A 114,114-nucleotide genomic window follows, 5' to 3' on the forward strand; every position below is an offset into this window, starting at 1 on the left:
CTATGGTGCGCCATGATCTCATGGCGTCACGGTGGCTCGCAATGAACGGAGGTCCAATTGCGCGGGGTTTCAGGCCGTTCCGGGTGCAATTTCCGCAATCGTGGCTGTTGGGCAACATTTTCACGCGTCGCAATATCTGCCAGGCGAGACGCGGCCTTTCCGACGGAATTGAGCCGATGCGAGGCGGGTTGATGGGCGCGCTTATCGGGCCTAGTTTGCTCCGGAAGGCCTGTCCGCACGCCGGCATGGCCTTGTGGCAAGGAACCTTGCAGGGAAATTCGATGTCCGCCTGGCTTCGAGCGATGGGAGTGGCTGCGCTGTGGACGGTGCTGGGCGGTGCCGCGACGCCGACGGCGACTTGGGCCGCCACCTCCTCGCGCATCGACATCTTGCCCGACGATGCCGCGGGCAGTCCTGCCGAGAGCGTCGATGTCGGCGCGGTGAGGCCGATTGCGCGGCCCGCGCAGCCTGTCAGCAAACCGGTCCCCCGCGGCAATCCGCTATGGTCGGTGCCGCTCTCGGCGCTGACGGCAACCGAGGAGCGCCCGATCTTCTCGGCCTCGCGCCGGCCGCCGCCACGCGCGGTCGCGGGGGCTCCGGTCGAAGAGGTGCAGGCAGCCCCGCCGCCCAAGGCGGTCGAGGCGCCGCCGCCGCTGCTGCTGGTGGGAGCCGTGGTGGGCGAGGGCGACGCCATCGCTATCCTGGTCAACCGCCTCGACCAGAAGGTTGTGCGCCTGCGGCAGGGCGAATCGCTCGGCGGCTGGTCGCTGACGGAGGTGCAGCCGCGCGAGGTGACGTTCAAGCAGGGTGATCGCAGCGAGGTCCTGGCGCTCCAGCGCCCGGCGGATCCGGCGGGCGCCCCCGCGGCTCCCCCGGCGGATGCCGGCGGGAGGCCAACGATGCCCGGGACGAACGATCCGTCGTTTGCGCCCTTCGTGCCGCGTTCGACGCCGAAGAACGGCGAGTCGGATGGGCTCTGAGCGCATAAACCGGCGTTGGGGAAGCTCACGTCCGTGACGCGGTCCGGCAGCTTGCCGTGCCCGAATGGCCCGGCACCGGCGGCCCGTTGTTGCCTCCGCAGGCTATCGACAATCCGCGCACTGACTGCTAGCCCGAATTCGCGCTGCTTGGGGGAACCCTGATTGACGAGGTGGCAAAGGCTTGGTGAGGGTACGGCCGGGTGGCTGGCATGACTTTGAGAAAAAGACCGCCCGATCTGCTGGGAAACTCTGCGTGGAATGCGATGGCTTTCCTGGTGGCCGTGGTGCTGAACCTGGCCATCCTGCCTTTCGTGATCGTTCACCTCGGCCTCGCTGCGTTCGGCGTGGCGGGTCTCGTCACCGCCTGCATCGCGCCGGCGCTGGTGTTCAGCAACGCGCTGGGCCTTTCGACGGCGCGCGAGCTTGCGCAGCGACTGGAACCATCCGATCGGGAAGATGCGCGGCGCCTGTTCGCGACCTCGGTGATGCTCGCGATCGGCGCGGGCGGCCCGATCAGCCTCTTCTTTCTGGTTGCCGGAGCTCCGCTTGCGCGTCTCGGATTTCATCTGGCCGGTCCGGCCGCCGCCGACCTCGGATGGGCCTTCGCACTGGCCGGCATTGGCTGGCTGTGCCAGTGCGTGTCGGCGGTCTTCGTCGCCCTGTTCACCGCGCGTCAGGACTATCGCCGGATTGCCCTGGTCGGCATTGCCGGCACAGTGGTCTCGACTTTCTCGATGCTCTTGCTGATCCCCGTTTCGCCATACGCGTCGACGTTTCTTGGTTGCCAGGCGCTGGGACTTGCGACCGGTCTGCTGACGGCCGTGGCCTGGTCGCGCGGTGCAATCGGCCAATGGCTGGCACCGCCGGCATTGCATCGCGATGCCTTCGCGAGGCTCGCCCGGTTCGGCATCTGGCAGGTGGCCGCACAGGGCGGCGCGCTGCTTGCGGCGCAGGCCGACCGGTATCTGCTTGGCGCGCTGCTGCAACCACAATTCGTCGGTTTCTATGGCGTGGCGCAGCGCCTCCAGGAGGCGACCTATATCGGCATCCTCAAGGTCGGTGAGATCCTGTTTCCGTTCTTCAGCACGCTGCAAAAGGAGAGCGAGGATCGCAAGGTCGATCTGCTGTTCCGATCGTCGTGGATATTGAATGTCCTTGCCGCAAGTGCCCTGGGCGCATTGATCCCCGTGGCCGGTCCGCTGCTGCATGTCTGGACCGGTGCCGAGGTCGCGGCCGAGTCCGCGCGGGTGCTCGTCGTCCTGTCGATTGCCGGCATCCTGGGATCGAGCGCGAATGTGTTCGGCTTTTATCTGCTGGCGCAGGGGCGCTCGCGCTACAACGCGCTCATCGCGTTGATCACGGGTATCGTCACTCTCGGCACCAGTGCGATCGTATTGCCAGGCTTCGGATGGCAGGCCGCTGGCTGGAGCTCCTGCGCCGGCATGATCGCACAGATGGCGACCATCGTCGTGCTGTTGCGCCGTAGTTTTGACCTGTCCGGCATTTGGCCGCGCGTCATCCATTGCGTGCTGATGCCGCTCGGCATCGGGATCGCAACGGCGCTGGCGCTGCGCACCGGCCTCGACCGCGCACCGTTCCATCTTGCGCCGTCCTGGTGGTCGGTGGGCGTCGTCGCGTCGGTGACGGCTGCGATCATCTTTGTCGTCGAAGTTGCGGCGTCGCAGCTGGGACCGTATCGAAGGGCCTGCTTGCAGGACTTGCGCGCCATTCTCAGCCGCTTCGTGCCCCTGAAGGCCATCTAGGACATGTGCGGAATCGCTGGAATCGTCAATTTGCGCGGCAATGCGGTCGAGCCGGCCGACATCACGCGACTGACCAGCCTGATCGCGCATCGTGGTCCGTTTGGCGAAGGAACGTGGTTCAGCGCGGACCGGACGCTCGCATTCGGCCATCGTCGCCTTGCGATCATCGATCCCGGCGAGGGCGGCTATCAGCCGATGCTGTCCGCGGACGGCCGTCACGTCATTGTCTTCAACGGCGAGATCTACAATTTCCTCGAGCTGCGCCGCGAGCTTGAGGCGCGGGGCGCGGTGTTCCGCAGCCAATCCGATACCGAAGTGATCCTCGCCGCCTGGGAGGCCTGGCGGGAAGACATGCTGCCGCGCTTCAACGGCATGTGGGCCCTGGCGATCTTCGATACGGCTACGAGCGAATTGTTCCTCGCGCGCGATCGCTTCGGCATCAAGCCGCTGCTCTATGCCATGTCGCCGGAGCGATTTGTCTTCGCTTCCGAGCAGCGGGCGCTGGCGCGCAGCGGACTGATCGATGCTTCCGTCGATCTGGAGGTGGCGCGGCGGCTGTTGCTCGACGCCTTTGGCGTCGAGGGAAGCGACCGCACCCTGTTTCGGCAGGTACGCCGTCTGCAGGCCGGCCATTGCATGTGGCTGCGCCAGCGCAAGGTCAGCGTCAGGCGCTGGTGGCGGACGATCGATCATCTGCCTCCGGTGCCGGCCACGGAGTCCGAGCGTGTGGCCGGCTTCCGCGAGCTGTTCCAGGACGCCGTGGCCCTGCGGATGCGCAGCGACGTGCCGATCGGGACGTGCCTGTCCGGAGGCTTCGACTCATCGGCGGTGATCTGCACCATGGCGGCGCATGAGCAGGCCGGGATGGGGCCGCGCGACAGCGCTGCATGGCGTCACGCCTTCGTTGCGACGTTCCCGGGGGCATTGAACGACGAACGGCCGATGGCCGAGGAGGCCGCCGCCTGGGCCAGGGTCGAGCCTACTTTCCTCGAAATCGGACAGGCCGATGCGTTGACGGACCTCGACCGGATTCTCGACGATCTCGACGACGTCTATATCGGGTTGCCCAGCGCGGCATGGCTGATCTACCGGCAATTGCGGCAGAACGACGTGACGGTGTCACTCGACGGTCACGGGGCGGACGAGTTGATGGGGGCCTATCTGCAGGAAGGAGAGGCGGCTGCGTTTCGAATCCGGAACGCCGCGGAAGATCTGGCTTCGCGATCGCCGCTGGCGCGTCGCGGCGTGGACCTCCTGCGCGTGCTGGCCTTGAAACGTCAGGGCGTCTATTTTCTGCGGGGCGGCCTGCGCGATGTTCCGAACCCGCTTCCGCTCGTCGCCGAGGACGACGTGCTGCCGCGTGTATGGGGCGGCCTGAACCGGCGGCTCTACCGCATGTTTCACAGCACGGTGCTGCCCACGATCCTGCGCAACTTCGATCGTCTCTCGATGGCCCACGGCGTCGAGGTCCGCATGCCCTTCATGGACTGGCGCCTTGTGACCTACACGATGGCGCTTCCGGAAAGCAGCAAGTCGGCAGACGGCTATACCAAGGCTGTCGCCCGGCGGGCGATGGCCAACCTGATGCCGGAGTCGATCCGGACCGCGCGCCGCAAGGTCGGCTTCAATTCGCCGATGCCCGAATGGCTGAACGGACCTTTGGCCGGCTGGACGGCCGACCTGCTCGACCGCGAGGTGCCGGCGTTTGCCGAATTGGTGGATGAAGCGGCCTTGCGACGAGCGGTCAGCCGCTTGACGGCGTCGAAGACGTGGGACTGGGAGTCGGTCGGGCGGATCTGGCCGTATCTGAACATGAAATGGATGTTGGCGAGGTACGCGTAGACGATGCGCCTGTTCCAGAATAGCTGCTTCTATCCGTCCTATCTGCCGCGGTTCAACCAACTCGCGGCAAAGGCGCTCAGTTTCGACGCGCGGCGCCAGGTGTTTCTCAACGACCGTTTCGGCGCGGCGCATTTCCTCAAGCCGGTGCTGGATGGATCGCCGGAGGCCTTCTTCACTAACGGGGACGACGAGGTCCTGCAGCGCCGCTGGGCGCGCGAGCAGGGTATGTCGGGCGAGCCGTCGCTCGAGGCCATCCTGCTCGCGCAGATCGAGCATCACGCCACCGAGGTGTTCTACAATCTCGATCCGGTGCGCTACCCAAGCACATTCGTTGCCAAGCTGCCGGGCTGCGTGAAGACGACGCTGTGCTGGCGCGCGGCGCCGTCGGGACATGCCGATTTCACGGCCTATGGTGCTGTGCTCGGCAATTTTCCGTCGATCCTCGACATCTGGCGCAGCAGGGGATGCCGGGGCGAATTGTTCCGTCCGGCGCATGATCCGGTGATGGACGAATATGGTCACGGCGAACGTCCGATCGACGTCGTATTCGTCGGCGGCTATTCGCGACATCATCGCGCACGGGCCAGAACACTGGAGCGGGTCGCGCACCTCGCGGACAGCCACAAAATCGTGCTGTGTCTCGACGCATCGCGCCTGACCAGGCTCGCCGAGAGCGCGATCGGACGATTGCTGCCGCTGGGACGTCACAGGCGTCCCAATGCCATCGCGGCCATCGCAAGACCCCCTGTATTCGGGAGAGATCTCTATGAGCTGATCGGCTCTTCCAAGATCGTGCTCAATGGCGCGATCGACATGGCCGGCGAGGATCGTGGCAATATGCGCTGCTTCGAGGCCATGGGGTGCGGTGCGCTGCTCGTGTCCGACGCCGGAAGATATCCGGAAGGCATGCAGGACGGCGTCACGATCGAGACCTACGGTACCCCGGAACAGGCCGCTGAAGTCATCTCGCGCAGTCTTCAGGATTGGCCCAGATCGGCCGAGATCGCCGCGCTGGGGCGCGCGCGCATTGGCGGCGTTTATGGCAAGGACGCGCAATGGAAAGCGTTCGTCGATCTCGTCGGACGCCTGTAGCCATGCTACAGCATTCGTTGCGCGCCCTCCCGATTGATTGCATGAATTTTCGACTTACGGATCCAGTGGAGGACGGAGGCTGGCTCCGTTGGAGGTGTCATGAGAATCCGACCACGTTCGATCTTGCGACGTGAGAGGGTGCGCTGATGTCCAGCCTTTCCACGCTTGTACGCCATTGCGCGCATGCCATCGATGGCATCAATTGGCACTATATCGTCCAGCGCCTGATCGGGCGGGCGACCTGCCGCTTGCAGCCTGGAGCGTTCCTGGCTCATACCGCGCGGATCAGGAACGCGCTGGGCGATAGCGAAAAGATCGTCATCGGCAGTCATTCCCACATCCGGGGTGAGTTGATGATCCTCGGTCACGGCGGCCGCATCACAATTGGAGAGTGGTGCTACGTCGGAGTCGGTACGCGCATTTGGTCGGGAGCCTCTATCGACATCGGAAACCGCGTCTTGATCTCGCATTCAGTGAACATATTCGATAATCTTTCGCATCCGATCCGTGCTGCCGAGCGGCACGAGCAGGCGAAGCAGATTTTCACCTTGGGTCACCCACGCAAGCTGTCGCTCGACGATCGTCCGATCAAGATTTGCGACGATGCGTGGATTGGCGCTTGTGCGATGGTCATGCGAGGCGTGACGATCGGTGAGGGCGGGATCGTCGCCGCGGGCGCCGTGGTCACCAAGGACGTTCCGGCATATTCCATCGTGGCGGGTAATCCCGCCACCATTGTTAGGGAGTTGTCGCCGGACGAGCGATAAGGGACACCATGACAACGAGGATTGTAATGTGCTCACCAGCCAACCGTCTGCACGCCAGGTAGCGCCATGTCGATTTGGGTTACCGGCGCGAATGGGTTCATCGGCCGCCATCTCGTCCGTGAGCTGGCGGGCAGCGAGCATGCTGTCCACGGCGTTGGCCATGGAGCTCTCGATCCGGCCGATGCGCGCGCTCTCGGCTTGCAGACCTGGATCAATGGCGAAGTCGACGCCGCCAATCTGAGCGCGCTCGCCGCCGCGCACGGGCTGCCGTCGCACGTCTTCCACCTGGCCGGCGGGTCGTCCGTCGGATTGTCGATGGAGCGCCCGTTCGAAGACTTTTCGCGGACCGTGGCCAGCACAGCGCGTTTGCTGGAATGGCTTCGAAGCTTTGCGCCCGAGAGCAGGCTGATCGTCGTATCGAGCGCTGCCGTCTACGGGGCCGATCACGCCGGGCCGATCCCCGAGAGCGCGGTGCTGACGCCGATGTCGCCCTACGGCCACCACAAGCTGATGATGGAGCAGCTGTGTCAAAGCTACGTCCAGAGCTTCGGCATTCGCTGCGCCGTCGTGCGGTTGTTCTCGGTCTACGGTCCCAACCTTCGCAAGCAGCTTCTGTGGGATATCTGCTCGCGGCTGCGCAACGAGCAGCGCACGCTGAACCTCGGAGGAACAGGAGCCGAGATCAGGGACTGGACCGATGTTCGTGACGTTGTTCGCCTGCTGGTGCGCGTCGCGGAGGGGGCGTGGCAGGACGATTTTGACGTGATCAATGGCGGCTCGGGACGCGGCGTGAGCGTTGCCGGCATTGCCGACGGCCTGATCGGGTGTTGGGGAAGCAAAACGGCCGTGCAGTTTTCCGGCATGGCGCGGCCCGGCGATCCGACGAGCCTGCTGGCCGACAACCGGCGCGTGCTCGATATGAATTTCGACTGGCGCATTCCGCTGGAGCGCGGTCTCGCCGACTACGTTGAATGGTTCAAGGGCCAAGCTCGTGCCTGAGCGTGCGCCGCTGCGGATCGCATTCACCAACATTCCGCGCCGCCTGTGGGCGGGAGGCTACAACTATCAGCGCAATCTGTTCGAGGCGCTCAACAGATACGCGCCGGGAGCGGTGACGCCCGTGCTGTTTGCCGGAACGGCTGACGAGCCTGAGGAGATTGCAGCGCTGGCCGGCATTCCCGCCGTCGAGGTCGTGCGCTCGCCGGTGTTCGATCACGCCGCGACCGGTCTGGCCCGTGCGACGAATCTTGCCCGCGCGATCGCCTTTGGCCTGGACGGACCCGCGGTTGCCGAATTCGAGCTGCGCAAGATCGACATGGTGTTCGAATCCGCACGCTTCTTTGGCTGGCGCCTGCCGTTTCCGGCGATCGCCTGGTTCCCGGATTTCCAGCACCGCCTGCTCCCGCACCTTTTCTCCAGGAGCGCATATTGGCGGCGCGATCTCGGCTTTCGAGTCCAGATCGCGTCCGGCCGGCACATCATGCTGAGCAGCGCCAGCGCGCTTGCGGATCTCAAGAGGTTCTATCCGGGCTTGTCGAACGGCGTCTCCGTGGTCCGGTTTGCGACGGAGCCGCCAGCCAGCCTGCTGGCCACGAATCCGTCCGATGTGATCGCAGGCTACGGCCTGCCGGCGCGCTATTTCTATCTGCCGAATCAGTTCTGGCGGCACAAGAATCACCGGATCGTCGTCGATGCGCTTGATCTTTTGAAACACCGCGGGCTGGACGTCGTCGTCGCGGCGTCCGGAAACACGAAGGACTCCCGTGAACCCGATCTCTTCGAAACGACCATGAGGCAAGTCAGGTCCCGCGGTCTCGAGGCGAATTTCAGGCACCTCGGGATGATTCCGTTGGATCACGTCTATGCCCTGCTGCGCGCGTCGATCGCTCTCATCAATCCGTCGGAGTGTGAGGGATGGAGCACGACGGTCGAGGAAGCCAAGTCGTTCGGCGTCCCGATGATCCTGTCCGACATCGACGTTCATCGCGAACAGACCGAGGGACGCGCGCGATATTTCGGCATCTACGACGCTGAGACCCTGGCCGATCAAATGTCTGAGGTTGCGCAGGCGGCCGGGCCTGTGACCGCCCGCAATCTGTTGCCGGATCTCGAGCAGCGCGTCGAGGCGTTCGTGGCGGATTTCATCCGGCTGACCGCGGATGCGATGGCGTCACGGGCCGCCTAGGAAGTGGGCGACGCGACTAGCGTCCTTCTGCAAAGACGCTCCGAGGCATCACATACCAGAGCAGGAAGAGAAGGGCGGTGCCGTGCGTGACAAGCGCGACCGTGAGCGGCACGTTGAGCAGGACGTGGGGGAGCGTTCCGGCGGATATCAGCACGAAGCGAGGCGGTAGTCCCGCAGACGCCCGGTTGCCGAGCGCCAGGACGAAGCTCGACGCGAGCGCGGTCAACGGTGCGAGATAGAGGCCGACGGAGGCGATGCCTTCGGTCGCAAACAGTGACGCATTCAAATTGCCGAAGCCGTAGGTCTCCTGCATCACGACGGACAGCTGCTGCTGGTAGGGGCAATGGACCATCGGCTTGACGACGGATATCTGGCAGAACCAGGTCAGCGGATGGCTTGCGAAGAAGTGGTTGTAGATGTCGAGCGCGCTCGACGCCGTCGCGATCATCCGGATGTTGACGATGTCGAAATATTTGCCGGGCAGGCTGTTCAGGTTGGCGCCTGTCATCCAGATCAGGAGCAGTCCGATCAGCATTGGCCCGAAAATCGACGCGATGACGGATGTTCTCTCCGTCAGAAGCCGGGACAGGATGGTCAGCACGATCAGCCAGACCGGCGTGAAGAGCGCAAATTTCGTCAGCGTGATCGGGTAGAAGAACAGGAGCAGGACCAGCACCAGGCCGGCACGCCAGCGGTGGCCGAGCAGCCAGTAGCAGGCGAAGGCGAATGGCAACAAGGTGCTGGAGACCCAGCCCGTGAGATATCGCAGCGCTGCCGGAAATTCGATTGTATCCCGGTAGTCGTAGATGTGCGCGATCGATACCAGGCGGAAATTGTAGGCCGACGCCACCGCAATGGCGGCCACCGAGATCGCCAGGATGAGCGTAAGCAGATGCTCGAAACGAGCATTGGACAGGACCACGATCTGCCGCATTGGGGCCTTGACGAACAGCATCGGCAGCAGGAAGAGCAGCAGCGCCAAGGCTGCCGAGAGTCCGGCATGCCATCGCGGGTAGCTATACCCGGAGAAGACCGCGATCCACAGGAAGCCCAGGATCATCGTGTAGAAATAATACCCGACGAAATAGCCGAAGCAGAAGCGGGCGAACACGAACAGCAGCGAGACGACGGAAAAGCCGATGGCGACGATAGCCGCGACCCACAAGCGGTTCGCGTCGAAATTGATGTAGGATTGAAAGGTCGCGACCTCGATCAGCGACAGGCAGATGACGGCACTGTGCAGCAGCACCAGGACGGTCAGCGCGGCTTTCGAATCCAGGCGACGCCGAAACTCGCTAATGAGGTCTGACGGTGCGCTCATGGCCGACGGGCTCGCTGCGGACGAGGAGAGTTGCGAGCGTATCAGGCGATTTCCAGCGAGTGCTTGAAATAGGCGATGGTCTCTTTCAGGCCGTCCTCGAGCGCCACCTTCGGCTCCCAGTTCAGAGCGGCCTTCGCCTTGGTGAGATCGGGCTGGCGCTGGCGCGGATCGTCCTGCGGCAACGGCTTGAACTCCAGCCTGGAGCGCGATCCCGTGAGCTCGATGACCTTCTCGGCGAGCTCGCGGATGGTGAACTCGGAATTGTTGCCGATGTTGATCGGGCCGGTGATTTCTTCGTTCGTCAGCATCAGCCGCATGATCGCCTCGACGAGATCGTCGACATAGCAGAACGAGCGGGTCTGTCCGCCGTCGCCGAACACGCTGATCGGCTCGCCCTTCAGCGCCTGGACGATGAAGGACGACACCACGCGGCCGTCATTGGGCTGCATGCGCGGGCCGTAGGTGTTGAAGATGCGGGCGACCTTGATCGGCAGGCCGTGCTGGCGCCAGTAGTCGAAGAACAGCGTCTCGGCGCAGCGCTTGCCCTCGTCGTAGCAGGAGCGGATGCCGATCGGGTTGACGTTACCCCAGTAATCCTCGGTCTGGGGGTGGATCAGCGGGTCGCCGTAGACCTCGCTGGTCGAGGCCTGGAAGATGCGCGCCTTCAGCCGCTTGGCGAGGCCGAGCATGTTGATGGCGCCGTGCACCGAGGTCTTGGTGGTCTGCACGGGGTCGCGCTGGTAGTGGATCGGCGAGGCTGGGCAGGCCAGGTTGAAGATCGCGTCGACCTCGATGTAGAGCGGGAAGGTGACGTCGTGCCGGACCGCCTCGAACAGCGGATTGGCGATCAGATGGGCGATGTTGCGCCGGCTGCCGGTGAAATAATTGTCCGCCGACACCACCTCGGCACCGGCATCGAGCAGTCGTTCGCAGATGTGCGATCCGATGAAGCCGGCGCCTCCGGTGACGAGGATGCGGCTGTTCTTGTAGCTTTCAAACGGCATGATCGGTTCCAGATTGTCCGCGGCGGGAGCGGGCTGAGTGGTATCGGCAACGGCCGGACTCGCCAATAGCCAAGTGGCTTGGATTCAGGTATTTAAATACCCCTACTGTGCATGGGGTTGTTCTCGCACTTTTTTCAGCCGGGTGCTCGCCATGCGTCTAGAACTCCCGCCGCTTCAGCCAGGCCCGCGCCCCCCAATGGGCGAAGCACCAGGCCGATCGGACCAGCGAGAGGTGCTCGACATTGCGGTAGATCTGCCAGACCCATTTGGCCGAGCGCATCGGGCGGCTGGAGACCGAGGAGCCCCTGACCCGGTAGCGGGACAGGTCCTCGTTGAGGCCGTATGCGGTGTGGCCGCGCTTCAGGATCGAGAGCCACAGGCAGAAATCGTCGTAGCCCTCGTTCTTCATCGCGATGGGACCTGCGATCTCGCGGTCGACCATCGCGGTCAGGGTTGCGATCGCGGTGTTCTTCAGGAGCTGACCGTAAGTGAGCGAGGCCGGCACCTCGATCAGCCGTCCGGTGACCGTGTTGGTCTCGTTGATGCGGCGGAACGCGGTGTAGCTGAGCGCGGCCTTCTTCTCTTTCGCGAAGGCGAGCTGCCGCTCGAGCTTCTCGGGCAGCCACAGATCGTCGCTGTCGAGGAAGGCGAGATAGCGGCCCTGCGCCTGGTCGATCGCGGCCTGGCGCGCCAGCGCCGGCCCGCCGTTCTTCGCCTGCCGGATCAGCTTGACGCGCGGATCGCGCGCGCCGATGTCGGCGATGATCTCAGGTGTCCTGTCGGTCGAGCAATCGTCGGCGATCAGGAGCTCCCAATCGGCAAAGCTCTGGCTCTGCACCGAGCGGATGGTCTCCTCGATCAGGCCTTCGACGTTCCAGGATGGGGTGATGATCGAGACGAGCGGCATTGACGGGTCCGTTCAATTCGCGCGGGCGGGCTCGGCGATCGCGGCACGCAAGGAGGCCGCAAACGTGTCGAGCAGCTTGGGATCGCTGATGTAGAGCTCGCCTGGATAAGACTTGCGCCAGGCCGCTTCGAAATAGGGCGCCCCCCTCGCCGGATCGAACGGCCCGGCGGCGAGCGCCTCGCGCAGCCGCGCGGGCACGTCCGCGAGACGGTCGACCGCATAGACCAGCGGGCAGGAGCGATAGAACGCATCGCCCATCACCACCACCGGCTTACCGAGCAGCAAGGCTTCGGCGCCCGATTTGCTGTTGACGGAGATGACGGCATCGGAGCGGTTGAGCACGGAGTAATTGTTGGTCTGCGGCGGCAGCAGCACGAAATTGTCGAACCGGCGCGCCAGCTCGAACAGGCGATCGGCCGAGATCGCGCCGATCTGGGCGGGATGTTCCTTCACCACCAGCACATGCGAGTCCGGGATCGTTCGCAACAGGAAGTCGACGGTTGCGACCTGGTCGAGATAGTCGGGCGAGCGTAGCGTCAGCGCCATGTCGGCCGGAACGTGGAACGGATAGTAGACGAAGGGCGCCTCGGGGATCGGCTTGTAGAGCTTGCGCAGCCGCGTCGCATTGAGCGCCATCGCGGCGTGCACGCGGGCGTGGCGCAGATTGTGCCCGAACTCCTGGTGCTTGCCGAGCGCGAACTGGTCCCACAGTTTCTCGGTGAGGCGGCGGGCGTTGCGCAGGTTCACGACCTTCTTGAAGGCCGCCGAATAATGATGCTGGTCCTTCTTGGGGATGACGATCGCCCGCTGCGTCAGCGTGTCGTCGAGATAAGCCCGCACTTCCGGCGACACCGCGTCTGCCGGCGTCGGCATCACGTCGGGCGCGCCGAGCGTGTCGGGTGTGAAGTACATGCGGCCGCGAAAGAACGACGGCTCGATGAACCAGTTGCGGATGTTGCGGCGCCGGGCGGCGTAGAAGCTCGCGATCACCGAGAGAAAGCCGCCGAGCTCCTGCACCAGCTCGACGCGCTTGCCCTGCCGCTCCAGGCGGTCGAGCACCGTCTCCATCGCATTGGCGTAGATCATGAAGCGCCGGCGCAAGCCGGCCGTATCGCGGATGCCGAAGGTGAAGCGCTCATGGCTGAACAGGAAGTTGGTCCCGTCGAGCCCGTAGGCGGCGACACGCGCATCGAACGCGACGCGATCGTCGGGCGAGGGGCCGCTCTTGAGACCCTCGCGGTACATGTTCGTAACAGGCACGCCCTCGGCCGCCGACATCTCGGCGCTGCGATCGTCGAAGGCGAGCAGCTCGACGTCGTTGCCCGCCGCGCGCAGCCGCTGCGCGACCGGGAGCCAGAACCGGGTCTGGTATTCGGCGAGCGTGGTGATGAGGATGGTTCTTGCAGATGTGGCCATGGTCTATCGGGCGGGTTCGATGGCGATGCTCGCGAGCGGCAAGCCCGTGGTCGCGCAATGCGCGCGCGTTGCGATGAATTGCGATGGGCTCGCGCCGTCATGAGTTGCGATACGCTGAAGCAGGGTCCTGACGAAGACCGGCTCGATCCGCTTGTCGCGCCGGGCCGGATTGAACCGGCTGCGCAGCCGTTCGGTGATGGCCGATCCGAGGACGGCGCTCGCGGCGCCCTTGACGATCTGGCCGATGCTCGGCTTGTCGCGCGTGCCCTTCACGGTCGCCAGCAGCGACACGTAAGGCCGGCGCGAATTGCCCGCAGCAGTCAGGACGTCGGCGACCCGTTCGGCGGCCTGTCCGTCGTTGAGGTGAAAGAACGCCTCGATATCGGCGGCGTGGACGCGCGCGAAATCGAAGGTTTCGGTCTCGCGCTCGACGTGGTCGATCGCGCCAAGCAGCTCGTCGAACGAAGTGACCGGGCGGCTCACGCGCGCGGGCAGGGCGGCATGGCCGGCGGTGACGGGCGTGTTCAGATATTCGAGCTGGAGCGGCAGTTTTCCGAGCAGGACGGATTCGACGGCCGTGCCGCAGTTGAGGTGCACGACGGCGGCCGCGTTGCGGATGCGGTCGAGCACGCTGCCGGTGCCGTCGATCAGGACGTTGCCATGGCGAGCGAGCGCGTTGCGATAGACGTCCTCGCTCTCGAAAGGATGCGGACGCACGAGAACGGTGCGGTCGGGCCGCGCCGCGGCGAGCCGGTCGATCTCGGCGAGGTAGTTCGCAAAGACCTGCTTCAGGTCCGCGATGAAGCGGTCGACATAGGCGCCGTCCCAGCCGGCGCGCACCATCGCCTCGCGCTCGCCGCCCGGCTTGCCGGTGAAGCGTGAATTGACCAGCGGGAAGTTGGCGTTGACCAGCAGATAGCCGCGCGGCTCGCCGTCGAGCAGCGCGCGCCAGCGTGGCGCCGCAAAATCGAAACGCGGGCATCCGGTGAGGTGAAGCTGCTCCGGCTTCATGGTTCCCGCGGCCCGGAAGGCGTCGTGCAGCCGGCTGCCCCAGAAGAAATAGCCGGCCAGGATCTCGGCGTAGCCGCTGCCCTTGATGTGTGCGGCCATCGCCGGCGGCGAGTTGCCGCCCTTCTCGGCGAGCACGCCGCCTTCGGTGTCGAGCACGTAGAGCGCAAGGCCCGCCTTGGCGAAGCTGCGCATCAGGTCGAGATTGACCGGGCGCGCATAGTTGACGACCAGCGCGTCGAGCCCGAGCCGCGGGACATCGACGGCCTGCTCGTACATCGGCACCAGCACGACCGAGACGCCGCGCCGCGCGAGTTGATAGCCGAGCATGACTGCACCCGGCAGGTCACGCTTGGGGTGATCGACCACCAGGCCTATGCGCAAGATGTGAGCTCCCGGCAGGTCCGTATCAGAGCCGCATCACGGTGCGCTCGAGGTCGGTCAGGGCGCCGGCCGCGCGGAAGCGCGCCGGCGGTTCGGGATAGATGCGCGGCTGCTGGATGTAGGTCGCCGTGTAGAGCAGGCGGCTGTGATCGGACTGGATCCGGCTTCCCATGTGCAGGCAGCGGGCGGTGTTGACGATGAAGCACGACAGGCGGGGCGCGATCATCTCCTTGACGGCGTCGGGGCCGGTCTTGGCGAACACCTGCGTGTCGCTCATGTGGCTCTTCAGCGTGTTGCGGAAGGCCTTCGACGGCCCCGCCGGAATGAAGGTGAACGGACCGTCGGCAGTGTTTCTCACGTCGGTCAGGTAGATGAAGAGCTTGCAGACGCGCTTGTCGTCATGATCGAGGTGCCAGAGCTGGGAATAGCTCAGCGCCTGGTTCGGCGTGGGCTGGGACAGCGTCAGCACCACATCCGACAATTGCGGCAGGTCGTGCATGAAGTCGCCGATGATGCGCAGCGCGGCCGGCTGCAGTGCGTTGCGCACGAAGGGATGGTCGGTCGCAAAGGCGCCGTTGACGAGGTCCTCGTCCAGCAGGCTGACCCAGAACGATTTGTGTCCTTCCTTCTGCCGGCCGACGAGCTCGTTGAGGCGATTCACCTTGCCGTCGGCGAACGAGGCGACGGCTTCCGCGAGGCTGCGGTCGACGAGCGCGGTCACGTCGACATAACCGTCCTCGCCGAGCTTACGGCTCGCCTCGGCCCATTCAGGCTTGGCAGGAAGCTGCTTGAGGAGGGCGACACGCCTGGTGCGAGCCGGCAGTTGCAGGCCGGTCAGAGCCGCCTTGATCGCCCATCCGAGGTCGGTGCGGTTGACGTGCCACAGCAGGCGGCGAAATTGGCTGATCTTCTGTTTCTTGGGGGCGGGCCGATCGGCCGTCGCGTTGATGGTCGTCATGTGGGCTCCCAGCAATACAAAAAACCATCATTGTGGATCGTCGGCGCGAACGGCATCCGGTCACGCGCCAGGATGCGAACGCGGCCCTGCCGCTCGTAATCGTCGAGGGTCGAGAACAGCTGCGTCTGGTAGTCGACCGAGCGGATGTAGAGGAAGCTGACGATATCCCGGGGACTTGCGAAGTTCAGCAGCTCGGTCGTCGGCTCGATGTTGATCACGCGCTTTGGCCTTGCCGCGATGATGTTGTCCACGACCTTTCGCACGTCATAGGGGATCTGCTCGATGCAGAAATAGGTGAAGACGACCTTGTCTTTGATGGCGGAATAGTTCGGGTCGGTGCCGTCGGTCAGGTCGATCCTGTCGAGCGAGATCCGGTCCGACAGGCCATAATGAGCGGCGATTTCGCGACCGGCTGCGATGCCGTTCGGCGCGATGTCGAAGCCGCGCAGCCGCCAATCGGGATGATTGAGGTGGAGCGACAGCAGATTGACGCCGCAGCCCGCACCGAGCTCGATGATCTCCGTGGCGTCCCCCGTGTACCGGGCGAGCAGTTCGCCGAGGGCCCTCGCGCGATAGCGATAGTAGTCGTCGGCGGCGACCCTGCAGATCTGATTGTCGACCTTGCGAAGATCACTCGCAGAATTCCTGGGGGCGATGAAGTCGACGATGCTTGCGGATCTCGTCCAGCTTTTTTCCGACAGCGTTCGCTGCCAATGCAACAGGTTGTACTCGGAATCCACGACATCGGCAGTGCGCTTCACGCGGCGCATGGCGAGGCGGCCGATGCTCTTTGCCGCGTCGAGCGCATAAGTCGCCGCCTTATCCGACAACGAGGCCGGAGCGAAATCTGTGGGGACGGCTTTCGTGTCTGTCGCGCGGATGTTCATTCAACTGCTTTTGGATGTCAGTCCCATCAATTGTCCGACCGCCGGAAATACCGTCCGGTGCCGCTTGTCGAGTACCAGGAAGTATTGGAGCACCCAGGTGATCAGGCAGAAAACCATGGAACAGAGCGCGAGCTTTAGCACGCTGTCAAAGCGAATGTAACCTGCAATTGTCGCTAGAAAAATGCTTGCCAACACCAGGATAGCGAACTGGGTTCCAAGCACCTTGATGAAGCGCTTGCGGTCGAGTGCGAGTGCGCTGCGCAATTCTTCCAGCTGCCAGGGCAGGACCGCGATGCTGCCGACGACCTGGCCGAGGATCAGCGCACGTTCCGCGAACAGATGCAATGTCGCGGCGGAGACCGCCGCCCAGATCAGGAGCTGAATGGCCATCAGCTTGTTGAGCCGGGCCTGCACCTCGGGTCGGGTCAGGAAGATCAGGCTCCCGATCGCCACGTATTGCGCGCAGATCGGAACCAGGAAGCTCAGGCCCATCCAGAACGCATACGGCGCCAGCAGGGAACCGATCCAGATGTTCATGATCTCGGGCGAAAGGATCGCGGTTGCGGCAAGCGGCGGCACCACGAACATCGGCATCATGACGAGGCCGAGGTCGCCGAGGCGCTGGAACGATCCCACGCTGCCGCGCTCATCGAGGCGGCTGGCAACGGGAAGCAGTGCGGAGGTCAGAAGGCTGACAACGACCTTGGAGACCCGGGACAATCGGACCAGTGCATCGTAGGTGCCGACAGCCTTGGGCCCGAACAGCAAGCCGATCAGGAACGGCTGGAGTGGACCGGAAATGCTGCCCAGCAGCTTGCCCTGGAGGAGCAGCGCGCACCGATGCAGAATGTCCTGGCGGATGTCGCGCGTCCAAGGCAGCAGCCGCACGTGCTTGTACCGCAGGGCGACGAACGCGGCGATTCCGATGACGACGGCGCGGGCCACCAGCGTGGCGAGATAGATGTAAGCGACCACTTCAAAGCCTGTCGCCATCGAGGCGGCCGCAAATGTCAGTCCGACATAGCCCGCCGTCGAGGTGACCTCCGCGACGCGAAGCAGGTTGTAGCGCTCGAAGCCCTTGATAATGCCTTCCCATACCAGCGCCGGAACAAAGATCAGGTTCGCGAGCGCCGTGTAATGCATGATCCGGCTGAACGCCTCCAGATGCGGGGCATCGACCTTCATGACGATGACGAGCAAGGGCGTCGCCAGCCAGATCGCCGCGCTCAGGGCCAAAGCGAGCGCGATCGAGACCACTCCCAGGAAAGCGATCTGGCGACTCGCCTGCGTCCAATTGCGGTGCTCGCGCGCGCGCGCGACGACCTGCGTGGCAACCTCGGACAGACCGAGATCCAGGACCGCCATCATGCCGCTGGGCAGCAGCAATCGCGAGATGACGATCAGGCCGAACTCGGTCACGCCCCAGGTCTGGATGATCAGCGGGATGACCAGAAGGCCAAGCAACGCGGCCACGCCGAAGGCAAACGCCGAAATCACCGTATTCTGGATCAGGCGCTTGATCATTGGCGTTTCGCTACCATGCGCTCAGCCCGCCATCGATCGCGATGTTCTGGCCGGTCACGTAGGATGCCGCATCGGACACCAGGAACAGCATCGCGCCGACCATCTCGTCGGCACGGGCCATGCGGCCGAGCGGAATGCGGGCGCCGTAACGCTGCTTGAAGGTTTCGTTCTGTCCGCTCTCGACGCCGCCCGGCGTCAGCGTGTTGACGCGAACGCCTTTCGCCGCCCAATAGGTCGCGAGGTGCTTGGTCAGGCCGATGACGCCGGCCTTGGACGCGGTGTAGACCGCGGGCGTGTTGATGGCGCGGCCGAGATATTCGGAGCCTTCGTAGATGCGCTGGTCCGGGGCCATCAGTCCGTAGATCGAGGCGGTCTGCACGATGGCGCCATAGCCGCGCTCGGCCATCCGGCCGCCGAACACCTGTGCGACGTTGAACATGCCGTCGAGATTGACCGCCATGATCTCCCGCCAGGTGTCCTGCGAGAATGTCTCGACGGGGGCAAAGAAGGCGTCGAGGTCGCGGGCCTTGCTCGCGGCGTTGTTGAGCAGGATCGAGACCTGTCCGAGGTCGGCTTCGAGCGCATCGGCCGTGGCGCGCACGGAGCTGGGCTGGGTGATGTCGCAGCCATAGCCTTTGGCGCAGATAGAGTGGCGCGAGGCGAGGTCGGCGGCCGCAGCATCGGTTGCGGCCTGATCGAGATCGACGATCGCGACATTGGCGCCGAACTCGGCGAGGCCGTCTGCGAAGCGACGCCCGAGAATGCCGCATCCGCCGGTCACCACGGCGGTGCGGCCGGTCAGGTCGAACAGAGCCTTGAAGCTCGTGGTCATCGCTTAAGCTCCCTCAGGCCGCCAGTCGCTGGCGCAGCAACAGTTCCACCAGCGCGAAATCGAGATCGGAATCGATGTCGATCGAACGCTCCTCGGGCATCTCGAACAGACGCGTGTCCGGATAGAAGACTGCGGGCTGCTCCAGGAACGGCGCGACGCGCCAGACATAGATCGAGGCGTTCATGTCGAAGCAGCGCGGCGCATCCTGCCGGCGCGTGATCGGAGGATTGGCGGATTTGGAGAGCCCGACGCTGCCGTCGGTGCGCTGCTCGACCAGGTTGAAATAGGGCGAGCGCCGCGCCGGCGCTCCGGTGATGACGTTGCGGGCGCCGCTCTCGCGCAGCAAGGCCACCGCGCCGGTGATGTCGGAGGCGAGCCGGAGCGGCGAGGTGACGTCGAGATCGACGAAGATCTCCGGCGTCGTGCCGGTTCGCGCGATGGCCTGCTCGAGACAATGACGGATCGCCGGCAGCTTCGGCGCGGTATCTGTCGCCATCTCGTCCGGACGCTTGACCGCGATGTCGGCGCCGGCCTTCAGCGCCGCCTCGAGCAGAGCGTCCGAATCGCTGCTGAAGGCGATCGCATCGAACAGGCCGGTCTCGCGTGCCTGCGCGATGCTCCAGGCGAGCACGGGCTTGCCGAGCAGATCGCGCGCATTCTTGCCGACGACCCCCTTCGAGCCGCCTCGCGCGCAGATAGTGCAGAGGAGGCTCATGGCGATATCCAGGTCTTGCTGCGCAGCGCGCGCTCGCTGGCGTCGATCAAATGCACGACGCCGAGCGCCTCGGGCAGGGAGCAGGCCGGTCTCGCGCCCCGCATCGCCGCGACATGCATGTCGCGATAACTCTGGTCGCGATCGCTGGCGATGTCCGTTGCCTTGCCGTTGACGGTCAGGCGGCTGCCGACGAGATCGGCCTCGATGGTGTCGTCGTCGACATTGACGCGGATGCGGCGGATGCCCTGGCGGTCGAGATAATCCATGTGGACGTGGACGGACGGCGCGCGCTGCATGTCGAGCAGCAGGTCGAGATGGTCGTCGACATCGATGTCGCGCGCGCCGGACGCACCACCGAGCGCTGCGACGCGGTGCCACGGCCCGAACAGCCAGAGCAGATAGTCCAGCTCGTGGCTGAGATCTCTCAGCACGCCGCCGCCGGCGTCCGTTGTGGCGGATGCGGTGGTGCGATGGTCGCGGCCGGGCCGCCAGTCCCTGATGTCCTGCCCGACATAGGCGGCGACCGTGATCGCCTCGCGCCCGCGCATTTGCTCGACGAGAGCCGTAATGACCGGATGGAAGCGCAGATTGTATCCGACGCTGACATGGGCGAACGGATATTTCGGCGGCGCCGCCGCCGTCGCAAACAGCGGCTTCTCGACCAGGACCGCGCCGCGGAAGCCGGCCTGCGCGAGCGCCTGCAGGTCGTCGGCATGACGTGCGGTTTCGGTGGCAATCACCGCGTAGTCCGGATGCGCACCCGCGACGGCCTGCGCTATCGATGCATAGTCGCCGCCGTCACGGCGGCTTACGGTCGCGACCTCAAGGCCGAGCTCGCGCAGGATCCGCGCATGCCTTGTGCCGATCGAGCCGAGACCGATCACGACCGCTTTTGTCGAGGTCACGGGAAGACCTCATGAAACTCCGCATGCGCCTGCTCGAAATCCTCGAGGCGGCCGATGTCGAGCCAGTATTCGCGGATCGGATAGACCGCGACGCGTCCCTCGTCGGCGATCACCCGCTCCAGCACGGTCGGCATGTCGATCTTGACGCCGGGGGCGACGTGGCGGAAGACGGAGCTTCCAATCACGTAGATGCCCGCGCTGACGAACCAGCTCTCGGTCGGCTTCTCGCGAATGGTCTGGAGAAAGCCCTCGGACGTGGAAACCACGCCATAGGGGACGTGCACCTTGTGCTCGCGGACGGCCATCGTCGCTTCCGCCGGCGTTCCGTTGTGGAAGTCGAGAAGCGCGCCGTAGTTGATCGTGGTGAGGATGTCGCCGTTGGTGACGATCATCGGCAGATCAGGCGGCGTCGGAAACAGCCCGAGCGCACCGGCGGTGCCCAGGCGTTCGGTCTCGTGCACGTATTGGATATTGGCGCCGAAGGCGGCGCCGTCGCCAAAGTGGCCCTTGATCGTCTCGGCCTTGTAGTTGACCGAGATGTAGATGTTGGAAAAACCCTGCTGCACCACGTTGCGGACGATCGTCTCGAGCAGGGGCCTGCCGCCGACATTGAGCATGGGCTTCGGGACGTCGCGCGTCAGCGCGCCCAGGCGCTCGCCGAGTCCGCCGGCCATGATCAGGACCGGATTGGCGTAGTGGCGCGGCTCGAGCAGCTCATCGAGCGTCTCCACCACGACCAGATGGCCGCCTTCGTCGACAAGCGGGAGCTGCTTGATCGACTTGTGCCGCATCAGATGCAGGCGGTCGTCGCGGGATAGCGTCGCCGGAGCCGACACCGGCACGCGGTTCATGATGTCGGTGGCAAGCCCGGTGAGCGGGATGCCGCGCAGCAGCCCGCGCCTGACGTCGCCGTCGGTGACCACGCCGAGCAGGCGGTTCTGGTCGTCGAGTACCAGCGCAATCTGGATGCTGCCGCTCTCGATCGCGGCAATGGCCTCGCCCACGGTCGCCTGCGTTCCAACGACGGCCTTACGCCAGGATTTCATGGCAATCTGCCTCGTATACGCCAGATATTGGGGGCCGCCCACGGCTGAGCCTGCTATATCGCGGCTGCGAGAGGCGGCGTCAACCCCGCCAGGCGATCCTGCGTTGTCCTTGTTAATTCTCGCGTTTTCAGGCCCGATCCGGCAGTTTGAAGTGCCATGGCCCGGTCGCTAAGATCGAGACGCGCTTAAGGGAATCACGATGGACGATCTGATCATCATTGGCGGCGGCGAGCATGCCTTCATGGTCTATGAGGCGGCGCTCCTGTCGGGCCAGTTCAACGTCGTCGGTTTCCTCGATCGCCAGCCGGGAACGCTGGGGGATGCGCGCTATCTCGGAACCGACGATGTTGCGCCGAACTATCCGGATGCCGCCTTCGTGGTCGGGATCGGAACGATGCAGGCGGGGCCCGCGCGTCGCCAGATGATCGGGCGGCTGCAGCTGAAGCGCTGGGCGTCCGTAATTCATCCGCGCGCGTTCGTCTCGCCGTCGGCCACGATCGGGGCGGGCAGCGTCATCATGCCCGGCGCGATCGTCAATGCGCGGAGCATGATCGGGCATCACTGCATCATCAATTCGGCCGCAGTCGTCGAGCACGACGTGCGCGTCGGGCACTACACGCATCTGTCGCCGGGAACGGTGGTCGGCGGCGGCGCAGAGATCGGCGACAATTGCTTTGTCGGGCTCGGCAGCCGCGTCCGCGATCATATTTCCATCGGCAACGATACGCTGGTGGCGATGGGTTCTGTCGTCACGGGTTCATGGCCGCCCGGCTCCGTGCTGCGCGGGGTTCCCGCAAAGCCTCGCCGCTAGAGCATGATCCGGAAAAGTGCGCAGCGGTTTTCCGAAAAGATCATGCTCAAACAAGCAGCCCAAAGCGCGATGCATTCCATCGCGCTTTAGACCGGATCGTCGGGTTCGAGCGCCCGCGGCGCCGCGGTTCCGATCAGGGACCAATACTCGATCGGCGGCCGCCCCGCGCCCGGCCGCTTGGCGGTGATATCGGCCGGGCCGATGATCTCGCCGGCCTTCAGTGCGCGCGCCGCCACGATGCTCTTGCGCGCCACCGGCACATTCCTGACCTCGGACTCTTTCGGCGTCTTCACGCCATCGCCGAGCGCGGCCTCGACGTTGCGGATGGCGCTGACCATCCGCTTGAAATCGTCGGGCTCGAGCGAGGCCGCGTGGTCGGGACCGGGCGCATTGCGATCGAGCGTCAGGTGCTTCTCGATGACCGTTGCGCCGAGCGCAACCGCGGCGACTGAAATCTCGAAGCCGTCGGTGTGATCGGAATAACCGACCGGAAGCTGAAAGGCGGATCGCATCGTCGCCATCGCAGCGAGATTCACATCGGTGATCGGGCAGGGATATTCGGTCGTGCAATGCAGCAGGCTGACGTGCCGCGCGAGCGCGGCACGTGCCGCCGGATCGCGCCATGCCGCGCGGAACGAGGCGATGCCGGCAGGATCGTTACGCTGCGCGTAGCCATGGGTCAATACGCCCAGCGCTTCCTCGATCTCGCTGAGGGTCGCCATGCCCGTCGACAGGATCAGCGTCGCGCCGGCCCGCGCTGCCGCGTGCAGCAGCGGTGCATTGGTGAGATCGCCCGATCCGATCTTGATGCGCGGCAGCTTCAGCGACAGCAGGAAGCCGAGCGAGGCGTCATCGAACGGCGTCGACAGGAATTCGATGCCGCGTTCGGCGGCGCGCGCGATCAGCGTGTGGTGAGCGGCCTGCGGCAGTTCCAGCCGCTCCAGCATGGCGAGCTGGCTCTCTTCGGCGTCCGTCGTCCGCTGCTGGTAGTCGGCCTTCTTCGCGGCTCCACCGGCCAGCGCCTTCGCATTGAAGGTCTGGAACTTGACGATGTCGGCGCCGGCATCGGCTGCCGCATCGACGAGCGCCAGTGCCTTGTCCAGGCTGCCGTCGTGATTGACGCCGGCTTCCGCGATGATCAGCGTGTGCGTCGTCATGGCCGCGCTCCGCTTGCCGGAAGGTCGTGGAAGCTTTTCTTCAGGAGCTGCCCGAAATCCGGGATGCCGGCAATGATGTCGGCAAATCGCCGGCTGGAGTCGCCGTCGCCATAGGGATTGACGGTGTCCTTGCGGCCGCGCTGAAGCGCTTGCGCGATGGCGCTGCCGATCGCGCCGCGTTCGGGCGCCGTGTGAAACACCGAAGCCGCGCGCTCGCGTCCCTTCTGGCGGTCGCCGACGTCCACCGTGGGAACGCCGAATGACGGCGCTTCGAGAATGCCGCTCGACGAATTGCCGATCACGACGTCTACCTGGCTCATCAGGCTGAGATAGCGGAGCTGCCCCAGTGAGGCGACTGCGATGGTGTTCGGCCGGGCGGCTGCGAAGGCCTTGGTGCGCTCGTTCAGCGCACGTCCCTCGGCATCGGCATTGGCGAGCGTGAAGATGAGGCGGAAGGCGGGATCGAGCGCCGACAGCGCCGCAAACAGCTCGTCCAGCTCGGCCATCGAGCGGCCAGCCTCGACCGTGACCGGGTGGAACGTCACGAGCGCATTGCGCTCGCCGAGCGGCAGGCCGACCGCGCGGCCGATGCTGTCGCGGTCCATCAGCTCGAGACGCTTGATCGCGTCGATGCCGACCGAACCGATGGTGTGAATGCGGGACGGGTCCTCGCCGAGCTGGACCAGCCGCTGCGCCGATCCCGCATTGCTGGCAAAATGCAGGTGCGACATCTTGCTGATGGCGTGGCGGATGGACTCATCGACCGCGCCTTCGGTGACGTCGCCGCCGAACAGATGCGCCATCGGCAGCCGCATGAACATCGCGGCCTGCGCGGCCGCGAACATCTCGAAGCGGTCACCGAGCAGGACCACGAGATCGGGGTGCAGCCGTGCGAAGGCGTCGGCAAATCCGATCACGCCGAGCCCGACCGACTTCGCGACGCCGGCGCCGGTGTCGCTGGCAAGCAGCGTCTCGACGCGCTCGTCGACCTCGAAGCCCTCGTCGCGGATGGTGTTGAAGGTGTAGCCGAACTCAGGCGCGAGATGCATGCCGGTGGCGATGAGCTGAAGCGTCAGGCCTGATGTCTCGCGGATCGCGCGCATCGGCCAGACCAGCAGTCCGAAATCGGCCCGGCTGCCGGTGACGAAGCAGATCTTTCGCGCGCCGCTATTCATCGCGGGCCCTGATGCTGGCGCTGCTCGGCAGGTTGATCAGGCGGCGCTCGATCGATTCGGCGGTGGCGAGATCGCCGCGCGGGCTCTGCGCGAACATCGGCAGGCGGTGCATCAGGGTCCAGGCCGGGCGTGCGCCGAAGCCGGCTTCGTTCAGCGCCGTGAGCACGTCGTCGCGCCGGCCGGCATAGGCCTCGTCGAGCAGGATCGCGTTCAGCCAGTAATTGCTCGTGGTGCCCTCGGGCTCGCGCGAGAAGCGCACGCCGGGTACATCGGCAAAGACGCGCTCATAGGCCGCAGCCAGCCGGCGCTTGCTCGCCAGGAAACCGTCGAGCTGCTCGAGCTGGGCGCAGCCGAGCGCGGCGTTCAGGTTGGGCAGGCGGTAGTTGAAGCCGATCTCGTCATGCACGAAGGCCCATTTGTGCGGCAGCTTCGCGGTGGTGGTGAGATGCTTGGCGCGGCGTCCGAGCTCCTCGTCATTGGTGAGGATGGCGCCGCCGCCGCCGGTGGTGACGATCTTGTTGCCGTTGAAGCTCAGCGCCGCGAGCCGCGCCTGCGATCCGACGGCGTGGCCCTTGTAGGTCGAGCCCAGCGATTCCGCGGCATCCTCGACCAGCGCAATGCCCCAGTCGCTTGCGATCGCGGCGATCTCGTCGAGCTCGACGGGATGCCCGAATGTGTGCATCGGCGAGATCGCGGCGATGCGGCGTCCGGTTTCGCGATTGATCGTGCCCTTGGGCGTGCGCTCGGCAATCGCCTCGAGCCGCGCGGCGAGGGCGCGCGGGTCCATGCCGAGCGTCGTGAGCGAGCTGTCGATGAAATGCGGCACCGCCCCGCAATAGGCGATCGCGTTGGTGGTTGCGATGAAGGTCAGTGCCGGCGACATCACCTCGTCGCCGGGCTCGACGCCGGCGAGGTGGAAGCAGGCGTGCAGCGCCGCGGTGCCGTTGACGACGGCGACGGCGCGCCTTGCGCCCGTCACTTCTTCCAGCATGCGCTCGAAGCGGTCGACGAACGGGCCGACCGAGGAGACGAAGGTGCTCTTGATGCACTCTTCGAGATAGGAGACCTCGTTGCCGGCAAACACCGGCTCGTGCAGGCCGAGGATGCCGTTGGGCGTGCCGGCGGCGCGCCGGACGGCATCGACCACGGCTTTCGGATCGAAGGCGGGTGATCTGGTCGCGGCCGTTCCCACAATTGCCTCAGACATTGTAGACGTCCGCCTTGTATCGGCTGAGATTGGCGGGATTGGTGAACCAGCTTGCCGTCTTCTCGATGCCGCGGCGCATGCCGTCGATCCCGCCGAACTCCGGGCTCCAGCCGAGCTGCTGGCGTGCCTTGGAATTGTCGGCCCAGAGCCGCTCGACCTCGCTGTTGGCCGGACGCAGGCGCGCCTCGTCGGTCTCGATCTCGATCTTCACGCCCATCACATCCGCGATCATCTCGACGGTCGCCCCGACCGAGATCTCGAAGCCGCTGCCGAGATTGATGGTCTGGCCGACGCACTGCTCGGCCGGTGCGGTGAGGCCTGCGATCAGGCCGCGCGCGGTGTCGGTGACGAAGGAGAAGTCGCGCGTCGGACTGACCGCGCCGAGACGGATCCTGCGCTTGCCGGTCGCGATCTGGCTGATGATGGTCGGGATCACCGCGCGCGCCGATTGCCGCGGCCCATAGGTGTTGAACGGCCTGATCACGACGACCGGCATGTCGAACGAGGCCTGGAACGACAGCGCCATCTGATCGGAGGCGATCTTCGAGGCCGAGTAGGGCGATTGGCCGACCAGCGGATGGTTCTCCTTGATCGGCACGACCTGCGCCGTGCCGTAGACCTCGCTGGTCGAGGTCTGCACGAAGCGCCGCACGCCGGCCATGCGCGCCGCCTGGAGCACGTTGACGGTGCCGCGCACATTGGTCTCGACGTAGGAATCGGGCGCGACATAGGAAAAGGGGATCGCGATCAGTGCCGCCAGGTGCAGCACGTCGGTGCAGCCGCTGGCGGCCGCGATCATGAAATGCGGATCGCGGATGTCGCCCGCGACCACCTCCACGGACTTCATGATGTCGGCGGGAACCGTGTCCAGCCAGCCCCAGGAATTGAAGGAGTTGTAGTAGACGACGGCCTTGACGCGGGCTCCGGCTTTCACCAGCTCCTCAACGACATGCGAACCGATGAAGCCGTCGCTGCCGGTAACGAGGACGCGGGCGTCCCTCAGATCTGCCATGCCGGACCCCAGAAGGCGATTAAGCCAGTATTCGCAACAAGATGGCGCTATAGCACACTGGCGGTCGCGCGCAACAGAGCAGCGCCCGAAAGCTGCCAAATGCCCGGGGATGCAGCAGTTTTTGCAAGGCGGATCTAAGCCTTGTCCACCGGGTTCAGGCGCCGTCTAACAAACGCCTCGAGATTGCCGCCCTCGAACAGATGGCCGGGGAGGCCGGCAGCCTGCGCGGCCTCGATGTCGCTCGGCTTGTCGCCGATCACCATGCTGCGCGTCATATCGACCGGAAAGCGCTGCGCGAGGTCGGTGATCATGCCGGGCGCCGGCTTGCGGCGGTCGCTGACGCGGCAATAGCGCGCGACGGTTCCATCGGGATGATCCGGGCAATATTCGAAGGCGTCGAGATGCGCGCCGACCTCTGCCATCTGGTCCGCCATCCAGCGGTGCAGGGCGACGACGTGATGCTCCTCGTAATAGCCGCGCGCGACGCCGGATTGATTGGTGATGACGAAGGCGAAATAGCCGGCGTCGTTGACCGCCTTAACCGCCTCGCGCGCCCCCTCGATCCATTCAAGCTTGTGCGACTCGAACGTGTAGCCGGAATCGTGGTTGAGCACGCCGTCGCGGTCGAAGAACACGGCGGGACGCCGCAGCTTCTCGCGCAGCTCGCGATCGGCGCGCGCGAAATCATCGGGGATGCCGATGTCGATGAAATAGCCGCGATAGGCGGTGCCGCGCAGCTCGCCGTGCGAGGCAAGGCCGGGAAACACGTCCTGCTCGAGCGAAGCGGGCAGCTTCGCGATGTCGGCGAGAACGGACTTGTCGACGACGTAGATACCGGCATTGACCGGCCCCGTGGCGCCCGCACCCGGCGCGATGAAATCACGCACCACGTCGCCGTCGAGCACGACGCGCCCGTACCGGTCTCCGACGACGCCGTCGCGCAGTGCCATGTGAACGCGGCCGCCCTGCGCACGCGCGATCAGATCGAGCAGGTTGAAGTCGAACAGCGAGTCGCCGTTGAGCAGCAGGAAACGGTCGTGCAAGAGGTCGCGCGCATGCACGAGCGCACCGCCGGTGCCGAGCGGCTCGGTCTCGCGCGACACGACGATGCGCGTCTGTCCCCTGGCGGCCGCGGCGTAGTGCGTCTCGACGATCTCCGCCTTGTGGCCCGCAAGCAGGACGATTTCGTCGAACATGCCGTAGCGGACGAGTTCGTCGATCAGCGTGTCGAGGAACGGCCGTCCGCCGATTTCGAGCATCGGCTTCGGAACCAGCCTGGTGCGCTCGCCAAGCCGGGTGCCAAGCCCGCCGACGAGGATAACGGCCTGTCTCAGCATAGCGCGGGGATTTTGCGACATCGATCGAGCTGTCGGTGAAAGGCGAGTGTCATTTCCAATGTCCATAGCGCGCCACCGATCTGCGCGCCAGATGCGCTTTCGTCGTGACGGAGAATGCCTGAGGTCAGCGTTCGCACGGAATGCGGACGACGGCGGTCTGCTTGTTTGCAAACAGCGCCTGGAACGGCCCGGCGCGAAGCGACTTGATGAATTCGGAATCAAGGGGCTCCGTTGGCGGGAAATAGGGGAGCCGTTGACCGGCGCCGAGATCGATCCACCCCATCGTACGGGGGTTGATCACGGCGACGAGCTGCCAAGTGTCCTGGCCGGTCCCCAGCACGCCCTGGATCACCTCGCGATCCGCCTCTGCCGTTGCCTCGGGCGTTTTCGGAGCTGCCGCCTCGGGCTCGTCCGTCTCCGGCGCCTTCGGGGGGCGGACAGGTCGCAAAATTCCAGTCAAAGCGTCCGCCCTGTGCATTTGAAAAGACGTCTCCTGGTTTATCTCCTGCAGGATCGGCCGGATGGAGGCGCAGGCTTTGGCCAGCCGCCGCGCTCCGTCGTCCCGTTCGACGATCGCGGAAAGGACTGCGCGCACCGGCTTGGCGGTAGCCTCGTTGACGGTATCCAGATTCGAGAATGTGTAAGCCGCCGGAGTACCGGTCAGGGCCTGGATCACGCCGAGCGTGTAGGGATCGGACAGCAGGATACCCTTCTTCAGGTTGCCATGCAGCCAGAGTGCGGCGTCGAGATCGCTGGCATTGTAGTGCGTGATGGCTGTGGCACCGCCCGGAAGGGGCCCGTAGCTGTAACTCTTGGACATGCCGGCGACGCCGGCGCGGTCGAGGCCGATGCCGAGAGCCATGATGGTCGCGAGCGCGCCGACATGAATCCATCTCGACCGGATGAGCGCCATCGGCACGAGCGCCACGAGGAGAACCGTTCCCGCGATCTCGGCCGGCCGGAGGAAATCCTGGTACCGCGCGGAGGACAGGTCGGGCCGCCAAGTGAAGGTATAGACCGTCAGTGCGAGGCCGGCGGCGAGCAGAGTAACCGTGATTGCCGCAGTCGCCCGCCTGCGGAAGGGCGCGGGGGAGGGGTCGACGAGCAACTGGCAGAACGCTTCGGTCGCCGTGACCGTGAGCACGGACAGCACGATCACGGTGGTGCGGTACAGGAACGGAAAGCCTGACAACACGGCGACGGCAAGGCCGCAGCCGATCGTCCACGACCACAGCAGTTTCGACACGCGTTCGGTTTGGGCAGGCGTGGAAGCCGTTCCCGCGGGAGTGTTCGAGCGATCGATCCACCACCAGGCCATCGCCATTGCGATGCAGACGGCAAACAGTGGGCCTATGGCCCGGCCCAGTTCGATGACCGCGACCTGCGGGCCGCTGCCGAGGAATAGCTCCTCGCCACTCTCGATCGTCTTGCCCAGCACCAGTTCCGTGATGTGGGAAAATACCACGTTGGCGTTCGCCGACGGCAGGTAGCCGAGCCGCATCGCCACGATCGTGGCGACGATCCCGCATATGATCAGCGGCAGCACGACGGACAGGGCGCGGAGAATCCCGAGGGTCTGCGCCGGCCGGCGTGACATCTCGCGCAAGATGAGCAGGTAGCTGAGCCAGGCGGCAAGAACCGCCGGGATGAACAGGTATGATCCACGGTGCGCCAGGAGCAACATCGCGGGCCATCCGCAACCCACGAAAAGGATGCTTTCGCGCGGATGGCCCTTGCCCAGTAACCTGAGCAGAAACAGCCCGACCGTCAGCAGCGCCAGCACCAGCGCGTTGTTGTTGAGCATGAAGGCGGTGAGTAGCGAGGTAGCCGCACTCAGGGTCAGCAACGCGACCGAGCCCGCCGGAATTTCCTCCTTCGCATCCCGCCCGGCATTGGCGAACAGGACACCCAGGAAGACCACGCTTCCGGCGAGCGCGAGGCTGCCATTCGTCAGCAGCCCGACGCCGTTGCCTGCCGCCGCAAAGAAAAAGGTGATCCATCTCCGTATCGGATCCGCATAGAGGCCTTCTGCGAACGCGTAGAAGGCCACGAGGAAGAACAGGATCGAGACGAAGCGATAGGTCCAGCCAAAATGCAGGAGATCGAGGCCGAGGGTACCCGACAACACACCGGCCAATGCCGAGCGAAGGTCGACGTATGATTGCGACGCATAGGGGTTGATGACGCCGCTGTCGGCGTATTCCTGCGCCGTCTTCATCCAGTGAACGTCAGCGCCGATATCCGAGTAGGGGAATTGCGAAAATGCGCCGAATGTCCACCACCACGTCGCGAGCGCGATCGGGAGCGATAGCAGGCACCAAAGCAGGATCTTTCCGGCGTCGCCGCGATGCGGGCGCCAGGCCGACCAAGTCCATGCCAGTCCGAAGGCGGACAGCGCAACCACGATCGCCAGATGAAGCCGGATGTCGCCAATCAGAACGGAGCAGAGCCCGAGAAGAATGCCCACGGCGGAGGCGCCGATCGCATACCCCAGCACCACGAACTGGAGCTTCGTCAGTCGGCTCCTCTTGATCAATTCCAGCGGCACAATCGCCAGGATGGAAAAGCCGATGCCGAGCTGGATCAGGAAGAATACGAAGGTCAAGAGCAACGTATTTATCCACATCGCAACATCCCTGTCGTTCTTCCACCCAGGCTACGCAGAGGCATGTGACGCACCAGCCCCGGCGCGGCGAATGGCTGCCAGTCATTTCGAGGGGGTACCGCGTCGTGCCAGGTTTTCCGAAGGCGCGGTTCAGCACCCTTCATAGTTGATTCCAAATACGGCTGAGCGTAAACATCCGTGGAATTGTGCAGGATTTTTAGCATGCGGGCGAGAATATCTGGGCGCAATCTTCGCTATTCGTCGGCCAATCCGGCCTGATCGTCGCTTCCCGCCGAGTTTCGTCGCATGCCCGGTGAATTGCAGATTGGCGAGGCCGTCGCAAGGGGCTATCCGCCCGCGGTGCTCTATCTGCGCAACGACGAGACCGTCACGACGGAAGTCTGCGCATTCAACTACTTCTCGGTCTTCATGAAGGATCATCCGGATGTGGATGCCCACGTCTGGTTGTTCGACGGGGCGGGCAAGCAGGCTGGATATTTCCACAGGGAACTCGGAGTTAACGGGCAATTGCAGCTGCAGACGTCCGAGCTCTGTCCGCACGTTTCGGGAACGGTGGCGATGGCGCTGGTGCCGAAGCATGAGGCCAAGCTACGTCCCGGACGAAAGGTGACCACCGGCTATTACGCACAATATTTCTCGCAGCACGGCGCAATCACATTGTCGCATGAGCGCGAGCCCGTCGCCGCATCGCCGTTTCCGACCACCGCCTGGATGCAATCCTATCTCACACGGTTCCTGAAGGAGTCCGGCGTGGTGCTCGTGAACTCCTGCATGGCGCCCCAAGGCGTTTCGGTGGGGACGGCCCGGCTCATGGCTCTGAATGGCACCGCCTTGGGCGAGCGGGTACTTCCGGAAATCGCGCCGATGGGCGCTGCCCGCATCAGCACGCTGGACCTGTTCCCCGAGGCCGAAAGGCTTGTGGGTGCGGGCGAGGGGTTTTCGCTCGAGTTCAAGGGCACCAACATCGCCAGCCCGTTCAGCTATTATGAATTTGCCAACGGCAAGTTCAGCTTGCATCATTTCTAGAGGCCGCGCCCGTGACACGTTTCTCGTCCAGTCCCTGGAAGCCTCACGAGCCCAGATTCATGTTCCCGACCTTTGCGGGCATCGAGTCGCGCATGGGCTTCTCGATTCCCGCCTGGTACCGTCCGGTCGACGTCCGGTATCTCCGTAGCCTCGTCGCCGGCAGCCTGCGCAAGAACTTTCGCGAAACGGTCAAGGATCTCGTTCCCGAGCTCGCCGGTCTTGTCGCCTCGGGCTTCAGCAAGAAGCTCAGATTCAAGTTGCACATCCTGTCGCGGCAGGGCGACTATCGGGCGACCTACGAGTTCCCCGAAAACTACGCGCCGGGCGCCACCGTCGAGGTCGAGCTGTCGCGCCTCTTCGCGTCGCTCAAGCTGCCTCAGGACGATTATCTGGTCATCGCCGTGATGTCGCGCGGACGCATGGACGGATTTCGTTCCTCGCCTGCAAGCTATTCGATGACCTATGTGGACCAGGACAACGTCGCGATCTATCGCACCGGCGCGTTTGCCCGGCCGCTGAACGAGGGCAGGCTCAAGGCGCATGTCGGGTTCACCGGAATCAACCCGAAGGTCATTGCGACCAATGATATCGTCAGCAGCCTGATGCTGATCAATCATTCTTCCGATCCCGAATATGCTCATACCGCGCGGCCGACGTCGAGGCTGATCCGCGAGGATGGCGAGGAACTCGAAGCGGATTTCGGCGAGATCCCGCCGCTCGGGGCACGCGAGATGTCCGTCGTGGATATGTTTGGCAGTCGTGTGTTCGACTTCCTCAAGCCGTTCGGCGGTCGCGGCAGCACGGTCACCACCTGCACCGGGGTCACGCTCGCGAGCCTGCATTTGCAGCGCACGAACGATAACCGGCGGACGCTACTGGGCATCGAGCACTCGCGCCCCGCTCACATGAATCTCGCCGGCATTTTGCAACACTGATTTGGAAGACGGAGCGCGGGTCAATGCTGTCATCGCTCGGCGGTTCTGGCCGATTGCTGAATTTCGACGAGCGCATGAAGTCTCCATCCCTTGGCCTGGTGATGGGATTCTGGGGCATCTCGAACGTTCTGGTCATCGCCTGGTGGTGGGCCGACATATCCGACAGGTTTCTGCCTGGCGTGCTGCGATATGCCGGAATAGCCTTCTTCGTGTGTGCGGCTCTCGTTCCGCTCGTGCTGCTCTTCAAGGTTCGAAGGAGTTTCTTCAATCCGGTCGTGCTGGGGATGCTCGTTTGTTGCTGTCTTGCGCTGTCCATCACCGCGCACGAAGCCAACCTGCTGCGCGAGCGGCTGCAATTCAGCCTCGATCACGAGCGCGAATTTGCCCATGTCGATGCCGTTGAGGGCGTCATCCGGCCGTTGATCGCCAGGATCACCGAGGTTTACGTCCAGGTCCTTGGCGACGACCACACCCGGGGAGGCTCGACGTTTCATACCCACATCGTCGCGAACTACATGTTCGATTCGCTGTCGTTCCTTGCGGTATTTGCACTGGCGACGCTGCTGCTTTCGCCGACGGCGTCATGGCTGTGTCTGCTGACTTTCGCGTTCTACACCCAGATCGCGATCTATCCGGGACGCATGGGGCCCGTCTTCATCGCGGGCGGATTGTTCTGGCAGCTCTTTCTGCTGGTGTCGCGTCGGTATCCAGCCGCAATCATTTCGGGGTTGATCATCAGTTTCGGGCGTACCGACGTCGTGTTCGCTTCGGCATTCGTGCTTCTGAGTCTTGCCGCTTTCGAGCGGCGATGGCCGACGCTGAAGGAATGGGGCCTGTTTGGCCTGCTCGTCGGCATTTCGATAGCCGTGCCGAAGGTTCTGATCTGGATGCACCCCGGAACGGATTTCAGATCATTCCTGATCACGCACGGGGATTATTTCTCCAAGCTCGTCGTCAATCTGCTCACCATGAAGCTCGCAGTGGCGATCGCCAGTCCCGTCCTCGCGATCGTGATTGTGAGGACGTTCACATTGACGCGGACGATGGCCGTCGTCCTTCCGGCAGGTCTGATCCATGTGGGGATCGTCTTTGTGATCGCCGACTTTTCCGAGACGCGACTGATCATACCTGCGCTGACTGCGCTTGCTTTCGTGGCCAGCGAAGCGCTCGGAAAATTGCTGGAAACGGGCGCTTTAGACCCGGGCGTGACGACCGCCCGGGACTCCTCGATGGCCGACGGGCACTGAAGACCCGGACGTCACCAGACGTCAGGTCGGTCAGAAATTGATCCGTTCGCGCTCGACCACGATCGGCCGTCGCCGGACCTGGTTGAAGATCGCGACGATATATTCGCCGAGCACGCCGAGGAAAAACAACTGCACGCCACCGAAGAAGAACAGGCCGATGACGATCGTGGGGATGCCGTGCGGACCGATGTCGAAGCCGGCCATCTTGAGCAGGAACACGACGAACGCATAGGCGAAGCTCAGCGACGAGATGATCAGTCCGAAGAAGAACGCGGCACGTAGCGGCACGGTCGAGAAGCTGATGGCGCCGAGCAGCCCCTGGTCGATCAGGCTCGACAGCCGGTTGCGGGAGATGCCGTGCTTGCGCGCCAGCCAGGTGTAGGGCACGCCGATCGAGCGAAAGCCGCATTCGAACGGCATCATTCGCATGAAGGGCTGGACGTCTTCGAATTGCTTCATGGCGTCCAGCACCTTGCGGTCGACGAGCTGGTAGTCGCCGACGTCGGCCGGATAGTCGACATAGGACATGCGGCTGATCATCTTGTAGTAGAGATGCCGCGCGGTTCGGCTCAGGAGAGGCTCTTCGCGCCGGGCCCGGATGCCGAATACGATCTCGTAGCCTTGTTCCCAGTGCTTGACGAAAGTCGGGATCAGCGACGGCGGATCCTGCAAATCCGCGGGCATGAACAGCACGGTGGCATCGCCGGTCGAGGCCAGCACGCCGTTGTAGGTGTTCCTCAACACGCCGAAGTTCCGGGAGTTCACAATGACCTTCACCGAGGGGTCCTCGGCTGCGATCTCCTTGAGAATTTCCACGGTCCGGTCGCTCGAGGCGTTGTCGCAGAAGATGTGCTCGCGCTCGTAATCCGGAAGCTCACGGTCGAAGATATCCTTGACCGCCGCGTAGCACTCGCGGATTCCAGCCTCCTCGTTGTAGCAGGGTGTCACAAGGCTGATCTTCTTCCGCATCAATCCTCCTGGACGTCCGTGGGGCGGAATCGGACGAATGGCGCGTTCGGTGGTGGGGTTGCCATCTTTCAATCGTTTTCTTTAGCAGGTAGGCTGACAACTTCAACCGCTCCCGAAAGGGCGGCAGGGCCCGATCTTGTTGACAAGACTGCGCTAATCGTTCTGATGTGATCTTTTCTGCTGGACGGGTATGAACATGAAGGCCGTGATTCTGGCAGGTGGATTCGGGACTCGCATCACCGAAGAGAGCCACATCAAGCCGAAACCCATGATCGAGATCGGCGGCAAGCCGATCCTCTGGCACATCATGAAGATCTTCTCGTCGCATGGTATCGACGAATTCATCATCTGCTGCGGCTACAAGTCCTACGTCATCAAGGAATATTTCGCGAACTACTTCCTGCATATGGCGGACGTGACGTTCGACCTCGCCAACAACGCGATGGAAGTGCACAACAAGTTCGCCGAGCACTGGAAGGTGACTTTGGTCGACACCGGCCTCAACACCATGACCGGCGGCCGGCTCAAGCGCGTCAAGGACTATGTCGGCAACGAGACGTTCTGCATGACCTATGGCGACGGTCTCGCGGACGTCGATATCGGTGCGCTGCGGGAGTTTCATCGTTCTCACGGGCGTCACGCGACGGTGACCGCGATCCAGCCTCCGGCGCGTTTCGGCGCGCTCGATATCGGCGACGACGTGGTCAGGCATTTCGAGGAGAAGCCGCGCGGTGACGGCCGCTGGATCAACGGTGGCTTCTTCGTGCTGGAGCCGGCGATCTTCGACTATCTCGGGGACGACGCCACCATCTGGGAGCAGGAGCCGCTCAAGCGCCTGTCGGAGGACGGGCAGCTCGCGGCCTACCGTCATACCGGCTTCTGGGAGGCAATGGACACCCTGCGGGACAAGGTGCACCTGGAGCAGCTCTGGGATAGCGGGCAGGCGCCCTGGAAGCGCTGGCAATGAATCCCGGCTTCTGGAGCGGCAAGCGTGTTCTCGTCACCGGGCACACTGGCTTCAAGGGTGGTTGGCTGGTCGCGTGGTTGCGGCATCTCGGCGCCGAGGTCGCAGGTCTCGCGCTGCCGCCGTCGACGACGCCCAACCTGTTCGATCTGGCGCAGACGGCGCAGGACATCGTGTCGGTGTTCGCCGATATCCGCGATCCACTCGCGGTCAAGGCGGTGTTCGACCGGTTCCAGCCCGAGATCGTGTTTCACATGGCCGCGCAGGCGATCGTGCGGGCATCCTATGACGATCCGGTCGGCACCTATGCAACCAACGTCATGGGCACCGTGCACGTCTTCGAGGCGGTGCGGACTTCCGGCGTGCGCGTGGTGGTCAACGTCACGAGTGACAAGTGCTACGACAACAAGGAGTGGGTCTGGGGCTACCGCGAGACGGATCCGCTCGGCGGCAAGGACCCCTATTCCAGCAGCAAGGCCTGTGCGGAACTGGTCACGGCGGCGTATCGGTCCTCATTCTTCAGCGGAACCCGCCGGATCGGGTTCGCCAGCGCCCGCGCGGGCAACGTGATCGGTGGCGGCGACTGGGCGCAGGATCGTCTCATTCCCGATGTGATCGCCGCGATCCGCGACGGGCAGCCGGTGCCGGTCCGCAATCCCGAGGCCGTGCGGCCCTGGCAGCACGTGCTCGAGCCGCTGTCGGGCTACATTCTGCTCGCCGAGCATCTGTGGCGCGATCCGGCTGCCTTCTCCAGCGAATGGAATTTCGGCCCCGACGCCGATAGCGTGCGCACGGTGCGCTGGCTGGTGGACCGCCTCGCGCTGCTGTGGGGTGTTCCGCCGCAGCAGATGCCGCAACCGGGGCAGCATCCGCACGAGGCGCGGCTGCTGTCACTGGACAGTTCCAAGGCGCGGACTCATCTCGGCTGGACGCCGCGTTGGGGGCTCGATCGTGCCGCCTCCGCCGTGGTGGAGTGGTACAAGGCGTTCGAGCAGGGCGCCGCGGTCAAGCCGGTGATGGTTGACCAGATCGACGCTTTCATGGACACAAAGCGGGACTAGCCGCCTTTCAAATCGGATCAATATGATGGCCACCACGTCGACGAGACCGCTTACCGAGATCAAGAGTTGCGAGGTCTGCGGCAGCGACAAGCTCGTGCCGGTGCTCGATCTCGGCCTGCATCCCCTGTGCGACGACCTGGTGGCGGTCGGCGATTCGCGCCAGTGCCGCGAATATCCAATCCAGATCGATTTCTGCCCGACTTGCGCCACCGGCCATCAGCGCTTCCAGGTTCCGAAAGAGGACCTTTTCCCCAAGGACTATCATTACCGCTCACGCTTCACCGCCGACGTGCTCTCGGGGATGAAGGGTCTCGTGGCGACCTGCCGGGAGCGGATGGGACCCCTGACCGGCAAGATCGCGCTCGACATCGGTTGCAACGACGGCAGCCTGCTGGATTTCTTCCGCGAGGCCGGTGCGACAACGGCCGGCATCGAGCCGACCGGCGCGGCGCAGGACGCCGCCGCGAAGGGCCATTTCGTGGTGCAGAACTATCTCAGCACCGAGACCGCGGCCGAGATCCGTCGCGCCGTCGGCACGCCCGACATCATCACCTTCACCAACGTGTTCGCGCATATCGAGGATCTGAACGGCGTGCTTGCGGCGCTGAAGGCGCTGCTCGGGCCCGAGACGGTGATCGTGATCGAGAACCACTATCTCGGTGCAGTGCTGGACCGGCATCAGTTCGACACCTTCTACCACGAGCATCCGCGGACCTATTCGTACAAATCGTTCAGCTTCATCGCGAGATCGCTTGGCCTCGACATCGTCAATGTCGAGTTTCCCGCGCGCTATGGCGGCAACATCCGCGTCATTCTCGGACACGCGGCGAAGAGCGATGCCGTCGCAGCCGAGATCGTCGCACGCGAAAACAATTTCCAGGCCGAGTTCGCCCAGCTCGCGCGCGACGTCGAGCTCTGGAAGGCGCGCAAGGGCGAAGAGCTGAAGAAGATCATCGCGGCACATGGTCCAGTCAGGGCCAAGGCGTTTCCGGGCCGCGCGGCCATCCTGGTCAAGCTGCTCGGCCTGACGGAAAAGGAGATCGTCGCGGTCCACGAAAAGCCGGGCTCGATCAAGATCGGCCACTACGTGCCGGGCACGCGCATTCCGATCGTGTCCGACGACGAATTGTTCGCGCATGGCGACCAGGGCAAGCCATTGCTCAATCTCGCCTGGCACATCTCGCGCGAGATCCGCCAGTATCTCCAGGACAACGGATACAAGGGGCCGGTGATCGACGTGCTCGGCGCGGACGATTTCCATGCCTGAGGCGCCCGTTTTCACGATCCTCGGATCGGGTTTCGGGATGTATGGATATCTGCCTGCGCTGATCGAGTGCGGAATGAAGGTGGCGCTGCCGGAGCGCTATCGTGCGGTGGTCGGTGGGCGAAGCGAGCTCGCCCAATATGTGCCCGAGGTGGCCTGGTGTCCCGGCACCGAGGAGGCGTTGGCACAGGCGAGCGGTGCGGTGGTCGCGCTTCGCCCTGCCGATCAGGCCGGCTGGATGGCGCGGCTGGCAGACATGCCCGACATCCGCGAGCTGATCCTGGAGAAGCCGGTCGCGCCGACGCCGCAGCTCGCGGCGCAGCTCATCGAGGCATTCGAGCGCAGCGGCAAGCGCTATCGCGTCGGCTACACCTTTCGTTTCATGCCGTGGGCAGAGCGGCTTCGCGCGGTGCTCGGCGAAGGAACCGATGGCCTTTCGCTGGACTGGAGCTTCATGGCGCATCACTACCGCGCCAATCTGACGAACTGGAAGCGGTTCGACGCCAGCGGCGGCGGTGCTCTCCGCTTCTACGGCATCCATCTGATCGCGCTTCTTGCAGAGCTCGGTTACGACGACGTGGCGACGTCGATGCTCGCGGGGCCGTCGGACGCCGAGACATCGTCATGGGATGCCGTGTTCACTGCCAAAGGCCTGCCGTCATTTGCGCTACGCATCGATAGTCGCGCGCCGCATGCATGCTTTAGCATCGCGGCCGGACGGCGCGGGAAGAGCGATCTCACGATCGTCGACCAGCTTGACCCGTTTTCGTCGGTCCAGCGGAGCTCGATGAACCTCCGCGATCCCAGGGTCGACGTGCTGGCGCTATTGTGCCGCTCGCTCGGCGAGGCCGATGCGGACCACGCGCTGCGTCAGCGCAAGATCATCGCGCTATGGGCGCAGGTCGAGGCGGTCTCCCGCCGAGTATCCGCGTCCTGAGCTGTGCGCAACTACCACACGCTCCGCCCGCCATCCATCACCAGGTTCTGCCCGGTCATGTAGCTCGACGCATCCGAGCAGAGGAACTGGACCGCGGCGCGATATTCGTCGACCTCGGCCATTCGCCCCATCGGGATCAGGCGGGTGAGGCGTTCCACGAAGGCGGGATCCTGGTTGTTGAAGACGCCGCCCGGCGAGATCGCGTTGACCCGCACGCCGTGGTCGGCCCAGTAGGTCGCCAGATATTTCGTCAGGCCGATCAGCCCGTGCTTGATCACCGAGTACGTCACGGGCTTCACCGGCTGCTCCTCCTCGCGCGTCACATGCGGCTGGCGGTAGAGCCGCTGGTCCGGCGCGATCACGCCGAGATCGGAAGCGATGTTGAGGATCACGCCGCGGCCACGCCGGGCCATCTGGCCGCCGAACTCCTGGGCGCACAGCATCGCCCCGGTCAGGCCCACCGCGATCTCGGTCTGCCATTGCGGCACCGGGAACGCTTCGAAGCGCGAGGAGTGCATGACGCCGGGGCTCGAGGTCACCTTCGGATCGATCGCGGCGTTGTTGACGAGGATGTCGACGGTGATGCCGCGGCCCGCGAGCTGATCGCTCGCGGCACGCACCGAGTCATGCGCGGTGACATCGAGCGCGAGCGCGATCAGATCGGCGGAGGGCGTGGCCTGTTTCAATGCGGCGACTGCCGCCTCGGCCTGCGCGAGGCCGATTTCGGTGACGACGACACGCGCGCCCGCTTCGGAGAGCGCGGCGACATGCTGCCGCCCGAGCAGGCCGCCGGCGCCGGTCACGAGCGCGGTGCGTCCGGCGAGGTCATAGCGCGAGGAGAGGCTTGCCATCGGGAGACTCCTGTTCAGCTGCGCAATTGGCCGCCATCGGCGACCATGACGCTGCCGGTGATGAAGGCGGCGCGGGGCGAGGCAAGGAACGCGACGAGGTCGGCGATCTCCTCAGGCTTGCCGAGCCGGCGCAGCGCCACCTCGCGCGCAAGCATGTCCTCGACCGCGGCCTTGTTCTCGGCGAGCTTGCGCGCCCAGGTCCCTTCCCCGGCGAGGATATTGCCTGGGGCGACGGCATTGATACGGATGCCCTCGAGCGCCAGCGGCCGCGCCAGTCCGCGCACGGTCGCATTCAGCGCCGCCTTGGCGGCATAGTAGGTCACGGGCGCGCCGAGCGCCGCCATGCCGGCGATTGAAGAGATGCAGATGATGGACCGGTCGCCGTTGCCGCGCGCCATCAGCGGCCGCGCGGCCTCGATCGTGTTGGTGGTGGCGAAGAGGTTGAGGTCCATCACCCGCGACCATTCCACCGCGGTTTCCTTGCCCGGCGGGACGGAGGCGCCGCTGCCGACGTTGCAGACGAGGACGTCGAGGCGGCCCCACTGCTGCTCGACATCCTGGATCAGTGCCGCGGCGGCGGCGGGATCGGTGACGTCGGCGATATGAATCGAGCTCTGTCCGCCGATGGCCGCGTGCGCCGCGTTCAGCGCATCCGAGCCGCGTGCAGCCAGCGCGACCTTCGCTCCCTCCGCGGTAAGTGCAGCGGCAATGGCAAGGCCGATGCCGCGGCTGGCGCCGGTGACGAGAGCGACGCGGCCTTCCAGCTCGAGCTTCATCGCGCCGCGTCCTCGATCCAGCCGACCGTCATGTCGCGATATCTGGCGAGCGCGCCGGCATGGTCGCCGTCGGCGGCGCGTGCGGTTTGCAGGATGTACTGCCCTTTGTAGCCGGACCGCTCGATCAGCCGGATCGTCTTGGCGAGATCGGCGTTGCCGGTGCCGAGCGGCACGGTGGTGCCGCCGCGAACGCGGTCCTTTACGTGCACATTGAGAATGCGCGGCGCATAAGCCTCGATCTCCTCGGCGCTGTCATAGCCGAGCGAGGCGCTGTTGCCGCTGTCGTAATTGATGCCGAAGACGTCGGCCGGAAACGCCTCCATGAAGCGGGCGAGATCGCGCGGCGGCAGATCGGATTCGAAGACGATCTTGACGTTCTGTCTGACAAGCTGTTCGCGGCGGGCGATCAGCACCCGCTTGAGCGTGTCGCTCTCGCTCTCGCGTTCGATCTTGCCGTTGTCGACCAGCGGGATCACGACGAACTCGATGCCGATCCGGCTGCAGGCGGCAATCAGCAGATCGAGATCGTTGACGAGCGCGTCGCGCACGACGGCGTCGACCTTCCAGAACGGTGCCTGCATGAAGCAGTCCCCCGTCAGGCTCGGAATGCGCAGGCCGTTCTCGCGCGCCAGGGCGATGATCTCCGCCTGGCCGGCTTCGGTCGTGAGCGGATTTTCCCGCAGCCGTTCCTGATCGATGGTCCATTCCATCCGCGTCAGGCCGAGCGCCTTGGCGCGGGGAAATTCCTCTCGCCATTCATCCCACGGGAACGCCTGGATCTTGCCGTCGACCAGTGCCGACAGGCGTCCCTGCATGAAGCCGATGCGTTGCAATGTTGCGGTCACGACTTGCTATCCGAGCTGATGGCGAGGCCCTTGGCGGTCCAGCCGCCGTCGACGAAGATCTCCTGGCCGGTGACGTAGGCCGAGGCGTCCGACGCCAGGAAGATGGCGGCGCCGATCATGTCGGCGGGTTGCCCCCAGCGGCCGAGCATGGTGTGGCGGCGCCGGTCTTCGTGCATGGCGGGATCGGCAAAACTCTTCGCGGTCATCTCGGTCGCGACGTAACCGGGCGCCAGCGCGTTGACGCGGATGCCGTCGCTCGCATAGTCGGCGGCGAGCGCGCGCGTCAGCCCGGCGAGGCCCGCTTTCGCCGCGACGTAACCGGGATTGCCGGGGAACCCGCGGATCGAATTGATGCTGGTGACGTTGATGATCGCGGCCGAGCCCGTGGTCTTGAGCAGCGGATAGGCGGCAAGGATCGTGGCGTAGACGCCGGTGAGGTCGGTCGCGACGGTGGCGCGGAAGCGCGCGAGCTCGCTTTCGGCGCCCTGCGGGGGAAGGCTGATGCCGGCCGCGTTGACCAATGCGTCGATACGTCCGCCTTGCGCCGCGATGGCGTCGAAAGCGCGTCCGATCGCGGCATCGTCGGAGAGATCGCAGGCCATCGCAATAATGCCCAGCGGTGCGGTCCCGGAACGGCTGAGGCCGAACACCGTGGCGCCGGCCTCCTTGAGGCCGGCCGCGATCGCAGCACCAATGCCGCGCGAGGCGCCGGTGACGACGGCGATCTTGCCGACAAGGGAGAAGGCGCTGAGATCAGGCATAGCCGTAACTGCGCATGATGGCGCCGCAGAGCTTGACGTCCTCCGGGCGGTCGATCTGGAACATCTTGTGGCGCTCCATCACGTGAAAGCCGATCTTGCCGCCGAGACGGTTGTTCTGCTCGCGCAGGAGCGAAGGAATCAACACGTAGAACGAGCCGTTCTCCAGATAACGCTTCTCGATCTGCTGCCGCATGCGGCGGTTGCGATAGTCGTAGTTGATCGGCTCCGGCCCGTTCTGGCCGATGCGCCAGTTGAAATAGTCCTCGACCTCGCAAACCGAGAGCAGGCTGTCCAGATGTTCGCGATCGAAGGTCGCAAGCGCCGCCTCGATGTCGCCCGGCTCGCGGATCGGCGAGGTCGCCTGCAGCGCGACGATGCGCTCGAAACGTCCCATCCGCTCGTCGATGGCCTCGAGCGCGTGCAACCAGGCGGATTCGGAGGAGGCGAGGTCGCCCGAAATGTCGTCGGGGCGCAGCACGCCCACCGCGCCTGCGGCTTCCGCCGCTTCCAGAATTCGGTCGCTGTCGGACGAGACCGCCACCACGTCGACGCCTTGCGCGGCGCGCGCCTGCTCGACCGTCCAGGCGAGCAGCGGCTTGCCGCAGAGATCGAGCAGGTTCTTGTGCGGGATGCCTTTGGAGCCGCCGCGTGCGGCGATCACGGCCAGCGTCTTGCGCGCCATCAGATGTGTCCCTCGAGGCGCTCGAGCGCGGTCCAGAAGCCTTCGCCCATGTTCTTGTGGCCCTGCCAGATCTCGGGAATGAAGGATGCGGTGGGCGCGTGCTTGCGCAGCACCCGTCCGATCTCGTCGAAGTCGATCTCGCCTTCGCCGACCTGCAGGCCTTCGCCGTCGAGCCCCTTGGCGTCGCCGAAATGCAGGTGCGCGGTATGCGGACCGAGCTGGGCGAGGCCTTGGGCGAAGTCGAAGCCGAAATGATTGGCGGCGAGCTTGGTGTGCGAGATGTCCACGCACATGCGCAAATCGTGCTTGGCGCAGAACGCGGCCGACTCGTCCGGGAAGATGAAGATGTTCTGGTGACGCTGGCCGCCGAAATGCCAGGGGAAGGGCGCCATCGTCTGCGGCGTCAGCTCGACGCCGTCCATGTCGAGCTCCTTCAGGCTCTGCGCGAAAATGCGGTAGCGCTCGGCCTTCTCTTCCGGGGGCAGCGGCTCGTCCATGGTGAAGCCGCCGATATTGGCGACGATCGGCGGACGTTTGGTCTTGGGAAAGAACTTCTTCAGGCCGCGGGTGATGTCGATCACCGCCTGGGTCTGCTCGAGCGAATAGCGGCGCAGCGCCTCGTCGGGCGTTGCGAGGTCCATCAGCTTGGAGCCGGCGAACAGTTCCGGTGCGTGCACGACGAAGCCGATATCGTAGGTGCCGGAGAGATAGGCCGCCGGGTCGCGCTCCATGTCGCTGTAGCTGAGATGGAATTCGATGATGTCGGGCTCGCAGATCTCGAGAAAGCGCTCGGTGTCGTGATAGCGCACCGGGACGCCCCAGGGCCGGTCGAAGCGGTAGCGTCGGGCCTTCGCGGCGCCCTCGTCGAGGTCGCTCTGGAAGAAATAGTCGTCGGCCGACATCCTGCGCTTGAGCGTCCTGCCGATCAGCGCCGGCATCTTCAGCGGCGACAGACCCTGGCCCGGGCTCTTCACGGCGATGTCGTCATCGGAGATGACCGTGCCGGCTTCGATGTCGCGAGCCGCGACGAGGCTCTTGGCGAGGTTTTCGCGGTTGATCAGCTCGCCCTGGCTGAGCGCGCGCTCGGCGAGCTTCTCGCCGCGCGCCGCTTCCACCTCGCGAATGCCGGCGACGAGTGCCTTGAACTCCTCCGGCTCCAGGCTCGCGGCATGGTCCGGGCCTTCCATCTCGCGGTCGAGCGTGATGTGGCGCTCGATCACGACGGCACCGAGGGCGACGGCCGCGGTCGACACCGCGGTGCCGCGCTCATGGCCGGAATAGCCGACGACCGGGTGGATCTCGCGCAGCGTCCCCATGAAGCGCAGATGGATGTTGTGCAGCGCTGCGGGATAGGTGCTCTGGCAGTGCAGCAGCACGTAGCCGGCGTTGCGGTCGTCGAGGAATTTCGCCGCGGTCTTGATCTCGTCCGTGGTGCTCATGCCGGTCGAGACGATCAGCGTCTTGCCGGTCGCGGCGAGCCGGGCGAGCAGGGGCAGGTTGGTCAAATCGGCAGAAGCAACCTTGTAGGCCTGCACGCCGAAACCTTCGAGCACCGCGACGCTCTTCGCGTCCCAGGGCGTGCAGAGATATTGAATGCCCTTCGAGGCGCAGTAGTCGGCGATCTTCTTCTGCTGCTCCGTCGTCAGCTCGAAGCGGCGGAGCAGGTCGAGCGTGTACTCGACGGCGAGGTCGTCGTCCTTTCCGGAGAGCGAGGAGGCGCGATAGACCTCGTCGAGCTTGCGCATCTGGAATTTGGCGCAATCTGCGCCGGCCGCGACCGCGGCGTCGACCAGTGCGATGGCGCGGTCGAAATCGCCGTTATGGTTGTTGCCGATCTCGGCGATGACGTAGCAGGGCTCGCCCTCGCCCAGGAGGTGGTTGCCGATGCGGACTGGGGCAGGCTGTTTGGGCGGTGTCATCAACATTCTCGTCTCACACGCGTCAGGCGGATCGCGCCGGAAGGCGCGATTTCCATGTCCGCAGTCCATTTTCCTCGAACATGATGCGCGCGCAGCTGTGTCCCTGCTGTTCCAGCGCCGCGATGAGCTGGTAGCGCTCGAACGGACGCACGAAGAACAGGAAGTAGCCGCCGCCGCCTGCGCCCAGCAGCTTGCCGCCGACGGCGCCGTGCGATTTGGCGAAATCGTAGAGGGCGTCGAGTTCGCCGGAGGAGATCTTGGAGCTGAGCTTGCGCTTGGCGTGCCAGGCTTCGTCGATGAGGCGCCCGCATTCCAGCAGCCGGCCGCGCAGGAGATGCTTGCGGATCTCGCGCGTCACCTCCTTCTGCTTGGCGGCGGCGCTCACCGCGTCGGTCGTCTCGTGCTGCGCCTTCTGGTCGCGATGGATCGCGCCGGAGTCGCGGCCCGCGCCGGTGTAGCAGAGCACGAGGCTCTCCTCGAGCTCGGCGATGATGTTGGGGTCGAGCCGCAACGGTACGATGGTGTTCTGGTCGGAGGAGAACTCCATGTGGTTGAAGCCGCCGAACACGGTGGCGTATTGATCCTGCCACCCGCCGGGAATGTTGAGCATCAACCGCTCGGCCTGGAACGCCATTTCCGCGATCTCGTGGCGATCCCATTGGTCGCTGCGAAATTCGTTGAAGCAGCCGATGATGGCGGAGGAGACCACCGCCGAGCCGCCGAGGCCGGAGCCGACCGGAAAGTCGGCGGAGACTTCGAGCTCGAACCCGTAGGTCGGCTTGATCAGGCGCACCACCGATTTGATCAGGGCGAGATCGCCGCCCGTGCCGAGCTCGGCGAGACTGTCGGCCTCGACCGTGCGGCGAAAATCGTGCGAATAGATCCGGATGCGGGGATCGCTCCGGCGCCGCAAGGTTGCATGCGCGTACATCTTGATCGTGGCGCTGATCACCGCGCCGCCGTCATTGGCGACGAAGTAGTGCGTCAGATCGGTGCCGCCGCCGGAGAAGGAGATGCGGACTGGCGAGCGAGCGCGCGCGAAAACCTCGCTCTCCTCCGACAGGTTGAACAGCTCGCGGCTGAACACGTCGACCAGCCGGCCCTCGATATCGAGGATGGGCACGACGTGCACGCGCTGGTCGAGCAGCTTGAGGATCTGTTCCCGCGGTCCTCCGGCCTGCGCCGAGACGAAGTTGCGGTTGATGCAGGCTGCCACCTGGTCGTGGATCGTGAGGCCCGTCAGCATTCGCCGGCGGATGTCGCCATCGGTCACCGCGCCGACGATTCGTCCGGCCACATCCTGCGCGAAGAGGATCCCGAGCATGTTGGCGTTGAGGCGCCGGAAGGCTTCCTCAATGGTCTCGGTTTCGGCGATGGTGAGGTGGCTCGTTTCTGCCAATGCTATGGATCCAAAAAGGGGAAGGAATTTCAGGTCCTTAACCCCGCGGCGAGCCGCCTTTTCGAGTCGTTAGATACGGCAGGGGGGCGGATCATGCAAGTTTCCCGGAATCGAGCGTCTGCGCGTCGCAAATGGGCTTATCAACGCCGGAACCGGCTTCGCCAAGGGGCGTTGCGGACCGCTCGCGGTGTCCTGCCCCGGATGCTTGCACCACGGCATGGCCGGGACGGTTCGACCTGCCCAGCCTGCGGCTCCGCCTTGCCTTGCCGTCTGCTTTGCCTGTATTTGACGAGCCTGGCACTTGCGGAAGGTCGGCCTTTGCCTCGGCCGGCCCCGTCCGCGATCACCGGCGTCTACCGGTATGATGAAGGCTCTGCATGATTAGATTTGGGCTGCTCGGCTGCGGGCGAATTGCCAAACGCCACTCCGACCTCTTGGGCGGCAATCACGTAGAAGGTGCGAGCCTCGTTGCGGTCTGCGATCCCGTCCGCGTGCGGGCCGATGCCATTGCCGGCAAGTTCGGGGTGCCTGCAGATTACGACATGGACGACTTTCTGGCCCGCAAGGACATCGACGCGGTCGCGGTGCTGACGCCGAGCGGTCTGCATCCGGCGCACGTCATTGCCTGCGCCAGGGCCGGCAAGCACGTCGTGGTCGAAAAGCCGATGGCGCTCCGGCTGCAGGATGCCGACGACATGATCCGCGCCTGCGACCAGGCGGGCGTGAAGATGTTTATCGTCAAGCAGAACCGCTTCAATGTTCCTGTCGTCAAGGCGCGCGAGGCGCTCGATGCCGGCCGTTTCGGCAGGTTGATCCTGGGCACCGTGCGCGTGCGCTGGTGCCGCGATCAGGCCTATTACGACCAGGACGCCTGGCGCGGCACCTGGGCCTATGACGGCGGCGTGCTCACCAACCAGGCGAGCCATCACATCGACATGCTGGAGTGGTTCTTCGGCGACGTCGTCAGCGTGCATGCGCGGGGGATGACGGCGCTCGCGAAGATCGAGACCGAGGACACTGCGGTTGCGACCTTGAAGTTTCGTAACGGCGCTCTCGGAATTGTCGAGGCCACCACGGCGGCGCGACCGACCGATCTGGAGGGATCGCTCTCGATCCTCGGAGAAAAGGGCACGGTGGAAATCTCCGGCTTCGCGGTCAATCAGATCCGGCATTGGCGCTTCGTCGACGAGCTGCCGTCCGACAAGGACGTGGTCGAGAAGTTCTCGGTCAATCCGCCCAACGTCTATGGCTTCGGCCACCAGGCCTATTATCACCATGTGGTCGATTGCCTGGTGAACCAGCGCGCCGCGCTGGTCGACGGGCTCGAGGGCCGCAAGAGCCTGGAACTGATCTCCGCGCTGTATGAATCGATCGAGACCGGCGCTGAGGTGCCGCTGCGGTTCATACCGCGCCTGAGCCGCCTGGGCGCCGCATTGTGAACAAGCCGGACATAAAGAACGCTGCCATTCGCGACGTCACCTTCGGTGTGGAGGTGACGATCGTCGAGCCTTGCAATCTCTATGGCTGCAAGATCGGCGACGGCTGCTTCGTCGGTCCGTTCACCGAGATCCAGAAAGACGTGGTGATCGGCGCGCGGACGCGCGTGCAATCGCATTCGTTTGTCTGCGAACTGGTGACGATCGGCGAGGACTGCTTCATCGGTCACGGCGTGATGTTCATCAACGATACATTCTCCACCGGCGGACCGGCGCGCGGACGCAAGGAGCTTTGGCGAGAGACCGTCATTGGCAATCGCGTGTCGATCGGTTCGAATGCGACAATCCTGCCGGTGAAGATCACCGATGATGTCGTGATCGGCGCAGGTTCCGTGGTGACCAGGGACATCACGGTACCGGGCACCTATGCGGGCAATCCGGCGCGCCGGCTGTCGGGCGGAAGTTGAGGAGCAGGACCGATGGCCGTGCCTTATGCCGATCTCAATCTGCAGTATCAGACGATAAAGAGCGAGATCGATGCGGCGATCGCCGGCGTGATCAGCGGCAGTGCATTCATTCGCGGCAGCTACGTCGATGCTTTCGAGCGTGAGTTTGCCGAGGCCGCCGAGGTCAGGCATTGCGTATCCTGTGCCAACGGAACGGATGCGCTCTACCTCGCCATGAAAGCGCTGAAGGTGAAGCCCGGCGACCAGGTGATCACGACCGCTCATTCCTGGATTTCGACCGCGGCGATGATTACGCACGCCGGCGCCGATGTCGTGTTCTGCGATACCGACGACACCACGTTCACGATTGATCCGGCGGCGATCGAGGCGGCGATCACGCCGCGTACTGTCGGCATCATCCCGGTCCATCTCTATGGCCAGCCCGCCGACATGGATGCGATCATGGCGATCGCAGCCAGACACAAATTGTGGGTGATCGAGGATTGCGCGCAGGCGCATCTGGCCCGTTACAAGGGAAAAATGGTCGGCACCTTCGGCGCGGCCGCGACCTATTCGTTTTACCCGGGCAAGAATCTCGGCGCGATGGGGGATGCCGGCGCGGTCGTCACGAATGACAGCGCGCTGGCCGAGTACATGACCATGGTGGCGCGCCATGGCGGGCTCGTGAAGCATCAACACCAGATCGAGGGCATCAACAGCCGGCTCGACGGCCTGCAGGCGGGAATCCTCTCGGCCAAGCTGCCGCATCTGTCCGCCTGGACCAAGGCGCGGCAGGACGCGGCCAAGGCCTATGATGCCGGCCTCAATCAGATCGAGGATGTGGTGGTGCCGAGCGTCGCTCCCGAGCGCAGCCACGTCTATCACCTCTATACGATCCGCCATCCGCGGCGCGACGCGCTGGCTGCGCATCTCGGTGCCAATGGCGTGCAAACGGCCATCAACTATCCAACCGCGCTGCCGTTCCTGGCCGCATATCAGCGGCTCGGCCATCGCGCCGAAGAGTTTCCGAATGCACACCGCGACCAGGGACAAATCCTGTCGCTGCCGATGTTCGCGGAAATCACGCGCGCGCAGCAGGACGAGGTGATCGACCTCGTCCGGAAATTTTAGCGCTCGTCAGCGATCACCTTGCCGTCGTTCGGCAGCGCGCCGGGGCCGACCAGCTCGATCGCGCCGCCGAGCTTTGTCACCGCCCGCAAGGTGCCCGCGATCTCCTCGCGGAGGTCCTCGCTTGCCGCCGTCGTTTCCGCTTTCAGCGTCATCGCGTCGGTTTCGCCCTGGCGCGTGACGACGAGACGCAGGCGGCCGAGCGCGGGATGGCGCTTGCCGATCTCGGCGACCTGCTCGGGACGGACGAACATGCCCTTGACCTTGGTGGTCTGGTCGGCGCGGCCCATCCAGCCCTTGATCCGCATGTTGGTGCGGCCGCAGGGGCTGGTGCCCGGCAGCGCGGCAGTGAGGTCGCCGAGCGCAAGCCGGATCCAGGGATGGTGCGGGTCGAGCGAGGTGACCACGATCTCGCCGACGTCGCCCGGTGCCACGGGATCGCCGGTGCCGGGCCTGACGATCTCCATGATGAGGTCCTCGTTCACGACCATACCTTCACGGGCCTCGGTCTCGAACGCGATGAGGCCGAGATCGGCGGTACCGAAGGCCTGGTAGGCGTCGATGCCGCGCGCCTTGATCTCGGCCTGGAGCGAGGGCGGGAAGGCCGCGCCCGAGACCAGCGCGCGCTTGATCGAGGAGACGTCGCGGCCCGCGGTCGCGGCGGCATCGAGCAGGATCTTCAAAAAGTCCGGGGTGCCGCTGTAGCCGACGGGACGGTAGGCTTCGATCAGCTCGAATTGCTGCTCGGCATCGCCGGGACCCGCGGGGATCACCGCGCAGCCCAGTGCGCGCGCCGACGAGTCGAAGATGAACCCGCCGGGCGTGAGGTGGTAGCTGAATGTGTTGAGCACGATGTCGCCTTCCCGGAACCCGGCCGCGAACAGCGCCCGCGCACCGCGCCATGGGTCGGCCTGCCGGCCCTCCGGCTCGAAGATCGGCCCCGGGGAGGTGAAGAGCCGCGCGAACGAGCCTGGGGCCGCCGCCACGAAGCCGCCGAAGGGCGCCGAGGCCTTGTGCAGGGCCGGCAGTTCCGACTTGCGCAACACCGGCAGGTGCGCCAGCGCTGCGCGCGTGGTCACGGCGTCCGGATCCAGGCCTTTCAGCCGCTCGGCATAGGCGGGCGCCGTCATTGCGCTGCGCAGCACGCCGGGCAGGCGCGAAAACAGCTCGGCCTCGCGCGCAGCCTGCTCGCGCGTCTCGAGGGCGTCGTAATGGGCGGTCATGGCTGATCTTTCCGGGTTGGCATCCGTTGCACGCCGCCGCTGGCATGGGTATCAGACGGCCATTGTCGGGACGTGGAGAGAGCGAGATGGCGGAGGAACCGATCGTGGCGGCGGAGGAGACGGCCGGCGTCGTCGCGCGCCTGAAACGCCGCATGATCGACGACGCGATGCCGCTGTGGTCGACGGTCGGCTGGGATCATGCCACGGGCGGCTTCATCGACCGGCTGCACCGCGACGGCACGGCGGATGCCGCCGCGCCGCGGCGCGTGTTCGTGCAGGCGCGGCAGATCTACTGCTACGCCAAGGCGGCGCAGATGGGCTGGTATCCGGAAGGGCGCGCCGTCGCGCTGAAGGGGCTGGAGCACCTGCTGGCGAAGGCCAAGGCGCCCGACGGCAGGCCCGGCTATGTGCACCGGCTGACGCCGGAGGGCGCGGTGCTGGACGGCCGGCGCGATGCCTATGACCACGCCTTCATCCTGTTTGCGCTCGCGACGGTCTACGCGCTCGACAGGGATGCGCAAATTCGCGCCGAGATCGACGCGCTGCTCGCCTTTCTCGACGGCCATCTGCGCTCGCCGCATGGCGGCGTGCACGAAGGTCTGCCGGTCTCGCTGCCGCGCCGGCAGAACCCGCACATGCATCTGTTCGAGGCGATGATCGCGTGCTTCGACGCGACCCACGACCTGTCGTTCCAGAACCGCGCCGGCGAGTTCTTCGCGCTGTTCCTCGCCAACCTCTACGACAAGCAGAAGCACGTTTTGTCGGAGTATTTCGAGGAGGACTGGTCGAAGATCGAGCCGGTCAGTGTCGAGCCGGGCCATCAGGCCGAATGGGTCTGGCTGCTGAAGGGATTTGAACGCATCACGGGTTGTCCGACAGGGCAGCGGCGCGTGGAACTGCTGGCGACCGCGCTGCGCTATCGCGACGAGGCGACGGGCTGCCTGATCGACGAGGGCGATGCGGCCGGCAACATCCGTCGCAGCACGCGCCGGCTGTGGCCGCAGACCGAGATCGCAAAAGCGTGGATCGCGCAGGCCGAGTCCGGCGAGGCGGGTGCGGCGGATGAGGCGCGCGCGGCGCTGGTGCGGCTCGAACGGCATTATCTCAGCCATCCCGTCAGGGGCGGCTGGTACGACCAGTTCGATCGCGACGGCAAGTCGCTGGTCGACACCATTCCTGCGTCGTCGTTCTATCATGTTCTCTGCGCAGTCACGGAAGCGGAGCAGGTGCTGAGTTGAATCTCACAGCCACCGTTTGCGCCGTTTGAAACTCTTGAGGTTCTTGAAGCTCTTGCGCTGGTCGCCGGCGCCGCCGAGGTAGAACTCCTTGACGTCCTCGTTGTCGCGCAATTCGTCGGCGGTGCCGTCGAGCACGACCTTGCCCTGCTCCATGATGTAGCCGTGGCTCGCCACCGACAGCGCGGCGCGCGCGTTCTGCTCGACCAGGAGGATGGTGACGCCGAGATCACGGTTGATCTTCTGGATGATGGAGAAGACTTCTTTCACGAGAAGCGGCGATAGGCCCATCGACGGCTCGTCCATCAAAATCATCTTCGGCCGCGCCATCAGCGCGCGGCCGATCGCGAGCATCTGCTGCTCGCCGCCGGAGAGGTAACCGGCAAGGCCGGTGCGCTCCTTCAGGCGTGGGAAATAGTTGAAGACCATGTCGAGGTCGGAATCGACCTCGCGGTCCCTGCGGGTGAAGGCGCCGAGCTTGAGGTTCTCCAGCGAGGTCATGTCGGCGACGATGCGGCGGCCCTCCATCACCTGAAAGATGCCGCGGCGGACGATCTTGTCGGGATCGATGCCGTTGATGCGCTCGCCTTCGAACAGGATCTCGCCGCGTGTGACCTCGCCGTCCTCGGTCTTGAGCAGCCCCGAGATCGCCTTCAGCGTGGTCGACTTGCCGGCGCCGTTGGCCCCCAGCAGCGCCACGATCGCGCCCTTGGGTACGTCGAGGCTGAGGCCACGCAGCACCAGGATGACGTCGTCATAGACGACCTCGATGTTGCGCACGCCAAGCAGAGGCGGCGCGGGCACGACGCTGGGAGAAGGGCGAACGGTTTCGGCGGTCTCAGTCATGCTTTGTTACTCCGCTGTCGTCGCCCGGCTTGACCGGGCGACCCAGTATTCCAGAGACGCCTAAGATTCACGGAGAAGCCGCGGCGTACTGGATCCCCCGCTCCAGTGCGCACTGCGCACAAGGCGGGGGATGACAGTGTGCGTGTGGTCAGAGCCGGGCTCACCAGCCCAGCAGTTCCGGCTTGCGCGGCAGCTCGACGGTCTTGACCTTCTCGAGCTTGATCGTGCCCTTGGCCATGAGGTCGTTGAGATCGCCGTCGGTCGCGCCTGACACCTTGGTGCGGTAGAGGTCGACCTTCAGCGTGCCGCGGTGGTCCTTGTCGGTCCAGGTCGAGGCATTGCAGACACCCTCCATGCCGGCCGGGACCCAATCCTTCTTCTGATAGAAGCCCTTGGCGACGTTCTCGCCGGTGGCGCCGCCGTTCTTGGCGGCCCAATCGAGCGCCTCCTTCATGTACAGCGCCGAGCAGACCGCCGCGATGTAATGCACCGGGCGATAGACCTTGCCGGTCGGGTCGGACATCTTGGAGATTTCCATCACGGTCTTCATGCCGGGCGCATCGCCGCCCCAGCTCACCGCGGTGCGCAGCGGGAAGATCACGCCGTTCGCGGAATCTCCGGCCGTCTTGGCGGCGTTCTCGTCCATGCCCCAGACATTGCCGAGGAACTGGATCTCGACGCCGGCGGTCTTGCAGGCCTTCATCACCGAGATGTTGGAGGCCGCGGTGTTGCCGAGATAGGCGTAGTTGGCGCCCGAGGATTTCAGGCTCAGGCACTGCGCGCTGTAGTCGCCCGGCGTGAGCGCGAACACCAGCGGCGGCAGCACCTCGAAGCCGAGCTCCTGTGCCATGGCTTCGCCCGCGGCCTTCGGTGCGTTCGGATAGGGATGGTTGGCGCCCATGTGCACGAATTTCGGCTTGCCGGACTTGCCCTTGGCCTTCCAGTCCTCGGCCGCCCACATCAGCATCGCGCGCAGCGAGTCCGAATAGCTCGGGCCGTAGAAGAAATTGTAGGGCGCGGGTTTGGCCTTGCCGCTGACACCTTCGGGATCGGTCAGCGCCGCGGCATAGGAGCCCGACATGTCGGGGATCTTGTCTTGGGCGAGGAAGCCGGTCAGCGCCTCGGTATCGGCTGTGCCCCAGCCCATGATCGCCGCGACCTTGCTGTCCGGCGCCGACCACTTCTTGTACAGCGCGATCGCGCGCGGCACCTGGTAGCCGTAGTCGTTGGTGTCGACGCTGAGCTGCTTGCCGCCGACGCCGCCGTTCTTGTTGACCCAGGCAAAGGTGTCGGCGACGGCCTGGCCGAAGGGGGTGCCGACGTCGGAGGTGCCGCCGGAATAATCGGCGAGATGCCCGATCGCGATCTGCGCCTGCGCGCTTGCCGAAAAGGCTGCGATCGCGACCACGAGCGATGCGGTGCTCAAAAGTGATTTTGCCTTCATGGGTCGGTTCCTCCTGTTTATTGTTTAAGTGAGATTGCCGCGCTCAGTGTGAGAACGGGTAGAGTTTCCAGTACGCCTTGATCTGCCGCCAGCGATGCGCGAGCCCATCCGGCTCGAACATCAGGAACGCGATGATGATCACCCCGATCGCGATCTCGCGCAGGAAGGTGATGTTGGTGTTGAGCGACAGCGCCTTGTCGATCGCGCCGCCCTTCAAATAGTGGCTGATGAACTCCATCCCCTCGGGCAGCAGCACCACGAAGGCGGTGCCCATCAGCGTACCCATGATCGAGCCGGTGCCGCCGATGATGATCATGGCCAGGAACAGGATCGAGCGCTCGATGCCGAAGCCCTCCTGGGAGACCACGAGCTGATAGTGCGCGTAGAGCGCGCCGGCGATGCCGGCGAAGAAGGCGGCGAGGCCGAACGACAGGGTGCGGTACTTGGTGAGATTGATGCCCATGATCTCCGCGGAGAGGTAATGGTCGCGGATCGCCACCAGCGCGCGGCCGTCGCGCGTGCGCATCAGGTTGGTGACGAGGATGTAGCTCAACAGCACATAGGCCAGCACGACGTAGAAATATTGCCTGTCGCCGCGCAGCGTGTAGCCGAAGATCGAGAACGGCTCGGCGCTTGCCGGCACCGATCCGCCGGAGAACCATTCGGCGCGCGAGAAGAAGTCGAGCAGGATGTATTGCGCGGCCAGCGTCGCGATGACGAGATAGAGACCCTTCAACCGCGCCGCCGGGATACCGAAGATCAGGCCGACCAGCGCGGTCACGACCCCCGCGAGCGGGATCGCGAAGAACACCGGGATCGGCGCGTTGTTGGAGATGTAGGCCGAAGTGAAGGCGCCGAGCAGGAAGAAGGCAGCGTGCCCGATCGAGATCTGGCCGGTGAAGCCGACCAGGATGTTGAGGCCGAGCGCCGCGATCGAGAAGATGCCGATCTGGATCAGGATGCTGAGCCAGTATCCGCTGAAGAATTGCGGCGCGAGGCAGAGCAGCAGCACGCCCGCGATCGCGAAGTTGCGGCTGGTGGTGGTCGGGAAGATCGTGGTGTCCGCGGCGTAGGAGGTGCGGAAGTCACCAGCGGGGATGAGGGCAGGGCCGGCCATGGGTCAGATCCGCTCGATGTCGTGGGTGCCGAACAGGCCGTAGGGCTTGATCATCAGCACGATGATGAGGACGTAGAACGGCGCGATCTCGTAGAGATTGCCCCAGTGCAGATACTGGCTGTCGACATATTGGGCGACGTTCTCGAGCAGCCCGATGATGATGCCGCCGAGCACGGCACCGCCGACGGAATCGAGTCCGCCGAGGATCGCCGCCGGGAACACCTTGATGCCGTAGGCGGCAAGGCCCGAGGACACGCCGTTGACGACGGCGACGACGACGCCGGCCACAGCCGACACGGTCGCCGAGATCGCCCAGGCCATCGCGAACACGCTCTTGACGGAAATGCCGAGCGACTGCGCGACCTGCTGGTTGAACGCGGTGGCGCGCATCGCGAGGCCGTACTTCGAAGCGCGGAAGAACCAGGCCATGCCGATCATCATCGCGACCGAGACCACGAGGCTCATGACATAGACGGTCTGGATCTGGAGGCCGAACAGGCTGACCGACTGGCTCTCGAACACGCGCGGGAACGGCTGCGGATTGACGCCGAACATCCACTTCAGTGTGGCCTGGAGTACGGTGGACAGGCCGATCGTCACCATGATCACGGAGATGATCGGCTCGCCGATCATCGGCCGCAGGATCAGCACCTGCACCGCGATGCCGAACACGAACATGAACACCAGCGTGATCGGCATGCCGATCCAGAACGGCACCTGGTATTTGGCGAGCAGTGCCCAGCACACCCAGGCGCCGACCAGCAGCAATTCACCTTGCGCGAAGTTGACGACCTGCGTCGCCTTGTAGATCAGCACGAACGACATCGCGACCACGCCATAGAGCGTGCCGACCACGAGGCCGTTGACCAGGAGCTGGATGAGGAAGGCGGTGTTCATGTATGGTGGACCTTTCGCCTCTCCCCGCTTGCGGGGAGAGGCCGACGCGCAAAGCGCGGCGGGTGAGGGGGAGCTTCCGCATGCGAGGTGCTGATGAGGGTAAGACGGAGCGCGCCAGAAGCTTGCGCATCGTCTCGACAGATGCGGAAGGAGTATTGTGGTATCGCTTGCGCGCCCGCAGGCTCAACGGTCACAAATTCGTCCGGCAGGAGCCGATCGGCCCGTACACTGTTGACTTCATTTGCCGCGAAGCCCGCCTGATCATTGAGGTGGACGGCGGACAGCATGCCGACAGTTCGCATGACGCCGTGCGCGACAAGTGGCTCACTGATCGCAACTATAGAATCCTGCGTTTCTGGAATAACGACGTTTCGAGCAATTTGGTCGGCGTTCTCGAAACGATTGTCACCGCCCTCGCGGAGACTCCCCCTCACCCGGATCGCTGACGCGCTCCGGCCTCTCCCCGCAAGCGGGGAGAGGCGAAGGGCAGCAGCGTGCGCGGCGATCGAGTGCCTCACTCCGCAGCCTCCGCCATGTGGCCGTGTCCGCCGAGGTCCACCACGCGCAGCGTCGTTCGGACGCGCTGCGTGGTGCCGTCCTGGAAGCGGATTACGGTGTCGACGGGGATGTCGGCATCGCCGCGATAGATCGCGTCGATGATGCCTTCGTATTTCTCGTTGATGACGCCGCGGCGCACCTTTCGCGTGCGGGTGAGCTCGCCGTCGTCGGCGTCGAGCTCCTTGTAGAGCAAGAGGAAGCGCGAGATGCGCTGGGCCGGCGGCAGCGTGGCGTTGACGGTCTCGACCTCTTTCTGCAGCAGCGTATAGACCTCGGGGCGCGAGGCGAGGTCGCTGTAGGTGGTGAAGGAGAGGCGGTTCTTCTCCGCCCATTTCGAGATGATGGAATAGCGGATGCAGATCATCGCCGCGAGTGCGTTGCGGCCGGCCCCGAGCACCACGGCTTCGGCGATATAGGGCGAGAATTTCAGCTTGTTCTCGATGAATTGCGGCGAGAAGCGCTCGCCGCGCGAGGTCTCGGCGAGATCCTTGATGCGGTCGATGACCACGAGCTGCTGGTTGGCATTGAAATAGCCGGCATCGCCCGACAGCATCCAGCCGTCCTTGATGTCGGCGACGCTTGCCTCGGGATTCTTGTAATAGCCGAGGAACATGTTGGGGTGCCGCACCACGATCTCGCCGACGCCGTGAACGTCGGCATTGTCGATCCGGATCTCGACGCTGTCGGCCATCGGCACGCCGGTCGTGTCAGGATCGACCTTGCCTTCGGGATGCAGCGTGTAGGCCCCGAGCAGCTCGGTCTGGCCGTAGAGCGTGCGCAGCGGCACGCCCATGGCCTGGAAGAACTTGAAGGTATCGGGTCCCAGCGCCGCGCCGCCGGTGGCGGCCGAGCGCAGGCGGGTGAAGCCGAGGCGGTCGCGCAGCGCGCGGAACAGGATGGCGTCGGCAAAGCCGGAGCGCTTGCCCTGTTCGAGCGCGGCGAGGCCCGACTTCATGCCGATATCGAACAGGCGCTGCTTGAAGGGCGTGGCATCCATCACCTTCGCGCGGACGTCGGCGGCGATCGACTCCCAGACCCGCGGGGCAAAGAGCACGAAGGTCGGCGCGATCTCGCGCAGATCGTTCATCATCGTGTCGGGCTCTTCGACGAAGTTGATCTTCATCCGGCAGAGCAGGCCTTTGCCGAGCACGTAGACCTGCTCCATGATCCACGGCAGCGGCAGCACCGAGACGTATTCGTCGTCGGGCCCCTTCGGATCGAAGGTGAGATAGGTCGCGCAGTGTCCGAGCACGCGTCCGGCGGCGAGCATCGCGAGTTTGGGATGCGAGGTGGTGCCTGACGTCGTGCAGAGGATCGCGACATCCTCGCCCCTGGTCGCATCGACCAGTCTGTCATAAAGCTCCGGCTCGCGCGCGGCGCGGGCACGGCCAAGCTCGGCAAATTTCTCCGCCGACATCAGGCGCGGATCGTCATATTTCCGCATGCCGCGCGGATCGGAATAGATGATGTGCTTCAGCTTCGGCACGCGCTCGGCGAGCGTGAGCAGCTTGTCGACCTGCTCCTCGTCCTCGGCGAAGACGAGCTGCGCCTCGCCATAATTGAGGAGATAGGAGGCCTCCTCGTCCAGCACATCGCGATAGAGCCCGAGGCTGAGGCCGCCGATGGCATGGGTTGCGACTTCCGCCGCGACCCAGTCCGGCCGGTTGTCGCCGATGATGCCGATGACGTCGCCGCGACCAAGACCGAGTTCGAGCAGGCCAAGTGCGAAATCGCGGACCCGCGTCTGGTAATCGTTCCAGGTGAAGATGCGCCACAGCCCGAGATCCTTCTCGCGCAATGCGATCTCGTTGCCGTGCTCTTTCGCATTGAGCCGGAGCATCTTCGGATAGGTGTCGGCCTGCGTGACGCGGCCCGCATAATCCATCATGCCGCGCTCTCCTGCGCCGGCGCGGCATCGTCGGGATCGACCAGCACCTCGTCTTCTTCACCGAGATAGGCGCGCCTGACATGGGGATCGGCCAGCACTGCCGCGGGATCGCCCTCGGCAATCTTCTTGCCGAAATCCAGCACCATCACGCGGTGGGAGATGTCCATCACCACGCCCATGTCGTGCTCGATCATCACCACCGTCATGCCGAACTCCTCGTTGAGGTCGACGATGTAGCGGGCCATGTCCTCCTTCTCCTCGAAATTCATGCCGGCCATGGGCTCGTCGAGGAGGATGAGGCGCGGCTCCAGCGCCATGGCGCGGGCGAGCTCGACACGCTTGCGCAGGCCGTAGGAGAGGGTGCCGGCGGTCGCCTTGCGCACCGACTGCAGATCGAGGAAGTCGATGATCTCTTCCACCTTGCGGCGGTGTTCGAGCTCCTCCTTGCGCGCGCCGGTGAGCCAGTACAGCGAGCCCGTGAGGAAGTTGTTCTTCAGGAGGTGATGGCGGCCGACCATGATGTTGTCGAGCACGCTCATGTGGTGGAACAGCGCCAAATTCTGGAAGGTGCGGCCGATGCCAAGCGAAGCGCGGGCATTCGGCGTCAGGCCGGTAATGTCGCGATCGCCATAGAACAGCTGGCCTTCGGTCGGCTTGTAGCGACCGGAAATACAGTTCACGATCGAGGTCTTGCCGGCGCCGTTGGGGCCGATGATCGAGAACAGCTCGCCCTCCTTGATGGCGAAGCTGACATCGGTCAGCGCACGGACGCCGCCGAATCGCAGGGACACGCCGCGCACTTCGAGACTGGTAGCCACCAAACAAATCCCTCCCGGTGATGGCGCATTCTGCGGCGCTCTTCGTCCGTTCCTGTCGGGCGATCCTAATACGGCCGTGCCGGCCAGACCATGCAGCTATTGGTCTCGACCGGACGGTCGCCACTTTCGTTCCCGTTTGGGATCAAAAGCCGCATCACCCGAGGTGGCTCTCAATAAGGGAAAGCGCTATTTTGAAATGTCTCCGGCCTGACAATTCTGCGACAAAGTTTTTCAGGTTGAGGCGGCCTTCATCTTTCGTCGGATGGCGGGCCGGAATGATGATGCTGCAACGCAGCATAAGGACGGAGTGACGACACGGTGCGGCTGACTTCGGGATCATGATTTCAGAGGATCATCTGAAGCGCGTTGCCGCCTGGTCGCGCGAGCTCACGCAAGCGGAGATCGAGGTCGCCCGCGCCGGAATCACGGAGCGGTCCTACGGCACCGGCGAGACGGTGTTCATGCGCGGCGACAATTTCGATTATTGGGCCGGGATGGTCTTCGGCCTTGCCCGGATGGGCGGGGTGTCGCGCGACGGCAAGGAGACCAGCCTCGCCGGACTGACGGCGGGGGCCTGGTTCGGCGAGGGCAGCGTGCTCAAGAACGAGCCGCGCCGCTATGACGTGGTGGCACTGCGCAACAGCCGCGTCGCGCTGATGGAGCGTAGCGCCTTCATGTGGCTGTTCGAGAACAGCGTCGGCTTCAACCGCTTCCTGGTGCGCCAGCTCAACGAGCGGCTCGGCCAGTTCATCGGGATGCTCGAGGTCAACCGCACCCTCGATGCCACCTCGCGGCTTGCCCGCAGCATTGCCTCGCTGTTCAACCCGATCCTCTATCCGGAATCGACCGCGCATCTGGAGATCACGCAGGAGGAGATCGGCGCGCTCTCCGGCATGTCGCGGCAGAACGCCAACCGCGCGCTGAACCGGCTGGAGAAGGAGGGGCTGCTGCGGCTCGAATATGGCGGGGTCACCATCCTTAATGTCGAACGGCTGCGCGGGTACGGGGACTAGAGGCAGTCACCGCGCGTTGGCGGGGGCGTGCAGCGGCCAGAGGTCGGCGCGCCAGCGGATCGCGATCGCCAGCATCGCGATGAAGCCGGCGGCGGCGTAGAGCGAACCTGTCGCGGAATAGCCGATGGTGTCGATCAGGCTGCCGGCCGCGAGCAATCCGAGCGGCAGGCCGTAGATCACCATCATGCGCACGCCCATCACGCGGCCGCGCAGATGCGCGCTCGCCGTGCGCATCAGGATCACGGCCGCCGAGATCATCGACATGCTCTGGGCGATGCCGGCGAGAACGAGGCAGGCCATGGCGACAGGCATCGTCCTGATCTCGACGAACACCAGCAGCATGACGTACCAGGCCAGCGTCGCGCCGATCAGAAGCCGGGCAATGCGCAGGCCGCCGACCAGGCTGAGCGTGATCGAGCCGATCAGCGAACCGACGGCAAAACTCGCCGAGAGATAACCAAGGCCGGTCTGGTCGGTGTGAAAGATTTCGCGCGCGATGTAGGGCAGCAATCCCCCAGTGAAGGGAAATGCGGTGAGATTGGCGAGGAAGGCGACGCACAGCGCGGCGCCCATTCCAGGGCCATTCCAGGCGTAGACAATCCCTTCCTTTAGCTCGCCCAGCAGTTTTGAAACGGCGCGGCTGTTCGCCGGCAGATCGGTCGTGGCAACGGTCCTTTTCGGTCGGGTCAGGCAAGACATGAGAATTGCCGCCGCGAGGTAGAGGCTGGCGACCACTGCATAGACGAGACCAATGCCAAGCACGGCAAACAGCCCGGCGCCCGTCAGCGCTCCGGCAATGCGGGCGCTATCCTGGGTCGTGCGTGACAGGCTGATTGCGCCGACCAGCCGCTCGGCCGGCATGATGTCGGCGAGCAATGCGCTGCGAAGGCCGAGATCGGAGGAGCGGATCAGGCCCATGACCGTCACGATGATCATGACGTTGAACGGCGCCAGGTGCCCGGTCAGCGCCAGCGTCATGATGGTCGAGGCCAGCGCCGTATAGGTGAGGCGCAGCACGACGAGGAGATCGCGGTGACCGATGCGGTCGCCGACCATCCCGAGCGCCGGTGCAATCAGCGTTCCCAGATATTGCAGCGAGGCGAGAATGGTCAGCAGCAGCACCGATCCGGTCTCGACCAGGATGTACCAGCCGAGCACCAGCGTTTCGATCTCGAACGCCCAGGAGGTGAGCAGGTCGGATGGCCACTGGAAACGATAGTTGCGAATGCGGAACGGTGCGAGCGCTGAAGGTCGCGCGCCTCTGCTCAAGAGGCGATGACGCGTGTCACGGCGATTCCCTGCCTTTGTTGTTTCTTCTTGCTGGGTTGTTTCTTCTTGCTGTTTGGCAACGTAGCGCTGACGCTACGCCTGTCAATCGCAGCTGGCGCAGGCCGCACCCGCGCTCGGCTCTTACCTCGCTGCGCTTGCCGCCTTCCGCTCGGCCAGTGCACTCGCCATCGCCGAGATCAGCGGCCGCATGAAATAGGCCTCATCCGCCGGCGAGACGTCGGTGCGCAAGCCGTTCGCGGCGAGCTCGCCGGAGACGGCCGGGCCGACCGATGCGATCAGTGTGCGCTCGAGACCTGCGCGCAGCTTCGCCTCGCTGCCATGCGCCTTGGCGGCTTCGATCAGGCGGCGGACCTGGCCGAGATTGGTCAGCGCGATGGAATCGATTCGTCCCTCCGCCATCTCGTCGATGGCGTCGACGATGTTGGCATCCGCGGCCTTGGAATCGTAGACATAGGGCAGCACGGTATCGACTTCGGCGCCTTGAGCGGCAAGCGCGCCGGTCAGCGCGCTGTGGTCCTTGTCGGGATAGAGCTGCAGGCCGAGGCGCCGCCCCTTCAGGTCGAGCTTGCCCAGCATCTCGATCACGCCCTCGGTGGTCGGCTTCTCCGTGGTCTGTTGCGCCTCGAGCGAGATTTCACGCAGCGCCTTGCCGGGCTTCGGCCCGCGGGTGAATTTTCGCGATTTGGCGAGCGAGGTGACAAGGGCCTGGTCGAGCCCGCGGGCGCGCGCAAGCTTCATGATCCGCCGCAAGCCTTCGCCGGTCATCAGCACGAGGTCGTCGAAGGGCCTGTCGATGGCGCGGCGGATCCAGGCCTCGATCGGGGCGGGGTCCGGCGCATCCTGGATGGTGAACATCGGGCATTGCACGACATCGGCGCCTTGCTCGGCCAGGAGCTTCGAGAATTGCGCCTCCTCGCGTGTTTCCAGGATCAGGATGCGGGTGCCGTTCAAGCGGTCGGCCATGGGCGAGCTCCGGTATAAATCGCAATGGTACGTTCATCCTGACTCCGCGTCCGGGATTGGCGCAAGGCCAGGGTCGGTGCTAGAGCAGGGCGCAAATCGCGGGGTGTTCCGCGGCCGCTGCACAAACCTTCATCAAGAGCCATGCCCGACCATCAATATGTCCTGACCCTGTCCTGTCCGGATCGTCCCGGCATCGTCTCGGCGGTGTCGACCTTCCTGGCCCATAACGGACAGAACATTCTCGACGCCCAGCAGTTCGACGATGTCGAGACCAAGAACTTCTTCATGCGCGTGGTGTTCACCGCGGCCGATCTCGCCGTGGAGCTCGCGGCGCTCCAGACCGGCTTTGCCGCGATCGCCGAGCGGTTCGGCATGGAGTGGCAGATGCGCGACCGCGCCGCGCATCGCAAGGTGATGCTGCTGGTGTCGAAATCCGACCATTGCCTGGTCGACATCCTCTACCGCTGGCGCACCGGCGAATTGCCGATGACGCTTGCGGCGATCGTCTCCAATCATCCGCGCGAGGCCTATGCCGGGCTCGATTTCGGCGGCATCCCGTTCCACCATTTGCCGGTCACCAAGGAGACCAAGCGCGAGCAGGAGGCGCAGATCATGGATCTCGTCGACGAGACGAAGACCGATCTGGTGGTGCTCGCCCGCTACATGCAGATCCTGTCCGACGATCTCTCGGCAAAGCTTTCGGGGCGCTGCATCAACATCCACCACTCGTTCCTGCCCGGCTTCAAGGGCGCAAAACCCTATCACCAGGCGCATGAGCGCGGGGTGAAGCTGATCGGCGCCACCGCGCATTACGTCACGCGCGACCTCGACGAAGGCCCGATCATCGACCAGGACGTCGAGCGCATCAGCCATCGCGACACGCCGGAAGATCTCGTCCGCAAGGGCCGCGACATCGAACGCCGCGTGCTGGCGCGCGCGATCCGCTACCATCTCGACGACCGCGTCATCCTCAACGGCCGCAAGACCGTGGTGTTTGTGGATTGATCTACCTCACCTCTCCCCGCAAACGGGGCGAGGGGGGCGCACCGTCTCAGCGCACCGCGCCGGCCGACGTCGTCCCGGTCGCGCCCTTCTGCGCCCGCTCTTCCTTCTCGCGATCGGCCGCGGGCATCAGCCGCTTGCGCTCACGCTCCTTCATGTAGGCGTCGTATTGCGGCGTGCCCGGTCGCGGCGGAGCATCGGCCGGCAGGCCGCCGGCCCATTGCGGAACGTAGTCGCCCATGCCGGCCGAGAGTTTCTCGTTGACCGTGCCGCAGCCTGCAAGGCTGGAAGCGAGCAGGGTGACTGCAGCAGCAATCGAAAGCGAACGGGAACGCATGGACATCTTCTGGGTCGTACCCGATCGGGCGCGGGATGAGGAGACGCCGGATGGCGTCAGCGGCAGACCATAACCCTCAACATGTAAAATTGGCCTATTCGAGGGTCGGCCATGCTGTATACATTTAAGGTATTATAGTAAGCAAATTTAGCCCTTGTAGGGGTAATTGTAGCTGGTACGGTATACATCGCGTATTTCCCGTTCGGTGAGCGTCACCGAATGGTGTCACCGCGAAGCAAGTGAGATGTCCGGATTCTGCAAATGAGAGGCGGAATCCTCCATCCAAGACGTCGTGCGACCCTTCCTAAAATGGCGCATCAACAAGCCATCGCCCAACCGGCCAACGCCACGAGGGGCTTTTTCGTTGACAGGACCATTATATTTGTACAATCGTACAAATCTCTCCCCGCTGTCGTTGAGGCAGATCGCGCGGCTTGCGCCGAATGGTCGCCCAACGTCCGATTGACAACGGGGTTGCAGAGGACGCCATGTGGCCGCACGGCATGGCTCGTCGATGAGTGAAGCGCGGCAAGGACCGGGCACTCGGTCCGGCTCACAAGAGGTCAGGAATGAAGGGGAGGGACATCTGATGTTCGAACGCAAGATTTTTTCACGTACCGCAGCGGTCGCTGCCATCGCGGGCCTCGCAGTCGTCGCGCCCGCCAAGGCCGAGGACAGCGTCAAGATCGGCCTGATCCTGCCGATGACCGGCGGCCAGGCCTCGACCGGCAAGCAGATCGAGAACGCGATCAAGCTCTACATGCAGCAGAAGGGCGACACCGTCGCCGGCAAGAAAGTCGAGATCATCCTCAAGGATGACGCTGCGATCCCCGACAAGACCAAGACCGCCGCGCAGGAGCTGATCGTTAACGACAAGGTCAACTTCATCGCCGGCTTCGGCGTGACGCCGGCAGCGCTTGCCGCCGCGCCGCTCGCAACGCAGGCCAAGATTCCGGAAGTCGTGATGGCGGCCGGCACCTCCATCATCACCGAGCGCTCGCCTTATATCGTGCGCACCAGCTTCACACTGGCGCAGTCCTCGACCATCATCGCCGACTGGGCGGTGAAGAACGGCATCAAGAAGGTGGCGACCCTGACCTCGGACTACGCGCCGGGCAATGACGCGCTGAACTTCTTCAAGCAGAACTTCACCGCGGGCGGCGGTGAAGTGGTCGAAGAGGTGAAGACCCCGCTCGCCAACCCCGACTTCGCGCCGTTCCTGCAGCGCATGAAGGATGCCAAGCCCGACGCGATCTTCGTGTTCGTGCCGGCCGGTCAGGGCGGCAACTTCATGAAGCAATATGCCGAGCGCGGCCTCGACAAGGCCGGCATCAAGGTGATCGGGCCCGGCGACGTCACCGACGACGACCTGCTCAACAACATGGGCGACGCGGTCCTCGGCACCGTTACCGCGCATCTCTACTCGGCGGCGCATCCGTCCGCGATGAACAAGGACTTCGTCGCGGCCTACAAGAAGGCCTTCGGCAACCGGCCCGGCTTCATGGCGGTGAGCGGCTATGACGGCATCCACCTGATCTACGAGGCGCTGAAGAAGACGGGTGGCGACACCAACGGCGACAAGTTGATCGAGGCGATGAAGGGCCAGAAGTGGGAGAGCCCGCGCGGTCCGATCTCGATCGACCCCGAGACCCGCGACATCGTGCAGAACATCTACATCCGCAAGGTCGAGAAGGTCGACGGCGAGCTCTACAATGTCGAGTTCGCGACCTTCGAGGCCGTCAAGGATCTCGGCAAGACCAAGAAGTGACGCGCGAAAGCGCGTCATCCCCGAGCGCGCTTAGCGCGCATCGGGGATCTCGAAATTGTTGAAACGAGATTCCGGGTGCAGCGCCTTCGCGCTGCCCCGGAATGACGAGTGATCACCAGGGTTCACCCGCTACCGATGACCTCTATCCTCACCAACCTGTTCGATGGCGTTGCCTACGGCATGCTGCTGTTCGTGCTCGCCTGCGGGCTCGCGGTCACGCTCGGCCTGATGAACTTCGTCAACCTCGCCCATGGCGCCTTCGCCATGACCGGCGGCTATGTCTGCATGGTGCTGGTCAACCGGATGGGCTGGCCGTTCTTCGCCGCGCTGCCGCTCGCCTTCGTCTCGGCCGCCGCGATTGGTATCGCACTGGAGCGCACGCTCTACCGCCATCTCTACACGCGCAGCCATCTCGACCAGGTGCTGTTCACCATCGGCCTGACCTTCATGTCGGTCGCGGCCGTCGACTATATTCAGGGCTCCTCGCGCGTCTTCATCAATCTGCCGGCCGCGCTTCAGGGCCAGTTCGACGTGTTCGGCGTCGGCATCGGCCGTTACCGCCTGATGATCATCGTGATCTGCGGCCTGCTCACCATCGGCCTGCAGATGGTGCTGGCCAAGACCCGTTTCGGCAGCCGCCTGCGCGCCGCGGTCGATGATCCGCGCGCTGCGAGCGGCCTCGGCATCAACGTGCCGCAGGTGTTCGCCTTCACTTTTGCTTTCGGCTGCGGGCTCGCCGGCCTCGGCGGCGCGCTCAGTGCCGAAATCCTCGGCCTCGATCCGTATTTCCCGCTGAAGTTCATGATCTACTTCCTGATCGTGGTCACCGTCGGCGGCTCCTCCTCGATCACAGGCCCGTTCCTGGCCTCGCTCCTGCTCGGCATCGGTGACGTCGCCGGCAAATATTACGTCCCGAAGATGGGACCCTTTGTGATCTACACCATGATGATCGTGATCCTGATCTGGCGCCCGAACGGCCTGTTCGGGCGCACGGCCGCGCGTTGAGTTCGCCGATGACCGCTGCTTCCGATGTCGGTTTTCACGCCCAGCGCCAGGCGCGCTGGCACTACGGCGAAGTCGCTTTCTGGCTCATCGTACTGGCCTGCGGCTTTCTGTTTCCCTCGCGCTATCTGATCATGACCGACATCCTGCGGCTGGCGCTGTTCACGATGTCGCTCGATCTCATCCTCGGCTACGCCGGCATCGTCTCGCTCGGCCACGCCGCCTTCTTCGGCGTCGGCGCCTATGCGGCCGGGCTTCTTGCGCTGCACGGGATCATCAACGAGCCCGTGCTGGCACTCATCGTCGCCGGCCTTGCTGCGATGGTGCTCGGCTTTGCCACCAGCTTCCTGGTGATCCGCGGCGTCGACCTGACGCGCCTGATGGTGACGCTCGGTATCGCGCTGCTGCTGGAAGCGCTCGCCGAACGCTTCTCCAACATCACCGGCGGCACCGACGGCCTGCAAGGCATCGAGATGCAGCCGATCTTCGGCGAGATCGCGTTCGACATGTTCGGCAAGGCCGGCTTCTTCTATTCGCTCGCCGTGCTGTTCGTCCTGTTCCTGTTCGCCCGCCGCGTCGTGCATTCCCCGTTCGGCCTATCGCTGCGCGCCATCAAGAACAACCCGCTGCGCGCCGCCGCCATCGGCATCCCCGTCAACCGCCGCCTGATCGCGATCTACACGCTGGCAGCGTTTTATGCCGGCATCGCGGGCGCGCTGTTTACCCAGACCACCGCGATCGCCTCGCTCGACGTGTTCGCCTTCGAGCGCTCGGCCGATTTGATGCTGGTGCTCGTGATCGGCGGCACCGGCTATCTCTATGGCGGGCTGATCGGCGCGGTGGTGTTCCGCATGCTCCAGGAATTGTTCTCCACCATCACGCCGCAATATTGGCAGTTCTGGATCGGCCTCGTGCTGGTCGTGATCGTGCTGGTCGGCCGCCAGCGCCTGCATCGCTGGGTGCTGTATGTGCCGAACCTGATCATCAAGCAGGTCGCAGGCCGCAAGGCCGTCGTCGCCGTGCCGGAGAGCGACGCATGACCATCGCGCTCGAAACCCAGAACCTCGAAAAGCAGTTCGGCGGCCTGCGCGTCACCCGCGATCTCTCGCTGAAGATCGAGCAGGGCGCCCGCCATGCGCTGATCGGTCCCAACGGCGCCGGCAAGACCACCGTGATCAACCAGCTCACCGGCGTGCTGAAGCCGAACTCAGGCCGCATCCTGCTCGAAGGCCAGGACATCACCGATCTGCCCGTGCACAAGCGCGTGCTGCGTGGCCTGTCGCGCACCTTCCAGATCAACCAGCTCTATCCCGACCTGACCCCGCTCGAGACCATCGGCCTTGCCGTCTCCGAGCGCCTCGGCCATGGCGGCGACTGGTGGCGGCGGATGGGGACGCGCGGCGACGTCAATGGCGAGATTGCCGAGCTGCTGACACGCTTCCATCTGCTCGACGTCATGAACGAAGAGACCGTGACGCTGCCTTACGGCAAGCAGCGGCTGCTCGAGATCGCCGTCGCGATCGCCGCCAAGCCGCGCGTGCTGCTGCTCGACGAGCCCGCAGCCGGCGTGCCCGAGAGCGAACGCCATGACATTCTTGCCGTGGTCGGCGCGCTGCCGCGCGACGTCACGGTGCTGCTGATCGAGCACGACATGGACCTCGTCTTCTCCTTCGCCGACCGCATCTCGGTGCTGGTCTCCGGCGCGCTGCTGACCGAGGGCCCGCCCGAGCAGGTCGCGCGCGATCCGCAGGTGAAGGCGGTCTATCTCGGCGAGGAGGCGGTCAATGTCTGACCTGCTCGCAATCGATGCCTTGCGCGCCGGCTACGGCGAGGCCGTGGTGCTGCCGAAGATGTCGCTTCGACTCGCCGAAGGGCAGGTGCTGGCGCTGCTCGGGCGTAACGGCACCGGCAAGACCACGCTGATCAACTCTATCGTCGGCGTCACCCGCCGCTTCTCCGGCACCGTCGCGCTGGCCGGCGCCGACGTCACCACCTTGCGGCCCGACCAGCGGGCGCGCGCCGGCATCGGCTGGGTGCCGCAGGAACGCAACATTTTCCGCTCGCTCACCGTCGAGGAGAACATGACCGCGGTGGCTCAGCCGGGCCCCTGGACGGTGGAGAAGGTCTACGAGATGTTCCCGCGGCTGAAGGAACGGCGGAGCAATTTCGGAAACCAGCTCTCCGGCGGCGAGCAGCAGATGCTGGCGATCGGCCGCGCGCTGACCCTCAACCCCAAAGTCCTGCTGCTCGACGAGCCGACCGAAGGCCTTGCCCCCATCATCGTCGAGGAATTGCTCAAGGCGATCGGGACCATCACCCGGGCTGGGGGCATCTGCTCCATCATCGTCGAGCAGAATGCCCAAAAGATTCTGGGGCTCGCCGATCGCGTCGTGATATTGGAGCGCGGAACGATCGTCCACGACGCCCCGAGCGCCGCACTGAAGGCCGACCCCTCGGTCCTGGAGCGCCACCTCGGCGTCGCAGGCGCGGCCGCCCACTGATCTTCGCCTCTCCCCGCCTGCGGGGATAGGGAGTACAACGAGCGCCGACTGAAATTCGGGAGAAACAAGAATGCAACGAACCAAAGCCCCCTTCCGCGCCGACGAGGTCGGCAGCCTCCTGCGCCCCGCCAAGATCAAGGAAGCCCGCAGCCGTCTGGAGAAGGGCGAGATCTCGGCCGACGATCTGCGCAAGATCGAGGACATGGAGATCGAGAAGGTCGTGCACAAGCAGGCCTCGCTCGGGATGAAGCTTGCGACCGACGGCGAATTCCGCCGCTCCTGGTGGCATTTCGACTTCCTGGCCAAGCTCACCGGCTGCGAGCTGTTCCACCCCGACACCGGCATCCAGTTCACGGGCGTGCAGACCCGTCACGACGCGGTGCGCGTGATCGGCAAGCTCGACTTCCCCGACGACCACCCGATGCTGGACCACTTTCGCTTCCTGAAGAAGGTCGCCGACCAGGCCCACGTCACCGCCAAGATGACGATCCCGTCGCCGGCCGTGCTGCATTTCCGCGGCGGCCGCAAGTCGATCTCCAAGGACGTCTATCCCGATCTCGACGCCTTCTACGAGGACCTCGGCAAGACCTACCGCAAGGCGGTGAAGGCGTTCTACGACGCCGGCTGCCGCTACCTTCAGTTCGACGACACCGTCTGGGCCTATCTCTGCTCGCAGGACGAATTGCAGAAGGCGCGCGAGCGCGGCGACAATCCGGACGGCCTGCAGCAGATCTATGCCCGCATCATCAACTACGCGTTGGCGGAGAAGCCCGCCGACATGGTGGTGACGACGCATGTCTGCCGCGGCAATTTCCGCTCGACCTGGATTTCCTCGGGCGGCTACGAACCCGTGGCCGAGACCCTGCTCGCCGGCACCAACTACGACGGCTACTTCCTGGAATACGACAGCGATCGCGCCGGCGGCTTCGAGCCGCTGCGCTTCCTGCCCAAGGGCAACAAGGTCGTCGTGGTCGGCGTCATCACCTCGAAGTTCGGCGAGCTCGAGAGGAAGGACGACATCAAGCGCCGTCTGGAAGAAGCCGCCAAGTTCGCGCCGCTGGAGCAGCTCGCGCTGTCACCCCAGTGCGGCTTCGCTTCGACCGAAGAGGGCAACATCCTCTCCGAGGAGGAGCAGTGGGCCAAGCTCGGCCTCGCGGTCGAGATCGCCAAGGAAGTGTGGGGCCAGTAGGCCCCACGCGGTCCGGCGGGTGAGTGACGGGTAGATGGCGCAACACTCTCGGTGTCGTCCCGGCGAAGGCCGGGACCCGTACCCCCAGGGAGAAATTGCGGCGCGAGGCCGGTCACCACGAGTCTTCGCCAAACCGCTTCCTGTGGTTATGGGTCCCGGCCTTCGCCGGGACGACACTGGGGTTTGACGCGCGGTCCTCGTCTCTCCGCTGCCAACGCAAGCGCGCCCTCACTTCTCCGCCAGATAAACCTCGCCCAGCAGCGACGAGTTCGACCACGGCACCTGCTTGTTCTTCGTGGACGAGACCACCTCGGCCCGCACCCGCGTGAGCATCTGCTGCACCTCCAGCCCAGGCGTGCCGATATGGCGGGACAGTGCGGCGGAGAATGGCGAGTTGGCGCCTTCGCCGTCGAGCGCGACCTGCCCCGGTGCGGTGGCGAAAGCGATCAGGGTGCCGGCTCCCAGCGTTGCGCCGGCGCCCAGGCTCGTGGGCGCGGCGAGGCCCGAGGCGCCCTCTATGCCACGATTGGTGCCGGCGTTCGCCACCTGCTGCGCCATCGGATTGTTGCGGCAGGCATCGAAGATCAAGATGTTGGTGCGGACCTGGTCGTCGAGGCCGGCCATGATCGTGTCCATGTCGATCATCGCCTCCGTCATGCCCGTGCCCGGCTTGAGCTCGACGTCGACGGGAATGAGATAGTTGCGGCCGTCGACCTGCACACCGTGGCCGGCATAGTAGACCAATGCGACCTGCGCCCGCGCGGCCGCGCGGAGAAAGTCGCGCGTCATCTTCTGCATCGCCGCGCGGTCGAGGTCGATGCCCTCCGACACGGTGAAGCCGATGTCGCGCAGGCTTTTCGCGACCGCGCGCGCATCATTGGGCGGATTGGGCAGCGCCTTCACATGCGCATAGGCGCCGTTGCCGATGATCAGTGCCATGCGCGTGCCGCGGACGGCCGGAGCAGGCGAGGGGAGAGGTGCCGCTCCGGTCTGCTGCGGGGCAGGGGATGCCGCTGGCTGCGTCGCGGGGGAAGGCGCATCGCGCGGGATCGGCGCGGCTGCATCCGTCACCAGCGATAGCCGCACCTTTGCGGTGGCCTGGTTGGCCTTGCTGCCGGCATCGGAGGCCACGATCGCCAGTGTCGCCTTGTAGTCGTCGCGCGCGCGTGCGTAGTCGCCCTTGGCCTCATAGGCCAGCGCGCGATGGGTGTAGCCCGAGATCAGCACGCTGTTCGGCGGCGTCATGATGTTGACCGGAGGCTTGTCCTTGACGAGCCGGATCGCTTCGCTGCCGTCGGCGATGGCGCGGTCGAAATCGCCCTTGGCGCGCCAGATCGAGGTGCGGTTGATCAGCGGCTGCGGCAGCGACGGGTCGAGCCGGATCGCCTGGTTGATGTCGGCGAGCGCGCCGTCGAGATCGCCGAGCGCTTCCTTCGAGATGCCACGGTTCTGGAACGAGAACGCCGATTTCGGATCTGATTTGATCGACATGTCGTAGTCGGCGATCGCCTTGGCATAGTCGCGCTTGCCGCGCCAGGCATTGCCGCGATTGTGGAAGATGATGCCGCTGGGCGGGCCGAGCTTCAACGCATCGTCGAAATCGGCGATCGCGATGTCGTAGTCGCCCTTGTCGTAATAGGCCGATCCCCGCAAGTTGTAGACCGCCTGGCTCGGCTGCAGTCGGATCGCTTCAGTGGCGTCAGTGATGACCTTGGTGTAGTCGCCCTTCTTGTTCCAGCCCACGGCGCGCCAGAAATAGATGGTCGCGAGCTGCTCGCCCTTGAACACCTTCAGCGCGATGATCTTGGTGCAGGCGTCGACCATCTGGTCCGCCGGGGTTGTCTCGGTGGTGCAGAGCGGCCCGAGCTGGTTGCGCGCCTGCGCGTAGGCCGGCGCGCACCAGACCAGGGCGACGAGAAAAACGGGGAGCAGGAGCAGGCGGCGCAAGGAGACCTCGGCTGAAGACGATCTTGCCGGGAGAGTCTGCTTTTGGTCGTGCGCGCGGCTTTTCGGGTTCACGCCGCGATGGTCTGCAACGTTTATTTCTTGGGTTGGCGGGTGCGGATCTCGATCGATCCGCTCGCCATCTGGACCTCGAACCGGGACAGGAAGCTCATGCCGAGGAGGCCGTCGACCCCGGCGCCAAAACCCTTGTCGTCGCCCCCGAGGACGGCGACGGGTACGTTGGCCGCTTCGAGCTTGCCCAGCAGGACCTTGTCGGCCTTGGAGAGTTTAGCCTTCGCTTCCCCGTTGGCCGTGATCAGCGTGATGTCGCTGGAGCCGCCGTCCGCTATCTTGGCCTTGCCTGCAAAGGCCGATTTCACCGACACATAGCTCGCACCCGTATCGAGGACGAACAGTCCGCGCACGCCGTTGATCTCTGCTCTCACGGTGACGATGCCCTTCGGCCCGTGCATCGGGAAGCTTTCCTTGCGGGCCTCGGTCGACGAGACGCAATTGCCCTGCCGCTCGTAGTCGGCGATCATCTTTTGGGTCCGGCTGTTGTCGCGTGTCGCCGGATCCAGCGCGACCCAACGGTTGATCGGCGCTGTCGCCTCGCAGAACTGCTTCAGGGCCGCGTAGGCGTTCGCCATACGAAGGAAGATCCCGCCGGAGATCATTTTCTTGTCGCCGCTGAACAGCTCGATCGTGTCGGAATAGTCGGCGAGCGCGCGGCGATAGTCGCCGGCACTGTCCAGAGCCATGGCGCGGACATAACGCGCGCTCTGGTCGGACGGCGCACGTTTCACATACTCGTCGGCGACCTCGACGGCCTTCGGATAGTCGGTGATGCTCATATAGATGACGGCCGCCTTGTTCAGCGCCGTCAGTGGGGCTCCGCAGTTCTGGACGAATTTGTAGAGCCCGTCGGCGGCTTGCCGCCGATAGCCGCGCCTGTCCAGCATCCCTGCCAGATCGTCGATGCTCCGCTGGTCGCAGGGCTCGCGCTTGAGCTCCTCCAGCTTCAGCCAGACCAGACGCTCGCGCGCCACCGCGGCCGGCAGCGCCCCGATGCGGGCGTAGACGGATTCAAAGACCTGGTCGGGATTGTCGGTGGCGGGGTCGCCTGCGCGGGCGATACTTGAAAACGCAACGAGCAACAGGACCGTCAGGCATTTTCGCCGGAACATATGCACCCCAGAGTATCGCAATCGGCGCTCTCTATATCGGGAAGTGTGGCCTGTGCAAATTGGAGCCTCCAATCTTTCCCCGGTGGGCAGATAATGTTAGAAATCCTCCATCCCACTCCTCTGCCCACCGCCTTCCCACTCATGAAGAACGACGAAATCCTGAGCCAAATCACCGAGTTCTGCCGCAAGGCGGGCATGGCCGAATCGACCTTCGGCCGGCGTGCGGTGAACGATGGGAAGCTCGTGCAGCGCCTGCGCGAGGGCAAGCGCATCACCATCGACACGCTGGAGCGGATCCAGGCCTATATCGCTGCATCGACGACCGGCGGCCTGCCGCCGCCACGTGGGCTTCAGGTGCCCCCGGAGAAGCGCGATCCGCGCGGCAATTTCCGCTTCTTCGAGAACCGGCAGAAATACCTGCTGTTCGTCCATACCTGCAGCGAAAAGCGGGTGATCGCGGACCGGGTCGCGCTGGAGCTTTCAGCGATCCATCCGCGCCCGCCGGCGCTGCGCATTTTCGACGCGGGTGTCGGCGACGGCACGGTGCTGGCGCGGGTGCTGCGCGCGACGCACCAGCGCTACCCGCACATGCCGTTCTATGTGGCTGGCAAGGAGCTCAGCCTCGAGGATCTGCGCCTGACGCTGGAGAAGGTGCCGGACCGCATTTTCGAGCATCCGGCGTCGGTTTTCGTCTTCACCAACATGTTCTATTCGGAGGCGCCCTGGCTCACGCCGGCATCGCCCGCGGCGGCTGCGGCCACGGTCTGGCACGAGGTCCCGCTGCGGGGCGCTTCATCCGGCGAGTTCGAGCAGCAGATCGCCGAATTGCGGCCGTTCCTGGAGCAGAACTGGCGCGCCGCGATCAGCCCGCGCACGGCGATGCCGCTCTATGAGCGGCCGGTCGTGCTGGTGCTGTATCGCGAGGATCACAGGTTTCTGCTGGATTCGACCATCCCGCGGCCGGGCCAGACCGAGGCCAATTTCGACCTCGTGATTGCATCCCAGCCCTACCGCGCGCTGTCCTCGGTCAATTTCCGGGCCAAACGGATCATCGCGCCCCTGGCGCGGGCCCTGCGGCCGGGGGGGCGGCTGATCGGTATCCACTCCCATGGCCAGGATCCGGGCATGGAAATGATCCAGGCGATCTGGCCGGGAGAAAATCCTTTCTCGGTGAGCCGTCATGAGCTATTGCGCGCCGTGAAGTACGAGCTTGGGTCGTTGGGCCGCGACTTAAATTTTAATGCTTATGCTGATAACCGCTCGATCTTCAGGTATGATATGGAAGCTCTGCCCAACGAGGTTACGGGCAATATCGGAACCTCGACGGCCTTTGCAGCGTGGAATGCGGCGGTGTATGTCGCTCAGATCGAGGACGACCGGTTGACAGAAATGACTCAAAACGGCCGCACTCTGGATGCCGCCAGGGACGTGCTGAGAAAGTACAACGGCCTCTGGTTTCTTGACGAATCCTACGTCATCTCGCGCCGGCGTGATTGACACAAATCCAACGGTAAACATCGCAAACGAACCGCCGTCGAGTGGCGGAACAAGGGGTTACTTGATGCGCGCGTCCTATCTCTTCACCAGCGAGTCCGTGTCCGAGGGCCATCCCGACAAGGTCTGCGACCGGATCTCCGATGAAATCGTCGATCTGTTCTACCGCGAGGGGCCGAAAGCCGGCATCGACCCGTGGCAGATCCGCGCCGCCTGCGAGACGCTCGCGACCACCAACAAGGTCGTGATTGCGGGCGAGACCCGCGGTCCGAAGTCGGTCACCAACGAGCAGATCGAGAGCGTCGTGCGCGCGGCGATCAAGGACATCGGCTACGAGCAGGAAGGCTTCCACTGGAAGACTGCCGACATCGAGATCCTGCTGCACCCGCAGTCGGCCGACATCGCCCAGGGCGTCGATGCGCTGCAGCCGGGCGAGGTCAAGGAAGAGGGTGCGGGCGACCAGGGCATCATGTTCGGCTACGCCACCAACGAGACCCCGGATCTGATGCCGGCGCCGATCTTCTACGCCCACAAGATCCTCCGCCTCATCTCCGAAGCCCGTCACTCCGGCAAGGAGAAGGTGCTCGGTCCGGACTCCAAGAGCCAGGTCACCGTGCAGTACGAGAACGGCAAGCCGGTCGGCGTGCGCGAGATCGTGGTCTCGCACCAGCACCTGGTTCCGGACCTCACCTCGAACCAGGTCCGCGAGATCGTCGAGCCCTATGTGCGCGAGGCGCTGCCGAAGGCCTGGATCACGCCGAAGACCATCTGGCACATCAACCCGACCGGCAAGTTCTACATCGGCGGTCCCGACGGCGACTCCGGCCTGACCGGCCGCAAGATCATCGTCGACACCTATGGTGGCGCGGCCCCGCACGGCGGCGGCGCGTTCTCCGGCAAGGATCCGACCAAGGTCGACCGTTCGGCCGCCTATGCGGCGCGCTACGTCGCCAAGAACATCGTCGCGGCCGGTCTTGCCGACCGCTGCACGCTGCAGCTCGCCTACGCCATCGGCGTGGCGCGCCCGCTGTCGATCTACATCGACACCCACGGCACCGGTAAGGTGTCGGAGGACCAGCTCGAGAAGGCCGCCGCCAAGGCGATGGACCTCACCCCGCGCGGCATCCGCAGCCATCTCGACCTGAACCGTCCGATCTACGCGCGCACCTCGGCCTACGGCCATTTCGGCCGCACGCCCGACAACGAGGGCGGCTTCTCCTGGGAGAAGACCGATCTCGTCGAGCAGCTGAAGCGCGCGCTCTAGTTCTCTTGCGTCATTCCGGGGCGCCGCGACAGCGGCGAACCCGGAATCTCGAATTCTTACGGATTCCGGGTTCGCTCGTTGCACGAGCGCCCCGGAATGACGAGCTCAACAAACAGGAACCCCCAATGAACGCGAAGCCCGGCTTCACCGATTACATCGTCAAGGACATTTCGCTCGCCGATTTCGGCCGCAAGGAGCTCTCGCTGGCCGAGACCGAAATGCCCGGCCTGATGGCCACCCGCGAGGAGTTCGGCCCGAAGCAGCCGCTGAAGGGCGCGCGCATCGCCGGCTCGCTGCACATGACGATCCAGACCGGCGTGCTGATCGAGACGCTGGCCGCGCTCGGCGCCGACATTCGCTGGGTCTCCTGCAACATCTATTCGACGCAGGATCACGCCGCCGCCGCCATCGCGGCCGCCGGCATTCCCGTCTTCGCCGTCAAGGGCGAGACGCTGACCGAGTACTGGGACTACACCGCAAAGCTGTTCGACTGGCACGGCGGCGGTCACCCGAACATGATCCTCGATGACGGCGGCGACGCCACCATGTACGTCCATCTCGGTCTGCGCGCCGAGAACGGCGACGCCGCCTTCCTCGACAAGCCCGGCTCCGAGGAAGAGGAAGTCTTCTTCGCGCTCCTGAAGAAGCAGCTCAAGGAAAAGCCGAAGGGCTACTTCGCCGCCATCGCCAAGAGCATCAAGGGCGTTTCCGAAGAGACCACCACGGGCGTGCATCGTCTCTATGACATGCAGAAGGCCGGCACGCTGCTGTGGCCGGCCATCAACGTCAACGACAGCGTCACCAAGTCGAAGTTCGACAACCTCTATGGTTGCCGTGAATCGCTGGTCGACGGCATCCGCCGCGGCACCGACGTGATGCTGTCGGGCAAGGTCGCGATGGTCGCCGGCTTCGGCGACGTCGGCAAGGGCTCGGCCGCCTCGCTGCGCCAGGCCGGCTGCCGCGTCATGGTGTCGGAGGTCGATCCGATCTGCGCACTGCAGGCCGCGATGGAAGGCTACGAGGTCGTGACCATGGAAGACGCCGCGCCCCGCGCCGACATCTTCGTCACCGCGACCGGCAACAAGGACATCATCACCATCGACCACATGCGCGCAATGAAGGATCGCGCCATCGTCTGCAACATCGGTCACTTCGACAATGAGATCCAGATCGCGTCTCTGCGCAATCTGAAGTGGACCAACATCAAGCCGCAGGTCGACGAGATCGAATTCCCCGACAAGCACCGTATCATCATGCTGTCGGAAGGGCGCCTCGTGAACCTCGGCAACGCGATGGGCCATCCGTCCTTCGTGATGTCGGCGTCCTTCACCAACCAGACGCTGGCGCAGATCGAGCTGTTCGCCAACAACAAGGACGGCAAGTACAAGAAGGAAGTCTACGTGCTGCCGAAGACCCTCGATGAGAAGGTCGCGCGCCTGCACCTCGCCAAGATCGGCGTCAAGCTCACCGAGCTGCGCAAGGACCAGGCGGACTATATCGGCGTCAAGCAGGAAGGTCCGTACAAGTCGGATCACTACCGCTACTGAGCCACCTGTTCGATTGACCATCGACGCGAAGCCCCGGAGCGATCCGGGGCTTTGTTGTTTCGGCGCATGGAATTCAACTCGCTTTGCAGTTGCGGCACGGCCGATTGCCAATTGACGGCCGGCAGCGGCGGGCGGACAATCCTTCCTGGCGGAGGAAACCATGCAACAAGAACATTTCGACGTGCTCATCGTCGGCGCCGGGCTGTCCGGCATCGGCGCGGGCTATCATTTGCAGACCAAGTGTCCGGCCAAGAGCTACGTCATCCTGGAGGGGCGCGACTGCATCGGCGGTACCTGGGACCTGTTTCGCTATCCCGGCATCCGCTCCGACAGCGACATGTTCACGCTCGGCTATTCCTTCAAGCCGTGGACCGATCCGAAGGCGATCGCCGACGGTCCGCAGATCCTGAACTATGTGCGCGAGACCGCGGCCGAGAACGGCATCGAGAAGCACATCCGCTTCCGCCATCGCGTCAAGCGCGCGGCGTGGTCGACGCCGGATGCGCGCTGGACCGTCGAGGCCGAGCGCATCACCGGCGAGGGTGCGACCGAGCTCGTGCGCTTCACCTGCAGTTTCCTGTTCATGTGCTCGGGCTATTACAAGTATGAGGCGGGCTATACGCCGGAGTTCAAGGGCACGGCGGATTTCGCCGGCCGCATCGTGCATCCGCAGAAGTGGACCGAGGACATCGACTATGCGGGCAAGCGCGTCGTCGTGATCGGCTCCGGCGCCACGGCGGTGACGCTGGTGCCGGAGCTCGCCAAGAAGGCAGCGCAGGTCACCATGCTGCAGCGCTCGCCGACCTACGTTGTGTCGCGTCCGGCGCAGGATCCTGTGGCCAACAAGCTGCGCCGCAATCTGCCGGCGCAGCTTGCCTATCATCTGATCCGCTGGCGCAATGTGATGTGGGGGATGTTCTTTTTCCAGCTCAGCCGGCGCAGGCCAGCGAAGGTGAAGGACCTCATCCTCAAGGGCGTGCAGATGGCGCTCGGCCCGGACTACGACGTCGCGACCCATTTCACGCCGCGCTACAATCCCTGGGACCAGCGTCTGTGCCTCGTGCCGGACGGTGATCTGTTCAAGGCAATCCGCGAGCAGCGCGCCGCCGTCGTCACCAGCGAGATCGACACTTTTACGCGCGACGGCATCCGTCTGAAGGACGGCCGCGAGCTTGCCGCCGACATCATCGTGACGGCGACGGGGCTGGTGCTTCAGGTCGTCGGCGGTCTCGAGGTCAGCGTCGACGGCCGCGCTGTCGATTTCGCCAACACGCTGACCTACAAGGGCATGATGTACGCCGACGTGCCGAACATGGCCTCGGCCTTCGGCTACACCAACGCGTCCTGGACGCTGAAATGCGATCTCACCTGCGAATATGTCTGCCGGCTCATCAACTACATGGACCGGCACAATTTCCGGCAATGCATGCCGCACAATGACGACCCTGAAATCACCGCGCAGCCGTCGCTCGATTTCACTTCGGGCTACGTGCAGCGCTCGGTCGCGAAAATGCCGAAGCAGGGCTCAAAGCGGCCGTGGCGACTGTACCAGAGCTACGCGCTCGACATCGTCTCCCTGCGCTTCGGCCGGATCGACGACGGCGTGATGCAGTATTCCTGATCGCGCCGCTCGCCTCTATGCCTCGCGCGGGGTGAGCGCGAGCGCAAGATCGATCGCCAGTGCGAGCACCACCGCGCCGCCACCCAGGCCAAACAGGACAAGATAGTCCCCGCCAGTTTGCGCATAGATCCAGGAGAAGCCGTAGGCGGCGGCCGCCTGGAACAGTGCGAAGCTGGTGGTGGCATGGCTCCATGTCGCGCGCTGCTGTTCGGTCGAATGAGGCACGAGCTCGTGGATGCGTCCGAGCACCAGCGGCACGATGCCCGGCGTGAAGCCGCCGACCACCACGCTCGAGACGATCAGCGAGAGCGGAGCGGTGCTCACGGTCGGCAGCAGCACGGCCGCCGCCTCGATCAGGAACGCCGCGCGCAAGGCGGGACCAAAGCCTGAGCGGTCGCCGAGATGACCGGTGACGAGCGGGCCGACGATCGCGCCGAGGCCATACAGCACCCAGTAGCGCGATCCCGCAGCAATGCCCTGGCCGAGCCCCCGTGCCACGAAATCGACGATGAAGACCATGTGCGGCACAAGCGCCACGGCATTGAGGCCGTACTGGACCAGCAGCGCCCGGGCGGCCGGCGAGCTGCGATGGTGCTTTGCTTGATGCGAGGGCACACTATCCGCCTTCGTTTCGGCAGGCCAGTTCCACCAGCTCGCAAGTGTGAGCACGGCCGAGAGCACACCGAGACCGTACCAGCTCTGCTGCAAGCCTTGCTGCAGGAGCAGCGGCACCAGCGTGCCCGATGCTGCGACGCCGAGCCCGACGCCCGCAAAGATGACGCCGCCGACGATGCCGCGCCGCGCGGGCGAGGTGTGCGGCAGAATGACGGACGCCGCCAGCACCATGATGATGCCGCCGGTCAAGCCCGAGAGGAAGCGCCACGCGAAGAACCAGGTGAACGACACCGGGGCCGAGCTCGCAAAGAAGGAGAGGGGGGCGAGCAGCATCATCGCCCGCAGCGCGCGGACCGCTCCGATGCGGTTGGCGACGGCGCGTGCCGCGAGCGCGCCGGCGAGATAGCCGGCAAGGTTCGCCGCGCCAAGGTAGACGACGTCGGATGCGCTGAACCACTTTGCGGCAATCAGCGCCGGGATCAACGGCGTGTAGGAAAAGCGGGCGAGGCCGAGCCCGACCAGCGATGCGGACAAGCCCGCCACTGCATATCGCCAGGCTTGTCGTGATGTTGATCCCGGCTGCTGATGCAGCCGGGTCTCCATGTGTTGCTTCATGTTTGCGTCGGTCATGTCGTCCTCCTGCGCGCACGATGGCGCGCGGATCATCCTGCCTGGCTTGCGCGGCGGCGCCGGAATTCCTGCACGGGCAGGCCGCCCCAGCCCCAATTGTCGGTGTCGACTTCCTCGATCACGACGAAGGTGGAATCGTGCGGCTTGCCGAGAACGTCGAGCAGGAGCTGGCTCGATCCCTTGATCAGTGCGGCCTTCTCCGCCGCCGTGAGCGATGCCGCACCCGGCGTCGTTCCCTCGCGGGTCACTTGAATGGTGACCATGGGCATCGTGGTGCTCCTCGGCTCAGTGGCCGGCGCTCTGGCCGCCGTCGACATGCAGGATCTCGCCGGTGACGAAGGAGGCACCCTCGAGATAGAGCACGGCATCGACGATGTCGGACATCTCGCCCATGTGGCCCACGGGATGCATCGCGCCGTACTGCGCATGCGTCGCGACAGCGTGCATCGGCGACTTGATGATGCCGGGCGCCACAGCATTCACGCGGATGCCGCGCCTGGCGTATTCGATCGCGAGCGACTTGGTCGCGGCGTTCAGCCCGCCCTTGCTCAGCGAGGCCAGCACCGAGGGCACGTTCGAATTGGCGTGGTCGACCAGCGTGGTCGTGATCTGGACGACGTGACCGGACCCCTGCTTCTCCATCTCTGCGATGGCGAGCTGGGTGATGTTGAAGAAGCCCGCGACGTTGGTGCCCATCACCGCCGCATAATCTTCGGCCGTGTACTGCGTGAAGGGCTTGGCGACGAAGATGCCGGCATTGTTGACCAGCGTGTCGACCCGGCCGAAGCGGGCAACGGCCTGCGAGACCACGCGCTCGGCGGTGGACCGGTCGGCGATGTCGCCGGCAACGGCGAGGACATCGTCGTCACCCGACGGCTTGATGGAGCGCGCCGTGGCGACGACGCGATAGTTGCGATCGCGAAAACCCTGGACCAGGGCGGCGCCGATACCCTGCGATGCACCGGTGATGATGGCGACCTTCTGCTCGATACCCATGACGGGCTCCTGTTGTTGAAGACCTGCGCCAGCAGCGGCTGGCTTGCCCGGTGAGGTACGCCGCAGCGGCTTGCTTGCGAATACACGTTGTCCGGCAGACTCTGTTACGCGACGCGAACGAATGCCGGATCGACCAGTGGCGGCAGTTGTCGCCGGGCGGAGGAGCGCCTAGCCTGTCACGGGAATTTGACGGGGCGCCGGGAAGGCATGGATCGTCTGGATGCGATGAATGTGTTCGTGCTTGCGGTGGACGAGGGCAGCCTCGCCGCCGCGGGCCGCAAGCTTGGCCGCTCGCCGGCGGCGGTGAGCCGCGCCATCGCTTTTCTGGAAGAGCGGGTCGGTGCCGAGCTGCTGCACCGGACGACGCGCTCGATCAAGCTGAGCGAGGAGGGCGAGCGCTATGTCGCGATCTGCCGCCGCGTCCTCACCGAGCTGGAGGAGGCCGAGGACATCGCGGCCGGGCCGCGCACGGCGCCGCGCGGCCTGCTCACGATCACCGCTCCGGTGGTCTCCGGCGAGATGGTGCTGCGGCCGATCCTCGATGCGTTTCTCGACGCCTATCCGACCGTATCGGCAAAGCTGCTGCTGTTCGACCGTGCGGTCAACCTGATCGAGGAGGGCGTCGATATCGCGCTTCGCATCGGTCCGCTGGCGGATTCGGCGATGGTGGCAATGCGGGTTGGCGGGATCAGCCGCGTCGTGGTGGCGGCTCCCCGCTACCTGAAACAGCACCCGCGCATCACCGAGCCCGGCGATCTCGCAAAACACCAGATCGTCGCGATGGCGCATCTGCCCAATTCCTGGACCTTCGCGCCACAGGCGGGCTCGTCGGCGCCGCGCTCCGTGCAGTTCACCCCGCGGCTCGTCGTCAACAGCACCTATGCGGCGGTGGCCTCCACCGTGGCCGGGCGCGGCGTGGCGCGGATGTATTCGTACCAGGTGGCCGAGCAGGTCGCGCGCGGCGAGCTCGAGATCGTGCTGGCGGACGATGAGGATCCGGAGATGCCCGCCCATCTCATTTGCCCGCAGGGCCGGCTGTCGGTGCCCAAGGTGCGGGCCTTCACCGACTTCGCCGTGCCCCGGCTGAAGAAGCAGTTCGCACTGCTGAAGAAGAGCATCACGGCGCGCTGAGCTGCTTCGCGCCCGCGCAATGCGTTGTTTTGCGTATACGGCGGGTCGGCTGAATCGGCGATGGTTCCAAAACGGTTAACGCCCATTTAACGGATGAGTCCTAGCCTGTCTCGGCCGGGGTTACTCGCAAGGCCGAGGTGAGCCCAATGGAAGCCCAGAAGATCGCGGTCGACGCCGTCGTTGCGCTGACCGATTGCGATCGCGACGCCGTGATCGTGTTCATCCGCCGGCTCTATCTCGCCGGCGTTACCGACCCCAAGCGCCTGACCTTCAAGGGCCTGCAGGCACTGTCGCGGGCCTGATTCGGCTCGTTTCGGCCGGTTCGGCCCCCAAGCTCCAACCGCTTGCTCTCTCCGACGTGATTGCAACCCACCGGTGAATATCTTGCTGCTGGGTCCGGGGCGGAGTAGATGACGTCCCCGGCTGGGTCACTGGGGAACTTGGGGAAATGTTGAAACAGCTTTTTGCGCCGCAACTCGTCATTTTGTACGTGCTTGCGGCCTCGACGATCTACGTTCACTTCCGCGGCAAGCAGCGACTGCGCTTCGCGCGCCAGCTTGGTGATCACTCGACCTATCTCGCGCCCTACAACGTGCTGATGTATGCGGGCTCGGCGGTGCCGAACAGGCCGGTGATCTCGGTCGAGCAGTTTCCGGAGCTCAAGCCGCTGAGCGAGAACTGGGAGACCATCCGCGACGAGGCCGTGCGCCTGTTCGACGAGGGCTTCATCCGCGCGGCGGCGAAGAACAACGATTGGGGCTTCTATTCGTTTTTCAAGAGCGGCTGGAAGCGGTTCTACCTGAAATGGTACGACGACTTTCTGCCGTCGGCGAACACGCTGTGCCCGAAGACGGTGGAGCTGCTCAAGTCGATCCCGAGCGTGCACGGTGCGATGTTCGCGATGCTGCCGCCGGGCGGCAAGCTCGGCGCGCACCGCGATCCCTTTGCCGGCTCGCTGCGCTATCACCTCGGCCTCGTCACGCCGAACTCGAACAAGTGCCGCATCCTCGTCGACGGCGTCGAATGCGTCTGGCGTGACGGCGAAGCCTTCATGTTCGACGAGACCTTCATCCACAGCGCGGAGAATGCGACCGACGTCAACCGCATCATCCTGTTCTGCGACGTCGAGCGCCCGATGAAGTTCGGCTTCATGACCGCGATCAACCGCTGGGTCAGCCATCACATCGTCAAGGCGTCGGCCACCCAGAACGTCGACGGCGAGAATGTCGGCGTGCTCAACAAGGTGTTCGGCAAGCTCTACGAGATCCACCTCGCCAGCCGCAAGATCAAGGAGTGGAACCGCAACGTCTACTACACGCTGAAATATTCGCTGACGGCGCTGATCCTCGGGCTGATCGTGCTGTCGGCGCTGCGGTGATCGTGCCGCCAGATTGAAAATGAAAGCCCCGGAATGCTCCGGGGCTTTTTTCTTTGTGGTGATGGCTGTACGTAGGCGAAATGCTCTCAGTGCTATTTGCGGTCATTGCGCTGTTGTACGCAACGGTGGGCCAAGCTGGTGGTACGGCGTTTCTCGCCTTGATGGCCTTCGCCTCGTTTCCGCCGAGCGCGATGCGACCGACGGCTCTCCTTCTCAATATCGTTGCTGCCGCGTACTCCACCTGGGTTTTTAATCGCGGGCGATTGGTCGATTGGGGCAAGCTTCGTCCGTTGCTGGCGGCGTCGCTGCCGGCCGCTCTTGTCGGCGGGTTCATCGTGCTTGATGCGCATCTGTATAAGGCCGTTACCGGCATTGTGCTTTTGCTCGCGGCGGCAATCCTTGCTCTTGGTCGCGTACGTGAAGGAGGACAAGACCGACCGATGCCGTTGCGGGGCGCCTTCGCCGCCGGCGCGGCGGTTGGTCTCGTGTCTGGGCTCACCGGTGTTGGTGGCGGGATCTTCCTGGCACCGATTTTGATCGCGCTGCGCTGGGCTTCGCCGAAACAGACGGCAGCTCTCTCAGCGCCTTTCATTCTGGCAAATTCAGTACTCGGGCTGTTGGGCGCAACATATGCCGGTCAAGCCCCCTCTGAGCAGACGTGGCTCTATGCCTTGGCGGCGCTGACGGGCGCGATGCTGGGGACATTGATAGGCTTGAGGTGGTTGTCGGAAGCGATGACACGTTACGCTCTGGCAGCGATCCTAGGCATGGCCGGCCTTCAGCTTTTGCTCCTGCCCTATTTGCGACCGTAAATTTGTATCGGCGCGACGTCGGCTGTTGGCTACACGCGAAGTCAGCCGCGACAGGCTTGCCGCCGCTATCAGGAACATGGCGGACATAGGAAGCGCCGCGATGTATGGGTAGAGATCCTAAGGCCGAACATGGAGCAGGCAATGGCGCCCTTGCCGACCGCGAACACCGAGATCACGCAGTTCTTCCGCCAATGGCTGGACACCTTCGCCGGTTATGTCCGCGAGGTCGACTATGCCTCGGCAAGGCCGCTCTTCCATCCCGACGTGCTCGCTTTCGGCACGCATAACGACGTCATCCCAGGCCTCGATCAATGGGTCACGACGCAATGGGACAACGTCTGGCCGAAGACGGCCGACTTCCGTTTCGTCCTCGAACAGACCTCTGTTCTGGCATCACCCGACGGAGCGATGGCGACCGTGATCGCGCCGTGGACGAGCACGGGCTATCATCCCGACGGCAGCGCATTTCCGCGGCCCGGTCGCGCGACCATGATCTTTTCGAGGAATGGCGATGGCTGGTTGTGCGTGCATTCGCACATGTCGCTCAATCGCGGTGTGCCGCAGGCAAGCCACGCCAACCGGCCGGTGAAGGCCTGGTAGTGCGCGTAGGGTGGATTAGCGAAGCGTAATCCACCAATGGGCGCGAGCAACAATTGAGGTTCTTTGTTGTCGTGCGTCTGTAGTGGTGGATTACGCTTTCGCTAATCCACCCTACGATATCGAGCCTACTCGGGCTGGCCGATGCTCACCTTCAGCGTGCCGACGCCGTCGACGCCGCATTCGAGCTTGTCGCCGGGCTGCAGCTGCGACACGCCGGCGGGCGTGCCGGTCATGATGATGTCGCCGGCGGCGAGCTTCACCTGCTGAGACAGCTGCCAGATCGTCTCCGGCACGTTCCAGATCATCTGCTCGAGGTCGCCCGTCTGGGCTTCCTTGCCGTTGACCGTGAGCCAGATCTTGCCCTTGGTGGGGTGGCCGATCTTGGAGGCCGGCTGCAATGCCGAGGCGGGCGCGGAGCCATCGAACGACTTGCCGATCTCCCACGGGCGCTCCTTCTTGCGCGAGGCGATCTGGAGGTCGCGGCGGGTGAGATCGATGCCGACGGCATAGCCGTAGACGTGGTCCAGCGCCTTGTCGGCGGGGATGTTGAGACCGCCGCTCTTCAGCGCGACGATCAGCTCGACCTCGTGATGCAGATCCTTGGTCAGCGGCGGATAGGGAATGGTGGCGCCATCGGGCACCAGCATGTCGGCGTGCTTGGCGAAGAAGAACGGCGGGGCGCGCTCGTCATTGCCCATCTCGCGGATGTGCTCGAGATAGTTGCGGCCGACGCACCAGATGCGGCGCACGGGATAACGGCCGCTCTCCCCGACGACGGGAAGCGAGGCCTGGGGCGGAAGCGGAATGACGTAGGAGGCGGCGTTCATGAAGCGGTCTCGCTGCTCTTGGTGGGGTGATGGGGAACTCTATGCGGTTGCACTGATCGGCGCCAGAGCGCCGGCGTCGCGATGTTGCAGGCGGAAGAACGAGGCATAGCGCCCGCCGCGGCGCAGGAGCTCGTCGTGGCGGCCCTGCTCGACGATCTCCCCGCCCTCGACCACCAGGATGCTGTCGGCGTGCATGATGGTGTGCAGGCGGTGCGCGATCACGATGGTGGTGCGGTTCTGGCAGAGATGCTCGATCGCCTCCTGCACCTGCCGCTCGGATTCGGAATCCAGCGCGGCGGTGGCTTCATCGAGCAGGATGATCGGCGCGTTCTTGAGCAGCGCGCGCGCCACCGCGATGCGCTGGCGCTGGCCGCCAGAGAGCTGCGTGCCGTGCTCGCCGACCGGCGTGTCGTAGCCGAGCGGGAAGCCCATGATGAAATCATGCGCGCAGGCCGCTTTCGCCGCCTCGATGATCTCGCCCTCGCTCGCGCCCGGTCTGCCGAAGGCGATGTTGCTCCGGATGGTGTCGCGGAACAGATAGACGTCCTGGCCGACATAGGCGGTCTGGGCGCGCAGCGATCTGCGCGAGACCGAAGAGATCGACTGGCCGTCGATCACGATGTCGCCCTGCGTCACCTCGTAGAAGCGCAGGAGCAGCGCCAGCACGGTCGACTTGCCGCCGCCGGACGGACCGACCAGCGCGGTGACCTTGCCGGGCTCGGCGACGAAGCTCATGCGGTTGAGGATGGTCTCATTGGCGCGATAGGAGAAGCTGACGTCGCGCAGCTCGATCCGTGCGTCGGAAAGCTTCAGCGCCGGCTTGTCGTCGTCGGACCGCTCGCTCGCGGGGCTATCGACGACCTCGAGCAGCATGCGCGCGCCGACGAGCTGGCTGTTGAGGTCGATGTTGAGGCGCGCCAGCCGCTTGGCCGGCTCGGTCGCCATCAGGAACGCGGTCATGAAGGAGAAGAACGCGCCGGGCGTGGCGTTGAGCGCGACCACGCTGTAGCCGCCATAGAGCAGGCAGCCGGCGACGGCGAAGCCGCCGAGCATCTCCATCAGCGGATTGGAGCGGTTGGCGACGCGGGCCATCTTGTTGGCGTTGCGCTCGACGATCGCGATGTTCTCGTCGATACGCTTCTGCATGGTGTCTTCGAGCGTGAACGCCTTGACGGTGCGGATGCCTTGCAGCGATTCCTGCATCGTCTCCATGATGTCGGCGGTGCCGGTGAACTGGTTGTAGGCGAGGCCCTTGATGCGCTTGACCAGCTTGCGCAGCACCAGCATCGCCGGCGGCACCGCGACGAGGCCGATGAACGACATCAGCGGATCCTGCCACACCATCACGCCGATCATGGCGAGCAGCATCAGCAAGTCGCGCCCGACGGCATTGACCAGCATGTTGAGAACGTCGGTGATGGACTTGGCGCCGGCCGTCAGCCGCGCCAGGAACTCGGACGAATGCCGCTCGGAGAAGAAGCCAACGCTTTCGCGCATCAGCTTCGCGAACAGCTGGCGCTGGTTGGTGGCAAGGATGGCGTTGCTGATCTTGGTCAGGATCACCATGTGGCCGTAGGTCGCCACGCCCTTGATGAAGAGCAGGATCACCGTGATGCCGGAGAACATCGCGATGCCCGGGATGTTCTTGTCGACATAGGCCTGGTTGATGACCTGGCCGAGCACATAGGTCGCGCCCGCGGTTGAGCCCGCGGCGAGCGCCATCAGCGCGAAGGCGACGAGGTAGCGCCGCCAGTAGACGATGCCTTGTTCCGTGACCAGGCGGCGAATCAGGACCGCTGCCGCATAGGGATCGTCGGTGATTTTCTTTGGAAACTGGGCCATCCGTAGTCCATTGACGGCGCAGGGAAGCCTGCCCGCGCGTCAGGGATCGATGGGCCTCTGTGCCCGCTCAAGCGGGGTTTTTCAAGCCCAATTAAGGGCTTGCGTCCGGACGGAAATTAGGCCGAGACGGCCTGGCGGAGCTCGCCATGGCGCTCGCGGAACAGCTTGTCCTCCCAGGCCAGCGCGTGGGCCGCGATGGTCTCAAGGTCGTCATATTGCGGCTTCCAGTCGAGCAGGCCGCGAATGCGGCTGGTGTCGGCGACCATGGTCATGATGTCGCCGGGCCGGCGCGGGGCGTACTGGACGGCGAAGCTGCGCCCGGACACACGGCGCACGGCGTCGATGGTCTCCAGCACCGAATAGCCGCGGCCGTAGCCGCAATTCAGCGTGGTCGAGGCGCCTCCGTTGCGCAGGTAAGCGAGTGCCGAGCGATGGGCCTGCGACAGGTCCGTGACGTGGATGAAGTCGCGGATGCAGCTGCCGTCGGGGGTCGGATAGTCGGTGCCGAACACGTCGATCTTGGCACGCTGGCCGGTTGCGGCCTCCACCGCGATCTTGAGCAGATGCGTGGCGCCGACGGTGGCAAGGCCAATGCGTGCCTGCGGATCGGCACCGGCGACGTTGAAGTAGCGCAGGGTCACGTACTGCATGCCGTAGGCGGCGGCGACGTCGTGCAGCATGATCTCGGTCATCAGCTTCGACGAGCCGTAAGGCGACAGCGGCCGCGTCGGCGCGTGCTCGGGCACCGGCACCTGGTCCGGATTGCCGTAGACCGCCGCGGTCGAGGAGAAGATGAAGCGGCCGATGCCGCGCTTCACGGCGACGCTGAGCAGGTTGCGCGCGGTGACGAAATTGTTGCGGTAATAGCCGAGCGGATCGCGCATCGAATCCGGCACGACCACCGAGCCCGCGAAATGGATGATGCTCTCGATGTTGTGCTGGGCGATGACACCTTCGAGCAGGTTCTCGTCGCCGGCATCGCCGATGAACAGCGGCACGCCTTCCGGCAAGTACGCCGAGAACCCGGTCGAGAGATCGTCGATCACGACGACGTCCTCGCCGGCTTCCGCCAGCGCCAGGACCGTATGACTTCCGATATAACCGGCGCCGCCGGTGACTAGCACAGTCATGGTCTCACCCGTCCTCGATCAACGCGCAAAGCTAGCGCTTGCGTGGTGAAGAGGGGGTATCGGCGGCCCTGAACTGGTCACTATGCTTAATGTTGCGTATAGGGACTTTCGAAACGGAGCATGACGTGGCGAATTTCCCAGCCGATCTCGAAGTGATCGTGCCAAATCTGCACAGGCGCTATTCCGGGGTCACCGCGACCAACCGGATGGTGGCGCCGCGGCTGGCGAAACTGTATCGCGCGGCATGGTTCGGCTCGGATGCGCCGGAGGGGATCGCGCGGCTGGGTGTTGCCGATTTCCTCAAGCTGTGGCGCCGCAAGGCGCCGCTGATCTGGCACGCGCGGCGCAACAACGAGATGATCGCGGGCGTCGTGCTGCGCGCGGTCGGCTGGCCGCTCAAACTCGTGTTTACCTCGGCGGCGCAGCGGCATCACAGCTGGATCACGCGCTGGCTGATCCGGCGCATGGACGCGATCATCGCAACGAGCGACATCTCGGCCTCGTTCCTGAAGGTGAAGGCGACGGTGATCCCGCATGGCGTCGACACCGACGTTTACGCGCCTCCGGTCGACCGCGCGGCGGCGTTTGCGGAAGCCGCGCTGCCGGGCCACTACGCCATCGGCTGCTTCGGCCGCGTGCGTGCGCAGAAGGGGACTGATTTGTTCGTGGATGCGATGTGCCGCTTGCTGCCGCGCTATCCGGATTTCACCGCGATCATCGTCGGACAGGTCACGCCCGAGCAGACGCCTTTCGCCAATGACTTGAAGAAACGCATCGAGGCAGCCAACCTGCAATCGCGCATCGTCATCACCGGCGAGTTGCCGATCGAAGCGGTGCAGCGCTGGTATCAGCGGCTGACGATCTACGCCTTCACCTCACGCAACGAAGGTTTTGGTCTGACGCTGATCGAGGCGATGGCGGCGGGAAGCGCGCTCGTCGCCGCACGCGCCGGTGCGGCCGAGCTCGTGGTCGAGGATGGTGTCACCGGCGTGCTGATCCCGACCGGAGATGCCGACGCGCTCGCGGCGGCGCTCGAGCCGCTGATGCGTGATGTGGCGTCTGCGACGGCGATGGGCGAGCACGGGCGGGCGCGAGTGCTCGAACGATTCAGCCTCGATGCGGAAGCGGCGCGGATCGGCGCGGTCTATCGGCCGCTGCTTTGAGCCGCTTTTGCCAGCGCAAACAAAAAAGTCGAAAACAACCCCATGCACAGTAGCCAGGGATAAGGAAATCAATGGCTTGGCGGGTGGTTTGGCTTGCTGCTGATTTTACGAAATCGATTTGACCCGTCGGGCAAAACAGTGGCAAGGTGTCACCATGGGCGCGAGCCTCGGCGGCCTCACGTCTCCGCCCTTGCCCCCACGTCACCGAGCACCCGCTCCGCAATCCCCACCACCTCGCTCGCCGCAATGTCCCGCATGCAGCGGTGGTCGTTCATCTTGCAGATCGTGCTCTGGCAGGGCTGGCACGACAGCACGCTCTTGTCCTGGACCACGGTCGCGGCGAGGCCGTTGAGAGGGGCCCAGAGATAGGGGCTGGTCGGGCCGAAGATGCCCATGGTGGGCGTGCCGAGCGCGGCGGCGATGTGCATCAGGCCGGAATCGTTGGAGATGGCGACGCCTGCCGCCGCCATGGCCAGCACGCCGTTACGCAGATCGTTGCCGGTGAGGTCCCGCACTTTGGGGCCGCCCGCGGCGACGATCTCCTGGGCGAGGCCCTTTTCCGCGGGGCCGCCTACCACCCAGACCTCGAGGCCGCGCTCGACCAGCAGGCGGGCGGCCTCGGGATAGTAGGTCCAGCGCTTGGAGACGCCGACCGAGCCGGGGGCGAGCGCCACTGCGGCGCCGGCGCTGAGGCCGTTGGCCTGCCGCCAGCGCACGATGTCCTCGGCGGGGACCCGCAATTGCGGCACCGGCCATTCCGGGGGCAGGGGGGCGCCGTCGGGCTGGGCGAGGGCGGCATTCTTGTCGATGAAGCGCGGCAGCTTCTTCTCGCCCCAGCGCCAGCGGTTGAGCAGGCCGAACCGGAACTCGCCGACAAAGCCGACCCGCTCCGGGATACCGGCCAGTGCCGGCGCGATCGCCGCCTTCCAGGTCCGGGGCAGCACCAGGGCTGTGCCGTAGTTCCGCTCCCGCAGGAGGTTCGCAAGGCCGAACTGGCGGCCGACGGCCAGCCGGCTGCGCGGCAGGTCCCAGACGATTCCCTGCCGGACGCCGGGCATGTAATCGACCAGCGGGGCGCACAGGGACGTGGTCAGGAGATCGACCGGCCGGTTCGGCCACCGCTCATTGAGGACCCGCACCACGGTGTGATTCCGGACGAAATCGCCGATCCACATGTAGGGAATGATCAGGATCGGGCGGGTGTCGTCCCGATCTGCACGTCCACTAAGTTGCGAATCTTGGTTCATTCGTTAATAGGGCCGAAGGTGAGCTGATGTGGCGGTTCGGTTAGCCGCTCCGGGGCGGGACGTAAAGCAGGCTGAGCGCAAGTCCCAGAGCGCCTGCCCAAAATGCTTACACTTTGGCGGATGATGCGCTACGGCAGGGTCGGACCTTAAGAAAATCGGGCAGGTAGGTGGAATGTTGCTGGTGACCGGCGGGGCCGGTTTTATCGGATCGAATGTCGTGGCCGCGCTGAATGACGCCGGCAGCGACGTCGTGGTGTGCGACCTGCTCGGCAACGACGGCAAGTGGCGCAACCTCGCCAAGCGCCAGCTTGTGGATATCGTCCCGCCGGACGAGCTGCTCGACTGGCTGAAGGGCCGCAAGCTCGATGCCGTGATCCATCTCGGGGCGATCTCCGCGACTACGGCGACCGACGGCGACCACGTGTTCGAGACCAATTTCCGGATGTCGATGCGCCTGCTGGACTGGTGCACGGCGGGCGCCGTGCCGTTCATCTATGCCTCTTCGGCCGCGACCTATGGCGACGGCGAGGCCGGCTTTGGCGACGACGCCTCGTTGCCGGCACTGAAAAAGCTGCGGCCGATGAATCTCTACGGCTGGAGCAAGCACATGTTCGATCTCGCGGTCGCCGGGCGCGTCGCGAACGGCGATCCGCTGCCGCCGCAATGCGTGGGCCTGAAGTTCTTCAACGTGTTCGGCCCGAACGAATACCACAAGGGCTCGATGATGAGCGTGCTGGCGCGCCGCTTCGACGACGTCAAAGCGGGTCGCGTCGTGCAGCTGTTCAAGTCGCATCGCGAGGGCATCGCCGACGGCGACCAGCGGCGCGATTTCATCTATGTCGACGACGTCGTGCGCGTCATCATGTGGCTGCTGGCAACGCCCGCCGTCTCGGGCCTCTTCAATGTCGGCACCGGCAAGGCGCGCAGCTTCAAGGATTTGATGCTGGCGGCCTATGCAGCGCTCGGCACCAGGCCCAACATCGAATACATCGACATGCCCGAGAACATCCGCGGCGCGTACCAGTACTTCACCCAGAGCGAGGTCGATCGCCTCTGCCGCGCCGGCTATAACGGCGGCTTCACGACGCTCGAGGACGCGGTGAAAGCCTATGTCGGGGACTATCTCGACCGGCCCGACCGTTTCCGCTGAGGCTTTTTGATCATGGCGACGCCCATTCTCGATTTCGACGCCCTCGCGCAAACGATCTCAAGCCGCACGGTGCTCTGCATCGGCGACATCATGCTGGATGAGTTCGTCTATGGCGAGGTGTCGCGGATCTCGCCGGAAGCGCCGACGCCGGTCATCGCCGCCCAGCGCAGCGAGATCCATATCGGCGGCGCCGGCAATGTCGCGCGCAATATCGCCTCCCTCGGCGCGCGCTGCATCTTCGTCGGCCTCGTCGGCGAGGACGATGCGGGCAAGCGGCTTGCTACGGCGCTGGCCGAACATGGTGCAATCGAAAGCGTGCTGGTGTGCGATCCGTCGCGGCCGACCACGCGAAAAGTCCGCTTCGTCTCCGAGCATTTTTCCACGCACATGCTACGCGCGGATTGGGAGCAGGCGGCGCCCGCCTCCGACGGGGTCGAGACCGAGCTGATCGAGGCGATCCTGCCGCGGATCGCACGCGCCGACATCGTGCTGCTGTCCGACTATGCCAAGGGCGTGCTGACCGCGCGCGTGATCCGCCACACCATCGATGCCGCGCGAAAGCTCGGCAAGTCCGTCATCGTCGATCCCAAGAGCCTGAATTGGGCGATCTATCGCGGCGCGACGCTGCTGACGCCCAATCGCAAGGAATTTTCTGAAGCCACCCGCAGCCGCGCCGACACGCCGCAGAGCATCGTCGATGCCAGCGAGGACGTGATGCGGCTCGCAGATTGCGAGGCGCTCCTGGTCACGCAGGGCGAGCACGGCATGACGCTGGTGCCGCGTGGCGGCGAGGCGGTTCACGTTCCGGCCGTTCCGGTGAAGGTACGCGACGTCTCCGGCGCCGGTGACACCGTCGCCGCCGCGCTCGCGGTCTCGCTCGCGGCGAGCGCCGACTGGGACACGGCGCTGCGCGTCGCCAACGCCGCCGCTGCCGTCGCCGTCGGCAAGCAGGGCACCGCCAGCGTGAGCACGGCCGAGCTGCGGCGCAAGATCCTGCCGCACGCCTATCTCGCGGCCGAGGAGAAGATCGTGCTCGAGCCTGATACGCTCGATGCGCAGCTAGCCGAGTGGAAGCGGCAGGACCTGCGCGTCGGCTTCACCAATGGCTGCTTCGACATCCTGCATCCCGGCCACGTCAAGGTGCTGACCGCGGCGCGCGCCGCGTGCGACCGCCTGATCGTCGGCCTCAACAGCGACGCCTCGGTGCGGCGGTTGAAGGGCGCCGATCGCCCGGTTCAGGACGAGCGTGCGCGCGCCGAGGTGCTCGCCGCGCTCGAAGCGGTCGATCTCGTCGTCATCTTCGAGGAGGACACGCCGCTCGACCTGATAACCCGGATCAAGCCGAGTGTGCTGGTGAAGGGCGGCGACTACACCCGCGAGCAGGTGGTCGGCCACGAGGTGGTCGAGGCCGCGGGCGGCGTGGTCGTGCTGGTCGACATCCTCCAGGGGTTCAGCACGACGGCGCTGGTGCATCGCGCGCGGGGAGGGGCCAAGTGACCGCTCAAGCGACAGGTCAAGCGACGACGCTGAGCCGGGAGACGACCGGCCAGATGCTGTCGCGCCGCTTGCGCAGCCCGGCAGCCTGGAGCGAGACGGTCGACCTGTTCGCGATCCTGACCGCGGCCTCGCTGCCCTGGTCGACATCGCTGGCGGGGATCTTCAACGCCCTGATGCTCGTCTGCATGGTGCCGTTCCTCGACGTCCGCGCATTCCTGCAATCGCTGAAGCGCCCGATCTGCGTGGCGCCGATCGCGCTGGTCGTGCTCGCGCTGGTCGGGACGCTGTGGTCGGATGCAGCCTGGGGCGCGCGCTTCTATGCGGTCAATCCGACCGTCAAGCTGCTCGTGCTGCCGGTCCTGCTCTACCATTTCGAGCGCTCGCCGCGCGGACGCTGGATCCTCGTCGCCTTCCTGGTGTCCTGCGCGCTGCTGTCGGTGATGTCCTGGCTGGTAGCCTTCTACCCGAACCTCGCGCTCAAGAACGATCCGCCGGAGCGCGGCATCTTCGTCAAGAACTATATCGACCAGAGCCAGGAATTCGCGCTGTGCGCGGTCGCGCTGGCCTATCCGGTCGTGATGCTGCTGCGCGAGAAGCGCTACTGGCTCGCCGGGCTGCTCATCGTGCTGGCGCTCAGCTTCTTCGTCAACATGGCTTTCGTGGTGGTGTCGCGCACCGCGCTCGTCACCGTTCCGATCATGTTCGGCGTGTTCGCGTTGCTGCATCTGAAGTGGCGCAGCATCGCGATTATCTCGGCCGGCCTGCTCGCCGGAGCATTTCTCGCCTGGCAGGCCTCGCCGCAATTGCGCAGGACCGCCGACACCTTTGCCAGCGACTACACGCGCTATGTGGAGAAGGGCGAGCCGACCTCGCTGGGCCTGCGGCTCGAATTCTGGCGGAAGTCGCTCGGCTTCTTCGCGGAGGCGCCGATCAAGGGGCACGGGACGGGCTCGACGCGCGGATTGTTCGAGCGCGTCGCCACGCCCAGTGGTCAGTACCAGGCCTCCGCCGAGGTGATCGGAAACCCCCATAACCAGACGCTGAACGTCGCCGTGCAATGGGGCGTCATCGGCATCGTCATTCTCTACGCGATCTGGATCCTGCATCTGCGCTTGTTTCGAGGTGATAGCCTCGCCAGCTGGGTCGGCCTGCTGGTCGTGGTGCAGAACGTCTTCACCTCGCTGTTCAACTCCCATCTGTTCGATTTCCACGAGGGCTGGATGTACGTCATCGGCGTCGGCGTTGCCGGCGGCATGGTGATCCGGGCACAACAGGCCGAGGCGAAGATGGGGGAAGCCGGTTCCTGAACGGCCGCGCGGCTGGCAAGTCCTGCCAAGATGGGCTATCAGCGCGGTCAGGTTGCACCCAATGGGATATTCATCGGTCGGCGGATGACGCGTCTTTCGCATCTCACCTTGCGCAATTTCCTGATAGCGCTCCACGACCTGCTGGCGACCACGGCGGCGCTGTTCGTCGCGTTCTACCTGCGTTTCGAGGGCAGCGAAGGCTTCTACGACCGCCTGCCGCTGCTGTTCCAGATTCTGCCCTACTTCCTCGCCTTCAGCGTGGTCGTGTTCTTCGTCTTCAACCTGACGACCACGAAATGGCGCTTCATCTCGCTGCCGGACGCGCTGAACATCATCCGCGTCGCGAGCGTGCTGACGGTGGCCCTGCTCGTGCTGGACTACGTCTTCGTCGCCCCCAACGTCCGCGGCGCCTTCTTCCTCGGCAAGGTGACGATCGTCCTCTACTGGTTCCTCGAGATCGCCTTCCTCAGCGCGCTGCGCATGGCCTACCGCTACTTCCGCTATACGCGGGTGCGGCGTCATGCCCGCACCGACGCTGCCGCGCCGACGCTGCTGATCGGCCGCGCCGCCGATGCCGAGGTGCTGCTGCGCGGGATCGAGAGCGGGGCGATCAAGCGGATCTGGCCGGTCGGCGTGCTGTCGCCGTCGAACTCGGATCGCGGCCAGCTGATCCGCAACGTGCCGGTGCTCGGCGGCATCGACGACGTCGAGGACGTCATCGCCGACTTCGCCAAGCGCAACAAGCCGATCGCGCGTCTCGTGATGACACCCTCGGCGTTCGAGCCGGAGGCGCATCCGGAATCGGTCCTGATGCGGGCGCGCAAGCTGGGCGTGATCGTCAACCGCATGCCTTCGCTGGAAAGCGGCGATACGCCGCGTCTGACGGCCGTCGCGGTCGAGGACCTGCTGCTGCGGCCGAGCGAGAAGATCGACTATGTGCGCCTCGAATCCCTGATCAGGGGCAAGGCGGTGATCGTCACCGGCGGCGGCGGCTCGATCGGTTCCGAGATCTGCGAACGCGTCGTCGCCTTCGGCGCCGCGCGCCTGCTGATCGTGGAAAATTCCGAACCCGCGCTCTACGCGGTCACGGAGGCGCTCGCCGCGCACAATACGGCCGCCGCGATCGAAGGACGGATCGCCGACATCCGCGACCGCGAGCGCATCATGCGCCTGATGGCCGAGTTCAAGCCAGACATCGTGTTCCATGCCGCTGCCCTCAAGCACGTGCCGATCCTCGAGCGCGACTGGAGCGAGGGCGTCAAGACCAACATCTTCGGCTCGATCAACGTCGCCGATGCCGCGCACGCCGCCGGCGCCGAGGCCATGGTGATGATCTCGACCGACAAGGCGATCGAGCCGGTGTCGATGCTCGGCCTCACCAAGCGCTTCGCCGAGATGTACTGCCAGGCGCTCGACCACGATCTTGCCGCAGCCAGCAGCAGTGCCAAGCCGGCGATGCGGCTGATCTCGGTCCGGTTCGGCAACGTGCTGGCCTCGAACGGCTCGGTGGTGCCGAAATTCAAGGCCCAGATCGAGGCCGGCGGCCCGGTGACGGTGACCCATCCCGACATGGTCCGCTACTTCATGACCATCCGCGAGGCCTGCGACCTCGTCATCACCGCGGCAACGCATGCGCTCGGAACGCATCGTCCCGATGTCTCGGTCTACGTGCTCAACATGGGCCAGCCGGTGAAGATCGTCGATCTCGCCGAACGCATGATTCGCCTCTCCGGCCTGCAGCCGGGCTACGACATCGAGATCGTGTTCACCGGCATGCGGCCGGGTGAGCGGCTGCACGAGATCCTGTTCGCCTCCGAGGAGCCGACCCGCGAGATCGGCGTTGCCGGCATCATGGCGGCGCAGCCGAACGAGCCGCCGATGCAGACGCTGCGCAAATGGATCGCCGCGCTGGAGCAGGCGATCGCCCGCGACGATCGCGCCACGATCAGGACGATCCTGAAGGATGCTGTCCCGGAATTCGGGTCGACCGCGGCCTGACCATGCAGCCGCAAGACAAGATCGCTGGCAAGATCGTCGTCGCGAGCCAGCATTATCCGCCGGATCCGAGCACGACCGCGGCGATCATGGCGGAGATCGCCTGCCGTCTCGCCGTCGGCCACGAGGTCGTCGTGCTGTCGGGCTCACCAGGCACGCTGCCGGCCTCGCAGACCGGCCCGGGCAAGCCGCGCGTCGTGGCGGTCAAGAACCGGATGGCGGGCAAGGCGGCGCTGGTGCGGCGCGGGGTGTCCGAGCTGCTGTTCGTGGCGCGCACATTCCTTGCCTTGATGCGGGAGCTTAAGGCAGGTGACGTCGTGCTCACGGTCACCGCGCCGTTCATGCTGCCTTATGCCGTTGCCGCCGCCGCAAGACTCAAGGGCGCGCGCTCCGCGCTGATCATGCACGACCTCTTTCCCGACGTGCTGGTGATGGCGGGCCTGCTGAAGCCGGGCTCGATCGTGACGCGGACGATGCGCTTCGCCAACAGCCTGATGTTCCGCGCGCTCAACGCCGTCATCACCATCGGCCGCGATGCCGAGCGGCCGCTGCTGAGCTATTCCGGCATGAGGCGGAACAAGATCCGATTCATCCCGAACTGGGCGACGCTGGTGCCGGGCGCGCGTCCGCTGTCGCAGGACAATCCGTTCCGGAAAAAAGTCTCTGCGCGTTTCGTCGTCGGCCTGTCGGGCAATCTCGGCTTCACCCATGATCCGGAGATCGTGTTCGAGGCGGCGCGCCTGCTCAAGGACGAGCCCGACATCCATTTCCTGCTGTCGGGGTGGGGCATCGGTTTTGCGCGGCTGCAGCAGTTGCAGGCGGACGCAAACCTGTCCAATGTGTCCTTCGTGGCCCGGGTCGAGGACGCCGAGCTCGAGGCGTTTCTGGCGTCGGCCAATCTCTGGATCATTCCATACCGGAAGGACGTTGCGGGGGTGTCGGTGCCGAGCCGGTTCTACAATCTGCTGGCGGTCGGCCGTCCCGTGGCGCTGGTCTCGGAGCCGGAGGCCGAGGCCGCGTTGACGGTGGTGGAGAACGGGCTCGGCTGGGTCGTGACGCCGGGCCGAGCCGATCAGCTCGCAGACGCAATCCGCGCGGCTTCGCGTTCCGACCACGCTGCCATGGCGGAGCGCGCGGTGAAGGCGGCGGCGAGGTTCGATCGCGTCACCGCGATGAACGCCTATGCCGCGCTGGTCGACGAATTGTTGCGCAACCCGGACCTTTCGGAGCAACGATGAGCGAACGGAAACCGGTCGTGCTGGTGACGGGAGCGAGCGGCTTTGTCGGCCGTCATGTCGTGCCCGCGCTCGCACGCGCCGGCTGGTCGGTCCGCCGCGCGGTGCGCAGCTCCGAAGGCGCCGAGGACGAGGTCGTGATCGAGACGATCGGTCCCGAGACCGACTGGCAGGCGGCGCTCGAAGGCGTCGACGCCGTGGTCCATCTCGCCGCGCGCGTGCATCACAAGCACGAGGAGCACGCCGTTCAGCTCTACCGCAACGTCAACATCGCCGGCACGCTGCATCTGGCGCGCTCGGCGGCGACGGCCGGCGTGCGCCAGTTCATCTTCATCAGCACCGTGCTCGTGCACGGTCGCAGCAATGACGGCCGCGCCCCCTTCAGCGAGGACGATATCCTGACGCCGCGCGGCCTCTACGGCATGTCCAAGGCCGCAGCCGAAGCGGGCCTCCGGACGCTGGCGCGCGACGGCACCATGAAGATCTCGGTGATCAGGCCGCCGCTGGTCTATGGTGCCGGCGCCAAGGGCAATTTCGCGTTGCTGACGCGTGCGGTCAGCCTGGGGCTGCCGCTGCCCTTTGCCGCGATCCGCAATCATCGCGCCTTCCTCGCCGTGCAGAACCTGTCGTCGTTCATCCTGCGCAGGCTCGGCCATCCCGACCCCGGCAGCAATTTCGAGATCTTCCTGGTGGCCGACAGGGAACAGGTCTCGACGCCCGAATTCATCGAGCGCCTGGGGCAGGCCTCCGGCAAGATCCCGCGGCTGTTCCGCATGCCGCCGGACCTGCTCGGCATGCTGCTCAACGTGATGGGACGGCAGGATACGCATGACAGCCTGATCGGCTCGCTCGAGCTCAACGTCTCCAAGGCGATCGCGACCGGCTGGCAGCCGGAGGTCTCGCTCGACGAGGGTTTGCAGCTTGCGCTGTCGGCTCAGGAGACCTGAGGGCGGGAGAAACGCCGCAGCACGAATCCGACCGCGATCGCGCCGGCGAACAGCGCGGGCAGCGTGACCGCGATCGACGCGGCGCGAACGGCGAGGATCGCCAGCCCTGCGAGCACGAGGTTGAGCAGGAAGACCTCGCCGGTCACGCGGGACACCGAGAAACCGTTGTCGGTCGCACGCTGATAGAAATGCGAGCGGTGCGCCGACCAGAACTGCTCGCGGCGCGCGATGCGCCGAAACAGGGTGATGGTGGCATCGGCGAGGTAATAGGCCGGCAGCAGCAGCGCCGCGGCCGCTTGCCCGTGCCAGGCGAGCTCGAGCAGGCACCAGCCGAGCAGCAGGCCGATCGGCAGGCTGCCGACGTCGCCCAAGAACACTTTTGCGACCGGCTTGTTGAAGGGCGCAAAGCCGAGCATGGCGCCGCACAGCGTGGCGGCGACGAGTGCGGCCGGCCAGGACAGATCGCCGAGCCATCCGAGCAGCAGAAGCGCCGCGGTGACCGGCACGACTTCGGCCACCGTCATCAGGTCGAGCCCGTCCATGAAGTTGACGAGGTTCACGAACCAGATGCCGGCGAGCAGGAGGAGGCCGCGCTCCAGCGCAAGGGGCATCGCCGGCACGATACGCGCGGTCTCGGGCGCGGTGAACACGACGGCGCCGACGGCCGCCGCCTGCAGCACGAGCCGCACGGTCACCGGCAGCGATACGATGTCGTCGGCAAAACCGACCAGGGCGATCGCGATTGTCGCAACGACCAGCGCCGGCGGGATCGCGACGTTCGCCCAGGCCGCCCATACGGATGCGACCAGCAGTGTCGCCGATATCACCGCGATGCCGGCGCCTTGCGGGGTCGGGATGCGGTGCGAGGAGCGCGCATTGGGCCGCGCCAGCGCGTAACGCTGGAGCAGGGGCCGGCTGGTCCAGGTGATGACGGCCGATATCAGCGCGGCGATCGCAACGGCCAGCAGCGAGGGTGCGGCGGCGAGCGCCTCGGCAGGCGGGCTCACTCCGGCGCTCCGAGCGGCGTCGAGCCTTGCGCGGCTTTCTCCGCGCTCAGGATCCAGACGAGGCCACCGACGGCGCCGACGATGAAGTACACCGCGCCGAACAGCAGCGAGATGTTGACGCCTTCGTTGGCGGCAAGTCCCGCGAAGCCGAAGGCGAGACCCATGGTGGCCTCGCGCACGCCCCAGCCGGCGATCGAGATCGGCATCATCGTGATCAGCATCACCGGCGGCACGAGCTGGAAGACATCGCTGAACCGGACCGGAGCGGCAATCGACTGCACGACGCACCAGGCGATGACGACGGTGAGCACATGCACGGCGAGCGAGAGAATTGAGACGATCGGTCCGCGCGCCCGGCTGAAGATCACGCGGTTCGCGATCACGGCGCAGGCGTGGATGTGATGGGTCGCCCACCAGGTTTTCAGCCAGCGCCATTTCAGCGCGCCGAACACCAGGAAGCCGAGCCCTCCCGCGAGCGCCGCGAGGTCGACCAGCAGCAACGCCGAGCGGCCGTGCGGATCGGTGATGAGGGCGTAGCTCCAGGGCAGGCTGGCGACGATGAGGATCGCGAGCGCGATGAGGCCGATCGCGCGGTCGACGAAGATCGAGTAGGTCGCCGCGCGCCAGCCGGCGCCGGCGCGCGCGACCAGCCACAGCCGGACCGCATCGCCGCCGATCGCGGAAGGCAGGGTCTGGTTGAAGAACGAGCCGATCACGTTGTAGCGCATGGCGCGGGCGAGCTCGAGCGGCGCACCGCATTCGGCGCTGATCTCGCGCCAGCGCAGCACGCCGACGAAGATCTGCAGGAACGTGATCGCGATCGCGAGGCCGATCCAGAACAGGCTGGTCACGTTGAAACGCGAAAGCAGCTCGGACAGGTCGACCTTGCGCAGCGCCAGGTAGAGCAGCGCCGCGGAAATCAGGATCTTGGCCGCAGAAAGCAGGATTCGGCGCATCTCGCCCGCATGATCAGGGTTTGCGAAGATTGTGGCAACCCGACGCGTGGCGCCGAATTCGGCCGCTTTGGTATGGTCTTGGCGCCGATCTTGCAATAGCGGTGATAGGAGCCGGTGATAGGAGCGGTTATAACAGGCGGTCATGAACGGCCGTTATGACGGGCCGGGCGGCACTTGCGACCCCCGCGATGCGGCGGCTAAAGAGGCGCAGAAAGGCCGGGGATCGGGTCCCCTGGGAACAGGATGACGGATCAGGCGATTTTGGTCACGGGAGCCGCCGGATTCATCGGCTTTCACCTCGCCCGGCAGCTTCTGGCCGAAGGCCGGCCGGTCGTCGGGCTCGACAATCTCAACAGCTATTATGATCCGGCGCTGAAACAGGCACGCTTGGAACTGCTCCGCAGCGATTCCCGCTTCGCCTTTGTCAAGGCCGATCTCGCCGACCGCGAAGCCATCGCGGCGCTGTTTGCGCGCCACCGCTTCACGCATGTCGTGCATATGGCCGCCCAGGCCGGCGTGCGCTACTCGATCGAGCAGCCGCAGGCTTATGCCGATTCCAATCTGGCAGGTTTTCTCAACGTGCTGGAGGGCTGCCGCCAAAACGGCTGCCGCCATCTCGTCTATGCCTCGTCATCCTCCGTCTACGGCGCCAATACGAAACTGCCATTTGCGGTTGCGGACCGCACCGACCATCCGGTGAGCCTCTACGCCGCGACCAAGAAGGCCAACGAGGTGATGGCGCAGTCCTACAGCCATCTCTACCGGCTGCCGGTCACCGGCTTGCGCTTCTTCACCATCTACGGCCCGTGGGGGCGGCCCGATATGGCCATGTTTCTGTTTGTGAACGCCATCATGGAGGGTCGGCCGATCCGGCTCTTTAACCATGGCAGGATGCGGCGCGATTTCACCTATATTGACGACGTGACCCGTGTCGTGTCCAAGCTGATCGATCGGGTGCCTGCGGATGATCCGGCTGCCGCAAATGCGCCGTCTAAGGTCTACAATGTCGGCAACCACCACCCCGAGGAGCTGATGCATGTCGTCGGACTCCTGGAGCAGGAGCTGGGTCGGACGGCGATCAAAGAATTGCTGCCGATGCAGCCGGGAGACGTTTTGGAAACGTTCGCGGATGTCGAGGACCTGATGCGCGACACCGGCTTTGCCCCGTCAACGCCGATCGCGCAGGGGGTCCGTAATTTTGTCACCTGGTATCGGGACTACTTCAAGGTTTGAGATGACGATGGACAAACGCATTATCCCCCTGATCATGTGCGGCGGTGCCGGCACGCGGCTGTGGCCCGCCTCGCGCGAGGTGCGCCCGAAACAGTTCCTGCCGCTGTTCGGCACGCGCTCGACCTTCCAGGATACGCTGCTGCGCGTCTCGGATGCCTCGCTGTTCGATCGCCCGATCGTCATCACCAATGCGTCCTATCGCTTCATGGTGCTGGAGCAGCTCGCCGAGATCGGCATCGAGGCCGACGTGATCCTCGAGCCGATGCGGCGCGACTCCGGCCCCGCGATCGCCGCCGGCGCCGTGTTCGCGCAGAACCGCGCCAGTGAAGCGATCGTGCTCGCGCTCGCCGCCGATCACGTCGTGCAGGACAATGCCGCCTTCGTCGCGGCGTGCCGCGAAGGCCTCACGGCTGCGAGCGCCGGGCGCATCGTCACCTTCGGCGTCAAGCCGGAGCGGCCCGCGACCGAATACGGCTATATCAGCCCGGGCGACGTGATCTCCGGTCAGGTGAATGCGGTCGCGCGCTTCGTCGAGAAGCCCGACGCCGTGAAGGCGGCCGACTACGTCAATTCGGGCTATCTCTGGAACAGCGGCAACTTCATGTTCCCGGCGAGCGTCCTGCTCGACGAATACCGCAAGGTCGATGCGGCAAGCGTCGAGGCGGTGTCCAACGCGGTCAACAATGCCGGCCGCGATCTCGGCTTCGTCACGCTGGAGCCCGAGGCGTTCGGCGCGGCCAAGGCGATCTCGATCGACTATGCCGTGATGGAGAAGACCTCGCGCGCCGCCGTGGTGCCGGTGTCCTGCGGCTGGTCCGACGTCGGCTCCTGGCACGCAGTGTGGGAGCTCTCGGAGAAGGACGCGCAGGGCAACGCGGCGCACGGCACTGCCGTGTTCGAGGATTCCCGCAACTGCAACGTCACCACCGACCAGGCGCTGGTCGCGCTCGAAGGCGTCGATGATCTCGTCGTGGTCGCCACTGCGGACGCGGTGCTCGTCTCACGCCAGAAGGATGCCAACGGCCTTAAGCGCCTCGTGACCAAGCTCAAGGCGGTCGCACCGAAGGTCACCGAGGAGCATCTCAAGGTGCACCGGCCCTGGGGCAGCTATCAGTCGGTCGACAACGGCGAGCGCCATCAGGTCAAGCGCATCGTGGTGAAGCCCGGCGGGCGCCTGTCGCTGCAGAAGCATCATCATCGCGCCGAGCACTGGATCGTGGTCCGGGGCGCGGCCCGCGTCACCGTCAACGAGACCGTGAAGACGGTGCATGAGAACGAATCGATCTACATCCCGATGGGCGCGGTGCACCGGATGGAGAACCCCGGTAAAATCATGCTGGAGCTGATCGAGGTCCAGACCGGGTCCTATCTCGGGGAGGACGATATCATCCGGATTGAAGACGACTATCAAAGGTCGTAACCAGCAGGCTCCGAATCACGCGACCCGGGCCGAAATGACGGCCTCTTTCAGCGGCTAAGGCCCGGGGAACGTGTAACTTTTTGAATCAAATCGTGTCCGGTCAATTCGGCTGGCATTCGCCACAAATGTGGCACCCGTGCTAGAAGCAGCCCGGGGATTTGCGTTGAATCGGGGTTTGCTCAGATGAGTTCCAAAGGGTCACAACCGGCAAAGGCCGGCTTGCGCGTCGGCGTGATTGGCGCAGGCGTCATGGGCAGCAACCATGCGCGCGTGCTCAGCGGCCTGCCTGGCGTCAGCCTCGTCGGCGTCGTCGATCCGTCGCCCGCCCATCGCACGCGCGCGACGGAGCTCGCCGATTGCGCGAGCTTCGAGACGCTCGACCAGCTCTTCGCCGCCGGCGTCGATGCCGTCACCATCGCTGCGCCGACCCATCTGCATCACGAGGTCGCGCTCGCCTGCATCGCCAAGAACATCCATGTCCTGGTCGAGAAGCCGATCGCATCCACGGTGGAAGAGGGCCGAGAGATCGTCGCCGCCGCGCGAGAGGCCGGCGTGACGCTGATGGTCGGCCATGTCGAGCGCTTCAATCCGGCGGTCGCCGCGGTCAAGCAGGCGATCGCAGGCGAGGATATTTTGTCGATCGCGATCACCCGCGTCGGCCCGTTCCCGCCGCGCATGTCCAATGTCGGCGTCGTCATCGACCTTGCCGTGCACGACATCGACCTGATCCGTTGGTTCACCGAATCCGACATCGTCGAGGTGCAGCCGCAATTGTCGAGCGCGGTTGCCGAGCGCGAGGACATCGCGCTGTTGCAGTTCCGCACCGCCAACGGCGTGCTAGCCCACATCAACACCAACTGGCTGACGCCGTTCAAGGCGCGTAGCGTCACGGTTGCGACCCGCGGCAAATATGTGATGGGCGATCTGCTCACGCGCCAGGTCACCGAATGCTTCGGCTTCAAGCCGGATGGCAGCTATTCGATGCGGCATCTGCCGGTCGGTCATGACGAGCCGCTGCGCGCCGAGCTGATCGCGTTCCTCAAGGCGGTCCGCCATGGCGAGACGCCGGCGGTCACCGGCGATGAGGGCGTTGCCAGCCTCGAGATCGCGACGCAGTGCCTGGAGACGCCCTCGCGTCCGGCCGCGACGGCGCCCGCCCGCAAGGAGCCGCGCCGCGTCGCCGGCTGATCCCTTTCCATGTCGACTACTCAAGAAGGCGTCATGAACCAGCATCTGCGTTCCGAACCCATTCCCTTCATCGACGTCGCCTCGCAGCGCCGCCGGCTCGGCGCCTCGCTCGATGCGGCCGTCAAGCGCGTGATGGACCATTGCCAGTTCGTCAATGGCCCTGAAGTCGCCGAGCTCGAGAAGCAGCTCGCGGCCTACTCAGGCGCCAAGCACGTGATCGGCTGCGCCAGCGGCACCGACGCGATCCTGATGGTGATGATGGCGATGAATGTCGGGCCCGGCGATGCCGTGCTGTGTCCGTCCTTCACCTTCATCGCGACCGCCTCGCCGGTGGCGCGGACGGGTGCGACGCCGGTTTATGTCGACGTCGACGAGACCACCTTCAACATGAGCCCGGAGTCGCTCAAGCGCGGCATCGCGACCGCCCGCAAGGCCGGCCTCAAGCCCGTCGCCGTGATTCCGGTCGACCTGTTCGGCCAGCCCGCCGATCACGACGCCATTGCCGAGATCGCGAAGGCCGAGGGTCTGTTCGTGCTCGACGACGCCGCACAAGGCTTTGGGGCGAGCTACAAGGGCCGCAAGCTCGGCACCTTCGGGCTTGCGACTGCGACCAGCTTCTTCCCGGCAAAGCCGCTCGGCTGCTTCGGCGACGGCGGCGCGATCTTCACCGATAACGATGAGCTCGCGGCTACGCTGCGCAGCATCCGCGTGCACGGGCAGGGCGTCGACAAATACGACAACGTTCGCCTCGGCCTCACCGGCCGGCTCGACACCATGCAGGCCGCGGTCCTGATCGAGAAGCTGAAGATCTTCGACGACGAGATCGCTGCCCGCAACCGGGTTGCCGAACGCTACGCGCGAGGCCTGTCGAATGTCGTCACCGTGCCGCGCCTTGCCCCGGGCAACACCTCGGTCTGGGCGCAGTACACGATCCGCCTTCCGAAGGGCACCGACCGCGACGGCTTTGCCGCCGCGCTGAAGGCCCAGGGCGTGCCGACCGCGATCTATTACGGCAAGTCGATGCACCAGCAGACCGCCTACAAGCAGTACCCGGTCGCCGAAGGCGGACTGCCGGGTTGCGAGAGCCTGTCGCAGGACGTCATCAGCCTGCCGATGCACGCCTATTTGACCGAAGCCGATCAGGAGCGAATCATCGCCGCCGTGCAAGGCGCGCTCGCGGGCTGATTTCTTCCCTCTCCCCTTGCGGGAGAGGGTGGCTTCGCGAAGCGAAGCCGGGTGAGGGGTCTCTCTCCGCCCGGCATGCGCGGAGAGAAACCCCTCACCACAGTGAGTTTGTATCTACTCGCGGTGCTGCCCTCTCCCGCAAGGGGAGAGGGCGCAGTAATGCGCATCGCAAGATGCAATCGACCTCTGTTCGATTAGTCTCTACAAGAGACGCATGCTCGGACGCATCTTCACGGTCGGTGGTTACACGCTGCTCTCGCGGCTGACGGGATTTGCCCGCGACATCATGCTCGCGGCGATCCTCGGCGCCGGCCCGGTGGCCGACGCCTTTTTCGTGGCGCTACGGCTGCCCAATCATTTCCGCGCGATCTTCGCTGAGGGCGCCTTCAACGCCGCCTGGGTGCCGGCCTATGCGCATGTCCATGGCGAGAAGGGGGAAGCGGCGGCAAAACTGTTCGCGGACCGCATCTTCACGCTGCTGCTGGCCTCGCAGGTGGCGCTGCTGATCGTCGCCTGGCTGTTCATGCCGCAGGCCATGAGCATTTTGGCGCCGGGCTTCAGTGAAGACGCCGAGCAGCGCAAGCTCGCGATCGAGCTGACCCGGATCACCTTTCCCTATCTGCTGCTGATCACGCTGGTGACGCTCTATGGCGGCATGCTCAACGTGATGCAGCGCTTTGCCAGTGCCGCGGCCGCCTCGATCTTCCTCAACGTCGCGATGATGATGACGCTGGCGGTTGCCGTCTGGTTTCCGACCGCGGGCCATGCCGCCGCCTGGGGCGTCCTGATCTCCGGCTTCCTGCAATATTTCCTGCTCGCAGGCGATCTCGCCCGCCATGGCGGCCTGCCGCGTTTTGCGCCCTTGAGGCTCGACGAAGACGTCCGCGGCTTCTTCAAAGCGCTGGGACCTGCAACGCTGGGCTCGATGGGCACGCAGGTCGCGCTGTTCGCCGACACCATCATCGCGACCTTCCTGCCCGCCGGCGCGCTGTCGGCGCTCTATTACGCCGATCGACTCAACCAGCTCCCGATCGGCGTCATCGGCATCGCCATCGGCACGGTGCTGCTGCCGGAGATGTCGCGGCGAATCACGGCCAACGACCACGACGGCGCGATGAGGGCACAGCGCCGCGCCTTCGATTTCACGCTGCTGTTCTCGGTGCCGTTCGTCGCGGCCTTCCTCACCGTGCCCGATGCGATCATGCGCGCGCTGTTCGCGCGCGGCGCGTTCTCCAAGGCCGATGCCGCCGCCGCCGGTGCCACGCTCGCGGCCTATGCCATCGGCCTGATCCCCTTCGTGCTGATCCGCAGCGCGGTCGCGACCTTCTATGCCCGCAAGGACACCGCAACGCCGGTCCGGGCATCGCTGACCGGCATCGCCGTCAACGTCGCGCTGAAACTCGCCTTGATGGGATCGCTGGCCCAGATCGGCCTCGCGCTGGCGACCGCCGTCGGCGTCTGGACCAATCTCTTGCTGGTGCTGTTCTTCGCCGTGCGGCGCGGCTTTCTCGTGCTCGACCGCGCCTGGCTGATGTCGCTCGGCAAATTCCTGCTGACCGGAATCATTCTCGCAGCGGCGTTCTGGCTGATCGCGCGCTTCAGCCCAGCCGGTCTTGCCTCCGTGCACACCTTCCGGGACGAAGCGACGTTGGTTCTGCTCGCCGTTGGCGGCACGATCGTCTACGCGTTCGCGATCCTCGTGCTGTTCGGACGCAAGTGGCTGGTCTCGCTGGTGCGCGGCTAGGCGCGTATCAATGAGCTCGTCATGTCCGCTCGACCCGCGAAGAGCGGACTTGCAGCGGCCTCGCGGCGGCCCGAGCTAGGGTCAGCCACGGGCCAACAGACGACACCACGCCCTTCGTCGATCACAAGGGCAGCGCGTCGCTCACCGCCTGCGCGACTTTCGTGCAAGAGAAGTACCTCAGCCGAAACTGACGCAAGTCCATCAAGTACCACGAGCCGAACTCAAGCGAGAGCCTCGCCCGGTGTGCCCGCGGCGCTCAATTACTGTCTGCCCTGCCGCGAGCGTCCGAATGCATAGCGCGGATTGACCCCGCAGGACGCATGGGTGCCGGAGGCAGCCGCCCTGCATTGCTGGAGAGTCGAGAACTGGCAGTTGCCGGGATGGCCCCAGCGGCGACCTTGTAGGCAGTAGCGATCTGCGACCGCGGGCGAGAGCGATCCGACCGTGACCAAGATCAAAATGGCGGAGACCGCAGCAAACAGAATACGGCACATCGGAGTCCTCCTGTCCTACTCGTTGGGTGAGTGCTCACCCGTGCTCCAATTGGGTTGGAAAGGCACCGGGACGAAGGTCGACTATAACTTCAGCTTTCCGAATGATGATCCGATCATACCCTTAGGAGTTCGCAGTGAATTTCCCGAGATCTGCTATTTGATCGTCTCGTCGGCGCTTGCACTCGACATCTGCGTCGCAGGAAAATGAAAGCAGCCGAGTCCGCATTGAGTCAAAAGCGAACGCGCCGGATTGGGGTTCGCCTCCAGGGTGCAACTGACGTCGGTACATCTCTTGATTTTGCGCAATTACCGTGGTACGGGTGCCCCATGATCAAATCCGTGCGCAACGTTAACCTCAAGCACATGACCCGCTTCGGCTGGGCCGTGGGAGGAGTCGCGCGCTAGGAATTCGACGACGACACCTTTTCCACCAGGCCCCGCCGGCATCGGACGGGGCCTTTTCATTGGCCACGCTCCCTGCCGGCACAACAGCAGGAGCGTGCGATGCCACCTCAACTGACGAACGACACATGCGAGCCGGAGGCCGACGCCGCGCGGCTTCGTCTCGACTTTTCCATCGCCTTGAGCCTGCTCGGGCGATACTGGCGCGCGTTTCAGGGCTGGCGCCAGCGCTCACGAGTCAGCTTGCACGACCTGAGCGACAGGGAGCTGATGGATATCGGCTTGACGCGTGGCGAGATCGGCTACTTCGCGTCTGCAAGGGCTCTCGACAGGCTGAGAGATCGCGCGACGTATCTGTGGGGGCGCGGAGGGATGTAACTTGTCAAGAGGTTTGGTGAGCTGCGTCTTCGCGGCCGATCCTTCGAGGCGCCCGCTTTTTGACGGGCTCCTCAGGATGAGGTCTTGTTTCGCGGTGCAATCTGGACGCCATGGTGACGAGTGCGCGGCGCTTTCACGGCCCGCGACCCTTGCGCCTGGCTAAAGCCGTTTGCCTTGCCACTTTTTCCACGGCAATATGCCGGCAAAACAACCATAGGACGGGTCAAGACAATGGCGGCTCCCATCAAGTTCGGCGTTGGCCAAAGCGTGCTGCGCAAGGAGGATGACGCGCTCATCCGCGGCAAGGGTCGCTATACCGACGATTATGCGCCGCAGGCCGCGCTCCGCTGCTTGATGCTGCGTTCGCCGCATGCGCATGCCAAATACGCCATCGATGCGAGCCGCGCCCGCAGCCTGCCCGGCGTCGCGCTGATCCTGACCGCCGACGACGTCAAGGATCTCGGCAATCTGCCCTGCCTGTTCAATCTCGAGACCGATCCGTTCACCGGCCCGCCTTACCCGATCCTCGCCAAGGACGAGGTGCGTCATGTCGGCGATTCCATCGCCTTCGTCGTCGCCGAGACCATCGACCAGGCCCGCGACGCGATCGAGGCGATCGAGGTCAAATGGAGCCCGCTGCCGGCGGTGACCGGCGTCGTCAACGCCGTGAAGAAGGGCGCGCCGCAGGTCTGGCCGGACAAGGCCGGCAACGTGCTGTTCGACGTCTCGATCGGCGACAAGGCCGCGACGGAAGCCGCCTTTGCCAAGGCGCATGCGGTGGCCGAAATCTCCATCGTCAATCCGCGCGTGGTCGCAAGCTTCATGGAGACGCGGGCGGCGGTCTGCGAATACGACGCCAAGCGCGACCATCTGACGCTGACGGTCGGCAGCCAGGGCAGCCATCGCCTGCGCGACATCCTCTGCCAGAACGTGCTCAACATCCCCACCGACAAGATGCGGGTGATCTGCCCCGACGTCGGCGGCGGTTTTGGTACGAAGCTGTTTCCGTACCGCGAATACGCCCTGATGGCGGTCGCGGCGCGCAAGCTGAAGAAGGTGGTGAAATGGGCGGCCGACCGCTCCGAGCATTTCATGGGCGACGCGCAGGGCCGCGACAACGTCACCACCGCGAAGATGGCGCTGACTGAAGACGGCAAATTCCTCGCCATGGATTGCGACCTGATGGGCGACATGGGCGCGTATCTCTCGACCTTCGGGCCCTACATCCCGCATGGCGGCGCCGGCATGCTGCCGGGCCTCTACGACATCCAGGCCTTCCACTGCCGGGTGCGCACCATCTTCACCCACAGCGTGCCGGTCGATGCCTATCGTGGTGCGGGCCGGCCCGAGGCGGCCTACGTGATCGAGCGCCTGGTCGACGCCTGCGCGCGAAAACTCGACATGACGCCGGACGCGATCCGCCGCAAGAATTTCATCCAGCCCAAGGCGCTGCCCTACAAGACCGCCACCGGCAAGGTCTACGATTCCGGCGACTTCGCCGCGCATCTCAAGCGCGCGATGGAGATCGCGGAATGGAAGGAATTTCCCAAGCGCGCCAAGGTGGCCAAGAAGGGCGGCCTGATCCGCGGCATCGGGCTCGCGAGCTATGTCGAGATCTGCGGCGTGATGGGTGAGGAGACGGCCAATGTCCGCCTCGATCCCAATGGCGACGTTACCGTCCTGATCGGCACACAGTCGAGCGGGCAGGGCCACCAGACCGCCTATGCGCAAATCGTTGCCGAGCAATTCGGCGTCGCGCCCGAGCGCGTCCACATCCGCCAGGGCGACACCGACGAGATCGCAACGGGCCTCGGCACCGGTGGGTCGGCCTCGATTCCCACCGGCGGCGTCTGTGTGGAGCGTGCTGCGGACGAGCTGGGCAAGAAGCTGAAGGAGCTTGCCGCGCAGGCGCTCGAAGCCAGCGCCGGCGACCTCGAGATCACCGACGGTGTGGTCCGCATTTCCGGCACCGACCGCTCGATCTCCTTCGCCGATCTCGCCAAGCGGCCCGGCGCCGATCCATCGAAGCTGAATGGCAGCGCGACCTTCGCCAGTGCCGACGGCACCTATCCGAACGGCACGCATCTGGCGGAGGTCGAAATCGATCCGGCCACCGGCATCATCAAGATCGTCAATTACGTGATCGTCGACGATTTCGGCAAGACGCTCAATCCGCTGCTGCTGGCGGGCCAGGTCCATGGCGGCGCCATGCAGGGCATCGGCCAGGCGCTGATGGAGCAGGTGGTCTATGGGCCGACCGACGGCCAGCTCATCACCGCCACCTACATGGACTACGCGCTGCCGCGCGCGGCCGATGGTCCCGCCTTCGTGTTCGAGACCCACAACATCCCCTGCAAGACCAATCCGCTGGGGGTGAAGGGGGCGGGCGAGGCCGGCGCGATCGGTTCCTGTCCGGCGATCGTCAACGCCATCGTCGACGCCCTCTGGCGCGAATACAAGATCGACCACATCGACATGCCGGCAACCCCGGAGCGGGTGTGGATCGCCATCAGCGAGCACCATCGCCGCCACAGCCTCTAAAGCACGATGAGATTTGGACGAATCGTCATCGCGCTTTAGGTTGTTGTTTACGCATGATCTTTCCGGAAAACCGCTTCGCACTTTTCCGGATCATGCTTTAGACCCGATCTCCGCGCGCACGGGAATAAACGCGCCGCGCGGGGTTCTACCCTTGATGGGGCCCGGCTTCCCCTGAAGCCGGTGCAGTCTCATTTCCCTGAACGTCTCGAGAGCCGGAGAAACGGACCAATGAAACGGACGATGATTGTCGCGGGCGCCCTCCTGCTGGGCGCGGGCGCCGTCATGGCGCAACAGGAGATTGCCGTCCAGCAGGACAATCTGATGCGCGCGATCGCCAAGAACCAGTATGGCGTCATCCAGAAGATGACGAAGGGCGATATCCCCTTCGACAAGAAAGCCGCCGATCAGGCCATCGCCAACATCGAGGCCGATGTTGCCAAGATCGCCAAGACCTTCGAGGTCAATCCCAAGCAGGATGTCGTCGACGCGACCTATGGCGCCTCGCCGAAGGTCTGGCAGAACAAGGCCGATTTCGACTCCAAGATCCCGCCGGTGCAGAAGGCGATCGCCGACGTCAAAGGCAAGATCACCGATCTCGCGAGCCTGAAGGCCGCCTATACCTCGATCAACGACCGCTGCAGCGATTGTCACGAAACCTATCGCGTGAAGTTGAAGTAACCGGGCGGAGAGGAATCAGTCGGGGGCGGTTGCGAAAGCAGCCGCCTTTTTTTGCGCGACCGCGAGTCGCAGCGCGGCAGAAATTCTGTGCGCAAGGCCTGACGGATCGCCGGCGAAGCGGCTATCTTTGCACCAACGGCCGTGGCGTTGATGCAAGTGACGCATCCTCCTCCCGACAGCCTCGTGACGTCGGGAGTTCCAACGCGCGGCGGGCAGCTGAAGCAACAGCGAGACAGGCCATGGTAAAACCGTTCCCGTCGAAGACCCATATCGGCAACCATATGCTGCATCCGGAAACCCTGATGCTGACCTATGGCTATGATCCGCAATTGTCGGAAGGCGCCATCAAGCCGCCGGTGTTCCTGACCTCGACCTTCGTGTTCAAGACCGCCGAAGACGGCCAGGACTTCTTCGATTATGTCGCCGGCCGGCGCGAGCCGCCGGAGGGCATGGGCGCGGGCCTCGTCTATTCGCGCTTCAACCACCCCAACAGCGAAATCGTCGAGGACAGGCTCGCGGTCTACGAGCGCACCGAGAGCTGCGCGCTGTTCTCCTCGGGCATGGCGGCGATCGCGACCACGATCCTCGCCTTCGTCCGCCCCGGCGACGTCATCCTGCACTCCCAGCCGCTCTATGGCGGCACGGAGACCCTGCTGACGAACACGCTGGCGCGCCTGTCGATCGGCGCGGTCGGCTTTGCCGACGGCATCGATGAAGCATCCGTCAGGCAG

102 protein-coding genes (1 of these 102 running past the window's edge) are annotated in these 114,114 nt (G+C 64.9%); 54 read left to right on the forward strand and 48 right to left on the reverse strand.

The window, feature by feature from the left end; all coding sequences use genetic code 11:
• Positions 1-281 precede the first annotated feature (281 nt).
• The 7 genes from JQ603_RS22660 to JQ603_RS22690 all read left to right on the forward strand — a co-directional run bounded on the left by JQ603_RS22660 (position 282) and on the right by JQ603_RS22690 (position 8,629).
• Positions 282-980: a hypothetical protein gene (locus JQ603_RS22660; protein WP_212342686.1), complete on the forward strand. Its 699-nt coding sequence runs from the start codon at positions 282-284 to the stop codon at positions 978-980.
• Between the two features lie 209 nt (positions 981-1,189).
• Positions 1,190-2,743 carry a lipopolysaccharide biosynthesis protein gene (locus JQ603_RS22665; protein ID WP_283817463.1) on the forward strand — a complete coding sequence of 518 codons (1,554 nt, stop codon included), beginning with the start codon at positions 1,190-1,192 and terminating at the stop codon, positions 2,741-2,743.
• 3 nt (positions 2,744-2,746) lie between these two features.
• Positions 2,747-4,585, forward strand: a complete 1,839-nt coding sequence (gene asnB, locus JQ603_RS22670; protein ID WP_212342690.1) for an asparagine synthase (glutamine-hydrolyzing) — start codon at positions 2,747-2,749, stop codon at positions 4,583-4,585.
• Between the two features lie 3 nt (positions 4,586-4,588).
• Positions 4,589-5,677, forward strand: coding sequence for a glycosyltransferase (locus JQ603_RS22675; RefSeq protein WP_212342692.1), 1,089 nt, complete (start codon positions 4,589-4,591; stop codon positions 5,675-5,677).
• A 146-nt stretch (positions 5,678-5,823) separates the two neighbouring features.
• On the forward strand, positions 5,824-6,444 hold the full coding sequence (locus JQ603_RS22680) for an acyltransferase (RefSeq protein ID WP_212342694.1): 621 nt from the start codon (positions 5,824-5,826) through the stop codon (positions 6,442-6,444).
• A gap of 66 nt (positions 6,445-6,510) precedes the next feature.
• Complete coding sequence (locus JQ603_RS22685; RefSeq protein WP_212342699.1) at positions 6,511-7,443, forward strand: NAD-dependent epimerase/dehydratase family protein; 933 nt, start codon at positions 6,511-6,513, stop codon at positions 7,441-7,443.
• A gap of 205 nt (positions 7,444-7,648) precedes the next feature.
• A complete protein-coding gene (locus tag JQ603_RS22690) occupies positions 7,649-8,629 on the forward strand; it encodes a glycosyltransferase family 4 protein (protein ID WP_349630753.1) in 981 nt (326 codons plus the stop codon).
• 16 nt (positions 8,630-8,645) lie between these two features.
• On the opposite strand, the gene JQ603_RS22695 is transcribed toward JQ603_RS22690, so the two are convergent.
• From JQ603_RS22695 to JQ603_RS22750, 12 genes are all read right to left on the reverse strand, one after another.
• Positions 8,646-9,950, reverse strand: coding sequence for a hypothetical protein (locus tag JQ603_RS22695; protein WP_212342701.1), 1,305 nt, complete (start codon positions 9,948-9,950; stop codon positions 8,646-8,648).
• A gap of 41 nt (positions 9,951-9,991) precedes the next feature.
• Positions 9,992-10,954: a UDP-glucuronic acid decarboxylase family protein gene (locus JQ603_RS22700; RefSeq protein ID WP_212342703.1), complete on the reverse strand. Its 963-nt coding sequence runs from the start codon at positions 10,952-10,954 to the stop codon at positions 9,992-9,994.
• A gap of 157 nt (positions 10,955-11,111) precedes the next feature.
• On the reverse strand, positions 11,112-11,861 hold the full coding sequence (locus JQ603_RS22705; RefSeq protein ID WP_212342705.1) for a glycosyltransferase family 2 protein: 750 nt from the start codon (positions 11,859-11,861) through the stop codon (positions 11,112-11,114).
• A 12-nt stretch (positions 11,862-11,873) separates the two neighbouring features.
• On the reverse strand, positions 11,874-13,277 hold the full coding sequence (locus JQ603_RS22710; protein WP_212342706.1) for a capsule biosynthesis protein: 1,404 nt from the start codon (positions 13,275-13,277) through the stop codon (positions 11,874-11,876).
• Positions 13,278-13,280: 3 nt separating this feature from the next.
• The gene (locus JQ603_RS22715) at positions 13,281-14,669 is read right to left on the reverse strand and encodes a surface carbohydrate biosynthesis protein (RefSeq protein ID WP_212342707.1); all 1,389 of its coding nucleotides are present in this window, start codon (positions 14,667-14,669) and stop codon (positions 13,281-13,283) included.
• Between the two features lie 25 nt (positions 14,670-14,694).
• The gene (locus JQ603_RS22720; protein ID WP_212342708.1) at positions 14,695-15,627 is read right to left on the reverse strand and encodes a hypothetical protein; all 933 of its coding nucleotides are present in this window, start codon (positions 15,625-15,627) and stop codon (positions 14,695-14,697) included.
• Positions 15,624-16,514, reverse strand: coding sequence for a class I SAM-dependent methyltransferase (locus JQ603_RS22725; protein ID WP_212342709.1), 891 nt, complete (start codon positions 16,512-16,514; stop codon positions 15,624-15,626). The genes JQ603_RS22720 and JQ603_RS22725 overlap by 4 nt, the downstream gene beginning before the upstream one ends.
• Positions 16,515-18,038, reverse strand: coding sequence for an oligosaccharide flippase family protein (locus tag JQ603_RS22730; RefSeq protein WP_212342710.1), 1,524 nt, complete (start codon positions 18,036-18,038; stop codon positions 16,515-16,517).
• Between the two features lie 10 nt (positions 18,039-18,048).
• Positions 18,049-18,870, reverse strand: a complete 822-nt coding sequence (locus JQ603_RS22735; protein ID WP_212342711.1) for an SDR family oxidoreductase — start codon at positions 18,868-18,870, stop codon at positions 18,049-18,051.
• Positions 18,871-18,883: 13 nt separating this feature from the next.
• Positions 18,884-19,585, reverse strand: coding sequence for an acylneuraminate cytidylyltransferase family protein (locus JQ603_RS22740; protein WP_212342712.1), 702 nt, complete (start codon positions 19,583-19,585; stop codon positions 18,884-18,886).
• The gene (locus tag JQ603_RS22745) at positions 19,582-20,490 is read right to left on the reverse strand and encodes a Gfo/Idh/MocA family protein (protein ID WP_212342714.1); all 909 of its coding nucleotides are present in this window, start codon (positions 20,488-20,490) and stop codon (positions 19,582-19,584) included. Before JQ603_RS22745 ends, JQ603_RS22740 begins: the two co-directional genes overlap by 4 nt.
• Entirely contained in the window at positions 20,487-21,536 is a 1,050-nt protein-coding gene (locus tag JQ603_RS22750) for a nucleotidyltransferase family protein (protein ID WP_212342719.1), read from the reverse strand. Before JQ603_RS22750 ends, JQ603_RS22745 begins: the two co-directional genes overlap by 4 nt.
• A 199-nt stretch (positions 21,537-21,735) precedes the next feature.
• Between JQ603_RS22750 and JQ603_RS22755 the strand changes: the two genes are divergently transcribed.
• Positions 21,736-22,347: an acetyltransferase gene (locus JQ603_RS22755; RefSeq protein WP_018643223.1), complete on the forward strand. Its 612-nt coding sequence runs from the start codon at positions 21,736-21,738 to the stop codon at positions 22,345-22,347.
• A gap of 86 nt (positions 22,348-22,433) precedes the next feature.
• On the opposite strand, the gene neuB is transcribed toward JQ603_RS22755, so the two are convergent.
• From neuB to JQ603_RS22785, 6 genes are all read right to left on the reverse strand, one after another.
• On the reverse strand, positions 22,434-23,504 hold the full coding sequence (gene neuB / locus JQ603_RS22760) for an N-acetylneuraminate synthase (protein WP_212342722.1): 1,071 nt from the start codon (positions 23,502-23,504) through the stop codon (positions 22,434-22,436).
• Positions 23,501-24,679, reverse strand: coding sequence for a UDP-N-acetylglucosamine 2-epimerase (neuC, locus tag JQ603_RS22765; RefSeq protein ID WP_212342723.1), 1,179 nt, complete (start codon positions 24,677-24,679; stop codon positions 23,501-23,503). Before neuC ends, neuB begins: the two co-directional genes overlap by 4 nt.
• Positions 24,672-25,886, reverse strand: coding sequence for a LegC family aminotransferase (locus JQ603_RS22770; RefSeq protein ID WP_212342725.1), 1,215 nt, complete (start codon positions 25,884-25,886; stop codon positions 24,672-24,674). Before JQ603_RS22770 ends, neuC begins: the two co-directional genes overlap by 8 nt.
• Positions 25,879-26,898 (reverse strand): NAD-dependent 4,6-dehydratase LegB, encoded by a 1,020-nt coding sequence (locus JQ603_RS22775; protein ID WP_212342728.1) that lies wholly within the window; start codon positions 26,896-26,898, stop codon positions 25,879-25,881. Before JQ603_RS22775 ends, JQ603_RS22770 begins: the two co-directional genes overlap by 8 nt.
• A gap of 134 nt (positions 26,899-27,032) precedes the next feature.
• Positions 27,033-28,235, reverse strand: a complete 1,203-nt coding sequence (locus JQ603_RS22780) for an HAD-IIIA family hydrolase (protein ID WP_212342730.1) — start codon at positions 28,233-28,235, stop codon at positions 27,033-27,035.
• Between the two features lie 124 nt (positions 28,236-28,359).
• Positions 28,360-30,840 (reverse strand): hypothetical protein, encoded by a 2,481-nt coding sequence (locus JQ603_RS22785; RefSeq protein WP_245003786.1) that lies wholly within the window; start codon positions 30,838-30,840, stop codon positions 28,360-28,362.
• 360 nt (positions 30,841-31,200) lie between these two features.
• Between JQ603_RS22785 and JQ603_RS22790 the strand changes: the two genes are divergently transcribed.
• From JQ603_RS22790 to JQ603_RS22800, 3 genes are read left to right on the forward strand one after another with little or no spacing between them, the layout of a single operon-like run.
• Positions 31,201-31,887, forward strand: a complete 687-nt coding sequence (locus JQ603_RS22790; RefSeq protein ID WP_349630754.1) for a hypothetical protein — start codon at positions 31,201-31,203, stop codon at positions 31,885-31,887.
• 59 nt (positions 31,888-31,946) lie between these two features.
• Entirely contained in the window at positions 31,947-32,822 is an 876-nt protein-coding gene (locus JQ603_RS22795; protein ID WP_212342736.1) for a hypothetical protein, read from the forward strand.
• A 23-nt stretch (positions 32,823-32,845) separates the two neighbouring features.
• Positions 32,846-34,069: a hypothetical protein gene (locus tag JQ603_RS22800; protein WP_212342738.1), complete on the forward strand. Its 1,224-nt coding sequence runs from the start codon at positions 32,846-32,848 to the stop codon at positions 34,067-34,069.
• 30 nt (positions 34,070-34,099) lie between these two features.
• Here JQ603_RS22800 and JQ603_RS22805 read toward each other — a convergent pair whose 3' ends face one another.
• A complete protein-coding gene (locus JQ603_RS22805; RefSeq protein ID WP_212342740.1) occupies positions 34,100-35,038 on the reverse strand; it encodes a glycosyltransferase family 2 protein in 939 nt (312 codons plus the stop codon).
• Positions 35,039-35,234: 196 nt separating this feature from the next.
• On the opposite strand from JQ603_RS22805, the gene rfbF reads away from it, so the two are divergent.
• From rfbF to JQ603_RS22825, 4 genes are read left to right on the forward strand one after another with little or no spacing between them, the layout of a single operon-like run.
• Positions 35,235-36,005, forward strand: coding sequence for a glucose-1-phosphate cytidylyltransferase (gene rfbF, locus JQ603_RS22810; RefSeq protein ID WP_212342742.1), 771 nt, complete (start codon positions 35,235-35,237; stop codon positions 36,003-36,005).
• Positions 36,002-37,063: a CDP-glucose 4,6-dehydratase gene (rfbG, locus tag JQ603_RS22815; protein WP_212342744.1), complete on the forward strand. Its 1,062-nt coding sequence runs from the start codon at positions 36,002-36,004 to the stop codon at positions 37,061-37,063. Before rfbF ends, rfbG begins: the two co-directional genes overlap by 4 nt.
• Before the next feature lie 25 nt (positions 37,064-37,088).
• The gene (locus JQ603_RS22820) at positions 37,089-38,330 is read left to right on the forward strand and encodes a class I SAM-dependent methyltransferase (RefSeq protein ID WP_245003787.1); all 1,242 of its coding nucleotides are present in this window, start codon (positions 37,089-37,091) and stop codon (positions 38,328-38,330) included.
• Positions 38,323-39,264: a hypothetical protein gene (locus JQ603_RS22825; protein WP_212342748.1), complete on the forward strand. Its 942-nt coding sequence runs from the start codon at positions 38,323-38,325 to the stop codon at positions 39,262-39,264. Before JQ603_RS22820 ends, JQ603_RS22825 begins: the two co-directional genes overlap by 8 nt.
• A gap of 11 nt (positions 39,265-39,275) precedes the next feature.
• On the opposite strand, the gene JQ603_RS22830 is transcribed toward JQ603_RS22825, so the two are convergent.
• The 7 genes from JQ603_RS22830 to JQ603_RS22860 are packed head-to-tail and all read right to left on the reverse strand — an operon-like array spanning position 39,276 to position 46,497.
• Positions 39,276-40,115, reverse strand: coding sequence for an SDR family oxidoreductase (locus JQ603_RS22830; protein WP_212342750.1), 840 nt, complete (start codon positions 40,113-40,115; stop codon positions 39,276-39,278).
• Positions 40,116-40,129: 14 nt separating this feature from the next.
• On the reverse strand, positions 40,130-40,891 hold the full coding sequence (locus tag JQ603_RS22835) for an SDR family NAD(P)-dependent oxidoreductase (RefSeq protein ID WP_212342752.1): 762 nt from the start codon (positions 40,889-40,891) through the stop codon (positions 40,130-40,132).
• Positions 40,888-41,736 (reverse strand): sugar phosphate isomerase/epimerase family protein, encoded by an 849-nt coding sequence (locus tag JQ603_RS22840; RefSeq protein ID WP_349630755.1) that lies wholly within the window; start codon positions 41,734-41,736, stop codon positions 40,888-40,890. Before JQ603_RS22840 ends, JQ603_RS22835 begins: the two co-directional genes overlap by 4 nt.
• The gene (locus tag JQ603_RS22845; protein WP_212342754.1) at positions 41,733-42,497 is read right to left on the reverse strand and encodes an SDR family oxidoreductase; all 765 of its coding nucleotides are present in this window, start codon (positions 42,495-42,497) and stop codon (positions 41,733-41,735) included. Before JQ603_RS22845 ends, JQ603_RS22840 begins: the two co-directional genes overlap by 4 nt.
• A complete protein-coding gene (locus JQ603_RS22850; protein ID WP_212342756.1) occupies positions 42,490-43,179 on the reverse strand; it encodes an acylneuraminate cytidylyltransferase family protein in 690 nt (229 codons plus the stop codon). The genes JQ603_RS22845 and JQ603_RS22850 overlap by 8 nt, the downstream gene beginning before the upstream one ends.
• Positions 43,179-45,098 carry an N-acetylneuraminate synthase family protein gene (locus JQ603_RS22855; protein ID WP_245003788.1) on the reverse strand — a complete coding sequence of 640 codons (1,920 nt, stop codon included), beginning with the start codon at positions 45,096-45,098 and terminating at the stop codon, positions 43,179-43,181. Before JQ603_RS22855 ends, JQ603_RS22850 begins: the two co-directional genes overlap by 1 nt.
• 22 nt (positions 45,099-45,120) lie before the next feature.
• Positions 45,121-46,497 (reverse strand): CBS domain-containing protein, encoded by a 1,377-nt coding sequence (locus JQ603_RS22860; RefSeq protein WP_245003789.1) that lies wholly within the window; start codon positions 46,495-46,497, stop codon positions 45,121-45,123.
• 377 nt (positions 46,498-46,874) lie between these two features.
• Between JQ603_RS22860 and JQ603_RS22865 the strand changes: the two genes are divergently transcribed.
• From JQ603_RS22865 to JQ603_RS22875, 3 genes are read left to right on the forward strand one after another with little or no spacing between them, the layout of a single operon-like run.
• Complete coding sequence (locus JQ603_RS22865) at positions 46,875-47,936, forward strand: Gfo/Idh/MocA family protein (protein ID WP_212342760.1); 1,062 nt, start codon at positions 46,875-46,877, stop codon at positions 47,934-47,936.
• On the forward strand, positions 47,933-48,400 hold the full coding sequence (locus tag JQ603_RS22870; RefSeq protein WP_212342762.1) for an acyltransferase: 468 nt from the start codon (positions 47,933-47,935) through the stop codon (positions 48,398-48,400). Before JQ603_RS22865 ends, JQ603_RS22870 begins: the two co-directional genes overlap by 4 nt.
• A gap of 12 nt (positions 48,401-48,412) precedes the next feature.
• Positions 48,413-49,510, forward strand: a complete 1,098-nt coding sequence (locus tag JQ603_RS22875) for a DegT/DnrJ/EryC1/StrS family aminotransferase (RefSeq protein ID WP_212342764.1) — start codon at positions 48,413-48,415, stop codon at positions 49,508-49,510.
• Here the strand turns inward: JQ603_RS22875 and JQ603_RS22880 are convergent.
• Positions 49,507-50,730, reverse strand: coding sequence for a phenylacetate--CoA ligase family protein (locus JQ603_RS22880; protein WP_212342766.1), 1,224 nt, complete (start codon positions 50,728-50,730; stop codon positions 49,507-49,509). The two genes, JQ603_RS22875 and JQ603_RS22880, sit on opposite strands and share 4 nt — an antisense overlap.
• A gap of 86 nt (positions 50,731-50,816) precedes the next feature.
• Between JQ603_RS22880 and JQ603_RS22885 the strand changes: the two genes are divergently transcribed.
• Positions 50,817-51,968, forward strand: a complete 1,152-nt coding sequence (locus tag JQ603_RS22885; protein ID WP_212342768.1) for an AGE family epimerase/isomerase — start codon at positions 50,817-50,819, stop codon at positions 51,966-51,968.
• Between the two features lie 3 nt (positions 51,969-51,971).
• Here JQ603_RS22885 and JQ603_RS22890 read toward each other — a convergent pair whose 3' ends face one another.
• The 4 genes from JQ603_RS22890 to JQ603_RS22905 all read right to left on the reverse strand — a co-directional run bounded on the left by JQ603_RS22890 (position 51,972) and on the right by JQ603_RS22905 (position 56,269).
• Complete coding sequence (locus JQ603_RS22890) at positions 51,972-52,811, reverse strand: ABC transporter ATP-binding protein (protein WP_212342770.1); 840 nt, start codon at positions 52,809-52,811, stop codon at positions 51,972-51,974.
• Positions 52,812-52,971: 160 nt separating this feature from the next.
• Positions 52,972-54,255, reverse strand: a complete 1,284-nt coding sequence (locus tag JQ603_RS22895; RefSeq protein ID WP_212342775.1) for an ABC transporter substrate-binding protein — start codon at positions 54,253-54,255, stop codon at positions 52,972-52,974.
• A gap of 43 nt (positions 54,256-54,298) precedes the next feature.
• Entirely contained in the window at positions 54,299-55,372 is a 1,074-nt protein-coding gene (locus JQ603_RS22900; protein WP_212342776.1) for a branched-chain amino acid ABC transporter permease, read from the reverse strand.
• Positions 55,373-55,375: 3 nt separating this feature from the next.
• Positions 55,376-56,269, reverse strand: a complete 894-nt coding sequence (locus JQ603_RS22905) for a branched-chain amino acid ABC transporter permease (protein ID WP_027576773.1) — start codon at positions 56,267-56,269, stop codon at positions 55,376-55,378.
• An 80-nt stretch (positions 56,270-56,349) separates the two neighbouring features.
• On the opposite strand from JQ603_RS22905, the gene JQ603_RS22910 reads away from it, so the two are divergent.
• Positions 56,350-56,715: an endonuclease domain-containing protein gene (locus JQ603_RS22910; RefSeq protein ID WP_212342777.1), complete on the forward strand. Its 366-nt coding sequence runs from the start codon at positions 56,350-56,352 to the stop codon at positions 56,713-56,715.
• Positions 56,716-56,783: 68 nt separating this feature from the next.
• Here JQ603_RS22910 and JQ603_RS22915 read toward each other — a convergent pair whose 3' ends face one another.
• Together JQ603_RS22915 and JQ603_RS22920 are read right to left on the reverse strand one after the other, a co-directional pair.
• The gene (locus JQ603_RS22915; protein ID WP_212342778.1) at positions 56,784-58,715 is read right to left on the reverse strand and encodes a long-chain fatty acid--CoA ligase; all 1,932 of its coding nucleotides are present in this window, start codon (positions 58,713-58,715) and stop codon (positions 56,784-56,786) included.
• Positions 58,712-59,533: an ABC transporter ATP-binding protein gene (locus tag JQ603_RS22920; RefSeq protein WP_212342779.1), complete on the reverse strand. Its 822-nt coding sequence runs from the start codon at positions 59,531-59,533 to the stop codon at positions 58,712-58,714. The genes JQ603_RS22915 and JQ603_RS22920 overlap by 4 nt, the downstream gene beginning before the upstream one ends.
• 338 nt (positions 59,534-59,871) lie before the next feature.
• Between JQ603_RS22920 and JQ603_RS22925 the strand changes: the two genes are divergently transcribed.
• Positions 59,872-60,546, forward strand: a complete 675-nt coding sequence (locus JQ603_RS22925) for a Crp/Fnr family transcriptional regulator (RefSeq protein ID WP_212342782.1) — start codon at positions 59,872-59,874, stop codon at positions 60,544-60,546.
• Between the two features lie 6 nt (positions 60,547-60,552).
• Here the strand turns inward: JQ603_RS22925 and JQ603_RS22930 are convergent, their stop codons facing one another.
• Complete coding sequence (locus JQ603_RS22930; RefSeq protein WP_212342784.1) at positions 60,553-61,815, reverse strand: MFS transporter; 1,263 nt, start codon at positions 61,813-61,815, stop codon at positions 60,553-60,555.
• Between the two features lie 141 nt (positions 61,816-61,956).
• Complete coding sequence (locus tag JQ603_RS22935) at positions 61,957-62,799, reverse strand: uroporphyrinogen-III synthase (RefSeq protein ID WP_212342786.1); 843 nt, start codon at positions 62,797-62,799, stop codon at positions 61,957-61,959.
• A gap of 141 nt (positions 62,800-62,940) precedes the next feature.
• Between JQ603_RS22935 and purU the strand changes: the two genes are divergently transcribed.
• Positions 62,941-63,804: a formyltetrahydrofolate deformylase gene (gene purU, locus JQ603_RS22940; RefSeq protein ID WP_212342788.1), complete on the forward strand. Its 864-nt coding sequence runs from the start codon at positions 62,941-62,943 to the stop codon at positions 63,802-63,804.
• 46 nt (positions 63,805-63,850) lie between these two features.
• Here the strand turns inward: purU and JQ603_RS22945 are convergent, their stop codons facing one another.
• Positions 63,851-64,144, reverse strand: coding sequence for a hypothetical protein (locus JQ603_RS22945; RefSeq protein ID WP_212342790.1), 294 nt, complete (start codon positions 64,142-64,144; stop codon positions 63,851-63,853).
• Positions 64,145-64,727: 583 nt separating this feature from the next.
• On the opposite strand from JQ603_RS22945, the gene JQ603_RS22950 reads away from it, so the two are divergent.
• From JQ603_RS22950 to JQ603_RS22975, 6 genes are all read left to right on the forward strand, one after another.
• Positions 64,728-65,906 carry an ABC transporter substrate-binding protein gene (locus JQ603_RS22950; protein ID WP_212342791.1) on the forward strand — a complete coding sequence of 393 codons (1,179 nt, stop codon included), beginning with the start codon at positions 64,728-64,730 and terminating at the stop codon, positions 65,904-65,906.
• A gap of 135 nt (positions 65,907-66,041) precedes the next feature.
• Positions 66,042-66,911 (forward strand): branched-chain amino acid ABC transporter permease, encoded by an 870-nt coding sequence (locus JQ603_RS22955; RefSeq protein ID WP_212342792.1) that lies wholly within the window; start codon positions 66,042-66,044, stop codon positions 66,909-66,911.
• A gap of 8 nt (positions 66,912-66,919) precedes the next feature.
• Complete coding sequence (locus tag JQ603_RS22960) at positions 66,920-67,948, forward strand: branched-chain amino acid ABC transporter permease (RefSeq protein ID WP_212342793.1); 1,029 nt, start codon at positions 66,920-66,922, stop codon at positions 67,946-67,948.
• Complete coding sequence (locus JQ603_RS22965) at positions 67,945-68,700, forward strand: ABC transporter ATP-binding protein (protein WP_212342794.1); 756 nt, start codon at positions 67,945-67,947, stop codon at positions 68,698-68,700. Before JQ603_RS22960 ends, JQ603_RS22965 begins: the two co-directional genes overlap by 4 nt.
• Positions 68,693-69,409 carry an ABC transporter ATP-binding protein gene (locus JQ603_RS22970; RefSeq protein ID WP_212342795.1) on the forward strand — a complete coding sequence of 239 codons (717 nt, stop codon included), beginning with the start codon at positions 68,693-68,695 and terminating at the stop codon, positions 69,407-69,409. The genes JQ603_RS22965 and JQ603_RS22970 overlap by 8 nt, the downstream gene beginning before the upstream one ends.
• Positions 69,410-69,479: 70 nt before the next feature.
• Complete coding sequence (locus JQ603_RS22975; protein WP_212342796.1) at positions 69,480-70,598, forward strand: cobalamin-independent methionine synthase II family protein; 1,119 nt, start codon at positions 69,480-69,482, stop codon at positions 70,596-70,598.
• Between the two features lie 228 nt (positions 70,599-70,826).
• Here JQ603_RS22975 and JQ603_RS22980 read toward each other — a convergent pair whose 3' ends face one another.
• Complete coding sequence (locus tag JQ603_RS22980) at positions 70,827-72,545, reverse strand: caspase family protein (protein WP_212342797.1); 1,719 nt, start codon at positions 72,543-72,545, stop codon at positions 70,827-70,829.
• A 92-nt stretch (positions 72,546-72,637) separates the two neighbouring features.
• Positions 72,638-73,729: a retropepsin-like aspartic protease gene (locus JQ603_RS22985; protein WP_212342798.1), complete on the reverse strand. Its 1,092-nt coding sequence runs from the start codon at positions 73,727-73,729 to the stop codon at positions 72,638-72,640.
• 141 nt (positions 73,730-73,870) lie between these two features.
• On the opposite strand from JQ603_RS22985, the gene JQ603_RS22990 reads away from it, so the two are divergent.
• From JQ603_RS22990 to JQ603_RS23005, 4 genes are all read left to right on the forward strand, one after another.
• Positions 73,871-75,226, forward strand: a complete 1,356-nt coding sequence (locus JQ603_RS22990; protein ID WP_212343296.1) for a hypothetical protein — start codon at positions 73,871-73,873, stop codon at positions 75,224-75,226.
• A gap of 64 nt (positions 75,227-75,290) precedes the next feature.
• Positions 75,291-76,487, forward strand: coding sequence for a methionine adenosyltransferase (metK, locus tag JQ603_RS22995; RefSeq protein WP_212342807.1), 1,197 nt, complete (start codon positions 75,291-75,293; stop codon positions 76,485-76,487).
• 125 nt (positions 76,488-76,612) lie between these two features.
• The gene (ahcY, locus tag JQ603_RS23000) at positions 76,613-78,034 is read left to right on the forward strand and encodes an adenosylhomocysteinase (protein ID WP_212342810.1); all 1,422 of its coding nucleotides are present in this window, start codon (positions 76,613-76,615) and stop codon (positions 78,032-78,034) included.
• Between the two features lie 160 nt (positions 78,035-78,194).
• Positions 78,195-79,655, forward strand: coding sequence for a flavin-containing monooxygenase (locus tag JQ603_RS23005; protein ID WP_212342811.1), 1,461 nt, complete (start codon positions 78,195-78,197; stop codon positions 79,653-79,655).
• Between the two features lie 15 nt (positions 79,656-79,670).
• On the opposite strand, the gene JQ603_RS23010 is transcribed toward JQ603_RS23005, so the two are convergent.
• Genes JQ603_RS23010 through JQ603_RS23020 form a run of 3 tightly spaced genes read right to left on the reverse strand, consistent with a single transcriptional unit; the run spans position 79,671 to position 81,896 of the window.
• Complete coding sequence (locus JQ603_RS23010) at positions 79,671-80,900, reverse strand: MFS transporter (RefSeq protein WP_212342813.1); 1,230 nt, start codon at positions 80,898-80,900, stop codon at positions 79,671-79,673.
• A gap of 32 nt (positions 80,901-80,932) precedes the next feature.
• Positions 80,933-81,169 (reverse strand): tautomerase family protein, encoded by a 237-nt coding sequence (locus tag JQ603_RS23015; protein WP_212342815.1) that lies wholly within the window; start codon positions 81,167-81,169, stop codon positions 80,933-80,935.
• Between the two features lie 16 nt (positions 81,170-81,185).
• Complete coding sequence (locus JQ603_RS23020) at positions 81,186-81,896, reverse strand: SDR family NAD(P)-dependent oxidoreductase (RefSeq protein WP_212342817.1); 711 nt, start codon at positions 81,894-81,896, stop codon at positions 81,186-81,188.
• Positions 81,897-82,103: 207 nt separating this feature from the next.
• On the opposite strand from JQ603_RS23020, the gene JQ603_RS23025 reads away from it, so the two are divergent.
• The 5 genes from JQ603_RS23025 (at position 82,104) to JQ603_RS23045 (ending at position 85,817) form a co-directional block, all read left to right on the forward strand.
• Entirely contained in the window at positions 82,104-83,027 is a 924-nt protein-coding gene (locus JQ603_RS23025; RefSeq protein WP_212342819.1) for a LysR family transcriptional regulator, read from the forward strand.
• Positions 83,028-83,173: 146 nt separating this feature from the next.
• Positions 83,174-83,329 carry a hypothetical protein gene (locus JQ603_RS23030; protein ID WP_212342821.1) on the forward strand — a complete coding sequence of 52 codons (156 nt, stop codon included), beginning with the start codon at positions 83,174-83,176 and terminating at the stop codon, positions 83,327-83,329.
• Between the two features lie 146 nt (positions 83,330-83,475).
• Positions 83,476-84,405 carry an aspartyl/asparaginyl beta-hydroxylase domain-containing protein gene (locus JQ603_RS23035; RefSeq protein WP_212342822.1) on the forward strand — a complete coding sequence of 310 codons (930 nt, stop codon included), beginning with the start codon at positions 83,476-83,478 and terminating at the stop codon, positions 84,403-84,405.
• 80 nt (positions 84,406-84,485) lie between these two features.
• Positions 84,486-85,217 carry a sulfite exporter TauE/SafE family protein gene (locus JQ603_RS23040; RefSeq protein WP_212342831.1) on the forward strand — a complete coding sequence of 244 codons (732 nt, stop codon included), beginning with the start codon at positions 84,486-84,488 and terminating at the stop codon, positions 85,215-85,217.
• A gap of 141 nt (positions 85,218-85,358) precedes the next feature.
• On the forward strand, positions 85,359-85,817 hold the full coding sequence (locus tag JQ603_RS23045; RefSeq protein ID WP_212342833.1) for a YybH family protein: 459 nt from the start codon (positions 85,359-85,361) through the stop codon (positions 85,815-85,817).
• A gap of 125 nt (positions 85,818-85,942) precedes the next feature.
• On the opposite strand, the gene JQ603_RS23050 is transcribed toward JQ603_RS23045, so the two are convergent.
• The 3 genes from JQ603_RS23050 to galE all read right to left on the reverse strand — a co-directional run bounded on the left by JQ603_RS23050 (position 85,943) and on the right by galE (position 89,616).
• Complete coding sequence (locus JQ603_RS23050) at positions 85,943-86,644, reverse strand: fumarylacetoacetate hydrolase family protein (RefSeq protein ID WP_212342834.1); 702 nt, start codon at positions 86,642-86,644, stop codon at positions 85,943-85,945.
• A gap of 39 nt (positions 86,645-86,683) precedes the next feature.
• Positions 86,684-88,486, reverse strand: a complete 1,803-nt coding sequence (locus JQ603_RS23055; protein ID WP_212342835.1) for an ABC transporter ATP-binding protein — start codon at positions 88,484-88,486, stop codon at positions 86,684-86,686.
• Positions 88,487-88,602: 116 nt separating this feature from the next.
• A complete protein-coding gene (gene galE / locus JQ603_RS23060; protein ID WP_211403974.1) occupies positions 88,603-89,616 on the reverse strand; it encodes a UDP-glucose 4-epimerase GalE in 1,014 nt (337 codons plus the stop codon).
• A 125-nt stretch (positions 89,617-89,741) separates the two neighbouring features.
• Between galE and JQ603_RS23065 the strand changes: the two genes are divergently transcribed.
• A complete protein-coding gene (locus tag JQ603_RS23065) occupies positions 89,742-90,779 on the forward strand; it encodes a glycosyltransferase family 4 protein (RefSeq protein ID WP_212342836.1) in 1,038 nt (345 codons plus the stop codon).
• A gap of 176 nt (positions 90,780-90,955) precedes the next feature.
• Here the strand turns inward: JQ603_RS23065 and waaF are convergent, their stop codons facing one another.
• Positions 90,956-92,026, reverse strand: coding sequence for a lipopolysaccharide heptosyltransferase II (gene waaF, locus JQ603_RS23070; RefSeq protein WP_212342837.1), 1,071 nt, complete (start codon positions 92,024-92,026; stop codon positions 90,956-90,958).
• Between the two features lie 172 nt (positions 92,027-92,198).
• Between waaF and rfaD the strand changes: the two genes are divergently transcribed.
• The 6 genes from rfaD to JQ603_RS23100 all read left to right on the forward strand — a co-directional run bounded on the left by rfaD (position 92,199) and on the right by JQ603_RS23100 (position 100,157).
• The gene (gene rfaD / locus JQ603_RS23075; RefSeq protein ID WP_212342838.1) at positions 92,199-93,176 is read left to right on the forward strand and encodes an ADP-glyceromanno-heptose 6-epimerase; all 978 of its coding nucleotides are present in this window, start codon (positions 92,199-92,201) and stop codon (positions 93,174-93,176) included.
• A gap of 12 nt (positions 93,177-93,188) precedes the next feature.
• On the forward strand, positions 93,189-94,673 hold the full coding sequence (gene rfaE1, locus JQ603_RS23080) for a D-glycero-beta-D-manno-heptose-7-phosphate kinase (protein ID WP_212342839.1): 1,485 nt from the start codon (positions 93,189-93,191) through the stop codon (positions 94,671-94,673).
• A gap of 53 nt (positions 94,674-94,726) precedes the next feature.
• Positions 94,727-95,980: an O-antigen ligase family protein gene (locus tag JQ603_RS23085; protein ID WP_212343297.1), complete on the forward strand. Its 1,254-nt coding sequence runs from the start codon at positions 94,727-94,729 to the stop codon at positions 95,978-95,980.
• An 84-nt stretch (positions 95,981-96,064) separates the two neighbouring features.
• A complete protein-coding gene (locus tag JQ603_RS23090) occupies positions 96,065-97,978 on the forward strand; it encodes an SDR family NAD(P)-dependent oxidoreductase (RefSeq protein WP_212342841.1) in 1,914 nt (637 codons plus the stop codon).
• Positions 97,979-97,980: 2 nt separating this feature from the next.
• Positions 97,981-99,213 (forward strand): glycosyltransferase family 4 protein, encoded by a 1,233-nt coding sequence (locus JQ603_RS23095; protein ID WP_212342843.1) that lies wholly within the window; start codon positions 97,981-97,983, stop codon positions 99,211-99,213.
• The gene (locus tag JQ603_RS23100) at positions 99,210-100,157 is read left to right on the forward strand and encodes an NAD-dependent epimerase/dehydratase family protein (RefSeq protein WP_212342845.1); all 948 of its coding nucleotides are present in this window, start codon (positions 99,210-99,212) and stop codon (positions 100,155-100,157) included. The genes JQ603_RS23095 and JQ603_RS23100 overlap by 4 nt, the downstream gene beginning before the upstream one ends.
• Here JQ603_RS23100 and JQ603_RS23105 read toward each other — a convergent pair.
• On the reverse strand, positions 100,145-101,164 hold the full coding sequence (locus JQ603_RS23105; protein ID WP_212342846.1) for a glycosyl transferase: 1,020 nt from the start codon (positions 101,162-101,164) through the stop codon (positions 100,145-100,147). The two genes, JQ603_RS23100 and JQ603_RS23105, sit on opposite strands and share 13 nt — an antisense overlap.
• On the reverse strand, positions 101,161-102,120 hold the full coding sequence (locus JQ603_RS23110) for a lysylphosphatidylglycerol synthase transmembrane domain-containing protein (RefSeq protein ID WP_212342848.1): 960 nt from the start codon (positions 102,118-102,120) through the stop codon (positions 101,161-101,163). Before JQ603_RS23110 ends, JQ603_RS23105 begins: the two co-directional genes overlap by 4 nt.
• 243 nt (positions 102,121-102,363) lie before the next feature.
• On the opposite strand from JQ603_RS23110, the gene JQ603_RS23115 reads away from it, so the two are divergent.
• The 5 genes from JQ603_RS23115 to murJ all read left to right on the forward strand — a co-directional run bounded on the left by JQ603_RS23115 (position 102,364) and on the right by murJ (position 108,890).
• A complete protein-coding gene (locus tag JQ603_RS23115) occupies positions 102,364-103,353 on the forward strand; it encodes an NAD-dependent epimerase (protein ID WP_212342850.1) in 990 nt (329 codons plus the stop codon).
• A 7-nt stretch (positions 103,354-103,360) separates the two neighbouring features.
• The gene (locus JQ603_RS23120) at positions 103,361-104,773 is read left to right on the forward strand and encodes a mannose-1-phosphate guanylyltransferase/mannose-6-phosphate isomerase (RefSeq protein ID WP_212342852.1); all 1,413 of its coding nucleotides are present in this window, start codon (positions 103,361-103,363) and stop codon (positions 104,771-104,773) included.
• A gap of 183 nt (positions 104,774-104,956) precedes the next feature.
• Complete coding sequence (locus tag JQ603_RS23125) at positions 104,957-105,961, forward strand: Gfo/Idh/MocA family protein (protein ID WP_212342853.1); 1,005 nt, start codon at positions 104,957-104,959, stop codon at positions 105,959-105,961.
• 33 nt (positions 105,962-105,994) lie between these two features.
• On the forward strand, positions 105,995-107,146 hold the full coding sequence (locus tag JQ603_RS23130; protein ID WP_212342854.1) for a DegT/DnrJ/EryC1/StrS family aminotransferase: 1,152 nt from the start codon (positions 105,995-105,997) through the stop codon (positions 107,144-107,146).
• Positions 107,147-107,360: 214 nt separating this feature from the next.
• Positions 107,361-108,890 (forward strand): murein biosynthesis integral membrane protein MurJ, encoded by a 1,530-nt coding sequence (gene murJ, locus JQ603_RS23135; protein ID WP_212342855.1) that lies wholly within the window; start codon positions 107,361-107,363, stop codon positions 108,888-108,890.
• Positions 108,891-109,150: 260 nt separating this feature from the next.
• On the opposite strand, the gene JQ603_RS23140 is transcribed toward murJ, so the two are convergent.
• Positions 109,151-109,384: a DUF3551 domain-containing protein gene (locus tag JQ603_RS23140; protein WP_212342856.1), complete on the reverse strand. Its 234-nt coding sequence runs from the start codon at positions 109,382-109,384 to the stop codon at positions 109,151-109,153.
• Between JQ603_RS23140 and JQ603_RS23145 the strand changes: the two genes are divergently transcribed.
• The 5 genes from JQ603_RS23145 to JQ603_RS23165 all read left to right on the forward strand — a co-directional run.
• Entirely contained in the window at positions 109,335-109,592 is a 258-nt protein-coding gene (locus JQ603_RS23145; RefSeq protein WP_212343309.1) for a hypothetical protein, read from the forward strand. The two genes, JQ603_RS23140 and JQ603_RS23145, sit on opposite strands and share 50 nt — an antisense overlap.
• Positions 109,593-109,888: 296 nt before the next feature.
• The gene (locus tag JQ603_RS23150; protein ID WP_212342857.1) at positions 109,889-110,164 is read left to right on the forward strand and encodes a DUF1127 domain-containing protein; all 276 of its coding nucleotides are present in this window, start codon (positions 109,889-109,891) and stop codon (positions 110,162-110,164) included.
• Positions 110,165-110,395: 231 nt separating this feature from the next.
• Positions 110,396-112,705, forward strand: coding sequence for a xanthine dehydrogenase family protein molybdopterin-binding subunit (locus JQ603_RS23155; RefSeq protein ID WP_212342858.1), 2,310 nt, complete (start codon positions 110,396-110,398; stop codon positions 112,703-112,705).
• Between the two features lie 228 nt (positions 112,706-112,933).
• Positions 112,934-113,383, forward strand: coding sequence for a cytochrome c (locus tag JQ603_RS23160; RefSeq protein WP_212342859.1), 450 nt, complete (start codon positions 112,934-112,936; stop codon positions 113,381-113,383).
• Between the two features lie 239 nt (positions 113,384-113,622).
• A protein-coding gene (locus JQ603_RS23165) for a cystathionine gamma-synthase family protein (RefSeq protein WP_212342861.1) crosses the window boundary here: on the forward strand, positions 113,623-114,114 show its beginning. The gene runs 792 nt beyond the window's last position; 492 of the gene's 1,284 nt are visible here — the first part of the coding sequence; the start codon lies at positions 113,623-113,625; its stop codon lies beyond the right edge, outside the window.

Source organism: Bradyrhizobium liaoningense, from assembly GCF_018130825.1.
In the GTDB taxonomy this organism is placed as follows: Bacteria; Pseudomonadota; Alphaproteobacteria; order Rhizobiales; family Xanthobacteraceae; genus Bradyrhizobium; species Bradyrhizobium liaoningense_B.

Bases quoted from the DNA above. Each gene is read 5' to 3' on its own strand.
- neuC (WP_212342723.1), bottom strand. From the start codon at position 24,679: ATGAATAGCGGCGCGCGAAAGATCTGCTTCGTCACCGGCAGCCGGGCC.
- JQ603_RS22880 (WP_212342766.1), bottom strand. From the start codon at position 50,730: ATGACCGCCCATTACGACGCCCTCGAGACGCGCGAGCAGGCTGCGCGC.
- galE (WP_211403974.1), bottom strand. From the start codon at position 89,616: ATGACTGTGCTAGTCACCGGCGGCGCCGGTTATATCGGAAGTCATACG.
- JQ603_RS22750 (WP_212342719.1), bottom strand. From the start codon at position 21,536: ATGAAATCCTGGCGTAAGGCCGTCGTTGGAACGCAGGCGACCGTGGGC.
- JQ603_RS22895 (WP_212342775.1), bottom strand. From the start codon at position 54,255: ATGAAGGCAAAATCACTTTTGAGCACCGCATCGCTCGTGGTCGCGATC.
- JQ603_RS22730 (WP_212342710.1), bottom strand. From the start codon at position 18,038: ATGATCAAGCGCCTGATCCAGAATACGGTGATTTCGGCGTTTGCCTTC.
- rfbF (WP_212342742.1), top strand. From the start codon at position 35,235: ATGAAGGCCGTGATTCTGGCAGGTGGATTCGGGACTCGCATCACCGAA.
- JQ603_RS22885 (WP_212342768.1), top strand. From the start codon at position 50,817: ATGGCGGAGGAACCGATCGTGGCGGCGGAGGAGACGGCCGGCGTCGTC.
- JQ603_RS23005 (WP_212342811.1), top strand. From the start codon at position 78,195: ATGCAACAAGAACATTTCGACGTGCTCATCGTCGGCGCCGGGCTGTCC.
- JQ603_RS23055 (WP_212342835.1), bottom strand. From the start codon at position 88,486: ATGGCCCAGTTTCCAAAGAAAATCACCGACGATCCCTATGCGGCAGCG.
- JQ603_RS22915 (WP_212342778.1), bottom strand. From the start codon at position 58,715: ATGATGGATTATGCGGGCCGCGTCACGCAGGCCGACACCTATCCGAAG.
- JQ603_RS22970 (WP_212342795.1), top strand. From the start codon at position 68,693: ATGTCTGACCTGCTCGCAATCGATGCCTTGCGCGCCGGCTACGGCGAG.
- JQ603_RS22710 (WP_212342706.1), bottom strand. From the start codon at position 13,277: ATGGCCACATCTGCAAGAACCATCCTCATCACCACGCTCGCCGAATAC.
- JQ603_RS22850 (WP_212342756.1), bottom strand. From the start codon at position 43,179: ATGGCGCGCAAGACGCTGGCCGTGATCGCCGCACGCGGCGGCTCCAAA.
- JQ603_RS23095 (WP_212342843.1), top strand. From the start codon at position 97,981: ATGCAGCCGCAAGACAAGATCGCTGGCAAGATCGTCGTCGCGAGCCAG.
- JQ603_RS22695 (WP_212342701.1), bottom strand. From the start codon at position 9,950: ATGAGCGCACCGTCAGACCTCATTAGCGAGTTTCGGCGTCGCCTGGAT.
- JQ603_RS22925 (WP_212342782.1), top strand. From the start codon at position 59,872: ATGATTTCAGAGGATCATCTGAAGCGCGTTGCCGCCTGGTCGCGCGAG.
- JQ603_RS22725 (WP_212342709.1), bottom strand. From the start codon at position 16,514: ATGAACATCCGCGCGACAGACACGAAAGCCGTCCCCACAGATTTCGCT.
- JQ603_RS22875 (WP_212342764.1), top strand. From the start codon at position 48,413: ATGGCCGTGCCTTATGCCGATCTCAATCTGCAGTATCAGACGATAAAG.
- JQ603_RS22855 (WP_245003788.1), bottom strand. From the start codon at position 45,098: ATGACACCGCCCAAACAGCCTGCCCCAGTCCGCATCGGCAACCACCTC.
- JQ603_RS23050 (WP_212342834.1), bottom strand. From the start codon at position 86,644: ATGAACGCCGCCTCCTACGTCATTCCGCTTCCGCCCCAGGCCTCGCTT.
- JQ603_RS22800 (WP_212342738.1), top strand. From the start codon at position 32,846: ATGCTGTCATCGCTCGGCGGTTCTGGCCGATTGCTGAATTTCGACGAG.
- JQ603_RS22935 (WP_212342786.1), bottom strand. From the start codon at position 62,799: ATGGCCGACCGCTTGAACGGCACCCGCATCCTGATCCTGGAAACACGC.
- JQ603_RS23155 (WP_212342858.1), top strand. From the start codon at position 110,396: ATGGCGGCTCCCATCAAGTTCGGCGTTGGCCAAAGCGTGCTGCGCAAG.
- JQ603_RS22735 (WP_212342711.1), bottom strand. From the start codon at position 18,870: ATGACCACGAGCTTCAAGGCTCTGTTCGACCTGACCGGCCGCACCGCC.
- JQ603_RS22720 (WP_212342708.1), bottom strand. From the start codon at position 15,627: ATGACGACCATCAACGCGACGGCCGATCGGCCCGCCCCCAAGAAACAG.
- JQ603_RS22805 (WP_212342740.1), bottom strand. From the start codon at position 35,038: ATGCGGAAGAAGATCAGCCTTGTGACACCCTGCTACAACGAGGAGGCT.
- JQ603_RS22775 (WP_212342728.1), bottom strand. From the start codon at position 26,898: ATGGCAGATCTGAGGGACGCCCGCGTCCTCGTTACCGGCAGCGACGGC.
- JQ603_RS23015 (WP_212342815.1), bottom strand. From the start codon at position 81,169: ATGCCCATGGTCACCATTCAAGTGACCCGCGAGGGAACGACGCCGGGT.
- JQ603_RS22975 (WP_212342796.1), top strand. From the start codon at position 69,480: ATGCAACGAACCAAAGCCCCCTTCCGCGCCGACGAGGTCGGCAGCCTC.
- JQ603_RS22845 (WP_212342754.1), bottom strand. From the start codon at position 42,497: ATGCCTGATCTCAGCGCCTTCTCCCTTGTCGGCAAGATCGCCGTCGTC.
- JQ603_RS22740 (WP_212342712.1), bottom strand. From the start codon at position 19,585: ATGAGCCTCCTCTGCACTATCTGCGCGCGAGGCGGCTCGAAGGGGGTC.
- ahcY (WP_212342810.1), top strand. From the start codon at position 76,613: ATGAACGCGAAGCCCGGCTTCACCGATTACATCGTCAAGGACATTTCG.
- JQ603_RS22900 (WP_212342776.1), bottom strand. From the start codon at position 55,372: ATGGCCGGCCCTGCCCTCATCCCCGCTGGTGACTTCCGCACCTCCTAC.
- JQ603_RS23150 (WP_212342857.1), top strand. From the start codon at position 109,889: ATGCCACCTCAACTGACGAACGACACATGCGAGCCGGAGGCCGACGCC.
- JQ603_RS22795 (WP_212342736.1), top strand. From the start codon at position 31,947: ATGTTCCCGACCTTTGCGGGCATCGAGTCGCGCATGGGCTTCTCGATT.
- JQ603_RS22990 (WP_212343296.1), top strand. From the start codon at position 73,871: ATGAAGAACGACGAAATCCTGAGCCAAATCACCGAGTTCTGCCGCAAG.
- JQ603_RS22675 (WP_212342692.1), top strand. From the start codon at position 4,589: ATGCGCCTGTTCCAGAATAGCTGCTTCTATCCGTCCTATCTGCCGCGG.
- JQ603_RS22685 (WP_212342699.1), top strand. From the start codon at position 6,511: ATGTCGATTTGGGTTACCGGCGCGAATGGGTTCATCGGCCGCCATCTC.
- JQ603_RS22820 (WP_245003787.1), top strand. From the start codon at position 37,089: ATGGCCACCACGTCGACGAGACCGCTTACCGAGATCAAGAGTTGCGAG.
- JQ603_RS22755 (WP_018643223.1), top strand. From the start codon at position 21,736: ATGGACGATCTGATCATCATTGGCGGCGGCGAGCATGCCTTCATGGTC.
- JQ603_RS22705 (WP_212342705.1), bottom strand. From the start codon at position 11,861: ATGCCGCTCGTCTCGATCATCACCCCATCCTGGAACGTCGAAGGCCTG.
- JQ603_RS22770 (WP_212342725.1), bottom strand. From the start codon at position 25,886: ATGTCTGAGGCAATTGTGGGAACGGCCGCGACCAGATCACCCGCCTTC.
- metK (WP_212342807.1), top strand. From the start codon at position 75,291: ATGCGCGCGTCCTATCTCTTCACCAGCGAGTCCGTGTCCGAGGGCCAT.
- JQ603_RS22955 (WP_212342792.1), top strand. From the start codon at position 66,042: ATGACCTCTATCCTCACCAACCTGTTCGATGGCGTTGCCTACGGCATG.
- neuB (WP_212342722.1), bottom strand. From the start codon at position 23,504: ATGACGACGCACACGCTGATCATCGCGGAAGCCGGCGTCAATCACGAC.
- JQ603_RS23110 (WP_212342848.1), bottom strand. From the start codon at position 102,120: ATGCGCCGAATCCTGCTTTCTGCGGCCAAGATCCTGATTTCCGCGGCG.
- JQ603_RS23040 (WP_212342831.1), top strand. From the start codon at position 84,486: ATGCTCTCAGTGCTATTTGCGGTCATTGCGCTGTTGTACGCAACGGTG.
- JQ603_RS23030 (WP_212342821.1), top strand. From the start codon at position 83,174: ATGGAAGCCCAGAAGATCGCGGTCGACGCCGTCGTTGCGCTGACCGAT.
- rfaE1 (WP_212342839.1), top strand. From the start codon at position 93,189: ATGGCGACGCCCATTCTCGATTTCGACGCCCTCGCGCAAACGATCTCA.
- JQ603_RS23020 (WP_212342817.1), bottom strand. From the start codon at position 81,896: ATGGGTATCGAGCAGAAGGTCGCCATCATCACCGGTGCATCGCAGGGT.
- waaF (WP_212342837.1), bottom strand. From the start codon at position 92,026: ATGAACCAAGATTCGCAACTTAGTGGACGTGCAGATCGGGACGACACC.
- JQ603_RS22830 (WP_212342750.1), bottom strand. From the start codon at position 40,115: ATGGCAAGCCTCTCCTCGCGCTATGACCTCGCCGGACGCACCGCGCTC.
- JQ603_RS23035 (WP_212342822.1), top strand. From the start codon at position 83,476: ATGTTGAAACAGCTTTTTGCGCCGCAACTCGTCATTTTGTACGTGCTT.
- JQ603_RS23140 (WP_212342856.1), bottom strand. From the start codon at position 109,384: ATGTGCCGTATTCTGTTTGCTGCGGTCTCCGCCATTTTGATCTTGGTC.
- JQ603_RS23085 (WP_212343297.1), top strand. From the start codon at position 94,727: ATGCTGTCGCGCCGCTTGCGCAGCCCGGCAGCCTGGAGCGAGACGGTC.
- JQ603_RS23130 (WP_212342854.1), top strand. From the start codon at position 105,995: ATGAACCAGCATCTGCGTTCCGAACCCATTCCCTTCATCGACGTCGCC.
- JQ603_RS22960 (WP_212342793.1), top strand. From the start codon at position 66,920: ATGACCGCTGCTTCCGATGTCGGTTTTCACGCCCAGCGCCAGGCGCGC.
- rfbG (WP_212342744.1), top strand. From the start codon at position 36,002: ATGAATCCCGGCTTCTGGAGCGGCAAGCGTGTTCTCGTCACCGGGCAC.
- JQ603_RS23160 (WP_212342859.1), top strand. From the start codon at position 112,934: ATGAAACGGACGATGATTGTCGCGGGCGCCCTCCTGCTGGGCGCGGGC.
- murJ (WP_212342855.1), top strand. From the start codon at position 107,361: ATGCTCGGACGCATCTTCACGGTCGGTGGTTACACGCTGCTCTCGCGG.
- JQ603_RS23100 (WP_212342845.1), top strand. From the start codon at position 99,210: ATGAGCGAACGGAAACCGGTCGTGCTGGTGACGGGAGCGAGCGGCTTT.
- rfaD (WP_212342838.1), top strand. From the start codon at position 92,199: ATGTTGCTGGTGACCGGCGGGGCCGGTTTTATCGGATCGAATGTCGTG.
- JQ603_RS23090 (WP_212342841.1), top strand. From the start codon at position 96,065: ATGACGCGTCTTTCGCATCTCACCTTGCGCAATTTCCTGATAGCGCTC.
- JQ603_RS23115 (WP_212342850.1), top strand. From the start codon at position 102,364: ATGACGGATCAGGCGATTTTGGTCACGGGAGCCGCCGGATTCATCGGC.
- JQ603_RS23010 (WP_212342813.1), bottom strand. From the start codon at position 80,900: ATGACCGACGCAAACATGAAGCAACACATGGAGACCCGGCTGCATCAG.
- JQ603_RS22950 (WP_212342791.1), top strand. From the start codon at position 64,728: ATGTTCGAACGCAAGATTTTTTCACGTACCGCAGCGGTCGCTGCCATC.
- JQ603_RS22890 (WP_212342770.1), bottom strand. From the start codon at position 52,811: ATGACTGAGACCGCCGAAACCGTTCGCCCTTCTCCCAGCGTCGTGCCC.
- JQ603_RS22780 (WP_212342730.1), bottom strand. From the start codon at position 28,235: ATGCTGAGACAGGCCGTTATCCTCGTCGGCGGGCTTGGCACCCGGCTT.
- JQ603_RS22910 (WP_212342777.1), top strand. From the start codon at position 56,350: ATGCGAGGTGCTGATGAGGGTAAGACGGAGCGCGCCAGAAGCTTGCGC.
- JQ603_RS23125 (WP_212342853.1), top strand. From the start codon at position 104,957: ATGAGTTCCAAAGGGTCACAACCGGCAAAGGCCGGCTTGCGCGTCGGC.
- JQ603_RS22700 (WP_212342703.1), bottom strand. From the start codon at position 10,954: ATGCCGTTTGAAAGCTACAAGAACAGCCGCATCCTCGTCACCGGAGGC.
- JQ603_RS23120 (WP_212342852.1), top strand. From the start codon at position 103,361: ATGGACAAACGCATTATCCCCCTGATCATGTGCGGCGGTGCCGGCACG.
- JQ603_RS22945 (WP_212342790.1), bottom strand. From the start codon at position 64,144: ATGTCCATGCGTTCCCGTTCGCTTTCGATTGCTGCTGCAGTCACCCTG.
- JQ603_RS22905 (WP_027576773.1), bottom strand. From the start codon at position 56,269: ATGAACACCGCCTTCCTCATCCAGCTCCTGGTCAACGGCCTCGTGGTC.
- JQ603_RS22665 (WP_283817463.1), top strand. From the start codon at position 1,190: ATGACTTTGAGAAAAAGACCGCCCGATCTGCTGGGAAACTCTGCGTGG.
- JQ603_RS22660 (WP_212342686.1), top strand. From the start codon at position 282: ATGTCCGCCTGGCTTCGAGCGATGGGAGTGGCTGCGCTGTGGACGGTG.
- JQ603_RS22865 (WP_212342760.1), top strand. From the start codon at position 46,875: ATGATTAGATTTGGGCTGCTCGGCTGCGGGCGAATTGCCAAACGCCAC.
- purU (WP_212342788.1), top strand. From the start codon at position 62,941: ATGCCCGACCATCAATATGTCCTGACCCTGTCCTGTCCGGATCGTCCC.
- JQ603_RS23025 (WP_212342819.1), top strand. From the start codon at position 82,104: ATGGATCGTCTGGATGCGATGAATGTGTTCGTGCTTGCGGTGGACGAG.
- JQ603_RS22835 (WP_212342752.1), bottom strand. From the start codon at position 40,891: ATGAAGCTCGAGCTGGAAGGCCGCGTCGCTCTCGTCACCGGCGCCAGC.
- asnB (WP_212342690.1), top strand. From the start codon at position 2,747: ATGTGCGGAATCGCTGGAATCGTCAATTTGCGCGGCAATGCGGTCGAG.
- JQ603_RS23045 (WP_212342833.1), top strand. From the start codon at position 85,359: ATGGCGCCCTTGCCGACCGCGAACACCGAGATCACGCAGTTCTTCCGC.
- JQ603_RS22985 (WP_212342798.1), bottom strand. From the start codon at position 73,729: ATGTTCCGGCGAAAATGCCTGACGGTCCTGTTGCTCGTTGCGTTTTCA.
- JQ603_RS22825 (WP_212342748.1), top strand. From the start codon at position 38,323: ATGCCTGAGGCGCCCGTTTTCACGATCCTCGGATCGGGTTTCGGGATG.
- JQ603_RS22680 (WP_212342694.1), top strand. From the start codon at position 5,824: ATGTCCAGCCTTTCCACGCTTGTACGCCATTGCGCGCATGCCATCGAT.
- JQ603_RS22965 (WP_212342794.1), top strand. From the start codon at position 67,945: ATGACCATCGCGCTCGAAACCCAGAACCTCGAAAAGCAGTTCGGCGGC.